86 protein-coding genes and 2 tRNA genes (1 of these 88 only partly in view) are annotated in these 85,409 nt (G+C 61.7%); 54 read left to right on the top strand and 34 right to left on the bottom strand.

Annotated features, from left to right (window positions below; all coding sequences use genetic code 11):
• Positions 1–275 precede the first annotated feature (275 nt).
• Complete coding sequence (locus tag AC0L2X_RS17260; RefSeq protein WP_352491382.1) at positions 276–1,097, bottom strand: SDR family NAD(P)-dependent oxidoreductase; 822 nt, start codon at positions 1,095–1,097, stop codon at positions 276–278.
• 215 nt (positions 1,098–1,312) lie between these two features.
• On the opposite strand from AC0L2X_RS17260, the gene AC0L2X_RS17255 reads away from it, so the two are divergent.
• The 6 genes from AC0L2X_RS17255 (at position 1,313) to AC0L2X_RS17230 (ending at position 6,042) form a co-directional block, all read left to right on the top strand.
• On the top strand, positions 1,313–2,347 hold the full coding sequence (locus AC0L2X_RS17255) for a cysteine synthase A (protein ID WP_473555378.1): 1,035 nt from the start codon (positions 1,313–1,315) through the stop codon (positions 2,345–2,347).
• Positions 2,347–3,090 (top strand): alanyl-tRNA editing protein, encoded by a 744-nt coding sequence (locus AC0L2X_RS17250; RefSeq protein WP_473555380.1) that lies wholly within the window; start codon positions 2,347–2,349, stop codon positions 3,088–3,090. Before AC0L2X_RS17255 ends, AC0L2X_RS17250 begins: the two co-directional genes overlap by 1 nt.
• A gap of 35 nt (positions 3,091–3,125) precedes the next feature.
• Positions 3,126–3,977 carry a 3-mercaptopyruvate sulfurtransferase gene (sseA, locus tag AC0L2X_RS17245; RefSeq protein ID WP_473555382.1) on the top strand — a complete coding sequence of 284 codons (852 nt, stop codon included), beginning with the start codon at positions 3,126–3,128 and terminating at the stop codon, positions 3,975–3,977.
• 5 nt (positions 3,978–3,982) lie between these two features.
• A complete protein-coding gene (locus AC0L2X_RS17240) occupies positions 3,983–4,546 on the top strand; it encodes a GNAT family N-acetyltransferase (RefSeq protein WP_473555384.1) in 564 nt (187 codons plus the stop codon).
• Between the two features lie 145 nt (positions 4,547–4,691).
• Entirely contained in the window at positions 4,692–5,498 is an 807-nt protein-coding gene (gene dapB / locus AC0L2X_RS17235) for a 4-hydroxy-tetrahydrodipicolinate reductase (RefSeq protein WP_473555386.1), read from the top strand.
• Between the two features lie 76 nt (positions 5,499–5,574).
• Complete coding sequence (locus tag AC0L2X_RS17230; RefSeq protein WP_473555388.1) at positions 5,575–6,042, top strand: DUF1203 domain-containing protein; 468 nt, start codon at positions 5,575–5,577, stop codon at positions 6,040–6,042.
• 249 nt (positions 6,043–6,291) lie between these two features.
• On the opposite strand, the gene ald is transcribed toward AC0L2X_RS17230, so the two are convergent.
• Positions 6,292–7,407: an alanine dehydrogenase gene (gene ald / locus AC0L2X_RS17225; RefSeq protein WP_352491375.1), complete on the bottom strand. Its 1,116-nt coding sequence runs from the start codon at positions 7,405–7,407 to the stop codon at positions 6,292–6,294.
• 158 nt (positions 7,408–7,565) lie between these two features.
• Here ald and AC0L2X_RS17220 point away from each other — a divergent pair, with 158 nt between their 5' ends.
• Positions 7,566–8,039, top strand: coding sequence for an Lrp/AsnC family transcriptional regulator (locus tag AC0L2X_RS17220; RefSeq protein ID WP_023675099.1), 474 nt, complete (start codon positions 7,566–7,568; stop codon positions 8,037–8,039).
• Between the two features lie 13 nt (positions 8,040–8,052).
• Here the strand turns inward: AC0L2X_RS17220 and AC0L2X_RS17215 are convergent, their stop codons facing one another.
• Entirely contained in the window at positions 8,053–8,709 is a 657-nt protein-coding gene (locus AC0L2X_RS17215; protein WP_352491374.1) for a 5-formyltetrahydrofolate cyclo-ligase, read from the bottom strand.
• Positions 8,710–8,889: 180 nt separating this feature from the next.
• On the opposite strand from AC0L2X_RS17215, the gene AC0L2X_RS17210 reads away from it, so the two are divergent.
• From AC0L2X_RS17210 to AC0L2X_RS17125, 18 genes are all read left to right on the top strand, one after another.
• Positions 8,890–10,155 (top strand): NAD(P)/FAD-dependent oxidoreductase, encoded by a 1,266-nt coding sequence (locus tag AC0L2X_RS17210; RefSeq protein ID WP_473555391.1) that lies wholly within the window; start codon positions 8,890–8,892, stop codon positions 10,153–10,155.
• A 131-nt stretch (positions 10,156–10,286) separates the two neighbouring features.
• Positions 10,287–12,266 carry a bifunctional 2',3'-cyclic-nucleotide 2'-phosphodiesterase/3'-nucleotidase gene (locus AC0L2X_RS17205; RefSeq protein WP_473555392.1) on the top strand — a complete coding sequence of 660 codons (1,980 nt, stop codon included), beginning with the start codon at positions 10,287–10,289 and terminating at the stop codon, positions 12,264–12,266.
• Positions 12,267–12,519: 253 nt separating this feature from the next.
• Positions 12,520–12,654, top strand: coding sequence for a hypothetical protein (locus AC0L2X_RS17200; RefSeq protein WP_292655342.1), 135 nt, complete (start codon positions 12,520–12,522; stop codon positions 12,652–12,654).
• A 103-nt stretch (positions 12,655–12,757) separates the two neighbouring features.
• On the top strand, positions 12,758–13,045 hold the full coding sequence (locus tag AC0L2X_RS17195) for a Dabb family protein (protein ID WP_473555395.1): 288 nt from the start codon (positions 12,758–12,760) through the stop codon (positions 13,043–13,045).
• A gap of 96 nt (positions 13,046–13,141) precedes the next feature.
• A complete protein-coding gene (locus AC0L2X_RS17190; RefSeq protein WP_473555397.1) occupies positions 13,142–14,029 on the top strand; it encodes a VOC family protein in 888 nt (295 codons plus the stop codon).
• Positions 14,026–14,877 carry a 3-deoxy-8-phosphooctulonate synthase gene (gene kdsA / locus AC0L2X_RS17185; RefSeq protein ID WP_473555400.1) on the top strand — a complete coding sequence of 284 codons (852 nt, stop codon included), beginning with the start codon at positions 14,026–14,028 and terminating at the stop codon, positions 14,875–14,877. The genes AC0L2X_RS17190 and kdsA overlap by 4 nt, the downstream gene beginning before the upstream one ends.
• A gap of 122 nt (positions 14,878–14,999) precedes the next feature.
• Complete coding sequence (locus tag AC0L2X_RS17180) at positions 15,000–15,365, top strand: PRC-barrel domain-containing protein (RefSeq protein WP_023675091.1); 366 nt, start codon at positions 15,000–15,002, stop codon at positions 15,363–15,365.
• A gap of 403 nt (positions 15,366–15,768) precedes the next feature.
• Entirely contained in the window at positions 15,769–17,043 is a 1,275-nt protein-coding gene (gene eno / locus AC0L2X_RS17175) for a phosphopyruvate hydratase (RefSeq protein WP_473555402.1), read from the top strand.
• Positions 17,044–17,178: 135 nt separating this feature from the next.
• Complete coding sequence (locus AC0L2X_RS17170) at positions 17,179–17,499, top strand: FtsB family cell division protein (RefSeq protein WP_292655325.1); 321 nt, start codon at positions 17,179–17,181, stop codon at positions 17,497–17,499.
• 171 nt (positions 17,500–17,670) lie between these two features.
• On the top strand, positions 17,671–18,711 hold the full coding sequence (gene pdhA, locus AC0L2X_RS17165) for a pyruvate dehydrogenase (acetyl-transferring) E1 component subunit alpha (protein ID WP_352491368.1): 1,041 nt from the start codon (positions 17,671–17,673) through the stop codon (positions 18,709–18,711).
• Positions 18,712–18,726: 15 nt separating this feature from the next.
• Positions 18,727–20,130 (top strand): pyruvate dehydrogenase complex E1 component subunit beta, encoded by a 1,404-nt coding sequence (locus AC0L2X_RS17160; protein ID WP_473555404.1) that lies wholly within the window; start codon positions 18,727–18,729, stop codon positions 20,128–20,130.
• 18 nt (positions 20,131–20,148) lie between these two features.
• Complete coding sequence (locus tag AC0L2X_RS17155; protein ID WP_473600052.1) at positions 20,149–21,525, top strand: pyruvate dehydrogenase complex dihydrolipoamide acetyltransferase; 1,377 nt, start codon at positions 20,149–20,151, stop codon at positions 21,523–21,525.
• Positions 21,526–21,542: 17 nt separating this feature from the next.
• Positions 21,543–21,962 (top strand): hypothetical protein, encoded by a 420-nt coding sequence (locus tag AC0L2X_RS17150; RefSeq protein WP_473555409.1) that lies wholly within the window; start codon positions 21,543–21,545, stop codon positions 21,960–21,962.
• Positions 21,959–22,597, top strand: a complete 639-nt coding sequence (locus tag AC0L2X_RS17145; protein ID WP_473555412.1) for an SGNH/GDSL hydrolase family protein — start codon at positions 21,959–21,961, stop codon at positions 22,595–22,597. Before AC0L2X_RS17150 ends, AC0L2X_RS17145 begins: the two co-directional genes overlap by 4 nt.
• Positions 22,598–22,608: 11 nt before the next feature.
• Complete coding sequence (gene lpdA, locus AC0L2X_RS17140; protein WP_352491363.1) at positions 22,609–24,054, top strand: dihydrolipoyl dehydrogenase; 1,446 nt, start codon at positions 22,609–22,611, stop codon at positions 24,052–24,054.
• 98 nt (positions 24,055–24,152) lie between these two features.
• The gene (locus AC0L2X_RS17135; RefSeq protein WP_473555413.1) at positions 24,153–24,410 is read left to right on the top strand and encodes a GlsB/YeaQ/YmgE family stress response membrane protein; all 258 of its coding nucleotides are present in this window, start codon (positions 24,153–24,155) and stop codon (positions 24,408–24,410) included.
• Between the two features lie 136 nt (positions 24,411–24,546).
• On the top strand, positions 24,547–25,512 hold the full coding sequence (gene lipA / locus AC0L2X_RS17130) for a lipoyl synthase (protein WP_473555736.1): 966 nt from the start codon (positions 24,547–24,549) through the stop codon (positions 25,510–25,512).
• A gap of 12 nt (positions 25,513–25,524) precedes the next feature.
• Positions 25,525–25,986, top strand: coding sequence for a type II toxin-antitoxin system RatA family toxin (locus AC0L2X_RS17125; RefSeq protein WP_473555415.1), 462 nt, complete (start codon positions 25,525–25,527; stop codon positions 25,984–25,986).
• On the opposite strand, the gene AC0L2X_RS17120 is transcribed toward AC0L2X_RS17125, so the two are convergent.
• Together AC0L2X_RS17120 and AC0L2X_RS17115 are read right to left on the bottom strand one after the other, a co-directional pair.
• The gene (locus AC0L2X_RS17120; protein ID WP_473555417.1) at positions 25,962–26,471 is read right to left on the bottom strand and encodes a CinA family protein; all 510 of its coding nucleotides are present in this window, start codon (positions 26,469–26,471) and stop codon (positions 25,962–25,964) included. The genes AC0L2X_RS17125 and AC0L2X_RS17120 overlap by 25 nt on opposite strands.
• Positions 26,468–27,688, bottom strand: coding sequence for a bifunctional 2-C-methyl-D-erythritol 4-phosphate cytidylyltransferase/2-C-methyl-D-erythritol 2,4-cyclodiphosphate synthase (locus AC0L2X_RS17115; RefSeq protein ID WP_473555419.1), 1,221 nt, complete (start codon positions 27,686–27,688; stop codon positions 26,468–26,470). Before AC0L2X_RS17115 ends, AC0L2X_RS17120 begins: the two co-directional genes overlap by 4 nt.
• A gap of 180 nt (positions 27,689–27,868) precedes the next feature.
• On the opposite strand from AC0L2X_RS17115, the gene dusB reads away from it, so the two are divergent.
• The 8 genes from dusB to hflX all read left to right on the top strand — a co-directional run bounded on the left by dusB (position 27,869) and on the right by hflX (position 37,991).
• Positions 27,869–28,894, top strand: coding sequence for a tRNA dihydrouridine synthase DusB (dusB, locus tag AC0L2X_RS17110; protein ID WP_473555422.1), 1,026 nt, complete (start codon positions 27,869–27,871; stop codon positions 28,892–28,894).
• Positions 28,891–30,033, top strand: a complete 1,143-nt coding sequence (locus AC0L2X_RS17105; RefSeq protein ID WP_473555424.1) for a two-component system sensor histidine kinase NtrB — start codon at positions 28,891–28,893, stop codon at positions 30,031–30,033. Before dusB ends, AC0L2X_RS17105 begins: the two co-directional genes overlap by 4 nt.
• On the top strand, positions 30,030–31,490 hold the full coding sequence (gene ntrC, locus AC0L2X_RS17100) for a nitrogen regulation protein NR(I) (RefSeq protein WP_023675074.1): 1,461 nt from the start codon (positions 30,030–30,032) through the stop codon (positions 31,488–31,490). The genes AC0L2X_RS17105 and ntrC overlap by 4 nt, the downstream gene beginning before the upstream one ends.
• Before the next feature lie 128 nt (positions 31,491–31,618).
• Complete coding sequence (locus tag AC0L2X_RS17095; protein ID WP_473555427.1) at positions 31,619–33,904, top strand: sensor histidine kinase NtrY-like; 2,286 nt, start codon at positions 31,619–31,621, stop codon at positions 33,902–33,904.
• On the top strand, positions 33,894–35,255 hold the full coding sequence (ntrX, locus tag AC0L2X_RS17090; RefSeq protein ID WP_352491356.1) for a nitrogen assimilation response regulator NtrX: 1,362 nt from the start codon (positions 33,894–33,896) through the stop codon (positions 35,253–35,255). Before AC0L2X_RS17095 ends, ntrX begins: the two co-directional genes overlap by 11 nt.
• Before the next feature lie 89 nt (positions 35,256–35,344).
• Positions 35,345–36,208, top strand: coding sequence for a D-amino-acid transaminase (locus tag AC0L2X_RS17085; RefSeq protein WP_473555430.1), 864 nt, complete (start codon positions 35,345–35,347; stop codon positions 36,206–36,208).
• A gap of 145 nt (positions 36,209–36,353) precedes the next feature.
• Positions 36,354–36,599 (top strand): RNA chaperone Hfq, encoded by a 246-nt coding sequence (gene hfq / locus AC0L2X_RS17080; RefSeq protein WP_006202172.1) that lies wholly within the window; start codon positions 36,354–36,356, stop codon positions 36,597–36,599.
• Positions 36,600–37,991, top strand: a complete 1,392-nt coding sequence (hflX, locus tag AC0L2X_RS17075; protein ID WP_473600051.1) for a GTPase HflX — start codon at positions 36,600–36,602, stop codon at positions 37,989–37,991. It begins immediately after the preceding gene.
• A gap of 6 nt (positions 37,992–37,997) precedes the next feature.
• On the opposite strand, the gene mazG is transcribed toward hflX, so the two are convergent.
• Both mazG and AC0L2X_RS17065 read right to left on the bottom strand, forming a co-directional pair.
• Positions 37,998–38,822, bottom strand: coding sequence for a nucleoside triphosphate pyrophosphohydrolase (mazG, locus tag AC0L2X_RS17070; RefSeq protein WP_352566218.1), 825 nt, complete (start codon positions 38,820–38,822; stop codon positions 37,998–38,000).
• A 162-nt stretch (positions 38,823–38,984) separates the two neighbouring features.
• Complete coding sequence (locus AC0L2X_RS17065) at positions 38,985–40,169, bottom strand: amino acid aminotransferase (RefSeq protein ID WP_473555434.1); 1,185 nt, start codon at positions 40,167–40,169, stop codon at positions 38,985–38,987.
• 217 nt (positions 40,170–40,386) lie between these two features.
• Between AC0L2X_RS17065 and AC0L2X_RS17060 the strand changes: the two genes are divergently transcribed.
• The 4 genes from AC0L2X_RS17060 to AC0L2X_RS17045 are packed head-to-tail and all read left to right on the top strand — an operon-like array spanning position 40,387 to position 43,009.
• Complete coding sequence (locus AC0L2X_RS17060) at positions 40,387–40,917, top strand: sigma-70 family RNA polymerase sigma factor (protein WP_473555436.1); 531 nt, start codon at positions 40,387–40,389, stop codon at positions 40,915–40,917.
• Complete coding sequence (locus AC0L2X_RS17055) at positions 40,917–41,690, top strand: anti-sigma factor family protein (protein ID WP_473555437.1); 774 nt, start codon at positions 40,917–40,919, stop codon at positions 41,688–41,690. The genes AC0L2X_RS17060 and AC0L2X_RS17055 overlap by 1 nt, the downstream gene beginning before the upstream one ends.
• 24 nt (positions 41,691–41,714) lie before the next feature.
• Positions 41,715–42,422, top strand: a complete 708-nt coding sequence (locus AC0L2X_RS17050; RefSeq protein WP_352491349.1) for a Bax inhibitor-1/YccA family protein — start codon at positions 41,715–41,717, stop codon at positions 42,420–42,422.
• A 32-nt stretch (positions 42,423–42,454) separates the two neighbouring features.
• Positions 42,455–43,009, top strand: coding sequence for a DUF2076 domain-containing protein (locus AC0L2X_RS17045; protein WP_473555440.1), 555 nt, complete (start codon positions 42,455–42,457; stop codon positions 43,007–43,009).
• 102 nt (positions 43,010–43,111) lie between these two features.
• Here AC0L2X_RS17045 and AC0L2X_RS17040 read toward each other — a convergent pair whose 3' ends face one another.
• The 9 genes from AC0L2X_RS17040 to AC0L2X_RS17000 form a co-directional block, all read right to left on the bottom strand.
• Positions 43,112–43,702, bottom strand: a complete 591-nt coding sequence (locus AC0L2X_RS17040; RefSeq protein WP_473555442.1) for a hypothetical protein — start codon at positions 43,700–43,702, stop codon at positions 43,112–43,114.
• A gap of 204 nt (positions 43,703–43,906) precedes the next feature.
• The gene (locus AC0L2X_RS17035) at positions 43,907–44,725 is read right to left on the bottom strand and encodes an MBL fold metallo-hydrolase (RefSeq protein WP_352491346.1); all 819 of its coding nucleotides are present in this window, start codon (positions 44,723–44,725) and stop codon (positions 43,907–43,909) included.
• A 3-nt stretch (positions 44,726–44,728) separates the two neighbouring features.
• A complete protein-coding gene (locus tag AC0L2X_RS17030; RefSeq protein ID WP_352491345.1) occupies positions 44,729–45,523 on the bottom strand; it encodes a TatD family hydrolase in 795 nt (264 codons plus the stop codon).
• Complete coding sequence (gene metG / locus AC0L2X_RS17025; RefSeq protein WP_352491407.1) at positions 45,523–47,109, bottom strand: methionine--tRNA ligase; 1,587 nt, start codon at positions 47,107–47,109, stop codon at positions 45,523–45,525. Before metG ends, AC0L2X_RS17030 begins: the two co-directional genes overlap by 1 nt.
• A gap of 122 nt (positions 47,110–47,231) precedes the next feature.
• Positions 47,232–48,287, bottom strand: coding sequence for a DNA polymerase III subunit delta' (locus AC0L2X_RS17020; protein ID WP_352491344.1), 1,056 nt, complete (start codon positions 48,285–48,287; stop codon positions 47,232–47,234).
• On the bottom strand, positions 48,284–48,958 hold the full coding sequence (gene tmk / locus AC0L2X_RS17015; RefSeq protein ID WP_352491343.1) for a dTMP kinase: 675 nt from the start codon (positions 48,956–48,958) through the stop codon (positions 48,284–48,286). Before tmk ends, AC0L2X_RS17020 begins: the two co-directional genes overlap by 4 nt.
• Before the next feature lie 64 nt (positions 48,959–49,022).
• A complete protein-coding gene (locus AC0L2X_RS17010) occupies positions 49,023–50,153 on the bottom strand; it encodes a D-alanyl-D-alanine carboxypeptidase family protein (protein ID WP_473555738.1) in 1,131 nt (376 codons plus the stop codon).
• Between the two features lie 131 nt (positions 50,154–50,284).
• Complete coding sequence (locus AC0L2X_RS17005; protein WP_352491342.1) at positions 50,285–51,508, bottom strand: septal ring lytic transglycosylase RlpA family protein; 1,224 nt, start codon at positions 51,506–51,508, stop codon at positions 50,285–50,287.
• A gap of 273 nt (positions 51,509–51,781) precedes the next feature.
• Complete coding sequence (locus AC0L2X_RS17000; protein ID WP_473555445.1) at positions 51,782–52,513, bottom strand: hypothetical protein; 732 nt, start codon at positions 52,511–52,513, stop codon at positions 51,782–51,784.
• 461 nt (positions 52,514–52,974) lie between these two features.
• On the opposite strand from AC0L2X_RS17000, the gene AC0L2X_RS16995 reads away from it, so the two are divergent.
• From AC0L2X_RS16995 to rimO, 4 genes are all read left to right on the top strand, one after another.
• Positions 52,975–53,064: transfer RNA gene (locus AC0L2X_RS16995), tRNA-Ser, on the top strand.
• A gap of 284 nt (positions 53,065–53,348) precedes the next feature.
• Entirely contained in the window at positions 53,349–53,756 is a 408-nt protein-coding gene (locus AC0L2X_RS16990) for a DUF930 domain-containing protein (RefSeq protein WP_352491340.1), read from the top strand.
• A 170-nt stretch (positions 53,757–53,926) separates the two neighbouring features.
• Positions 53,927–54,586: a TerC family protein gene (locus AC0L2X_RS16985; protein ID WP_352491339.1), complete on the top strand. Its 660-nt coding sequence runs from the start codon at positions 53,927–53,929 to the stop codon at positions 54,584–54,586.
• 153 nt (positions 54,587–54,739) lie between these two features.
• Positions 54,740–56,053, top strand: coding sequence for a 30S ribosomal protein S12 methylthiotransferase RimO (gene rimO / locus AC0L2X_RS16980; RefSeq protein ID WP_473555543.1), 1,314 nt, complete (start codon positions 54,740–54,742; stop codon positions 56,051–56,053).
• A 62-nt stretch (positions 56,054–56,115) separates the two neighbouring features.
• Here rimO and AC0L2X_RS16975 read toward each other — a convergent pair whose 3' ends face one another.
• The 8 genes from AC0L2X_RS16975 to AC0L2X_RS16940 all read right to left on the bottom strand — a co-directional run bounded on the left by AC0L2X_RS16975 (position 56,116) and on the right by AC0L2X_RS16940 (position 64,335).
• Positions 56,116–57,183: a BMP family ABC transporter substrate-binding protein gene (locus tag AC0L2X_RS16975; RefSeq protein WP_352491337.1), complete on the bottom strand. Its 1,068-nt coding sequence runs from the start codon at positions 57,181–57,183 to the stop codon at positions 56,116–56,118.
• 47 nt (positions 57,184–57,230) lie between these two features.
• The gene (locus AC0L2X_RS16970; RefSeq protein WP_352491336.1) at positions 57,231–58,151 is read right to left on the bottom strand and encodes an ABC transporter permease; all 921 of its coding nucleotides are present in this window, start codon (positions 58,149–58,151) and stop codon (positions 57,231–57,233) included.
• Positions 58,151–59,263, bottom strand: coding sequence for an ABC transporter permease (locus AC0L2X_RS16965; protein ID WP_352491335.1), 1,113 nt, complete (start codon positions 59,261–59,263; stop codon positions 58,151–58,153). Before AC0L2X_RS16965 ends, AC0L2X_RS16970 begins: the two co-directional genes overlap by 1 nt.
• Positions 59,260–60,852 (bottom strand): ABC transporter ATP-binding protein, encoded by a 1,593-nt coding sequence (locus AC0L2X_RS16960; protein WP_473600050.1) that lies wholly within the window; start codon positions 60,850–60,852, stop codon positions 59,260–59,262. The genes AC0L2X_RS16965 and AC0L2X_RS16960 overlap by 4 nt, the downstream gene beginning before the upstream one ends.
• A 150-nt stretch (positions 60,853–61,002) precedes the next feature.
• The gene (locus tag AC0L2X_RS16955; protein ID WP_473555548.1) at positions 61,003–61,980 is read right to left on the bottom strand and encodes a quinone oxidoreductase family protein; all 978 of its coding nucleotides are present in this window, start codon (positions 61,978–61,980) and stop codon (positions 61,003–61,005) included.
• A gap of 18 nt (positions 61,981–61,998) precedes the next feature.
• Positions 61,999–62,814 carry a phosphatidylcholine synthase gene (pcsA, locus tag AC0L2X_RS16950; protein ID WP_352491332.1) on the bottom strand — a complete coding sequence of 272 codons (816 nt, stop codon included), beginning with the start codon at positions 62,812–62,814 and terminating at the stop codon, positions 61,999–62,001.
• Positions 62,811–63,425, bottom strand: a complete 615-nt coding sequence (locus tag AC0L2X_RS16945; RefSeq protein WP_352491331.1) for a DUF1326 domain-containing protein — start codon at positions 63,423–63,425, stop codon at positions 62,811–62,813. Before AC0L2X_RS16945 ends, pcsA begins: the two co-directional genes overlap by 4 nt.
• A 13-nt stretch (positions 63,426–63,438) precedes the next feature.
• A complete protein-coding gene (locus AC0L2X_RS16940) occupies positions 63,439–64,335 on the bottom strand; it encodes a DUF2182 domain-containing protein (RefSeq protein ID WP_473555549.1) in 897 nt (298 codons plus the stop codon).
• Positions 64,336–64,438: 103 nt separating this feature from the next.
• Between AC0L2X_RS16940 and AC0L2X_RS16935 the strand changes: the two genes are divergently transcribed.
• A complete protein-coding gene (locus AC0L2X_RS16935) occupies positions 64,439–65,647 on the top strand; it encodes a UbiH/UbiF family hydroxylase (RefSeq protein WP_473555552.1) in 1,209 nt (402 codons plus the stop codon).
• A gap of 221 nt (positions 65,648–65,868) precedes the next feature.
• Entirely contained in the window at positions 65,869–66,192 is a 324-nt protein-coding gene (gene hspQ, locus AC0L2X_RS16930) for a heat shock protein HspQ (RefSeq protein WP_352491328.1), read from the top strand.
• A gap of 117 nt (positions 66,193–66,309) precedes the next feature.
• Here hspQ and AC0L2X_RS16925 read toward each other — a convergent pair whose 3' ends face one another.
• Entirely contained in the window at positions 66,310–66,939 is a 630-nt protein-coding gene (locus tag AC0L2X_RS16925) for an invasion associated locus B family protein (RefSeq protein WP_352491327.1), read from the bottom strand.
• 250 nt (positions 66,940–67,189) lie between these two features.
• On the opposite strand from AC0L2X_RS16925, the gene AC0L2X_RS16920 reads away from it, so the two are divergent.
• Both AC0L2X_RS16920 and AC0L2X_RS16915 read left to right on the top strand, forming a co-directional pair.
• Positions 67,190–68,977: an extracellular solute-binding protein gene (locus AC0L2X_RS16920; protein ID WP_473555739.1), complete on the top strand. Its 1,788-nt coding sequence runs from the start codon at positions 67,190–67,192 to the stop codon at positions 68,975–68,977.
• 23 nt (positions 68,978–69,000) lie between these two features.
• The gene (locus AC0L2X_RS16915) at positions 69,001–69,678 is read left to right on the top strand and encodes a DsbA family oxidoreductase (RefSeq protein WP_352456761.1); all 678 of its coding nucleotides are present in this window, start codon (positions 69,001–69,003) and stop codon (positions 69,676–69,678) included.
• A 68-nt stretch (positions 69,679–69,746) separates the two neighbouring features.
• Here AC0L2X_RS16915 and AC0L2X_RS16910 read toward each other — a convergent pair whose 3' ends face one another.
• Complete coding sequence (locus AC0L2X_RS16910; protein WP_473555556.1) at positions 69,747–70,118, bottom strand: hypothetical protein; 372 nt, start codon at positions 70,116–70,118, stop codon at positions 69,747–69,749.
• A gap of 639 nt (positions 70,119–70,757) precedes the next feature.
• Between AC0L2X_RS16910 and AC0L2X_RS16905 the strand changes: the two genes are divergently transcribed.
• Positions 70,758–72,647: an ABC transporter ATP-binding protein/permease gene (locus AC0L2X_RS16905; RefSeq protein WP_473555559.1), complete on the top strand. Its 1,890-nt coding sequence runs from the start codon at positions 70,758–70,760 to the stop codon at positions 72,645–72,647.
• A gap of 271 nt (positions 72,648–72,918) precedes the next feature.
• Positions 72,919–74,283 carry a magnesium transporter gene (gene mgtE / locus AC0L2X_RS16900; protein WP_473555561.1) on the top strand — a complete coding sequence of 455 codons (1,365 nt, stop codon included), beginning with the start codon at positions 72,919–72,921 and terminating at the stop codon, positions 74,281–74,283.
• A gap of 58 nt (positions 74,284–74,341) precedes the next feature.
• On the opposite strand, the gene gor is transcribed toward mgtE, so the two are convergent.
• From gor to rpiA, 3 genes are all read right to left on the bottom strand, one after another.
• Positions 74,342–75,730 (bottom strand): glutathione-disulfide reductase, encoded by a 1,389-nt coding sequence (gene gor, locus AC0L2X_RS16895; protein ID WP_473555563.1) that lies wholly within the window; start codon positions 75,728–75,730, stop codon positions 74,342–74,344.
• 118 nt (positions 75,731–75,848) lie between these two features.
• Positions 75,849–76,427, bottom strand: coding sequence for a DUF2059 domain-containing protein (locus AC0L2X_RS16890; protein WP_473555566.1), 579 nt, complete (start codon positions 76,425–76,427; stop codon positions 75,849–75,851).
• Positions 76,414–77,145 (bottom strand): ribose-5-phosphate isomerase RpiA, encoded by a 732-nt coding sequence (gene rpiA / locus AC0L2X_RS16885; protein ID WP_352456755.1) that lies wholly within the window; start codon positions 77,143–77,145, stop codon positions 76,414–76,416. The genes AC0L2X_RS16890 and rpiA overlap by 14 nt, the downstream gene beginning before the upstream one ends.
• 144 nt (positions 77,146–77,289) lie before the next feature.
• On the opposite strand from rpiA, the gene AC0L2X_RS16880 reads away from it, so the two are divergent.
• Together AC0L2X_RS16880 and AC0L2X_RS16875 are read left to right on the top strand one after the other, a co-directional pair.
• A complete protein-coding gene (locus AC0L2X_RS16880) occupies positions 77,290–77,973 on the top strand; it encodes a phosphoglycolate phosphatase (protein ID WP_473555568.1) in 684 nt (227 codons plus the stop codon).
• Positions 77,974–78,076: 103 nt separating this feature from the next.
• Positions 78,077–78,151, top strand: a tRNA-Val gene (locus AC0L2X_RS16875).
• Between the two features lie 34 nt (positions 78,152–78,185).
• Here the strand turns inward: AC0L2X_RS16875 and AC0L2X_RS16870 are convergent.
• Positions 78,186–78,554 (bottom strand): hypothetical protein, encoded by a 369-nt coding sequence (locus AC0L2X_RS16870; RefSeq protein WP_473555571.1) that lies wholly within the window; start codon positions 78,552–78,554, stop codon positions 78,186–78,188.
• Between the two features lie 103 nt (positions 78,555–78,657).
• Between AC0L2X_RS16870 and AC0L2X_RS16865 the strand changes: the two genes are divergently transcribed.
• Positions 78,658–78,909 (top strand): PepSY domain-containing protein, encoded by a 252-nt coding sequence (locus AC0L2X_RS16865; RefSeq protein WP_473555573.1) that lies wholly within the window; start codon positions 78,658–78,660, stop codon positions 78,907–78,909.
• Between the two features lie 127 nt (positions 78,910–79,036).
• Positions 79,037–79,513, top strand: coding sequence for a hypothetical protein (locus AC0L2X_RS16860; protein ID WP_352448896.1), 477 nt, complete (start codon positions 79,037–79,039; stop codon positions 79,511–79,513).
• Positions 79,514–79,524: 11 nt separating this feature from the next.
• On the opposite strand, the gene AC0L2X_RS16855 is transcribed toward AC0L2X_RS16860, so the two are convergent.
• Together AC0L2X_RS16855 and AC0L2X_RS16850 are read right to left on the bottom strand one after the other, a co-directional pair.
• Positions 79,525–81,417 carry a L,D-transpeptidase family protein gene (locus AC0L2X_RS16855; protein WP_473555575.1) on the bottom strand — a complete coding sequence of 631 codons (1,893 nt, stop codon included), beginning with the start codon at positions 81,415–81,417 and terminating at the stop codon, positions 79,525–79,527.
• Positions 81,418–81,636: 219 nt separating this feature from the next.
• Positions 81,637–82,383 (bottom strand): 3-oxoacyl-ACP reductase family protein, encoded by a 747-nt coding sequence (locus tag AC0L2X_RS16850; protein ID WP_352491314.1) that lies wholly within the window; start codon positions 82,381–82,383, stop codon positions 81,637–81,639.
• A 98-nt stretch (positions 82,384–82,481) separates the two neighbouring features.
• Between AC0L2X_RS16850 and AC0L2X_RS16845 the strand changes: the two genes are divergently transcribed.
• Positions 82,482–83,096 carry a TetR/AcrR family transcriptional regulator gene (locus AC0L2X_RS16845; protein WP_473555577.1) on the top strand — a complete coding sequence of 205 codons (615 nt, stop codon included), beginning with the start codon at positions 82,482–82,484 and terminating at the stop codon, positions 83,094–83,096.
• 35 nt (positions 83,097–83,131) lie between these two features.
• Here AC0L2X_RS16845 and AC0L2X_RS16840 read toward each other — a convergent pair whose 3' ends face one another.
• Complete coding sequence (locus tag AC0L2X_RS16840) at positions 83,132–84,040, bottom strand: alpha/beta hydrolase (protein ID WP_473555580.1); 909 nt, start codon at positions 84,038–84,040, stop codon at positions 83,132–83,134.
• Between the two features lie 47 nt (positions 84,041–84,087).
• Between AC0L2X_RS16840 and AC0L2X_RS16835 the strand changes: the two genes are divergently transcribed.
• On the top strand, positions 84,088–84,540 hold the full coding sequence (locus AC0L2X_RS16835; RefSeq protein WP_254817243.1) for a MarR family winged helix-turn-helix transcriptional regulator: 453 nt from the start codon (positions 84,088–84,090) through the stop codon (positions 84,538–84,540).
• 27 nt (positions 84,541–84,567) lie between these two features.
• On the opposite strand, the gene AC0L2X_RS16830 is transcribed toward AC0L2X_RS16835, so the two are convergent.
• The gene (locus AC0L2X_RS16830) at positions 84,568–85,179 is read right to left on the bottom strand and encodes a pyridoxamine 5'-phosphate oxidase family protein (RefSeq protein WP_473555582.1); all 612 of its coding nucleotides are present in this window, start codon (positions 85,177–85,179) and stop codon (positions 84,568–84,570) included.
• A gap of 161 nt (positions 85,180–85,340) precedes the next feature.
• Between AC0L2X_RS16830 and AC0L2X_RS16825 the strand changes: the two genes are divergently transcribed.
• A protein-coding gene (locus AC0L2X_RS16825; protein WP_473555584.1) for a nuclear transport factor 2 family protein crosses the window boundary here: on the top strand, positions 85,341–85,409 show its 5' portion. Its footprint extends 360 nt past the window's final position; the window shows 69 of its 429 coding nt (coding positions 1–69); it begins with the start codon at positions 85,341–85,343; its stop codon lies off the right edge, out of view.

Here is an 85,409-nt window from a genome sequence, read left to right as displayed (position 1 = left end):
GCGGCCGCGCCGCGGGGGGCGGGGGCGTTCTATATTATGTCGGCGGCTTGGCGCGCCCCCTCGGGGGGGGGCGGCCGCCGGCCGGGCGGCCCCCCCCCCCCCCCCCGCCCCCCCCCCCCTTTTGCTTGAGGGCCTTTGGTTCACTTCACCACCGCCTCGATCCAAATGACAATCCGCCGCGCGAGGAAAGCCGTGGTCGATGGCGACAGCGCGTCGCCGGCAATGACCTGGCGCCCCAGCGACCCGCAAACATGATCGTCGCCCCGTCACTGATCCTATTCGACCGGCGGCTTGCGGTCGAAATTCAGCGGCCGCGCATTCCAGCGGGTGACCGTGCTGATCACCCATCGGCAGAACGGCCTCGGCAGCATCCTGAGCAGCTTCAGCGTCCAGCTCAGGCGGCGTGGGAAAGTGACTTCGAAGCCGCCGTATTCGATGCCTTGCGCGATGCGGCGCGAGGCCAGATTGACCGGCATCAAGCCCGGCATCGGCAGGAAGTTCTTTTCGGTCAGCCGCGTGTCGACAAAGCCCGGATTAATCACCTGGATGCGGACGTTCATCTTGTCGAAATCGTATTTCAGCGACTCGGCCAGGATATTGACTGCCGCCTTGGTGCCGCCATAGGCGGCGGTGGTCGGCCAGCCGAAATAGGCGGTGACCGAACCGATCAGCACGACATGACCGCGCGAGCGTATGCGCATGCGTTCGATGACAGGCACCAGGCCATTGATGATGCCGAAATAATTGACCTCGAAAGACCGACGGAAATTGCGCGCCACAAGATCCTCGCCCGGCGTTGCGATATAGCTTCCAGCGTTGAACACTGCCAACACGATCGGACCGAGATCTTTCTCGATCGCTGCAACCGTCTTCGCCATACGTTTTTCGTCGGTCACGTCGCAAGGATAGGCTGCGACACGGCCCGCCATCTGCGCCGTTTCGACGATGAGCGTATCGATCGGATGGTCATCGGGCGCAGTCACCGCGACGACATAGCCCCGAGCGGCAAGATCCTTGGTCAGCGAACGGCCGATACCGCTGCTGCCGCCCGTAATCCAGGCGACGCCATGCTTCGGATTGGCCCGATAGAGTGTCATGCTGCGCCCCGCCGGCTCTTCTTAGCTTGTGCTCTAACGGTGAAGAAATCGAATGAAAAGAGTGCTTTTCGGTACATGGTTGAAATGAATACCGGCCGGGCGCGCCTGGCTGCAGGAATTGCAGTGTGCGAAATGCGACTGGACCAGGCAAATTCTTGCCTTGAAACCGAAGCTTCGGGTTTCTAGGGTTTCGCCGCACCCACAAAGGAATCTCCATGCCCCGTTCTGTGATCGACGTGATCGGCAACACGCCCCTGATCCGCCTCAACAAGGCCTCGGAAGCAACCGGCTGCGAGATCCTGGGCAAGGCCGAATTCATGAATCCCGGGCAGTCGGTCAAGGACCGCGCCGGCCTGTTTATCATCCGCGATGCGGAGCAGCGCGGGCTGCTGCGGCCCGGCGGCGTCATCGTCGAGGGGACGGCCGGAAATACCGGCATCGGATTGACACTGGTTGCCAAGGCGCTCGGCTATCGCACGGTGATCGTCATTCCCGACACCCAGAGCCAGGAGAAGAAGGATACGATCAAACTGCTCGGCGCCGAGCTGATCGAAGTGCCCGCCGTGCCTTACAAGAACCCGAACAACTACGTGAAGCTGTCGGGCCGGCTGGCCGATCAGATGGCGAAGACCGAGCCGAACGGCGCGATCTGGGCCAACCAGTTCGACAATGTCGCCAACCGTGACGGCCATATCCGCACCACGGCCGAAGAAATCTGGAACCAGACTGCCGGCAAGGTGGATGGTTTCGTGTCGGCGGTCGGTTCCGGCGGCACTCTGGCAGGCGTCGGTTTCGGGCTGAAGGCCAAAAACAACCAGGTCAAGATCGCGCTGGCCGATCCGCTGGGGGCAGCGCTCTATTCCTTCTACACCAGCGGCAAGCTGAAATCCGAGGGCAGTTCGATCACCGAAGGCATCGGGCAGGGGCGGATCACCGCCAACCTCCAAGGCTTTACACCCGATTTTGCCTTCCAGATCCCCGACGAGGACGCACTGCCGATCGTATTCGACCTGATCCAGGAGGAGGGGCTTTGCGTTGGCGGTTCGACGGGCATCAACATTGCCGGCGCCATTCGCCTGGCGCGCGAGCTAGGCCCCGGCCACACCATCGTGACCATGCTTTGCGACTACGGCACGCGCTACCAGTCGAAGCTGTTCAATCCTGAATTCCTGCGCGAAAAGAAGCTGCCGGTGCCGGGCTGGATGGAGCAACAGAGCACGATTTCGGTGCCATTCGAAAGGGTTGCGTGATGGCGCACAAGACCGAAGCGCTGTTTCGTGACGACACCTATCTGGGGACGGCCGACGCCACCGTCGTCGCAGTCAACGATCGCGGCGGCATCATTCTGGACCGGACGGTGTTTTACGCCACATCGGGCGGGCAGCCGGGCGACACCGGTAGCCTCGAACGCGCCGACGGCACCGGCATAGCGATTGCCGCTACGATCACCGGCGAAACCAAGGACGAGATCATCCATGTGCCGGCGCCGGAGCAGGCAGTTCCAAAGGTGGGCGAGCGCATGAGGCTCGCCATCGACTGGCCGCGGCGGCAGTTGCTGATGCGCATGCATTCTGCCTGCCACCTGCTTACCGTCGTCTGTCCGTTCCCGATCACCGGCGCCGCGGTTTCCGAGGACGACAGCCGTATCGATTTCGACATCCCGGACGCCGGCTTTAGCAAGGAAGACGTGACGGCCAGACTGATGGAGCTGGTGCGAGCCGACCACCCGATCTTCACCCGGCTCATTTCCGACGAGGAACTGGCATCCAATCCGGGCCTGGTGAAATCCAAGAATGTGCGGCCCCCGGCCGGCACGGGAAAGATCCGATTGGTCTGCATCGGCGAGAACGCCTCGATCGACAGCCAGCCTTGCGGCGGCACCCATGTAAAGAGCACCAGCGAAATCGGCGAGATCCATATCGGCAAGATCGAGAAGAAGGGTCGCGAGAACCGGCGCTTCCGCATTCGCTTTGGTCCTATGCCGCCAGCCTGATATAGGACTGCGACGGGCGGGACAGGAGAGAAAAGATGGCCGACGACAGTCCTTTCACCATCGATGCCGATTGGTTACAGAAGCGGCTCGGCGAGCCCGGCCTGACGATTGTAGACGCGTCCTGGTATCTGCCGGCGCAAAAGCGTGACGCGCGCGCCGAGTATGACGCAGCGCATATTCCAGGCGCCCGCTTCCTCGACCAGGATGCGGTTTCGGACCCCGACGCGGCTCTGCCGCACACGCTGCCGTCGCCGCAGCATTTCGCGCAATATGTCGGCGCGATGGGTATTTCGGCCGATGACACGATTGTTGTCTATGACGGGCCAGGGTTCTTTTCTGCACCGCGCGCCTGGTGGTTGTTTCGCGTCATGGGCGTGTTCCAGGTCTATATGCTCGACGGCGGCTTCGACCGTTGGAAAGCCGCCGGACGGCCGGTGACGGCGGAGCCGACGAAGATCGCGCCTTGCGTGTTTTATGCCAACTTCGATGCGGCCCGCGTCGCCAGCCTTGCCGACATGCGCCGGATCGTCGAGACGGGGGAGAGCCAGATCGCCGACGCGCGCTCGCCTGGCCGTTTTGCCGGCACCGAGCCGGAGCCGCGCCCCGGCATCCGCTCCGGCCATATGCCGGGCGCGCACAACGTGCCGTTTTCGGCGCTTTCGGAAAACGGCGAATTGTTGCCGAAGGACAGGCTACGCAAAGTGATCGAAGGAGCCGGCATCGACCTGTCGAAGCCGGTCGTCACCTCCTGCGGGTCGGGCGTCACCGCGGCAGCCATCACGCTGGCTTTGGAGACGCTTGGCCATGCCGACAACAGGCTTTATGACGGTTCATGGACCGAATGGGGCGGGCTTTCCGACACGCCCGTCGTGACGGGCAAGGACTGACGGGGATGGAAGACGGATCGCTGGAAGACATCGACGTCACCGTGACGTTTCTCGAAATGCATGTGCCGCCTGCCTATTCGCCGCCGCTGCCCTACAACCGCCAGATCGCGCTGCTCAAGACCAAAGACATTCCGCTGCATTTCTACCGCTATTTGATGGATCGGGTCGGCCGCAAATGGCACTGGGTCAATGTGCTGAGGCTGAGCGACGAGGAGCTTGCGGCGGGCATCCACCGCGAGGACCGCGACATCAGGGTACTTTATCTGGATGGTGCGCCGGCCGGCTTCTTCGACCTCAAGCCGCATTTGCCGGAAGAAGTCGAACTCGCCTATTTCGGAATGATGGAGCACGCGACCGGGCAAGGCATCGGCCGCTGGTTCCTCGGTGCGGCAATCGCCGCAGCCTGGTCGCACGGGCCAAAGCGGGTGACGGTGCAGACCTGCACCCTCGATCACCCAGCAGCACTGCCGCTCTATCAAAAAATCGGCTTTACGCCAGTGGCGCAAAAAAAGGAGGTCGTACATCCGATGTCTTTTGCCGAGCGGGCGGCCAGCGTCATGCGGCTTTGATTTTTTCAGGCCCGTTCATCCAAGCTTCAGCTTGTCGTTGCCACGTCCCAGGGTCTCTGGATCAACACTCAAAGGCGGACCCGGCTTGAATGAGCTTGGCTCTTTCCATATCGCTATCGTCTAAAAACCGATGGAGGATCGCACGATGGCAATACGCGTGGTAATGGCCGGCGCGACCGGCTGGGTCGGCAAGGCGCTGGTTCCGGCGATCGGGGCGCAAGGCGACATGGCGCTGGCCGGGGCGGTATCACGCAGCGGCGCGGGGCAGGATTCCGGTCTGCTGGTTGGCATGCCGGCTAATGGTATCACCGTTTCCGCCTCGCTGGCCGAGGCGCTGGAGGCGCCGTCGGACGTGCTGGTCGACTTCACCAAGCCGCATGTCGTGAAAGACCATGTGCTGCTCGCCATCGACAAGGGACGGCACGCTGTGATCGGCACGTCGGGACTGGGTGCTGCCGACTATGCCGACATCGACGCCGCGGCGCGCGCCAACGGCGTCGGCGTCGTTGCCGCCGGCAACTTTTCCATCACCGCCACGCTGATGAAGCGGTTTGCACTTATGGCGGCAAAATACGTGCCGGATGTCGAGGTCATCGATTATGCCAGTGCAAAGAAGCCCGACGCGCCCTCCGGTACCGCACGGGAGCTTGCTGAGGCGCTGGCCGACATCCGCAAGGCCTCAACGGCAAAGCCGGTCTCCGAGGTCTCTGGCGTGCCCGCTACACGCGGTGGTGCGGTCGGCGCAGGCGAGGGGGTGCAAGTGCACGCGCTTCGCCTGCCGTCCTACATCCTGTCCTGCGAGGCGCTGTTCGGCCTGCCAGACGAGCGGCTGACCATCCGCCACGACGCTGGCTCGTCCGCGGCGCCTTACGTGGCGGGCACGCTGCTCGCCATCAGACGGGTGCAGCAGATCAAAGGTCTGGTTCGTGGTCTCGACGCGCTGATGGATTGATCCATTTCGGCAGGAATCGGGTGGGAAGCTCCGTCTTGCGAGCATAATCTCCAGTCGACACACCGGAGATCATGCCATGACGCTAAAATTCAAAGCCTTGCCAACCGATGCCGTCCGGGCACTTCAGCGCGGCGGGGCGGATGCTTATGGCCTTAAGCCAGAGCGGCAGATTTCGGACGGCGACGGCGTGCCTTGCCGTCACTGCCTGAAGAACGTTGCTACGGGAGAAGCCTATCTTGTTCTGGCATATCGGCCTTTTCCGGAGCTGCAGCCTTATACCGAAACCGGGCCGATCTTTCTTCATGCTGAAGAATGCGAACGCGCTGTCGAGGTTGAGTTGCTTCCCGAAATACTCGAAAGCAGCGATTACATCGTGCGCGGTTATGGCAAGGACGACCGCATCGTTTACGGCAGCGGCGGCGTAATTCCGACCGACGCCATTGCCGCACGGGCAGAGACGTTGTTCGAACGCGACGACATCGCTTACGTCCACATCCGCTCGGCGGGCAACAATTGCTATCAGTGCCGGATCGACCGCGCGTAACCGGACAGGCTGCACCGGCTTGGGGCTGTCGTACGCCCGTCGCATACCGGCGGTAGAAAGACACTGTCGATCGATTTGCCGACCGCGGATGAACCGGCGGGAATTTTCGACAATCGAGGAAGCGGGGCTTTGGCTCCGCTTTTTTGTTGTCCGGTCATTCCGCGCGCCTCGACACTTTTCAGTTTTTCGACATAAGAAAAAACCCGTCGGACGAATCCGACGGGCACTGGAGAGGCAGATTCGGACAGCTCAGGCGGCGAGAACGGCCTTCGGCTCGACCAGCTCGTAACCGAGCGCTTCGGCCACTGCGCGATTCGTGATCTTGCCCTTGTGGACGTTCAGCCCGTTGCGCAGATGGTGGTCGTCTACCAGCGCCTTGAGGCCCTTGTCGGCGAGCTGCAGGCCATAATGCAGCGTCGCATTGTTGAGCGCGTGGGCTGAGGTGACCGGCACCGCACCCGGCATGTTGGCGACGCAATAGTGGATGACGCCGTCGACCTCATAGGTCGGCTCGGCATGGGTCGTGGCGTGCGAGGTCTCGAAACAGCCGCCCTGGTCGATGGCGACGTCGACCAGCACGGCGCCTTTCTTCATGCCCGACAGCATTTCGCGCGTCACCAGCTTGGGTGCTGCTGCCCCCGGGATCAGCACGGCGCCGACGACTATGTCAGCCGAAAAACATTCTTCCTCCAGCGCCTCGACGGTCGAGTAGCGGGTGTGGACGCGGCCGCCAAAGATATCGTCGAGCTGACGCAGGCGCGGGATCGAGCGGTCGATGATAGTGACATCGGCGCCAAGGCCGGCCGCCATCCGTGCGGCATGCAGGCCGACGACGCCGCCGCCGAGCACAGTGACCTTGCCGGGCAGCACGCCGGGCACGCCGCCAAGTAGCACACCGCGGCCACCATTGGCCTTTTGCAGCGCCGTGGCGCCCGCCTGGATCGACAGGCGGCCGGCGACTTCCGACATCGGTGCTAGGAGCGGCAGGCCGCCGCGCTCGTCGGTGACGGTCTCGTAAGCTATCGCGGTCACGCCGGAGGCCAGCAGGCCCTTGGTCTGCTCCGGATCCGGAGCAAGATGCAGATAGGTATAGAGGATCTGGCCGTCGCGGAGCTGAACCCATTCGTTGGGCTGCGGCTCCTTGACCTTCACGATCATGTCCGACTTGGCAAACACGTCGGCGGCCGTCTTGGCAATCGTGGCGCCGGCGGCACGATACGCGTTGTCGTCGGCGCCGATGCCGGCGCCAGCGCCGGTCTCGACCAGCACTTCATGGCCATGCGCGACATATTCGCGGACCGAACCGGGTGTCAGGCCGACGCGGTATTCATGGTTCTTGATTTCCCGGGGGCAACCGACGCGCATTTTTTTCTCCTGATCCGTCCCCTTTTTGGGGCTGTTCCCTGTCCAGAGATAGTGAACCACGAATCGCTCGGTAGGTGTTTGCGAATGCGCTTGCCTGAGAGGCCACTGTTCGATAATCGTTGCGCAAAACATTAGAATTGTCGCAGGAACCCGCAAAAATGCCGCTCGACAGGATTGATATCGCCATTCTCGAGACATTGCAGAAAGACGGGCGGATACCGAACGCAGCGCTGGCCGAGAAGGTTGGCCTGTCGCAGTCGGCCTGTTCGCGGCGACTGGACAATCTGGAAAAATCCGGAACCATCCGCGGCTATCATGCCCGGCTTTCCAATGCTGCACTTGGGCACCAGATGACGGCGATCGTGCATATATCGCTGTCCGGGCAATTCGAGAAGACGTTGTCGGATTTCGAGGCGGCGATAAAGCGCTGCCCGAACGTCCTGTCCTGCCATTTGATGTCGGGCGAATATGACTACATCCTGCGCATCGCGGCAAAGGATCTCGTCGACTACGAACGTATCCACAAGGAGTGGCTGTCGGCAATGCCGCATGTGACGAAGATCAATTCGTCTTTTGCCTTGCGCGAAATCGTCGATCGCACTGCCGTGGGAATGAAGCCCGAGCTCGCCTAGGCCCCGAACTCGCCTAGGTGTTGAATGCCTCGGTCACCACACGGTCCATCGGAATGTCGTGCGGCTGTGGGTAGATGGTGACGATGCGCTGCAGTTCGTAGCCGACGCCGATGACCAGCGGTTTGGAGGGCATCGCGGCAAGCGTGCGATCGAAGAAGCCGCCGCCATAACCCAGGCGAAACTGCCCGGGATCGATGCCGACAATCGGCGAAATGACGATGTCGGGCAGCACCGGATCGCCGTCAGCCGGTATCGGGATATTCCAGACGCCCTTCTCCAGCCGGTCTCCGTGGGTATAGGCGCGAAAGACAAGCGGCCGGTCTTTCTCCACGACGACGGGCAACGCCGTGCGCCCGCCCCGCGCGTTAACGGTTTCCATCCACGGGCGCAGGTCCGGCTCGCCGCGAAACGGCCAATAGAGGCTGACCATGCGGCCGGCGATGTCGCCGATCACCGCGTCGAGCCCTTCGGCAATGCGCTGCGACATGGCTGCGCGCGTGTCGGCTGAAACGGCAAGGCGGGATGCGATCAACCGCTCGCGCTCGGCCTTGCGCCAGCGCCTTACGTCGGTCCAGTCGGATAGCGGCGCTTGGAACTCCGGGTCGAGCTCGTGCATAAAACAAGGCGGCGAGGCGTACTGCGCTGAGCCTTCGTCTTCATCCCTAGCCATGCTTCACCTGCAATATACAGTTCCAACCAAGTCGTATCCTGGACGTAGGCTATATCCGGGAATGGGCCTGCAGCATGCGTATTCACGACATCAAGAGACGAGTCCCAGGCAGTTGCAGCGCAGCCATTGCTGCACTGCACAACGATACTTACATCAGTCTTGGCGAGAGGGATAAGTGAGATGAACACAGCCAACCATCACGTCGTCGTCGTAGGTGCCGGTTTCGGCGGCCTCGAATTCACCCGCGCACTTGCCGGCGCACCGGTGCGCATCACCATGATCGACAGGCGCAATCATCACCTTTTTCAGCCGCTGCTCTACCAGGTGGCGACGACGGCGCTGGCCACCTCCGAAGTGGCCTGGCCGATCCGCCATCTCCTGCGCAAGCGCAATGACGTGACGACGCTGCTCGCCGCCGTGACTGGAATCGACCGCGGCGGCAAGCGGGTGCTGCTGCAGGACGGCGGCACGGTCGCTTACGACACGCTGGTGCTGGCCACCGGCGCGCGACACGCCTATTTCGGCCATGACGAATGGGAGCCGTTCGCCCCGGGCCTGAAGACGCTGGAGGACGCCACCACCATTCGACGGCGTATTCTTTTGGCTTTCGAGCAGGCCGAGCGGGAAACCGATCCCGCCAAGCGCCAGGCATTGCTGACGCTGGCGATCGTCGGCGGCGGGCCGACCGGCGTGGAACTGGCCGGCACCATTGCCGAACTTGCGCATGACACGCTGCGCGGCGAGTTCCGCAACATCGATACGCGCGAGACGCGTGTGGTGCTGATTGAGGCCGGCGACCGCATCCTCTCGAATTTCGCTCCCGAACTCTCCGATTATGCAACGAAGGCGCTCGAACGGCTCGGCGTGACCGTCGAACTCGGCAGGGCGGTTACGCGCTGCGATGCCGAGGGTGTCGTCTTCGGCGACGCCCATTTGCCGGCCAGGACAATCCTGTGGGCGGCGGGCGTCGCCGCTTCCCCGGCCGCCGAATGGCTCGGCGCGGCAGCGGACCGCGCGGGCAGGGTGTTTGTCGAGCCCGACCTGAGTGTGCCGGGAAACCCGGAGATTTTCGTCGTCGGTGACGCAGCGCACGTCCTGCGGCCGGACGGCCGGCTGGTGCCGGGCGTCGCGCCCGCCGCCAAGCAGCAGGGACGGCACGTCGCCGCGACGATCAAGGCAAGGCTTGCCGGTGACGCGACGCCGCGTCCTTTCAGCTACAGGCATGACGGCGATCTGGCGACGATCGGCAAGCGCGCCGCGGTCATCGATTTCGGCTGGATCAAGCTTACCGGCCGGCTTGCCTGGTGGTTATGGGGCTTGGCGCATATCTACTTCCTGATCGGCTTTCGTAACCGGCTTGCGGTTTCCCTGAGCTGGCTATGGATCTACTTCACCGGTCAGCGCAGCGCTCGGCTGATCACCCAGGGTGACGACGATAAGGGCTGATTGTTCGCTGCCGGACATTCATCGGCGCGTCACCTCCTCTTGATGGAATCGGCTTCTGAACTCGGCTGTATTTCGGCGCGAAGCTTTGCTTCGGGCAGGACTTGTCACGTCGTGGAAGAAAGAGAAAACGAATGTCCCAATTGCGCCACCTAGTCTCACGCCGCGATTTCCTCGCCGGCGTTGCCGCCAGCGGAGCGCTGATCATGCTGCACCCGTTCTCCGCCCGGGCTCAAGCCAATCAGGCGCATCTGAGGATTATGGAGACGACCGACATCCACGTGAACGTGCTGCCTTACGATTACTACGCCGACAAAGCTAACGACACGATGGGGCTGTCGCGAACGGCATCGTTGATTGAAGCCGTGCGCAAGGAAGCAACCAACGCGATGCTGATCGATAATGGCGACCTTCTGCAAGGCAACCCAATGGGCGACTACATCGCCTACGAGAGGGGGATGAAGGACGGCGATCTGCATCCGGTCATGAAGGGCATGAACCTGCTCGGCTACGAATGCTCGACGCTCGGCAACCACGAGTTCAACTATGGCCTGTCGTTCATGGACAAGGTGCTGGCCGGTGCCAATTTCCCGTTTGTCTGCGCGAACCTGATCCGCGGCACGGAGCTCGCCGCGAACCCGCGCGACGACAAGCTTTATCTCAAGCCTTACGTCATCCTCGACAGGAAGATCAAAGACGGGTCGGGCGCCGAGCAACCGATCCGGGTTGGCATCATCGGCTTCGTGCCGCCGCAGATCATGGTCTGGGACCTGAAAAATCTCCAGGGCAGCGTCAAGACGCGCGACATCGTCGAGGCGGCCAAAGCGTGGGTGCCGCAAATGAAGGAAGAAGGCGCTGACATCGTCATTGCGCTCTCCCATTCCGGCATCGACGTGAAGCAAAGCGACATGATGGAGAATGCCTCCTTCTTCGTTGCCGGTGTCGAAGGTATCGATGCGGTGTTCACCGGCCACCAGCATCTCGTCTTCCCCGGCAAGAAGGACTTTCAGTCACTGGACGCGGTCGATACGGCGAAGGGCACGTTGCAGGGCAAGCCCGCCGTCATGGCCGGCTTCTGGGGCTCGCATATGGGGCTGATCGACCTGTTGCTGGAGCGCGACGGATCGACGTGGAAAATCGCCTCGGCGATCTCTGAGGCCAGGCCTATCTTTGAGCAGGTCGACAAGACGAACAAGCCGACCGTCGCGGACGACCAGCGCATCGTCGACGCGCTCAAACAGGACCACGAGGCGACGCTTGCCTATGTGCGCCGGCCGGTCGGCAAAACCTCGGCGCCGCTCTATTCCTATTTTACGCTGGTTGCCGACGATCCATCGGTGCAGATCGTCAGCCAGGCGCAGACCTGGTACTTGAAGGACATCCTGAAGAACACAGAGTGGAAGGATATGCCGTTGTTGTCGGCGGCGGCACCGTTCAAGGCCGGGGGGCGCAACGGAGCCGACTATTACACCGACGTGCCGGTGGGCGATATCGCCATCAAGAACGTCGCCGACCTCTACCTCTATCCAAACACGGTGCGCGCCGTCGAAATCACCGGGGCAGAGGTGAAGGAATGGCTGGAAATGTCGGCCGGCATCTTCAACCGGATCGAACCGGGCAAAGCCGACCAGGCGCTCGTCAACACCGACTTCCCATCCTATAATTTCGACGTGATCGACGGCGTCACATACAAGATCGATCTGTCGCAGCCACCGAAATATGATTCGAAGGGCGGGCTGGTGAATGCCGGCTCGACCCGCATCATTGACTTGATGTTCGACGGCAAACCAATTGATCCCAAGCGAAAATTCGTCGTCGCCACCAACAACTACCGGGCCGGCGGCGGCGGCAATTTCCCGGAGATCAATGCCTCGAAGATCATCTACGAAGCGCCCGACACCAACCGCGACGTGATCGTGCGCTATATCGTCAGCAAAAGCACCATCAACCCGTCGGCGGACGCCAACTGGTCGTTTGCGCCACTACCGGGAACCAGCGTCGTATTCGAGACCGGCGCCAAGGCGAAGGATTTCATTGCGCAAGTGAAGTCGCTGAAGATCGAGCCGGCGGGCGAGGGCGAAGCAGGCTTTGCAAAATACCGCATCACTCTTTGAGGATTTGAGCGTCGGCTCGAAACTGTCTCAGGGTTAAGAAAATGTCCCGATACGGCAGCCACTCCCAGGCAGGGGGACCTTGTCAGGAGGTGGTACGAAACGCCGCTTGACGGCGGGGGCGTGTGGAGACCGAGGCGAGGCCAGCAAGAATCCCAGGGCAACTAGATTAAGGCTCGCTAAAAAATTCGGGGGGCCTCCCAAGCAGCGTTGGAATCGCTATGGTTGCAAGCGTCCATATGCGCTAGTTTTAGTCATGCGTTATGTCATCGTCATCACGACTGTCACCTTTTTCCTGATCTGGGACGGCATTTACAACCAAGGCCGCTACCTCGACAGGACGGTCAGGGAGGTGACCCGCATCGTGCACTATGTAACCAGCATGGTGTAGTTTCTCTTCGCTGCTACGGTTCGCAGACGCGACAAACCTGCCGATTGACGGCACGCTGCCGCTGACACAAAAGAACGCCGGTCCAACGGTCGAGGAGGCTGGGTTGATCCGGCATATCGTTTTCTTCAGCGCACGGCATAAAGCGGATGTCGAGGCAGTGCGCACGGGCCTCCTGGCGCTTGCCAAGATACCTCATTCGCGTCATTTCGAGGTGACGCTCAACACTAAGGTCGACCCGCTCTCGGATGAGATCGATGTGGTCGTCTATGCCGAGTTCGAGGACGAAGCGGCGCTCGCCGCCTACAAGGCGCATCCGCTCTATGCAGAGACAACCAGCCGGGTCAAACCTCTGCGCGAATTGCGTTATTCGGCCGACATTGTTGCAAGTTGACGAGCCGCCGTCCCCTACGGGCTGAGGTGGTCTTGCCGCTGAGGCGTCGGCCAAGCCCTTGAACCGTTTTCAGGAATGAGGCACATCGCGCGGGACATGACCGAGAACACCCCCGCAAGGCCTCATCCGCTCGATCACCTGGTGCTGCCGACAGCGAGCCTCGATGTTGCGCGGGCGCGCTTGACCTCGCTCGGCTTTACCGTTGCGCCGACAGGTATCCACCCTTTCGGAACGGAAAACTGCTGTGTCTTCCTCACCGACGGTACCTATCTCGAGCCGCTCGCGGTCGCTGACCGGCAGGCCGTGGCAACGGCGATCGCGAACCGCAATGTCTTTGTCGCGCGTGATCGCACCTATCGCGAAGAAAACGGCGATGAAGGATTTTCTGCCGTGGCGCTGGGCACCGAAAGCGCCGCCGCGGACCACGCGCGCTACATGGAAGCCGGTCTGTCGGCGGGAGACGCGCTAAGCTTTTCGCGCGCCTTCACCGATGCGGCGGGAAAGAGCGACACCGCATCGTTCAAACTGGCCTTCGCGGCTACAGGCAAGACAACGGACGCTTTTCTCTTCGCCTGCGAGCGGATCAATGCGCCGAACCTCGACCGCACTGCGTTGCAGGCCCACGCTAATAGCGCAACCGGCATTGTCGAAGTCGTGGCAGTCAGTGGCGAACCTTCCGAACAACGCAATGTGATTTCGATCGCAGCCGGAATCGAGGCTCAGGGCGGCGGCACTGTCTGTGAGCTGCCGAATGCCGTCGTGACCGTTCTGGATCCTGCAGCCTATTCGGCACGCTTCGGCATTCCTGCCGGCGCACCATCTGAACTCCGCTTTGCTGGGATCGTCTTTTCGATTAGGCACGGCGATGCCGTCGCCAAGCTGCTTGCAGCCAATTCCGTCGAACATCACATGCGCGGCGGTGATATCATCGTGCCGCCGGCGCCAGGGCAGGGCGCAGCCTTCATTTTCCGGGAGATCGCATGAACAAGCTCAATCCACTGATGCCGAACTCTTCCGTTGCGGTCGGCAAGGTCATTTTCGGCAACGGCGCGCCCCTGTCGCTGATCGCCGGTCCATGCCAGCTGGAATCGCGGCAGCACGCTTTCGACATGGCCGGTGCGCTAAAGGAACTGACCGAAAGGCTCGGCATCGGGCTCGTCTACAAGACCAGTTACGACAAGGCCAATCGCACCTCGCTTGGCGGCACGCGCGGTGCGGGACTTGAAGCGGCAATGCCGATCTTCGACGATTTGCGCAAGAATTTTTCGCTGCCGATCCTGACCGACGTCCACACTGAGGAACAATGCGCGATCGTCGCGCCGCATGTCGATATCCTGCAGATTCCCGCCTTCCTTAGCCGGCAGACCGATTTGCTGATTGCTGCGGCAAGAACCGGCAAGGTGGTCAATGTGAAGAAGGGGCAATTCCTCGCGCCGTGGGACATGAAGAACGTCGTCGCCAAGATCATCGGCTCCGGCAACGCCAATGTCTTGGTCACCGAGCGCGGCGCATCCTTTGGTTACAACACCCTGGTGTCCGACATGCGGGCGCTGCCGATCATGGCCGAGATCGGCGCGCCGGTGATTTTCGATGCCACCCATTCCGTGCAGCAGCCGGGTGGGCAGGGCGGTTCGTCTGGAGGTGACCGGCGCTTTGTCGAGACGCTGGCGCGCGCGGCCGTCGCGGTTGGCGTCGCCGGCGTCTTCATCGAGACGCACCAGGACCCCGACAACGCGCCTTCCGACGGTCCCAACATGGTGCCGCTGAAGGATCTTCCCGCATTGCTTGAACGGCTGATGGCGTTCGATCGCATCGCCAAAAGCGTGGGTTGAACCAGCGGTAGCGCCACAGCAGCGTCGCCAAGAAAACTTTGAAGAATTTCGAACCCGCCTGGAACCTTAGCCCGCGGCCCTCATTGTCAAAATCTAATGTCAACGATGACGAGGAGCACACCATGACGACCCAGACGGGACACACCGAAGCCATCGCCGCTTCGCGGGTTATCGGCACATCGGTCTACAATACGGAAGGCACTCATATCGGCGACATCGAGGACGTCATGCTCGACAAATTGTCGAACGGAATCATGTTTGCCGTGATCGGTTTTGGCGGATTTCTCGGCATCGGCGAGAAATACCACGCCATTCCGTGGGCGAGCCTAGACTATGATGAGAACAAGGGTGGCTATGTCGTGCCGTTCACCAAAGACCAGCTGATGGCCGCTCCTTCCTATTCGATCAACGAGCTGACCGGCGCCGACGGCGAGGCCGCGCGTGACGCCTCATACAACTACTACAAGGTCGAGCCTTACTGGCACTGACCTTACTGGCACTGACTAAGTCTCCTGGAATCAAAAAAGGCCCCCGGAAATCGGGGGCCTTTCGATGTGGCGGGATGCTACTGCGCAATCTGCAGGGCCGGCAAAGGCGACGATCCCTGCGGGGGTTGCTGATTGTCGCACGACGTCAGGAACGCAGCCGCAATCAGGAACAAACTCACAATACCGCTCAACTGGGACATGGCGAAACTCCTCCTGTTTCGCCCCGCGCGACAAGAGCCATATCCCAGAAACCGGCATGCGGCGCATGACAAATGATGACAGCGCTTCGTGCTTCGTGAATCCCGTAGCGCACGGGCAATATTTGCAGGTGCCCCGATTGCGTTTTGCGGCGCTTTGGCTAAGAGGTGCGCGACGCTTCAATCGATCAATTGGGGACATCGCAATGACGGCCATCATCGACATTGTCGGGCGTGAAATCCTGGACAGCCGCGGAAATCCGACCGTCGAGGTCGACGTCGTGCTCGAAGACGGCTCGATGGGTCGCGCCGCGGTGCCGTCCGGTGCCTCGACCGGCGCGCATGAGGCGGTCGAACTGCGCGATGGCGGCCCCCGCTATCTCGGCAAGGGCGTGCTGACAGCGGTCGAGGCGGTGAACGGCGAGCTGTTCGAGGCGATCGGCGGCATGGAGGCAGAGAATCAGATCCATATCGACCAGACCATGATCGAGCTCGATGGTACGCCCAACAAGAGCCGGCTCGGCGCCAACGCCGTCCTCGGCGTGTCGCTGGCGGTGGCCAAGGCCGCGGCCGAAGCGGCCGACCTGCCGCTCTACCGTTATGTCGGCGGCACCAAGGCCCATGTGCTGCCGGTGCCTATGATGAACATCATTAATGGCGGCGCGCATGCCGACAACCCGATCGATTTCCAGGAATTCATGATCCTGCCGATCGGCGCGCCGACGCTGCGCGACGGCGTGCGCTGGGGCTCGGAGATCTTTCATACGCTGCGAAAGAAGCTGAAGGGCGCCGGCCATAACACCAATGTCGGCGACGAGGGCGGCTTTGCCCCCAACCTGAAGAGCGCGCCGGCCGCGCTCGACTTCATCATGGAATCGATCGAGCAGGCTGGCTTCAAGCCCGGCGAGGAGGTTGCGCTAGGCCTCGACTGCGCGGCGACCGAATTCTTCAAGGATGGCAACTACGTCTATGAAGGCGAGAGGAAAACCCGCGACCCGAAGGCGCAGGCCAGATATCTGGCCAAGCTTGCTGCCGACTACCCGATCATCACCATTGAGGACGGCCTGGCGGAGGATGACTGGGACGGTTGGAAAATACTGACCGATCTCATCGGCAAGCAAACGCAGCTGGTTGGCGACGATCTGTTCGTCACCAACACGGCGCGGCTGCGCGACGGCATCCGCATGGGTGTCGCCAATTCGATCCTGGTCAAGGTCAACCAGATCGGCTCGCTTACCGAAACGCTCGACGCCGTCGAGACCGCGCACAAGGCCGGCTATACCGCGGTGATGTCGCACCGCTCGGGCGAGACCGAGGATTCGACCATCGCCGACCTCGCCGTTGCCACCAATTGCGGGCAGATCAAGACGGGTTCGCTGTCACGCTCCGATCGCATGGCCAAGTACAACCAGCTCATCCGCATCGAGGAGGAGCTCGGCAAGCAGGCGCGATATGCCGGCAAGTCCATCGTGAAAAGCTGATTTTCGAGAGAAAATCCGCGGCGGCGAGGGCGGGGACATTCCCGCCCTTTTTTGCTTCCTGGCTCTGAATCCAACAGTCTGTAACCGTCCATTAAGCACAATCGGGCGACAAAGGTGGCGTAGAGGATTCGGACCATGTGGACACGCCAGCACAAGCAAAGAAACACCGGCCGGCTGATCATCCCCTCGCTCTGCGTGGTGTTCCTGACTTATTTCGGCTTCCATGCCTATCATGGCGAGTTCGGCATCTATTCCAAGTATCAGCTCGAAGCCGAGACTGCCGAATTGCAGGGCAGGCTCGATGCCGTCAAGGCGCGCCGGATCGACCTCGAGCGCCGCGTTCAGCTGATGCATGAGGGCACGCTGGAGAAGGACATGCTGGACGAGCAGGCGCGCAAGGCACTTAATCTGTCCCACGCCGACGAGATCACCATCATGCTGCCGGTCGCAAGATAACCTGATCTCAGTTAATCAGCGATATTTGCAATGATTTTAATTGCTTAGATGCATGACAGCCATGCGTTTTCGGCATGGCGAAAGCCTTCCCTGCATGTTAGCCTGCCTCAAATCGGTGGGAGAACTGATCTCCCTCGCTGTCCGCCAAGAGACGCCCACAGGGAGTGATGCATGGCCACCGCCACCAGAAGAGCGCCTGCCAAATCCAAATCCGACGGCAAAACGCCGGGCCTTTCCACCCCAAAGCCTGTTGAGTTCACCAAGGACCAGGAGCTTGCCGCCTACCGGCACATGCTGCTCATCCGCCGCTTCGAGGAAAAGGCCGGCCAGCTTTACGGCATGGGCTTCATCGGCGGTTTCTGCCACCTCTACATCGGCCAGGAAGCGGTCGTTACCGGCATGAAGATGGCGCTGATCGATGGCGACCAGATGATCACCGCCTATCGCGACCATGGTCATATGCTGGCCATGGAGTTGTCGCCGCGCGGCGTCATGGCCGAACTGACCGGGCGCCGTAGCGGCCTTTCCAGGGGCAAGGGCGGCTCGATGCACATGTTCTCCAAGGAGAAGCATTTTTACGGCGGCCACGGCATCGTCGGCGCGCAAGTGTCGCTCGGCACCGGCATTGCCTTCGCCAACCGTTATCGCGGCAACAACAATGTGACGCTGACCTATTTCGGCGATGGCGCCGCGAACCAGGGCCAGGTCTACGAAAGCTTCAACATGGCCTCGCTGTGGAAGCTTCCGGTGATCTACATCATCGAGAACAACCGCTACGCCATGGGCACCTCGGTCTCGCGCTCGTCGGCCGAGACGGATTTCTCGCACCGCGGCGCCTCCTTCAAGATTCCAGGCATCCAGGTCGACGGCATGGATGTGCGCGCCGTGAAGGCCGCCGGCGACCTCGCCGCCGAATGGTGCCGCGCCGGCAATGGGCCGCTCATTCTCGAAATGCAGACCTATCGTTACCGCGGCCATTCGATGTCGGATCCGGCAAAATACCGCTCCAAGGAAGAAGTGCAGAAAATGCGCTCAGAACGTGACCCGATCGAGCAGGTCAAGGCGCGGCTGCTCGACAAAAAATGGGCAAGCGAGGACGAGCTCAAGGCCATCGACAAGGAAGTCCGCGACGTTGTCGCCGACGCCGCAGAATTTGCCCAGAACGACGCGGAGCCGGATCCGTCCGAGCTCTGGACCGATATCGTACTTTAACGAGAGGGCAAGGACATGCCGATCGAAATTCTCATGCCCGCCCTCTCGCCGACCATGGAAGAGGGTAACGTTTCCAAGTGGTTGAAGAAAGAGGGCGACAAGGTCGTGGCCGGTGACGCCATTGCCGAGATCGAGACCGACAAGGCAACGATGGAAGTCGAAGCCGTGGACGAAGGCACGCTTGCCAAGATCGTGGTTCCTGCCGGCACCGAAGGCGTCAAGGTCAACACCCTGATCGCTGTGCTGGCCGTCGATGGCGAAGACATTGACGAGGCAGGCGAAGGCATCGGCGAGGAGGCTATCAAGTCGCAAGCAGAAGCGCCCGCTGCCGCTCCGCCCCCCGCTGCCGCTCCGGCCAAGAGCGAAGCTGCAGCACCTGTTGCCGCCGCGCCCAGGTTGGAAATTGCCGCCGATCCGGACATCCCGGCCGGCACCGAAATGGTCTCGACCACGGTGCGTGAAGCCTTGCGCGATGCAATGGCTGAGGAAATGCGCCGCGACGGCGATGTCTTTGTCATGGGCGAGGAGGTCGCCGAGTATCAGGGCGCCTACAAGATCACGCAAGGCCTATTGCAGGAATTCGGTCCGCGGCGCGTGGTCGACACGCCGATCACCGAGCACGGCTTTGCCGGCGTTGGTGTTGGCGCGGCGATGGCCGGCCTGAAGCCGATCGTCGAATTCATGACCTTCAACTTCGCCATGCAGGCGATCGACCAGATCATCAATTCAGCCGCCAAGACGCTCTATATGTCCGGCGGCCAGATGGGCGCCCCGATCGTCTTTCGCGGCCCGAACGGCGCGGCTGCCCGCGTCGCCGCGCAGCATTCGCAATGTTATGCCGCCTGGTACAGCCATATTCCCGGCCTGAAGGTGGTAATGCCTTACACCGCCGCCGACGCCAAGGGTCTGCTTAAGGCGGCGATCCGCGACCCGAACCCGGTCATCTTCCTTGAGAACGAAATCCTTTACGGCCACTCCTTCGACGTGCCGAAGATGGACGATTTCGTGTTGCCGATCGGCAAGGCGCGCATTCACAAATCCGGCAAGGACGTGACCATCGTCTCGTTCGGCATCGGCATGACCTACGCGATCAAGGCCGAGGCGGAGTTGCGTGGCATGGGCATCGATGCCGAGGTCATCGACTTGCGCACCATCCGCCCGCTCGACTTCGACACGATCATCGCCTCGGTCAAGAAGACCAATCGCCTGGTGGTGGTCGAGGAAGGCTTTCCGCAGAACTCGGTCGGCGACCATATCGCCAACCAGGTCTCGCAGCGCGCCTTCGATTTCCTCGATGCACCGGTCATCACCATTGCCGGCAAGGACGTGCCGATGCCCTATGCGGCGAACCTCGAAAAGCTGGCGCTGCCCAATGTCGGCGAGGTCGTCGAGGCGGTCAAAGCCGTCACGTATCGCTGAGCAGGGCGGGAGGACAAAATGCCGATCAACATCACCATGCCGGCGCTTTCGCCCACGATGGAAGAAGGCAACCTTTCCAAGTGGCTGGTCAAGGAAGGCGACAAGGTCTCGCCGGGAGACGTGATTGCCGAGATAGAGACCGACAAGGCAACGATGGAAGTCGAAGCCGTCGACGAAGGCACGGTTGCCAAGCTGGTGGTTCCGGCGGGCACTGAAGGCGTCAAGGTCAATGCGCTGATCGCGGTGTTGGCGGCCGAGGGCGAGGATGCTGCTTCTGCCGCGAAAAGCGGTGACGCCGCTGCGCCGGCAAAGGCTGAGGTTCCGAAAGCGGACGTCTCCAAAGCTGAAACACCAAAGCCCGAAACGCCGAAGCAGGAGCCTGCCGCACCTGCAGCCAAGGCGGAAGCGCCGCCTACCGCCAACGGCCATGCAAGCGGTGAGCGCATCTTCGCCTCGCCGCTGGCCCGGCGCATTGCCAGGGAAGCCGGCGTCGATGTCGCGGTGCTGACAGGCTCCGGCCCGCATGGTCGCGTGGTCAAGGCCGATGTCGATGCCGCAATTTCCAGTGGCGGCGCCGAGGCGGCACCAGCGGCAAAAGCGGCGCCCGCCGGCGCTCCGGCACCTGCGGCCGCAGCACCCAAGGCGATGTCGGACGAGCAGGTGCTCAAACTGTTTGCCGAAGGCTCCTACGAGCTGATCCCGCACGACAATATGCGCAAGACCATTGCGAGGCGGCTGGTCGAAGCCAAGACCACCATCCCGCATTTCTATCTGACGCTCGACTGCGAGCTCGACGCACTTCTGGCTCTGCGCACGCAGATCAATGCGGCCGCGCCGGTGAAGAAGACCGAGAAGGGCGAAACGCCGGCCTACAAGCTGTCGGTCAACGACATGGTCATCAAGGCTCTTGCCATGGCGCTGATGGCGGTTCCGGATGCCAATGCGTCGTGGACAGAAAACGCCATGATCAAGCACAAGCACGCCGATGTCGGCGTTGCCGTATCGATCCCCGGCGGCCTGATCACCCCGATCATCCGGCGTGCTGACGAAAAGACGATGTCCGTCATCTCCAACGAGATGAAGGATCTTGCCGGCCGCGCCCGCAGCCGCAAGCTGAAGCCGGAAGAATATCAGGGCGGCACCACGGCGGTGTCCAATCTCGGCATGTTCGGCATCAAGGATTTTTCTGCCGTCATCAACCCGCCGCATGCGACGATCCTGGCGGTCGGCGCCGGTGAGCAACGCGCAGTGGTGAAGAACGGCGAGATCAAGATCGCCACAATCATGTCGGTGACGCTGTCGACCGATCACCGCGCAGTCGACGGTGCGCTCGGCGCCGAGCTGCTCGTCGCCTTCAAGCGTATGATCGAAAATCCGATGGGCATGCTGGTCTAAGAGAGGGGAACAGGGCGGTGCGGAAATTCTTCACCAGCCTGTTTGCCTTCTTTCTTTCCGGTTTAGCCGGCGGATTGGTGGTGCAGTGGCTCGCCGTCGCCACCAATGCCGACGTGGAGTACATCCTTGTATTCATAATCTCGGCTCTCGTCACCATCTTCGCGACGCTCGCATTCTTCATCGCACAATTCATGTCGGACCCACGACGGGCAACAAAACTGACCGCGATCATAGGGTTAGCATTTTTTGTGCTCATTGGAGTTGCCCTGATCGGCTGGACTTTCTCCCAGCCGCCGGGCAAACGCCAGTGGTCGAGCGATCTTCCCATCGTCGCCGGTCTCGTCCTGCCGGGCATCGCTACGGTGCTGGTCCAGTGGCTTTTTGTGCGCTGGCGATTGGGGCGCTCGCAACCAGGTTTCGGCGAGGCAGCCACATGAAGACGGTCCTCTGCTACGGCGATTCGCTGACCTGGGGCTATGACGCGGCAAACCTCGGCCGGCATCCGCTGGAAGATCGCTGGCCGAGCGTGCTGCAGGCGGCATTGGGCAGCGGCGTCGAGATCATCGCCGAAGGCCTGAATGGCCGAACCACCGCCTTTGACGATCACTTGGCCGGGGCGGACCGCAATGGTGCAAGGCTGTTGCCAACAATCCTGACGACGCATGCGCCGATCGACTTGATCATCATCATGCTCGGCGCCAACGATATGAAGCCGTGGATTCATGGTAATCCGGTCGCGGCCAAGCAAGGCGTGCAACGCCTGATCGATATCGTGCGCGGTCACGATTACCCATTCGATTGGCCGGCGCCGCAGATCCTGATCGTCGCGCCGCCCGTAGTCAGCCGCACGGAAAACGCCGAATTCAAGGAAATGTTCGCCGGCGGCGATGACGCGTCAAAGCGGCTGGCGCCGCAATATTCCGCCCTTGCCGACGAGGCCGGCTGCGGCTTCTTCGATGCCGGCACGGTGGCCAAAACCACGCCGCTCGACGGCGTCCACCTCGACGCAGAAAACACGCGGAACGTCGGGCAAGCGCTGGCGCCGCTCGTGCGCCTCATGTTGGAATTGTGAAGGAGAGAGCCGTGGCTGAGAACTACGACGTCATCATCATCGGCTCCGGCCCCGGCGGCTATGTCACTGCAGTGCGTTCGGCCCAGCTTGGCTTCAAGACGGCGATCGTCGAGCGCGAGCACCTTGGCGGCATCTGCCTCAACTGGGGCTGCATTCCGACCAAGGCGCTGCTGCGCTCCGCCGAGATCATGCACTATTCGGATCATCTGAAGGATTACGGCCTGAAGATCGATGGCAAGGTCAGCGTCGACACAGCCGCCGTCGTAGATCGCTCGCGAAAGGTCTCGCTGCGGCTCAACGGCGGCGTCGGCTTCCTGATGAAGAAGAACAAGGTCGACGTCATCTGGGGCGAAGCCAAGCTGACCAAACCTGGCGAGATCGTCGTGTCGAAATCGTCGAAGAAGCCGATGGAGCCGCAGCCACCGGCGCCCAAGGGCGTCAAGGGCGAGGGCACCTATAGCGCCAAGCACATCATCCTGGCGACCGGCGCCAGGCCGCGCGCATTGCCCGGCATCGAGCCGGACGGCAAGCTGATCTGGACCTATTTCGAGGCGATGGTGCCAAAAGAGATGCCGAAATCGTTGCTGGTGATGGGCTCTGGCGCCATCGGCATCGAGTTCGCCTCTTTCTACCGCACTATGGGCGCGGAGGTGACGGTGGTCGAACTGCTGCCAGCCGTGATGCCGGTCGAGGACGCCGAAGTCTCGAAATTCGCGCAAAAGCAATTCGAAAAGCAGGGCATGAAGATCATCCTCGAAGCCAAGGTGACCAAGGTCGAGAAGGGTGCTAGCTCGGTCACCGCGCATGTCGAGATGAGGGACGGCAAGGTCGAGAAGATCACTGCCGACCGCATGATCTCGGCCGTCGGCGTGCAAGGCAACATCGAGAATCTCGGCCTCGAGGCGCTCGGCGTGAAGACGGAACGCGGTTGTGTCGTCGTCGACGGCTACGGCAAGACCAACGTGCCCGGCATCTATGCCATCGGTGACGTAGCCGGACCGCCGATGCTCGCCCACAAGGCCGAGCACGAGGGCGTGGTGTGCGTGGAAAAGATCGCCAATTTCCCCGGCGTGCATGCCACCGACAAGCTGAAGATCCCGGGCTGCACGTATTGCAATCCGCAAGTCGCCTCGGTCGGACTGACGGAAGCCAAAGCGAAAGCCGACGGCAAGGACATCCGTGTCGGCCGCTTCCAGTTCGCCGCAAACGGCAAGGCGATTGCGCTCGGCGAGGACCAAGGCTTCGTCAAGACCATTTTCGACAAGAAGACCGGCCAGTTGCTGGGTGCCCACATGGTCGGCGCAGAAGTAACCGAACTGATCCAGGGCTTCGTCGTGGCGATGAACCTGGAGACCACCGAGGAAGAGCTGATGCACACGATCTTCCCGCACCCGACGCTGTCGGAGATGATGAAGGAGAGTGTACTCGACGCCTATGGTCGCGCACTGAATGCATGATAAATTAATTGGGCGAGTCTCACGCGGAAGACACAAAGGAACTCGACGGCAGAGCAATTCGTTTCGCACGCATCATCCATCATACAAGGAGAGGGCATATGGAAATGAACGGCGTGGGTTGGGTAGCAGCCATCATCATCGGCGGCTTGGCGGGGTGGCTCGCCGAGATGGTCATGAAGAGCAATACCGGCATCCTTATGAACATCATTCTCGGCATTGTCGGCGCAATCGTGTTGAACGCCATCTTGCAGGCCCTGAACATCGGCATCTTCGGCGTCGGCTGGATCGCCTATCTGATCACCGGCTTCATCGGTGCCTGCATTCTGATTGCGCTCGGACGACTGGTGCGCCGCTAACCTGTGCCGATACTTGCTATGCGAAAAAGGCCACCGCGGCATGCGTGATCGCGGCCTTTTTCTTTTCGCCGAAAAGTCCTAGATGACGTGGGTAGAGCGAGCGCTGGACAAGCGCTTGCCAAGAGCCGGGTTTCACATGGTCACCGTCCTCGACACGATTGCCAACGCGCCGCGCCTGCGGCATCCCGAAAAGGCCCACAAGCCGGATCAGGACGTTCTGCGCAAGCCTGACTGGATCCGCGTCAAGGCGCCGATGTCGAAAGGCTATGCCGAGACGCGCGAAATCGTTAGGTCTCACAAACTGGTAACGGTTTGCGAAGAGGCGGGCTGCCCCAATATCGGTGAGTGCTGGGAGAAGAAGCACGCCACCTTCATGATTATGGGTGAGATCTGCACACGGGCCTGCGCCTTCTGCAATGTCGCCACCGGCATCCCGACCGCACTCGATCCCGATGAGCCGGCGCGTGTCGCACACGCCGTCAAGCAGATGGGCCTAAGCCATGTCGTCATCACCTCCGTCGACCGCGACGATCTGGCCGACGGCGGGGCCCAGCATTTTGCCGATGTCATCCGTGCGATCAGGGCAGCAACCCCGTCGACGACGATCGAGATCCTGACGCCCGATTTCCTGCGCAAGGACGGTGCGCTGGAGATCGTCGTGGCGGCCAAGCCGGATGTTTTCAACCATAATCTCGAGACCGTGCCGTCTAACTATCTGACGGTTCGGCCGGGTGCGCGCTATTTCCACTCCATCAGGCTCTTGCAGCGGGTCAAGGAGCTTGACCCCTCGATCTTCACCAAGTCCGGCATCATGGTTGGCCTTGGCGAGGAGCGGAACGAAATCCTGCAACTGATGGACGATCTGCGTTCGGCCAATGTCGATTTCATGACCATCGGCCAATATCTGCAGCCTTCGAAGAAACACCATCCGGTGATCCGCTTCGTCACGCCTGAGGAATTCAAGTCCTTCGAGACGATCGGCAGGACCAAGGGCTTTCTGCTGGTGGCGTCGAGCCCGCTGACACGCTCGTCGCACCACGCCGGCGACGATTTCGCCAGGTTGCGCGCGGCGCGCGAAGCGTTTCTCAAAAAGTCCGCCTAACACTCCGGTTTTATGCCACAATTCGAAGCCCATCGCCGCGTTGCGCATACGCCGGAGCAGATGTTCGCTCTGGTCGCCGATGTCGAATCTTATCCGCAATTCCTGCCGCTTTGCGAGGCACTGACGGTTCGCTCACGCAAGGAACGCGACGGACGCACCTTGCTCATCGCCGACATGAGCATCGGCTACAAGGCGATCCGCGAGACCTTTACCACGCAGGTGCTGCTGAAGCCGGAAGAGAACGCCATCGATGTCAAATACATTGACGGCCCTTTCAAATATCTGAGCAATGTCTGGCGCTTCGACCCGGCGGACGGCAGCGGTTGCAACGTCTGCTTCTTTATCGACTACGAGTTCAAGAGCCGCATTTTGGGTGCGCTGATGGGAACCATGTTCGACCGCGCCTTCCGCATGTTCTCCGAGGCGTTCGAGAAACGGGCCGAAATCATCTACGGCGCACCATCGGCAGCCTGATCCGCAGCGAGCGCGCGCAGACCCAGCTCAAGCGCATGCCGGACCGTCTCCCGGCGGATGAAATCACGGCCCTTGTCGGCGAACAGCTGGCATTCGCTGACTACCGGCCGCCCAGCCACGGCAACGCCGAACCAGACCAGGCCGACAGGTTTTTCCGCAGAGCCGCCGTCCGGTCCGGCGATGCCGGTCACCGCCAGGGCGAGCCCGGCCGGCGAATGGGCCAAGGCTCCGGCCGCCATCTCCACCACAGTCTCGCGCGAGACCGCGCCGTGCGCCTCGAGCGTAGCGGCCGAGACGCCGAGCATCTCGGTCTTGGCCTGGTTGGAATAGGTGATGAAGCCGCGATCGACCACCGCGGAAGAGCCAGCGATGTCGGTCAGCGCGGCGATGATCATGCCGCCGGTGCAGCTCTCGGCCGTCACCAGCATGATGCCGCGCTGCTGGCAGGCCTGAAGCAGGGCATCTGCTAGATCGCTATTGCTCATTCAGGGACATCCCCTGGAAATACAACGCTGGCGGTCGCGATGGCCGCTATGCCTTCCTCACGGCCGACGAAGCCGAGCTTCTCATTGGTTGTCGCCTTGATCGAGATGCGGTCGCGCGAAATTCGCAGCATTGCCGAAAGCGCTTCGGTCATGGCCTCGCGATGAGGGCCGACGCGCGGCGCCTCGCAGATCAGCGTGATATCGGCGTTGGCGATGCGCCCGCCGCGGGCGCGCACCAGCTTGGCCGCGTGTTCGACGAAGATGCGTGAAGCGGCCCCTTTCCATTGCGGGTCGGATGGCGGGAAATGCGTCCCGATGTCACCGGCCCCGCAGGTGGCGAGCAGGGCGTCGGTCAAGGCGTGCAGGCCGACATCCGCATCCGAATGGCCGGATAACTTCCTGTCGTGCGGAATGGCGACGCCGCACAGGGTGACATGGTCGCCGGGCTCGAACGCATGGACGTCATAGCCATTGCCGGTTCGGATGTCGGGAAAACGTGAGGCGCTGGAAAGCCGCTGATCCGCCATTGCAATATCCCGTGCCCAGGTCAGTTTGACATTGTCCGGCGAGCCGGGAACGATCTTCACCGGAATATGCGCCCATTCGGCGATTGCCGCATCGTCGGTGAAATTCGCTTTGCCCAGGTGATGAGCCTTTTCGTGCGCAGCCAGTATCGGCCAGAACGGAAAGCCCTGCGGTGTCTGTGCGGCATGAAGCCCGGCCCTGGACACGGTTTCGCCGATCATACCTTCGGCCGTTTCGCGCTTGAGCGTATCGGCAACCGGCAAGGCAGGCAGTGCTCCCTGGCGCTCGCCAATGGTGGCGATCGTGCGGTCTATCAGTTCCGCGTCGACAAACGGCCGAGCCGCATCATGGATCAGGACCCGGCCCGGCGCATGGCTTCTCAACGCCAGCAGTCCAAGGCGGACGGACTCCTGCCGTGACGTGCCGCCGGTCACAGCGACGACACGGTCGGCATTTGCGCCGGCGGCGCGACGGAAGAGCGTGCCATCATCGGCATGGATAGCAACGACGACAGGTCCAATCTTCGGATGCGTCAGAAAGGCGTCGAGCGTGCGTGCAATAACGGCGCCGCCGCCAATCTGCTGATACTGCTTCGGCCCATTGGCATGTCCGGCGCGCGCGCCGCGGCCGGCAGCAACGATGACCACGGCGACCTTGTCGTCCGCGGCTTGCTTTTCGCTCGCATCTCTCATGCCGAGACGCTTAGCGCATGATCCCGAAAAGTGGTATCGCTTTCGGAAGACCTAGGGATTGATGCGGTCCGGCGGTCCTTTTTTCCCAAATGCGCCTTAATGTCACGACATTGCGCGTTGCACATTGCCGTCGTTCTGGCTAGAGAATGTGCAGCAATCGAAGGTGCTTGGTTTTTGTGCATGCCTGATGTGACCAAATTGGCTTCGCCGCTGGATGTGGGTGGCGTGAGAATCCGCAATCGCGTGTTTCTCGCGCCGATGTCGGGCATCACCGACGAGCCGTTCCGGCAGCGCGCCCATGCCCATGGCGCCGGGCTGGTTGTATCGGAAATGGTGGCGAGCGGTGAGCTCGCAAAGGGCAGGGCTGGCTCGGGCCTGCGCATCCGTCATTCCGGGCTGCCTGTCCACATGGTCCAGCTTGCCGGCCGCGAGGCGGTGCACATGGCCGAGGGCGCGCGAATCGCGGCCGGCGAGGGTGCCGACATCATCGACATCAACATGGGCTGTCCGGCCAAGAAGGTGACGGGCGGCTATGCCGGTTCAGCACTGATGCGAGACCTCGACCACGCGCTGTCGCTGATCGAAGCGGTGATCGGCGCGATCGACGTGCCGGTCACGGTCAAAATGCGGCTCGGTTGGGACGAAGGTGCGCTCAACGCGCCGATGCTGGCGCGACGCGCCGAGCAGGCCGGGGTGAAAATGGTTACGGTGCACGGCCGCACGCGTTGCCAGTTCTATCAGGGCAAAGCCGACTGGCGTGCCATCGCACGCGTCAAGCAGGCCGTCTCGATCCCGGTGGTTGCCAATGGTGATGTCGGCTGGCCGGCAGAGGCTGCGTCGATCCTCGATCAGTCCGGCGCCGACGCGGTGATGATCGGCCGTGCGCACTATGGCGCGCCGTGGACTGCCGGCAGCATTGTGGCGGCCGCGCTGGCCGAGCCGGTATCCGGCATGCCGGACAGCCCGCAAGCGCTGAGCGACTACGTCATTGCCCATTACGAAGACATGCTGACGCTATATGGCGTGGAAAGCGGATTGCGCCAGGCGCGCAAGCATCTCGGCTGGTATCTCGACCGCCACGCCGCCACAAGCGACGACCGGCGCAAGGCCATACTCACGTCTTTCGAGCCTGGGCATGTCATTGCCTTGCTGCGCGACATGTTCTCAAGCGCTCCCGAAGCGGCGAACCTGCGGAGTGCGGCATGAACGCTACCGTCACACAGAGCACGGATATGGCGGACGCCGCGCATATTGTGCTCAACACCATTCGTCGGCCGGTAATCATGGTCGATCCACAAGGCTTCATCACCTTCGCCAATGCCGATGCCGAGGATTTTTTCCGCTCGAGCGCCACGATGCTCGCCCGCAACACGCTGCACAAGCTCATTCCTTTCGGCAGTCCGCTGCTAACGCTTGTCGACCAGGTGCGCGAGCGCCGGGCGCCGGTCAACGAATACCGGGTGGACGTGTCGTCGCCACGTCTCGGCATCGAGAAGGTAGTCGACCTCTACGTCGCACCGGTGACTGAATTTCCAGGCTCGGTCGTGGTGATGTTCCAGGAACGCTCAATGGCCGACAAGATCGACCGGCAGATGACGCATCGCGGCGCGGCACGCTCGGTTACCGGCCTTGCCGCGATGCTTGCCCATGAGATCAAGAACCCGCTGTCCGGCATTCGGGGTGCCGCGCAGCTGCTTGAACTGTCGGCGTCTGACGAGGATCGCGCACTGACCAGGCTGATCACCGACGAGACCGACCGCATTGTCTCGCTGGTCGACCGCATGGAGGTATTTTCGGACGAGCGGCCGATCGACCGTTATCCCGTCAACATCCATGTCGTGCTCGACCATGTCAAGGCAATCGCCAAGAACGGTTTTGCCAAGCGGATCAAGATATTGGAGGACTATGATCCATCATTGCCTCCGGTTTTTGCCAATCGCGACCAGCTCATCCAGGTGTTCCTCAATCTGGTAAAAAATGCCGCCGAGGCGATCGGCAGCGATCGACAGGGCGAGATCATACTGTCGACAGCCTTCCGCCCGGGCATTCGCGTTTCCGTACCCGGGACTCAGGACCGCGTGTCGCTGCCATTGGAATTCTGCGTACGCGACAACGGTTCGGGTGTCTCCGAGGATATCCTGCCGATCCTGTTCGATCCTTTCATCACCACCAAGCCGAACGGCTCCGGTCTCGGTCTGGCGCTGGTCGCAAAGATAGTCGGCGAGCATGGCGGCATCATCGAATGCGAATCGACCCCGCGCGGCACCACCTTCCGCATCCTGATGCCGGCGTGGAAAGAAACCCAGTTTGGCACCGACGACGACGGTGAAGGAGACCGCAAATGACCGTTCGCGGCAATATTCTCGTCGCCGACGACGATGCGGCCATCCGCACCGTCCTCAACCAGGCGCTTTCGCGCGTTGGCCACGACGTGCGTGTCACCTCCAACGCTTCGACGCTGTGGCGCTGGGTTGCGGCGGGCGAGGGTGATCTGGTTATCACCGACGTTGTCATGCCTGACGAGAACGCCTTCGACATGCTGCCGCGCATCAAGAAGGCGCGACCGGAACTGCCGGTCATCGTCATGAGTGCGCAGAACACGTTCATGACAGCAATCCGAGCCTCCGAAACCGGAGCCTATGAATATCTGCCGAAACCGTTCGACCTGACCGAACTGCTCAACATCGTCAACCGCGCGCTTTCCGAGCCGCGGCGGCCCAAGATCGATACGCGGGCCGACGAGCCGCCGGAAACGATGCCGCTGGTCGGCCGCTCGGCGGCCATGCAGGACATCTACCGCATGCTGGCGCGCATGATGCAGACCGACCTAACGGTGATGATCAGCGGAGAGTCGGGTACCGGAAAGGAACTGGTGGCGCGCGCGCTGCATGAGTACGGCCGCCGCCGGGGCGGTCCCTTCGTCGCCATCAACATGGCAGCGATCCCGCGCGACTTGATCGAATCGGAGTTGTTCGGGCACGAGAAGGGTGCGTTCACTGGTGCGCAGAACCGATCCACCGGCCGTTTCGAGCAAGCCGAAGGCGGCACGCTCTTCCTCGACGAGATCGGCGACATGCCGATGGAAGCGCAGACGCGGCTGCTGCGTGTGTTGCAGCAGGGCGAATACACTACGGTCGGCGGCCGCACGCCGATCAAGACCGACGTGCGCATCGTCGCTGCCACCAACAAGGACCTACGCACGCTGATCAATCAGGGGCTTTTCCGGGAGGATCTGTTCTACCGCTTGAACGTTGTGCCGCTCAGGCTGCCGGCGCTGCGCGAGCGATCGGAGGACATTCCGGACCTCGTCCGGCACTTCTTCAAGCTCGGCGCCAGTGAAGGCCTGCAGACCAAGCGCATCTCGACCGGCGGCATCGAGCTGATGAAGCGCTATCCATGGCCGGGTAACGTGCGCGAACTCGAAAACCTCATCCGCAGGCTGGCTGCGCTGTATTCGCAGGACGAGATTTCCGCCGAGATCATCGAGGCGGAGTTGAAGACCGGCGAAAGGCCTGTCGTTCCAGGTGGTGGCAACCTCATTCCCGATGACCTTTCCATCGGCCAGGCGGTGGAGCATTTCCTGCAACGCTATTTTGCCTCGTTTGCCGGCGATTTGCCACCGGCCGGCCTCTATCAGCGAATCCTCTCCGAGGTCGAATATCCGCTCGTCCTCGCCTCAATGACCGCAACGCGCGGTAACCAGATCAAGGCTGCCGAACTGCTGGGGCTCAACCGCAACACGCTGCGCAAGAAGATCCGCGAACTCGGCGTCAACGTCTATAAATCGTCCAGGCAGGTCTAGACGAATCCCTTTACGAGCGCTTTCCAGGGGATCGATTGCCGAAAGATTTCCGTCTCGGCCACACTTGTTGCATAATCGCCACAATGCGTTGCATACATCCGACGCAATCACTGGCTCTAGACTGCGACATGGCCCTGCACGCACCGACACTGAGCAAACCGCTTTTCAGCAATACGGGCGCGAGAGACGGTCGCCGGCTGCTTGCGCTGCCCGGCGTGATCGCCGTTGCCGGTGCGCTGGTGACGGCGGCCATCTCCTTCGCCATTCTGGTTGGCGCGACGCCGATCACGCCCGACGCGAGGACGACGCTGGCGCTGATTGCGCTTAATGCGGCGTTCGTCCTGTTTCTGATCTTGCTGGTCGGCCGCGAGGTGCATCGCATCCTGATGGCACGCCGGCACGGCAAGGCTGCGTCGCGCCTGCATGTGCGCATCGTGGCGATGTTTGCGCTGGTCGCCGCCATCCCCGCGATCATGGTGGCGATCATCGCGTCGATCACGCTCGACATCGGCCTCGACCGCTGGTTCGAGATCCGCACCAAGACGATCGTCAATTCGTCGTTGTCGATCGCCGACGCCTATGTGCAGGAAAACGCGCGAAATCTTCAGGGCACGACGTTGTCGATGGCTTATGACCTCGACGCTTCGCGCACGCTCTACGGCCTCGATCGTACCGGTTTCCTCGACCTCATGAACAAGGAGGCGGTGGGACGCTCGCTGGCGCACGCTGCACTCATCAAGCCCGACGGTTCCTTCGTCATGAGCGCCAAGACCGACGCGGACTTTGCCATGCCGGAGCCGCCGGAGGGCGCCGTGGCAAGCGCTGCCGGCGGGAAGCCAGTGCTGATAGAACCGCGCACCCGCAACATCATGGGTGCCATCGTCAAGCTGCGCGAGATCGACGGGCTCTATCTCTACACCATCCGCCTCGTCGATCCCGAGGTGATCAAGGCACGGCAGATCGTCAAATCCAACACCGCCGAATATCGCGGTCTCGAAGACAATCGCCGCACCTCGCAAGTGGCTTTCGCGCTTCCCTATCTGTCGCTGACGCTGATCATCATCCTGTCCGCCATCTGGACTGGCATTGCGGTGGCCGACCGCCTGGTGCGGCCGATTCGTCAGCTCATCGGCGCGGCCGATGAGGTCGCTACCGGCAATCTCGACGTAGCCGTGCCTGTCCGCCCCTCCGATGGCGATGTCGCCTCGCTCGGCGACACATTCAACAAGATGCTGATGGAGTTGAAATCGCAGCGCAACGAGATCCTGTCGGCCAAGGATCTGATCGATGAACGGCGGCGCTTTTCGGAGGCGGTGCTTGCCGGCGTCACCGCCGGGGTCATCGGCGTCGATCCATATGGCATCGTCACTATTGTCAACCGTTCGGCCGAAACGATGCTGGCCATATCCGCCACGGCAGCGCTTGGGCAGAACCTTTCCGCCGTGCTGCCGCATGTCGGGCGCGTCTTCGAGATCGGCCGCAAGTCGGGCAAGCCGGTCTATCGCGAACAGGTCACCTTCTATCGTGCCGGCACTGAACGGACCTTCAACGTGCAGATCACCATCGAAGCCGGCGACGACGGTTCGGAGGATAAATCCTACGTCGTGACGGTCGACGACATTACCGATCTGGTCCAGGCACAGCGTTCCTCCGCATGGGCCGACGTGGCGCGGCGCATTGCCCACGAGATCAAGAACCCGCTGACGCCTATCCAGCTTTCGGCCGAGCGCATCAAGCGACGGTACGGCAAGGTCATCACCGAGGACCGTGAGGTTTTCGATCAATGCACCGACACCATCATCCGGCAAGTGGAGGACATCGGACGCATGGTCGACGAGTTCTCGGCGTTCGCCCGCATGCCGAAACCGGAAATGAAGGCCATCGACCTGCGCGATTCGTTGCGCGAAGCCTCGTTCCTGGTCGAAGTGAGCCGGGCTGACATCACCTTCGAGCGCTTCTTCGGCAACGAGCCGCTCAAAGGCACGTTCGACAGCCGGCTGATGGCGCAAGCTTTCGGCAACGTCATCAAGAATGCTGCCGAAGCCATCGACGGACTTGATGCAGAGGATCGTCCGCACGGCATAATCCGGATTCAAGCCGGGCGTCAGAATGGCGCGATTCGAATCGACGTCATCGACAACGGCAGGGGCTTGCCGCGCGAGAACCGGCAGCGCTTGCTCGAGCCTTACATGACGACACGCGAGAAAGGCACCGGGCTTGGCCTCGCTATCGTCAAGAAGATCGTGGAGGACCATGGCGGGCGACTCGAATTGCACGATGCACCAGCGGACTTCCACGATGGGCGGGGTGCAATGATCAGCATCATCCTGCCGGTTGCCGCCACCGTTCCGATACGCGGCGAGGGCAAGACGGAACACGAAAAAGAAACTGAAAAGGTCGGTAATGGCTTCTGATATTCTCATCGTCGATGACGAGGAAGACATCCGCGAACTCGTCGCCGGTATCCTGAGCGACGAAGGTCACGAAACACGCACGGCGTTTGATGCCGACAGCGCACTGGCGGCGGTCGCCGACCGGGCACCCAGACTGATCTTCCTCGACATCTGGCTGCAGGGTTCGCGGCTCGATGGTCTGGCTTTGCTAGACGAGATCAAGACGATGCACCCGAATCTGCCGGTGGTGATGATCTCGGGCCACGGCAATATCGAAACGGCAGTCTCGGCCATCCGCCGCGGCGCCTATGATTTCATCGAAAAGCCTTTCAAGGCCGACAGGCTGATCCTCATTGCCGAACGGGCGCTCGAAACCTCCAAATTGAGACGCGAGGTTTCGGACCTCAAGCTGCGCAGCGGCGAGACTTTCGACCTCATCGGCATGTCGTCGGCAATGAGCCAATTGCGCCAGACCATCGAGCGCGTCGCGCCGACCAACAGCCGCGTCATGATCATTGGCCCCTCCGGCTCGGGCAAGGAACTGGCCGCGCGCGCCATCCACGCGCTCTCAGCGCGCAAGAGTGCACCGTTTGTGACGCTGAGCGCCGCCAACATCACCCCGGAGCGTATGGAGATCGAGCTGTTCGGCACCGAATCGAACGGCGTCGAACGCAAGGTCGGTGCGCTGGAGGAGGCCCATCGCGGCATTCTCTACATCGATGAAGTGGCCGACATGCCGCGCGAGACGCAGAACAAGATCCTGCGCGTGCTAGTCGAACAGCAGTTCGAGCGGGTAGGGGGCACCAAGCGGGTCAAGGTCGACGTGCGCATCATCTCGTCGACCTCGCAGAACCTGGAAGCCATGATCGCCGACGGCCGTTTCCGCGAGGACCTTTATCACCGCCTGGCCGTGGTTCCGGTTATGGTGCCGGGACTGGCCGAGCGTCGCGAGGACATTCCTTATCTGGTCGACAATTTCATGAAGCAGATCGCTCGCCAGGCCGGCATCAAGCCGCGCCGCATCGGCGACGACGCGCTGGCGGTGCTGCAGGCGCACAACTGGCCGGGCAACGTTCGGCAGTTGCGAAACAATGTCGAGCGCCTGATGATCCTGGCGCGCGGCGACAATGTCGATGCGCCGATCACCGCTGACCTCTTGCCTGCCGAGATCGGCGACGTCATGCCGCGCACTCCAAACAAGTCCGATCAGCACATAATGGCGCTGCCGCTGCGGGAAGCGCGCGAACAATTCGAGAAGGACTATCTGATCGCCCAGATCAACCGTTTTGGCGGCAACATCTCGAAGACAGCAGAGTTTATCGGCATGGAACGCTCTGCATTGCACCGCAAGCTGAAGTCGCTGGGCGTCTGACAGCCAAACCGGTCGTGGCCCACGCAATTATCGGTTACGGCGGTGTTGGAATCGCATAAGAAAGCCGGGACTTCTTCCAGGGATTAGCCATGCCGCGCATTGCCTATGTGAACGGGCGCTACGTCGCTCACGCCGAAGCTTCCGTGCATATCGAGGACCGTGGCTATCAATTCGCCGACGGCGTCTACGAGGTCTGCGAGGTGGCACGAGGCTTCATCGTCGACATGCCGCGCCATCTCGCCCGATTGAACCGCTCGCTTACCGAACTCTCGATCGATTGGCCGATCACGCGCGGCGTGCTGCCGCTCGTCATGCGCGAGGTGGTGCGCCGCAACCATGTCGTCGACGGCCTGGTCTATGTCCAGGTGACGCGCGGTGTCGCCAGCCGCGAGTTTTTCTTCCCGCCCGCGGGCACGAAGCCGTCGCTGGTGGTGACCGCCAAAAAAGCCGATCCTGCAGCTGCCGCGAAGCGGGCCGAGAGCGGAATCCGGGTCATCACGGTGCCGGAGAACCGGTGGGATCGGGTGGATATCAAGTCGGTCGGCCTGCTGCCGAACGTGCTGGCCAAGCAGAAAGCCAAGGAAGCCGGCGCTCAGGAGGCCTGGTTCGTCGATGTCGACGGCACCGTCAAGGAAGGTGGATCGTCGAACGCCTGGATCATCACCAGGGACGGCGTGCTGGTGACGCGCCCCGCCGAGCACGGCATCCTGCGCGGCATCACCCGCACGACGCTGTTCGATGTCGCTGCCAAGCTCGGCCTGAAGATCGAGGAGCGCGGCTTTTCGGTTGCCGAGGCCAAGGCCGCACGCGAGGTTTTCATCAGCTCCGCGACCACGATTGCCATGCCCGTGGTAGCGATCGATGGCGCTGCCGTCGCCAACGGCCACCCGGGCTCGATAACAGTTTCATTACGGCAGGCCTTTTTTGACGTTGCGGAAAAAAGTCCAGCCTGATAACCGCACAGATGGAATGAACATCAATATATCTCGTTCTGCTTGTCGTTACTGACGGCAAGATGGTGTTTGCGTGCTTGACATGTGCCGGCTAATTTGGCGCATTGGCCTGCAAACCGAAGGGGATCGGCGAAAGACAAGAACAATGGCGGAACGATCGCAAAATCTTCAGGACCTGTTCCTGAATTCAGTTCGCAAGAGCAAAAACCCACTCACCATCTTTCTCATCAACGGCGTGAAGCTGACCGGCGTGGTCACTTCGTTCGACAATTTCTGCGTTCTGCTGCGTCGCGACGGCCATTCCCAGCTTGTCTACAAGCACGCTATTTCCACGATCATGCCGAGCCAGCCGGTTCAGATGTTCGATGGTGAGGAAAGCCAGGGCGCCTGATTGGCACGTGAGAAAGACGCGGACCGCAGCGTTCGCGGAAAACCAGTACATCAGACCGGGATAGAGGCCAACGGTCCGACCCGGGCGGTGGTCATCGTGCCGGTGCTTACCCGGCAGCCGCGTGGCGACGACGATACCAATCGCCCGCGCCTAACCCGTTCTGCCGAGGCCCGTCGCGACGAGGCGGTCGGCCTCGCCAGCGCCATCGACCTTGACCTGGTCCACACGGCGGTGGTGACCGTCAACGATCCACGTCCGGCGACCTTGCTTGGCAGCGGCAAGGTCGCGGAGTTTGCCGAGATCGTCAAAGAGGGCCACGCGGAAGTGGTCATTGTCGATCATCCGCTGACACCGGTACAGCAGCGCAACCTCGAAAAAGAGTTGAACGCCAAGGTGCTCGACCGCACCGGACTGATCCTGGAGATTTTCGGCGAGCGCGCCCGCACCAAGGAAGGCACGCTGCAGGTCGACCTTGCCCATCTCAACTACCAGAAGGGCCGCCTTGTGCGGAGCTGGACCCACCTCGAGCGCCAGCGCGGCGGCGCCGGCTTTCTCGGCGGCCCTGGCGAGACCCAGATCGAGTCGGATCGGCGTGTGCTGCAGGACAAGATCACCAAGCTGAAGCACGAGCTCGAAACCGTGCGCCGCACCCGCGACCTGCACCGCGCCAAGCGCAAGAAGGTGCCGTTTCCGGTGGTGGCGATCGTCGGCTACACCAATGCCGGCAAGTCGACGCTGTTCAACCGGCTGACCGGAGCAGGGGTGCTGGCGGAAGACATGCTGTTTGCCACGCTCGACCCGACGCTGCGCCGCGTGCGCCTGCCGCACGGCACGCCGATCATCCTTTCCGATACGGTCGGCTTCATTTCCGACCTGCCAACGCATCTGGTCGCGGCCTTCAGGGCGACGCTGGAGGAAGTGGTCGAGGCAGACCTCGTCATTCATCTGCGCGACATCTCCGATCCCGATACGGCCGCGCAGGCCGAAGATGTCGAGCGCATCCTTGCCGATCTCGGCGTCGATGCCGGCGATAACAAGCGCGTCATCGAAGTATGGAACAAGATCGACCGGCTCGACGAGGGCAACCGGGCGCGGCTGCTTGCCGATGGTGCTGACGGCAAGAAGGCACCGCCGATCGCCATATCGGCGGTAACCGGCGAGGGCATCGATGCGCTGAAGGCGATCATCGAGACGATGATGTCGGGCGAACTGGAGACGTTCACCGTCACGCTCAAGCCCGACCAACTCGCCGTCGTCGACTGGCTTTACCGCAACGGCGACATCGTCTCGCGTGATGACAATGAGGATGGCAGCGTGACCATCGCGCTCAAGGCCACGCACAGCTCTCGGCAAGAGATTGAAAGCCGATTGCGCCGTCAAAACAACGGGTAGGGGCGTTTACTTCGCGCTCTTTGCCTGCTGCCAGAGCGCTTCCATCTCGTCCAGCGTCGCCTCTTCGAGGCTGCTTCCCGACGCTTGCAGCGTCCGCTCGACATAGTGGAAGCGCGACCGGAATTTTTCGTTGGTGCCGCTGAGTGCCGCTTCGGAATCAATTTTGAGGTGCCGGCCGAGATTGACGACCGCAAACAGCATATCGCCGAACTCGTCCTTGATCGGCGCAGTGTCGCCTTTGGCCAACGCCTCGCGTAGTTCGCCGATCTCCTCCTCGATCTTGTCGAGGATCGGTGCCGCCTCGCTCCAGTCGAAGCCGACGCGGGCGGCCTTTTCCTGCAGCTTCAGCGCCCGGGTAAGCGCGGGCAGGGCGACCGGCACGCTGTCGAGAAAGCCTTTGCCATGGTCTTCCGGGTCGAGCCCACGGGTGAGCCGCGCACTGCGTTTCTCAGCCTTTTCCTCTGCCTTGATCTTTTCCCACATGCCCTTGGCCATGCCGGCGCTGCGCGCCTTGTCGTCGCCAAAGACATGGGGGTGGCGGCGGATCATTTTTGTGGTGATGGCCTGGACCACATCGCCGAATGAAAATTCACCGGCCTCCTCGGCCATTTGCGCGTGGTAGACCACTTGCAGCAGGAGATCGCCGAGTTCATCCCGCAGATCGTCCAGGTCGCCGCGCGCAATGGCGTCCGCCACTTCGTAGGCTTCCTCGATCGTGTATGGCGCGATTGTCGAAAAGTCCTGCTCGATATCCCATGGGCAGCCGGTTTCCGGTGCTCGTAGCGCGGCCATTATCTCGATCAGCCGGGAAATGTCTTTCGAGGGTTTCATCAGGCGAACGCTATCCTGCACACGGCTGTGCGGCCAACGGCTTCAGCCGGCGAGGGCGCATTGTCCCCAGATGGGCGGCCAGACCATGATCCCGAACGGACCGACTGCGTCAGCGAAAAGTGGAAGCTGGTTTTCGGAAAGATCATGGTCAACCAAAAAGCATCAGTCGAGCACTGAGACGATCGCCTTGGCGAGCGCATCCATGCCGTCCTCGGGCAGGCCGGCAACGTTGATGCGGCTGTCGCCGACCATGTAGATGGCATGCTCGGCGCGCAACCGCTCGACTTGCGCTTCCGACAGGCCGAGCCGGGAAAACATGCCGCGATGGCTGGCGACGAAATCGAAACGATCGGAGTTGGACTGCCGGCGCAGCGCCTCGGCGAACTGGACGCGCAGCCGCAGCATGCGCAGCCGCATCTCTTCAAGCTCTGCCTCCCAGTCGGAACGCAATGCGGGGTCTTCAAGCACGATGCGCACCGCGGCCGCGCCGTGGTCCGGCGGCATCGAATACATGGCACGTGCCGCCGACAGCATCTGGCCCATCGCCAAATCCGCCTGCGCGCCGTCTTTCGCAATGATCAGCGCTGCACCGACGCGGTCGCGATAGACGGCAAAGTTCTTCGAGCAACTCGAGGCAACGACCATTTCCGGAACTTTCGCCGCCAGAAGGCGCAAGCCGGCGGCATCCGCATCAAGCCCCTCGCCAAAGCCTTGATAGGCGATGTCGACAAAGGGCAGCAGGCCGCGCTCAACGACAAGATCGGCAACGGCAGCCCATTGCGAGATGTCTAGATTGGCGCCTGTCGGGTTATGGCAACAGCCATGCAACAATACGACGTCGGCAGGATTCGCGGCTCTCAATGCATTCAGCATGTCGTCGAAGCGAACCGCACCAGAAGCAGCGTCGAAATAGGGGTATTCGCGTGTCTGCAGGCCAGCGGCGCGCATCACCGGCATGTGGTTCGGCCAGGTCGGATCCGACAGCCAGACCATCGCGTCGGTGCGGGTCCTTTTCAGCAGCTCTGCCACCAGCCGCAGCGCGCCGGAGCCGCCTGGCGCCTGCGCCGCACGAATGCGCGTCATGTCGGCTGCTGGGCCGAATACCAACCTGGCCATCGCCGCGTTGAAGGCGGTATCGCCGGCAAGGCCGAGATAGGTCTTGGTATCCTGGCCTTGCAGCAGCCGCTTTTCGGCTTCGCGCACCGCGCGCATCACCGGCGTTTTGCCGTCGCGATCCCTATAGACGCCGACCCCGAGATCGACCTTGTCGGCACGCGGATCGGCGCGATAGAGGCCGATCAAGGCCAGGATCTTGTCGGCAGGCGCGGGCTGGAGATTTTCGAACATCGATAAGATTCCGTTGGCGGCGGAGTGATACGCAAACCGGCCATACTTTGCCAGCAGTTTCATATGCGCCAACTCGGCGTCGGTCTGCCTCGAGGGCGGCCGATACTATCTGCGGGGCGAAGGCAGGCGCGGTATCTCCCAGAACGCGAGCGCGGCGAGCCGCAAGAAAATTCGGGGAGGGCGGGATTAAAATGCCAACCTGCTCCGTAAACAGGACATGAAACGGCCGATGCCACGCTTCGATATTCTGGGACAGCTCGGTTCACTGCGCCGCTATGCACGCTCGCTGACACGCGACAGCGCCGATGCAGAGGATTTGGTACATGATGCGCTGGTGCGTGCCTATGAGCGACGCGGCAGCTTCCGCTCCGGCGGAAATCTTCGCGTATGGCTGCTGTCGATCGTCCACAACGCGTTCATCGACGGCTTGCGATCCCGCAAATCCGAAGCAATGCGCATTGAACAGGCGGGCCATCTCGCCGAGGCGAATGTCCAGGCTCCGCAGGAGCATTCGGTCCGTCTGGCGCAGGTGCGCGACGCTTTTTTCGAATTGCCGGAGGAGCAGCGTTCGGCGTTGTATCTCGTCGCCATCGAGGGGCTTGGCTATAGCGAGGCGGCCGAGATCAGCGGCGTACCGCTGGGCACGCTGATGTCGCGCATCGCCAGGGCGCGTGCGGCCCTGCGCGAGATGGAGGACGCCGTGCCGGCACGCGCGAAAGGCCATCTGAAGATCGTCGGAGGTCGATGATGAACCAACTGCGCGATCCCGTGACCGACACCGATCTCGACGCCTATGTCGACGATCAGCTGGACGTGGCTCGTCGCATCGAGGTCGAGGCGTTCCTTTCGGCTCGCCCGGAAGCGGCCGCGCGGGTGATGTCCGACCTACGGATGCGTGACGAATTGCGCGTGGCGCTTGCCGGATCAAAAGGCATGGCGAGGCCCGCGACGGCCGATGCGGCACGGCGGCTGGAGCGGGGGTTAGCGCGCGGCCGTGTCCTTGGTGCTTTGCAGCGAGCGGCGGTGGTCGCTGGTTTCGTCGCTGCAGGCTGGCTTGCGAATGGGCTCATCGGGCCGATATCGGTGACGGAAGTCGTCGCTTCGACCCATCCGCCCGCCTATGTAGAAGAGGCGGTGCGGGCGCACCGCACGACACTGATGCGTGAGGCGATGTCGTCCCAAACCGCGGCACCCGGCTACAACGCCGATGAAATCCGCGCCGCGACTGCGATCGTGATGCCATCGCTGCCAGCGGACTGGACGGTCCGTGACGTGCAGATCTATCCATCGCAATTCGGCCCGAGCGTCGAGATGGCCGTCGAGACAAAAGAGATGGGGCTGGTCTCGCTGTTCGCCATCCGGCCCGGAACATTCGACGTCGTCAAACCGACTGTCGCTCCCTCGGGCGAAGTTTCCTCGGCCTATTTCCAGATCGGCGAGGTCGCCTACGCGGTCGTCGGACGCAGCGATGTCGGCGGTCTCGATCGCACGGCCGAAGCGCTCGCCAAAACGCTTTACTGATCGACCTTCAAGAAGGAGAACCACATGAACAATCTCGGATATATCGGGGCCGGAGCCCGAGCCGGAGCCGTCTACGACGAAGGTCTGCGCCGGCACATGCTGCGCGTCTATAACTATATGGGCCTTGGCCTCGTCGTCACGGGCGTGATCGCGTTCGTGGTGGCTTCCACGCCCGCCCTTTACGTGCCGATCTTCTCCACCCCGCTGAAATGGGTGGTGATGCTTGCCCCGCTGGCCTTTGTGCTCTTGTTCTCGTTTCGGATGCAGACGATGTCGGCAGCCGGCGCCCAGGCGATGTTCTGGGCATTCTGCGCCGTCATGGGCCTGTCGCTGGCTTCCGTGTTCCTGGTCTTTACCGGCACCAGCATCGCACGCACCTTCTTCATCGCCGCCACCATGTTCGGCGCGACCAGCCTTTACGGCTACACGACCAAACGCGACCTGACGCAGTTCTCGTCGTTCCTGATCATGGGCCTGATCGGCGTGGTGATCGCCAGCGTCGTCAATATCTTCCTGGGCTCGACCGCGCTCCAGTTCGCGATCTCGGTGATCGGCATCGCCGTCTTCATCGGCCTCACTGCCTGGGATACCCAGACCATCAAGGAGCAGTATGCGGAAAACTTCGGTGCGGAATCACAGCAGAAGCTCGCTGTCTTCGGTGCATTCTCGCTCTATCTGAACTTCATCAACATCTTCCAACTGCTGTTGAACTTCACCGGCGAGCGCGAATAGCCGGCGTTGAACCAAGACCGGAGTTGGACATCATGGACAGAAACGATCAACAGGCGATCGGACAGCTCTTCGAGAAATTGGCAAACGTCGAGCGCCAGGCGCCGCCGCGCGATGCCGAAGCAGAGCGCTTCATCCAGGACCAGATCACCCAGCAGCCTGGGGCGCCATATTACATGGCCCAGACGATCGTGGTGCAGGAGCAGGCGCTGAACGCAGCTCAGGCACGCATCGAAGAACTGGAAGAGCAGGCGCAGCAGCCGGCCGGCGGTGGACCGCTCAGCGGCTTCTTCGGCCGCGGCGGCGGCAGGCGCTCAGGCTCGGTTCCGCGGGCAGGGCGCACCGCCTCCGTTGCAACTGAAGGGCCGAAGGACACGCCACAGCGGGCAGGCGGCGGTTTTCTTGCCGGCGCCGCGCAGACCGCGATGGGCGTGGCGGGCGGCGTGCTGCTCGGCAACGCGATCGCCGGCATGTTTGGCGGCAGCGAAGCGAAGGCAGCTGAACAGCCGACGCCGCAGCCGGACGAAGCCGATCAGGCAGGCGATTCCAGCTCCGATAATGGCGGGGATTTCGGTGATATGGAGTTCTGACGAGCGACCCAGCCTGTGCCTGTGCCGGCGCTGGTGAAGATTGCGGGTCAGCATAGGCGAGGTGGCGAGGGCAACATCCGGGAAGCGAGCCCCCGCCGGCCGCTAATAGCCCAGGCGCTTCAGTTCAGTCTTGACCGCCGCGATGGTCTTGAAGCGGAAGTGCTTCGTTGTGCCATCGCGCCAATGGCAGTCGCATGTGGCATCGAACTTCCGGCTCGCTTTCAATTGAGTCAGCGCCTTCTGGCCCGGCTTGGGATCATCGAAGATGCGAACTTCGTAGAGCGTCCCTTCGACATCGTAGTGCATCTGAGCCCAGGAAAGTATCACGATCAGTTCCTTTGCCGGGTCGTGGTCGGCGTTGGCGAGGCCCAGCGCAATGTCCGGTGTGTCGCCCTCTTGTTCACCGAGCGTGACCTGGATTGCACGATACCTGTTGTCAGCTAGTCGTTGCAGCGCGACGAGCGGGCGTTCCGGATAGTCCTCAGCGGTCTGGTAATCGACAAAGAGTGTCTGGAGGCCGTTCCAGCTCACGGCTGTGGTGTGCGGATCAGCATTGTCGGCGAACCCAACAACACGTTTGGCGAAAGCCAGGTCGTTTTCGCCTGGAGCACGATCAAGGTCCTGCGCTCGCGCGTCAGTGAGCGCGCACGCGAGTGTGAGGGCAAGACTTGCAAGCAGCGGGAGTGTCTTCATGATTCGCAACCCTAGCATGCCCGTTGCCTCCACAGCGCTATAGCGAATGTCTAAGAATGACCGGTCTGATCTCGCCGCCAACGGATGCTATAGGCGTTAGTCGCATAAGATAGATTATGGAACTGACGTGGCCGATTAGATGTGGCGTGAAGATAGCACCTCGCGAGATCCAACCCGGGAACCCAGCCGTAAAAACTTGGTCCTTCACGCTGATTCATAAGGGATTTCGATCGTCATGCCGTCATAAGCAGGCTCGACGTTATCAGGCGTCTCGGCCATTACCGTGGCGTAGTCGAGCGGCACATGCATATGCGTCAGCACCGCGTTCTTCGGCGCCAGTCTCTCGATCCAGCCAAGCGCCTGGCCAAGCGACAGATGGCTCGGATGGATGGTGTATTGCAGCGCGTCGATGACCAGCATGTCCAGCCCGCGCAAACGCTTGGCGGTCGCCTCCGGAAAGTCGCTGACGTCAGGGCAATAGGCCAGCCCGCCGATGCGGAAACCCAGCGAGGTGATGTCGCCATGGAGCTGCAGCAGCGGTTCGAGGGTGAGGGCGCCGCCCTCGCCTTCGATCACCACCGGCCTGTGGTGGTCGATGATATGGGCGTTGACGATCGGCGGATACGAACTGCCTTTCGGTGTTTCGAAACAGTAGCGGAACGCCTCGCGTAGGCGCAGCATGGTAGCCTGATCGGCATGGATGTCGATCCGGTGGCGCTGCTCGAGCACGAAGCCGCGCAAATCGTCGATGCCGTGGATATGGTCGGCATGCGGATGTGTATAGACCACCGCATCAATGCGCTTGACCGATGCCAGCAGCATCTGCTCGCGGAAATCCGGGCCGGTGTCGATGACGACCGTGGTCCGGGCGCCACTCGCCGCGATCCGCTCGACGAGCGCTGCAGTGCGCGTGCGCCGGTTCCGGGGGTTCGCGGGATCGCAATTGCCCCAGTCGCCGGTGATGCGTGGCGTGCCCGGCGAAGAGCCGCAGCCGAGGACGGTAAGACGTAACCGGTCGCTCATGCGTCAGGCGCCCGGCGCGCTCGGGCGCGGCATTTTCCTGAACAGCCGGAAGAAATTATCCGTGGTGATATCAGCGATCTCGGCCTCGCTGACGCCGATCGTCTCGGCCAGCACCTTGGCTGTATGCGCAACATAGGCAGGCTCGTTGCGCTTGCCGCGAAACGGTATCGGCGCAAGGTATGGCGCGTCGGTTTCGACCAGCAGACGGTCGCGCTGCACATCGGCGGCGACGGCGCGCAGCTCGGCGGAGTTCTTGAAGGTCAGGATGCCGGAAAACGAGACGTAGCCGCCGAGCGCCACGCCGATCTCGGCCAGCCGGCGCCCCGACGAAAAACAGTGCAGGATGAAGGGGAAGGCGCCCTTCCCTGTCTCTTCTTCGAGGATATCAGCCATGTCATCGTCGGCGTCACGCGAATGGATGACCAACGGCAGACCGGTCACGCGCGCCGCGGCGATGTGGGTGCGAAAGCTCTGCGCCTGTGCGTCGCGCGGCGCATGATCGTAGAAATAGTCGAGCCCGGCCTCGCCGATCGCCACCACTTTGCGATGAGCAGAGAGCCGCACCAGATCATCGACAGTGACATCAAGCTCTTCGGCCGCATTGTGCGGATGGGTGCCTACCGAGCAATACACCTCATCGAAAGTCTCGGCAATCTCAAGCACTTGGCTAAATCGCTTCACCCTCGTCGAGATCGTCACCATTCGGCCGATGCCGGCCGTAAGGGCGCGGGCGACGATGGCCGCCCGCTCTTCGGCGAAATCCGGAAAGTCGAGATGGCAGTGACTGTCGACCAGCATCAGGTGCTTGTATCCGTTTGCTCGACATAGCGTGGAAATACCGGTTCCGGCGCCGGCAGCGCCGTACCGGATACCAGCGAATGGCCTTCCGCGACATGCTCGAAATTGCGGCTGCCGGCCGGCACCGCCAAAAGATCTAGCAGCTTTGCCGCCGACTGCGGAATGAAGGGCTGGCACAGCAACCCGACACGCCGGATCACCTCAGCGGTCGTCCACAGCACCGTTTCCATGCGCGCCGGATCGGTCTTCTTCAGCGCCCATGGCTCCTGCCCGGCGAAATAGCGGTTGGCTTCGGCCACTACGCCAAAGATCGCCGCCAGAGCAAGGTGGATGCCCTGGTCGGCCATCGTCCTGCGCGCCGTGACAAGGGCGGTATCTGCCTGATCGAGGATCGCTTTGTCGGCATCGCTCAATTCGCCGCGCTTAGGCACCACGCCGCCGCAGTTCTTGGCGATCATCGACAGCGAGCGCTGCGCCAGATTGCCGAGATCGTTGGCGAGGTCGGCATTGGTGCGGTTGACGATTGCCTCATGACTGTAGCTGCCGTCCTGGCCGAACGGCACTTCGCGCATGAAGAAATAGCGCACCTGGTCGAGGCCGTAGTGCTCGATCATCGCGAACGGGTCGACGACATTGCCGACCGACTTCGACATTTTCTCGCCACGGTTGAACAGAAAACCATGCGCGAACACGCGCTTCGGCAATTCGACGCCGGCCGACATCAGGAATGCCGGCCAGTAGACCGCGTGGAAGCGGATGATGTCCTTGCCGATGACGTGGACGTTCGCCGGCCAGAAAGACCATCTCTCATTGGCCGGATCCGGATAACCGGCGGCGGTGATGTAGTTGGTTAGGGCATCGACCCAGACATACATCACATGCTTCCCATCGCCGGGCACCGGCACGCCCCATTTGAATGTGGTGCGCGAGATCGACAGATCCTTCAGGCCGGATTTGACAAAGCTGATGATTTCATTGCGCCGCTCTGCCGGTCCGACGAACTCGGGGCTGTTCTCGTAGAGCGCGAGCAGTCTGTCCTGATAGGCGGAAAGGCGGAAGAAATAGCTCTCTTCCTCGGTCCATTCGACAGGCGAGCCGAGCGGTTCGCGGCGCACGCCGTCGTCACCGACCTTGGTTTCGGCCTCGTCGAAATAGGCTTCCTGCCGCACCGAATACCAGCCGCTGTAGCGGTCGAGGTAGATGTCGCCATTCTCAGCCATGCGCGTCCAGATCGCCTGGCAGGCCTTGTAATGACGCTCCTCGGTGGTGCGGATGAAAACGTCGTTCGAGCAACCGGTCGCTTCGAGCATCGAGCGAAAGATCGCCGAGTTGCGATCGGCAAGCGCTTTCGGCGTCAGGCCTTCGGCGTCCGCCGTCTGCTGCATCTTCAAACCGTGCTCGTCGGTTCCCGAGACGAAGAAGACGTCCTTGCCGTCGAGCCGCTGGAAGCGGGCCAGCGTGTCGCTGGCGATGACATTGTAGGCATGGCCGATATGCGGCTTGCCGTTCGGATAGAAAATCGGCGTCGTGACGTAGTATTTTTCGCGTGCCATGGATGAGCCGTCATGAATGTCTGAATGAAAGATGTCGCGGTGAGATATCGCATCGAAACGGCAATTGCCATCCGACGCCAATGTGGTGGCTTCGAAGTTCCTGCGATTGATTGGGAATCAATACTCAGGAGCTTCAAAAGCCACGCCAGCGGCCGTCACATTCGCATTGCAGAATTCAGGCGGTCGATCATGGTCAGGGCGTGCTGCTTTTTGTCGAGGTTGTAGGTCTCGGTTTCAGATATAGCGTTCAAAGCCTCGTGCCAAGTATCCGACAGCGTTTTGGCCCGCGCGAGATCGCCGGCGAGCGCTGCCTGGCTGGCGCCGGCCGACAGCAGATCAAGCGCGCGGCGATTGAATATCTCGAACGGGATCGCCTGGTCGCGGCCGGCGACCGCCTCGGCAAGACGGTAGGCGCCTGCGACATCTGTCTTTTTGGACATCACCAGAGCGTCGAGGGTGGCGGCGATTTCAAGCCCGCCATACTGCGTCAACAGGATCGCATTGCGCGCGCTGCCCGCTGCCCGCTCCGCCAGCGCCGCGCGCGCCGCAGGATCCTCCGGTGGCGGCGGCTCGATACCCTCCAGAACCGTCATCAAGCTCTCGGCATCGAGCGGCGCCAACCGCACCATCTGGCAGCGCGACCGGATCGTCGGCAGCAGACTGCCCGGCGCATGGACGATGAGGATGAACAAGGTGCGCGCGGGCGGCTCTTCAAGATTCTTCAACAAGGCATTGGCAGCATTGGTGTTCATGTCGTCGGCGGGATCGACGATAACCACCCGGTAGCTGCCGTCGTGCGACGTCAACGACAGAAAACGGCTGACCTTGCGGATTTCGTCGACCGTGACCACTGTCTTGAAGCTCTTGGTCTTGTCGTTCGCGGGGCGTGTAAGATGCAGCACCGAAGGATGTGCCCCGGTGGCGATCTGGCGAAACAGTGACGAAGCCGGATCTGGAACGGCAAGGCTTTCCGGCGCCTGCTCGAAGGCCGGGTGCCTCAACAGATGATGCGCCAGGTGAAAGGCCAGCGTCGCCTTGCCGATGCCAACCGGTCCGGCAAAGATCAGTGCGTGCGGCAGCTTTCCCGAGCGGTAAGCGGTGGCCAGCATGTTGGCCGCCTGCAGGTGACCGACAAGACGCGGCGTCTCGGATGGCTCTGGCACCCCGTCCAGCGTGTCGTGCTGTTCGGGCGCGATGCGTTCGAAAATCATGCCGGCGCCGCCTGCCTTCTTTGCGCCGGCATCATCCTCTCGAGAGCCGCGAAGACGGTGGCGGTAACGACATCCTCCACCGTGTTGGGGTCGACTGACGCATCGACGACGACGCAGCGTTCGGGTTCAGCTGCGGCGATCGCGAGAAACGCCTCACGCCGGCGTTGGTGGATGGCCAATGTTTCCTTCTCGAAGCGGTCCGGTCCGTCAGTGCTTCCCCGCCGGGCGGTAGCGCGCCTCAGGCCCTCGGCAGGGTCGATGTCGAAGATCAGTGTCATGTCCGGCACCATGCCGTTGATGGCGACCTTCTCCAACGCGTCCATGAATGCCGGGTCGAGGCCGCCGGTGACGCCCTGGTAGACGCGCGAGGAATCCATGAAACGATCGCAAAGCACGACCGAGCCGCGCTCGACCGCCGGCCGGATGACCTGTTCGACATGGTCGGATCGCGCAGCGGCGAAAAGCAACGCTTCCATCTTGGGGCCGAACGGCTCGGCTGCGCCTGAAAGCAGGACATGCCTGACCGCCTCCGCGCCCGGCGAGCCACCCGGCTCACGTGTCACCAGCACATCGTATTTCTTGGCGCGCATCTTCTTTGCCAGTCGCTCGATCTGCGTCGACTTGCCTGCTCCTTCGCCGCCTTCAAAAGTGATGAAAAATCCGCGCGCCAAAGCCTTTGTCCATACTTCGGGGACCGTATAGTCCCGGCGGGAAAAAAGGTCCACCGCGACGGTGCTAACGCAGCCAGCCGACGGCCAGTTCCTTGGCGGCATCGAGCGCGCGCCGCGGCAGCGAGCCGACACCGATCGACTCGGCGGCAAACAGCGGCGTCTCCTGGCTCAGCGTATCGCCGATCCAGACGCGCAGCGCACCGACCGGCTGCCCCTCCTCCACCGGCGCTGCAACCGGTCCGTCATAGACGATCCTGGCGGTGAGCTTGTCGCGGTTGGTGATCGGCAGGAAGATCTGCACCGGTCCTTTTGCCTTTAACGCGACACCGGACTTGGCGCCGCCAAAGACCTGGGCTTCGCCAACCACTTCGTCCTTGGCGAATATTTCAGTCTTCTCGAAGGAGCGAACGCCCCAGTCGAGCAGCTTTCGCGCTTCCTCAGCACGCTCGCGGTCGTTTGCCAGGCCGCTCATCGCCGCGATCACCCTTGTGCCATTGTGGCTGACCGAGCCGACGATGCCGAACCCGGATTGCTCGCTCGCGCCGACCGCGAGCCCGTCGGCGCCTATATCCATGGCCAGCAGCGGATTGCGGTTCCTCTGGGAAATCTTGTTCCAGGTAAAATCCTTCTGGCCGTAATAGCGGTAGAGATCCGGGTAGTTGCGCCAGATATGCAGCGCCAGAAGCGCGAGTTCGCGAACGCTCGTTTGCTGCCCATCGGCCGGCAGACCGGTGGAATTGACAAAAGTCGATTTCTGCAAGCCGATCTGGCGGGCACGCTCGGTCATCTGCGCCGCGAAGTTTGCCTCGGACCCGGCCATCCCTTCAGCGATGACGATACAGCCGTCATTGGCCGCCTGCACGGTCACGCCCTGGATCAGGTCTTCCAGCCTGATCGTCGACTTGAGCTTGGCGAACATGGTCGATGTCCCCGAAGGAGCGCCGCCTTTGCGCCAGGCGTTCTCGCTCACCACGAAGGTGTCATCGAGCGTCATGCGCCCTGATTTGATGGCGTCGAAGACCACTTCCATCGTCATCAGCTTGGCCAGCGAGGCCGGCGGGATCAACCTGTCGGCGTCCTTGGAAAACAGCACGGTTCCGGTTTCGGCATCGATCATGAAGGCCTGCGCGGCCTTGGTCTCGAAAAGCTGTGCTGAGGCCGGCGCAAGCGAGAGCAGCAGCAGGCCGAGCGCCATAAGCCCGGTGAAAGGGTGAAAAAATTTCATCAGGTTCGACCAGTGAGCCGGCGCTTTTGCAAGTTGGCAGAAGCTATCAGGCTTTTGCCTGGCGGATCAATCGCGCACGAAAAAACCAGGCAGCCCCGAGCTCAGTTGCGTACAGCAAGCGCATCCGGCGCACCATGCGACCACGCTGCCTGCAGCATCTCGTCCAGGCTGCCACGGCCGTCGGCAAAGAGGTTGACCGAGTACCAGTCCTTGCCTTCAAGTTCCGAGCGCTGGATCTCGGTCTTGCCGAAGCTGGAAAGCTGGGCAGCCACACGCTCCGCTTCGGCGGCATTCTCGAACGAACCCGCCGCGACATAGGCCGCGGGCGACCCGGTTGGAGGAGCTTGCCGCTTCCACGATTGAAGAATTTCGGCGGGCGAAATGCCGGCGCCATCCAACCCGGCAAACGCGTTGGAGGCGCGCTGCACGCGCTCGTCCGCATAAGACAGCGACGCCACGGTGAACGGCGATTGCGCCGGCAGGTTGATCTCCGGACGCTCTGGCACGATCGGGCCGAAATCGGGCAGTACAATGTCTCCCGAAGCAGATGCTTGCACCGCCATGACAGGCCCTGCATCGGATCCCTGCCCGGAATTCGTCAGCTGACCGGGGAACGGCACGGCAGCAGCGCTCACCGGCAGGCTTGGCGACGGCCCATTCATCGCGACCATGACACCGCTGGGCAGACCGTCCGACGGATCCGGCACCCTGTTGCCTGGACGATACGAAGCCATAAGATACTGCCCGTCATTGCCTTCGAGCGGCGCACGGCCGACATATTCGACCTTCACCTCGGCCGTACCGATATTGGCATAATCGAGCATTTCAGCAGCGCGCTTCGACACATCGATGATGCGTCCATCATGATAGGGTCCGCGATCGTTGACGCGCACAATCACCGAGCTGCCGGTCTTCATGTTGGTGACCCGCGCATAGCTCGGCAGCGGCATGGTCGGATGCGCCGCCGTCAGATCTGCCATGTCGTAAACTTCGCCGTTGGCGGTCAACCGGCCGTGGAACGCCTCACCGTACCAGGACGCGAGGCCAACCTTGGCGTAACGTTTGTCTTCCTTCGGATAATACCACTTGCCGCGCACCTGATAGGGCTTGCCGAGCTGGTCGCGTCCCCGAGATGTCTTGAACATCACGCGCGGGCTGGCTTTCACGCCATACTCGGCTTCGGAAAAATATTCCTTGGAGCGAGGTTTCTTGTTGACCATCGCCTTTTGCTGCGGCGTCGCACATGCCGCAAGAAAGGCGGCCGACAAGGCAAACAGCGCGAAAGCGGAAGCGCGACGAAGACGCGGGCGCGCCGTGGTCTGCATATTTTGATTGTCCCCTATAGCATCGACGAAGGCACCGCAGCATAAACGTCAGCGATGCCAAAGCACCCACTCCAGAAACGCCGGTGACGCCCTACCCCAATCCTTTTTGTGCGCAGGAATTGTTTATCACCGTATTAACCGATTGTGGTCGGAACCGGGCGAGATTGTGGCACGAACCGTCTCGCCGATCGGCATGAAAGTCATCGCTTATCGATCAGCAACGCCGTTCGTGGCGCACTTTGCCCTTCGCTTGGCCTGGCTGCCAGCGCAGATTCAGGGACCGAAGATCACAAGCTCGGTGAACGTCAGATCTCCAGGTGCAGGTGGTTTGGGACCCCTGAAATATTTCAGCCCCTTGTTGGGCCGGTACCATCCCACCAAACCTGGAATCGGCTCCTTGGCGTCGACAAAGCAAACGAGGATTCCTCTTCGCAAGAGAAAGTGCCCCATCGCACCGGCGCAGCAGCTCAAATCCGCAAGCGAGCGGCAATAGATGACCTGATGGGATCGGATAACACCGTGCAACATTCGGCGCGGCATCAACACCAGGGGGAACGCTGCTCCGTCGCAAATGCAGATCAACGACAGGCAGCCCAGCGCGGCGTGTTCCGAGAGTATGTATCTCTCACCCTCGGGCAGCATCGCCAATTCCGGAAGATCGGGACGCATTTCGAGCACGCGACATGACCGCTGCGCCGAACTTAAAGCCGGCAAGAAGGTAAATTGTCCGCTGGAGAACAGCCGAAAGCCGAGCGCCCGGTTGGCTTTCAATGTCGCTTGTGCGGGCGAAATGTTCGTGTAGGTCACGTCCTTCCGCTTGAGAACCGCCGCTACCAACATGGCACCATAAGGACGGAATTCTGCATCGACTGACCAGCTTGAAAGATTGCAGCGGATTTCCTCGCTCTCCGACCCCTGGTAGCGAGCATAAAGGGTGAGCACAACGCCGACGATCTGACCGGCGTGCTCCATGGCAAAGCCATATTGTGGGAACTCGGCAACCACAGGCCGCTGCGACAAGCGGGTCAGAGCGTGTGTCCAGTAGCTCCGGTTACGCGCCGGAAAGCCCCTGCACAGGCAATCGACCACTCCCTCCCAGTCGGTTTCGCAGATTGGTCTACAGCGGAGACCGGGCGGGAGAGCGCCAAGTACGGCCAAAATCAACTCCAGAATACGATTTACTTACATGTCCCTAATGCGCTCAACATATCAGCGCTCAACGATTAATACTCCGTGCGGGTTTTAAAAACGATTTTCCACACTCAGCACAAAACACAGCTCGCCATGGCGCTTCTCACCGTCCTGGATCGCGCCGAAAGGTGCGGCCGCCACGGTTGACTTGGCGTTGAATGCGGCTTTACAGGAATGGAACGCGAACCGGTCGGGGAACGTCCTGGTGCCAATCCGGTACCGACAGCTCGAACCCGCTCCTCTCGCGATATCCTAAGTGATTGAAAAGTCACCTTGGAGGGATGGCCGAGCGGTTTAAGGCACCGGTCTTGAAAACCGGCGTGGGTGCAAGCCCACCGTGGGTTCGAATCCCACTCCCTCCGCCATATCCGTCCAATTTCTTCAATCCTGCAGGCATGACGTCGAGTTTTCCGCTCGTCGGATTCTCGACTGCCCGGGTTTAACAGGCCGGTCCGTTTCGGAGAGAAGCGCCGGGCCGCTCTGCCCCATGCACGCGCCACCTCTCGCGTCACTGAAATGCGACAGGTGCTGATCGTGCCAACGATACCAAAGTACCGTTGATGCTACTGCGTAATCAACAACCTGCCACAAGCGAAGACTGTCACCCGCCGCGCAGCCGCGCTCGTCGGGTTGATTTCTCCGCCCGAATATGATGCTTCTCCCGCCTATGAATAAACTATTTTCTGCGGCTCTCGCATGGACGATAGTGGCTTGGCCGGCCAGCGCGATGGACAGCGCATTGCGCGCCGGCCTGCTGAAACTCGATCCGCAAACCCGGCTGGAGCAGCGATGCGACGCCGAAATTCTCGACCGGATTACCCGCGACGACCACAAGTACAAAGCCGATCGTGTTGTCGCCTACGCTTTTGCGACGCCCGAAATGGGCGCCGATGCGATCAAGAGCCCGGGTGCTGCGTTTCGCAGCAAGGGACAATGGTACCGGCTGAAATTCAAATGCGAGACAGCGCCGGACCATATGGAAGTCCTGCAGCTCCGCTACCGGATCGGTGATGAAATTCCGGAAAGCGACTGGCCCAAATACAATCTCTATAACTAGGCATTCGGGAGCTGTGGCCGCATTTTGCTGGTGTTTCGGGCCGATCGTCGCAAACTCTGTATATAGCTGACCTTGTTCCAACCAGTCCCTTGACGCGCGGGAACCATACACGTTAGGCCCTCAGGCATTCGACGCGAACGGTCGGCCAACCAGCAAGGGACTTCCAGTCGATGGAAATTTTCACTGCCGCGGGCTTCTCTGCCCTGCTCCAGGTCATCGCCATCGACCTCGTGCTTGCAGGCGATAACGCCATCGTCATCGGCCTGGCCGCGGCGGGCTTGCCGGTCGAGCAGCGCAAGAGAGCGATTCTCATCGGCGTGGTGGCGGCGACGGTGCTGCGTATCGGTTTTGCCGCGATCACCGTCACCCTGCTGCAGATTGTCGGCCTGCTGCTGGCCGGCGGCATCTTGCTGCTGTGGGTGTGCTGGAAGATGTATCGCGAGCTGCGCACGTCGCATGCCGACGAGGAGGAGGCGACCGAAGCGCTGTCCAATTCCGATATCAACAGCGATGATATGGTGGCCGGCAAGGCGCGCAAGAAGACCCTAGGTCAGGCGGCATTGCAGATCGTCATCGCCGACGTGTCGATGTCGCTCGACAACGTGCTGGCGGTCGCCGGCGCAGCGCGCGATCACTTCCAGGTGCTGGTGATCGGCCTCGTCCTGTCGATCGCGCTGATGGGCCTTGCCGCGAGCTTCATCGCCAAGCTGCTGCACCGCCATCGCTGGATCGCCTATATCGGCCTTTTGATCATCTTCTATGTCGCGCTCGATATGATCTATCGAGGCGCTGTGGAAGTATTGCCGCATGTCAGCAGTGCGATGAGCTGACGCATCGACTCGAATTCGCATCGGCCGGCCTTTCAGCTTCGGCGAGCCTTCGTCGACGCTGGCGGTTGCGTTTCGCCGCAGCCGCTGCCCATACCAATGCCGCAATAAGTGTGGTAATGCGCCGCCAATCCCGAAAATCCGGAAAACCCTTTTATGTCTGCCCCTCGCGTCAGTTTCGTCAGTCTTGGATGCCCGAAAGCCCTTGTGGATTCGGAGCGCATCATCACGCGCTTGCGCGCCGAGGGCTACGAGATCGCGCGCAAGCACGACGGCGCCGATCTGGTCGTCGTCAACACCTGCGGCTTCCTCGATTCCGCCCGCGACGAGTCGCTCAACGCTATCGGCTCGGCACTTTCAGAGAATGGCAAAGTCATCGTCACCGGCTGCCTCGGCGCCGAGCCGGACGTCATCCGTGAAAGACATCCCAACGTTCTCGCCATCACCGGCCCGCAGGCCTACGAGAGTGTGATGGCAGCCGTGCATGAGGCTGCGCCCCCGAGCCATGACCCCTATGTCGATCTCCTGCCGCCGCAGGGCGTCAAGCTGACGCCGCGCCACTACGCCTATCTCAAGATTTCGGAAGGCTGCAACAATCGCTGCACCTTCTGCATCATTCCAGCACTTCGCGGCGACCTCGTCTCACGGCCGGCCGCCGACGTGTTGCGCGAAGCCGAGAAGCTGGCCAAGGCCGGGGTCAAGGAGATCCTCGTCATCTCGCAGGATACCAGCGCCTACGGCATCGATATCAAATACCAGACCAGCTTGTTCGGTGATCGCGAAGTGCGGGCGAAATTCTTGGATTTGTCGGAGGAACTCGGCAAGCTCGGTGTCTGGGTGCGCATGCACTATGTCTATCCCTATCCGCATGTCGCAGACGTCATACCACTGATGGCCGAAGGCAAGATTCTTCCCTATCTCGACATTCCGTTCCAGCACGCCTCGCCGCAGGTGCTGAAGAATATGCGTCGGCCAGCTCATGGCGAAAAGACGCTCGAGCGCATTCGCGGCTGGCGCGACGTCTGTCCGGACCTTGCCATCCGCTCCACCTTCATCGTCGGCTTCCCCGGCGAGACCGATGACGATTTCGAGATGCTGCTCGACTGGCTGGACGAGGCCAAGATCGACCGCGCCGGCTGTTTCAAATACGAGCCGGTCAGAGGCGCCCGCTCCAACGAGCTCGGCCTCGAGCAAGTGCCGCAGGAGATCAAGGAAGCCCGCTGGCACCGCTTCATGCAGCGCCAGCAGAAGATTTCGGCAACGCAGCTCACCAAGAAAATCGGCAAGCGCCTGCCGGTCCTGATCGACGAGGCGCATGGCAATTCGGCCAAGGGCCGGACCAAATACGACGCGCCCGAAATCGACGGTTCGGTCCATATCCAGTCGCGGCGGCCACTGCGCGCCGGCGACATCGTCACGGTCAAGATCGACCGCGCCGACGCTTACGACCTTTACGGCTCAGCTGTCTGATATTCCGTCCAAAGTAAAAGGGCGCCGCGTGGCGCCCTTTCGTTCGATATGTTTCCGACTGCCTACTGCGGCAGCTTGTCGTCGACGCCCTTGACGTAGAAATTCATGCCGAGCAGCGTGCCGTCGTCGGCGACCTCGCCCTCCTTCAGCCAAGGTGTGCCGTCCTGCTTGGCGATCGGCCCGGTGAAGGGGTTCCAGCCGTCGGCGATCTTCTTGGTGGTGGCTTCGGCCATCGCCTTGACGTCGTCGGGCATGTTGGTGAAGGGCGCCAGCTTGACGGCGCCGTCCTTAATGCCGAGCCAAACATTGTCGGGCTTCCAGGTGCCGTCGAGCGCCGCCTGGACGCGGCTGATGTAGTATGGACCCCACTCGTCGGTCAGCGCGGTCAGCTGCGCGTGCGGTGCGAACTTGATCATGTCGGAGGATTGGCCGAAGCCGTGCAGCTTGCGCTCCTCCGCCACCTGCAAGGCAGCGGTCGAGTCGGTGTGCTGGACAATGATATCGGCGCCCTGGTCGAACAATGCCTTGGCAGCGTCGGCCTCCTTGCCCGGATCGAACCAGGAGTTCACCCACACGATCTTCGCCTTGAAGTTCGGGTTGATCGACTGTGCGCCGAGCATAAAGGAATTTATGCCCATCACCACTTCCGGGATCGGGAAGGAAACGATGTAGCCGGCGACGCCCGACTTCGATTGTTTGGCGGCGATCTGGCCAAGCACGTAGCGGCCTTCATAGAAACGCGCATTGTAGATGCCGAGATTTTCGGCCGTCTTGTAACCGGTGGCGTGCTCGAACATCACCTTGGGGAATTTCTTGGCGATCTTCACTTCCGGGTCCATGAAGCCGAAGGACGTGCCGAATATGATCTTGCATCCCTCGCGCGCCAGGCGCTCGAAGGCGCGATCGGCATCGGGGCCTTCGGAGACGTTTTCGAGATAGGCGGTCTCGACCTTGTCGCCGAGTGCCTTTTCCACCTCGAGGCGGCCTTGGTCGTGCTGGTAGGAGTAGCCGAAATCGCCGATCGGGCCGGTGTAGACCCAGCAGGCCTTCAGCTTGTCCGCCGCCTGGGCTGAGGCCGCCAATGACAATGCGGCCGTCGTCGCCATCAGGGCAATAAGCAGTTTTTTCATTGTGTTACCTCTCTGAGTTAAGCCTTGGAGCTTCCGTCTTTTTGTTGTCAACGATCCGGAACGAATGGCTGGCCCAAGGAGGCCGGCGTGTTCATCATCGTCAAACGCTTGTTGCGCGAGATTAGAACGAGAACCACGACGGTTGCCAGATAGGGCAGCGAAGAAAGCAGTTGCGAGGGGACCGGAATGCCGAATGCCTGTGCATGAAGCTGGCCGATCCAGACCGCGCCGAAAATATAGGCGCCGGCCAGCACCCGCCATGGCCGCCAGGAGGCGAAGACGACCAGAGCCAGCGCGATCCAGCCGCGGCCGGCGGTCATGTTCTCCACCCATTGCGGTGTGTAGACCAGCGATAGGTGACCGCCGGCTAGGCCGGCACAAGCGCCGCCGAAAATCACTGAGAGATAGCGGTAACGGATGACGTGGATGCCAAGCGCATGGGCGGATGCATGGCTGTCGCCGATCGAGCGCAGCGTGAGCCCGGTGCGGGTCTTGAACAGGAACCACATGACGGCGGCGGTCAGCGCGATCGAGATGTAGAAGATTGGATCCTGACCGAACAGCAGCCTGCCAATGACCGGGATTGCGGTCAGGCCGGGAATATCGAGGTTAGGCAATCTCTCGCCGGGCTGGCCGACAAAATTCGTCCCCATCATGCCGGAAAGGCCGAGGCCGAGCAGCGTCAGCGACAGGCCGGTTGCCACCTGGTTGGTGGCCAGCGACAGGGTCATGACGGCGAACAGCAGCGAGAACACTGCCCCCATGGCAATTGCCGCCAACAGCCCGATCCACGGCGAGCCGGTGAGATAGCCGGCGCCGAAGCCGCCGACTGCACCCATGATCATCATGCCCTCGACGCCGAGATTGAGCACACCCGAACGTTCGACCACCAGTTCGCCGATCGCCGCGATCAGCAGCGGCGTCGCCGCCGTCGCGATGGTCAAAAGGATGTTGACGGTGATGTCCATCAGCGAGCTTCCTCCAGCTTCGGCGCTGCCTCGAGTTTCGGTGCGGCAAAGCCGGTCAGGCGAATGCGATAGTGAATGAGCGTGTCGCAGCCGAGCACGAAGAACAAAAGCATGCCCTGGAACACGCGCGCCACCTTGTCGGAGATGCCGAGCGCGCTTTGCACTGCCTCGCCGCCGAGATAGGTCAGCGCCAGCACAAGGCCGGCGGCAACGATCCCGAGCGGATTGAGCCGGCCGAGGAATGCGACGATGATGGCGGTAAATCCGTAGCCAGGCGAGATCACCGGCTGCAGCTGCCCGATGGCGCCTGAGACCTCCGAAATCCCGGCAAGCCCGGCCAGTGCGCCCGACAGCAGGAAGGCAAAGAAGACCATGCGGTTAAGGCCAAACCCGGCGAAGCGCCCTGCCCTCGGGCTTGAGCCGAGCACGCGGACCTCGAAGCCTTTCAGCATACGGCTCATCAGGATCCAGATCAGTATCGCCGCGACCAGCGCGAAGACAAATCCCCAGTTTGCCCGGCCGGATTCCGGAAGGAGTTCCGGCAGTATCGCCGAGTCGTTGAACTGGATGGTTTGCGGGAAACCGTGGCCCTGCGGATCGCGCCACGGCCCGCGTACCAGCCAATCGAGGAAGAGCTGGGCGACATAGACCAGCATCAGGCTGGTCAGGATCTCGTTGGTGTTGAAGCGCGTCTTCAGCAGTGCCGGGATTGCAGCATAGGCGGCCCCACCGACCATGCCGAAAAGAAGCATCAGCGGCAGCACCAATGGGCCTTCGAACTGCGGAAACAGCACGGGGAAGATCGAGCCGACAATGCCGCCCAGGATGAACTGGCCTTCGGCGCCGATGTTCCAGATGTTGGCCTTGTAGCAGACCGACAGTCCGACCGCGATCAGGATCAAGGGGGCGGCCTTGATCGCCAACTCATGTAACTGCCAGACCTGGCTGATCGGTTCGATGAAGTAGATGCGGAACGCAGTCAACGGGTTGACGCCGAGCAGCGCGAACATGATGGCACCAGCAATGATCGTCAAAACGAAAGCGATGAAAGGCGAGAGTGCCGAAAACAGCATCGAGCGCTGCGGGCGTTTTACAAGTTCGAGGCGCATCAAGCCGTCTCCAGCGTATGTTCGGCATGACCGGGTTCGGCGCCGCCCATCAGTAGTCCGATCTTCTCGAATGTCGCTTCAGCTATCGGCAGCGGCTTCGACAGTTCGCCATTGTGCATGACCGTGATCGCATCGGAAATCTCGAACAGCTCGTCGAGGTCCTGGCTGATCACCAGCACCGCCGAGCCGCTGCGCGCCAGTTCGATCAGCGCCTGGCGGATGTGGGCCGCCGCACCCGCGTCGACCCCCCAGGTCGGCTGATTGACCACCATGACGCTTGGCCGCCGGTCGAGTTCGCGGCCGACGATGAATTTCTGCAGATTGCCGCCAGAAAGAGCCGCAGCCTCTGGATCCGGCGCGCTCTTGCGCACGTCCATCGCCTTTATGATGCGCTGGGCAGCGGTATAGATAGCATCGCCCTTGACCATTCCACCGGCGCCGACAAACATCTTGCCATCGGTGGCGTGGCGCGACAGGAGCAGGTTCTCCGAAAGCTTCATGCGCGGTGCTGCACCATGGCCGAGCCGCTCTTCCGGAACGAAGGCAGCGCCCATCAGGCGCCTGCCGGTGATGGTGAGGCCGCCGGCATCCTTGCCGCGGATGCGGACCGAGCCGGCATCCTGCTGCAGCACCTCGCCGGAGACGGACTCGAAGAATTCGCCCTGGCCGTTGCCGGCCACACCGGCAATGCCGATCACCTCGCCGGCGCGGACTTCAAGATTGATGTTCCTGAGCGGGATCGAGAACGGGGTCGCCGGCTTGCGGGTGAATTCGCGGATTTGAAGCAGCACCGGCGCGGTCTCGATACCCTCGGCCGGCGCCCGCACCACGGCCTGCACCTCGTTGCCGACCATCATCCGCGCCAACGAAGACGCGGTTTCCTGGCGCGGATTGCAATGGCCGACCACCTTGCCGTGACGCAGCACGGTGGCGCGGTCGCAGATGCGTTTGACCTCTTCCAGCCGGTGCGAAATGTAGAGGATGGACTTTCCTTCCGAACGCAGCCGTTCGAGCGTCTCGAACAACTTATCGGCCTCCTGCGGCGTCAGCACCGAAGTTGGCTCGTCGAGGATGATGAGTTGCGGCGTCTGCAGCAGGCAGCGGATGATTTCGATACGCTGACGCTCGCCGACCGACAGATCACCGACCAGCGATAGCGGATCGAGAGGCAGGCCGTAACTGTAGGAGAGCGCCCTCGCCTTGGCCGCGATCGTGCTGATCGGCGAGCCGTCATCCAGCGACAGCGCGATATTCTCCGCCGCCGTCAGCGCTTCGAACAGCGAAAAATGCTGGAAAACCATGCCGATGCCGAGCTTCTTTGCGGTGCCGGGGCTGGTGATCCTGACCGCCTGGCCATTCCAGAATACCTCGCCGGAATTCGGTTCCAGCGATCCGAAGAGCATTTTCACCAGCGTCGACTTGCCGGCGCCGTTCTCGCCAAGCAATGCATGGATCTCGCCCTTGGCGATGTTGAGATCGACATGGTCGCACGCCGTCAGCGTGCCGAATATCTTTGTGAGGCCGCGAACCTCCAGCAGGTTTGCGCCGTCCTGATCTGCACTCACGGTGCCTCCATCTGGTTTGCCAGACATGTTCTGTGTTCCCGCAAGCATCGTATGCGCGGGCTGCTCTCTACGGTAAGCGCCTCACGACTTGAAAGAGCTTCAAGAATTTCAGTGGAAACTCAAGCGGTAAAGAGCAGTTCGCAAGAACGGCGGCGTCGGCGGGCCGAAAATGCGGGCTCAAGGGATAAGTATCGTTGTCCCGGTGGTCCGGCGCCCTTCGAGATCGGAATGCGCCTTGCCGGCATCGCTGAGCGCGTAACGCTGGTTGATCTTGATCTTGACTGCGCCGCTGAGCACCACATCGAACAAGGCGGCGGCGGAAGCCTCGAGGTCTTCGCGCTTGGCATTGTAGACGAACAGCGTCGGCCGCGTTGCGAACAGCGAGCCCTTCTGCGCCAGCAGCGAGATGCTGAAGGGCGGGATCGGCCCAGACGATTGACCGAAGCTGACGAACGTGCCGAGCGGCCGCAGGCAATCGAGCGAGGCTGGAAACGTGTCGTTGCCGACCGAGTCATAGACAACGTCGCATTTCTTGCCACCGGTGATAGCGGCAACGCCGGCCACGAAATCCTGTTCGCGATAGTTGATCACATGGTCGAAGCCATGCGCCTTGGCGAGCTCGATCTTGTCGGTTGAACTCGCGGTGCCGATCACCGTCGCGCCGAGATGCTTGGCCCATTGGCCGAGGATCAGCCCGACACCGCCGGCCGCCGCATGAAACAGGATCGTGTCGCCGGCTTTCACCTTGAATGTACGGCGCAACAAGTACTCGGCGGTCATGCCCTTTAGCATCATCGCCGCGGCCTGTTCGTCGCTGATGCCGTCGGGCACCTTCACCACGCGGTCGGCGGCGATCACGCGCTGCCCGGCATAGGCGCCGGTCGTCACCGCATAGGCGACGCGATCCCCGGGCGTCAGCCAGTCGACATCTGTGCCGACGTCCAAAACCACGCCGGCCGCCTCGCCGCCGGGGATCAGCGGAAATCCGCCCTGCGGCGGATAAAGGCCCGAGCGATAATAGACGTCGATGAAATTGAGACCGATCGCGGTGTGCTTGACCAGGATCTGTCCCGAGCCCGGCTGCCCGGGATCGGCATCCTCATAGGTCAGGACCTCCGGGCCGCCATGGGCATGGACGCGGATCGCTTTGGACATTTTCTGGCTCTCTTGGGATCAGGCTTTCTTATCCGGCTTGGCGCCGAGATTTGGGAAGAACTGCATGATAGCGCCGATGCAGGCGAGGTAAAGCCCGGTGATCGTAATCCCGATCTTGATGAAATCGCTGACCTGCTCGCCCAGCACGCCGATCTGGTCATAGAAGGAGGCAAGTGCGGCCTGCGCCAGCGCCAGCGCGCCGAAAGCGCACCAAAGCAGCGTCATACCGAGATTGATTGGGCGCAGCCGCTTCACCCGCACCGGATGGATGAAATTGATCGGCACGAAGGTGAGAATGCCGGCCACCACGACCGCGGCGAAAGAAACCCATTGTCCAGGCTCGATGACGAACAGCGTGAACACCACCATGTTCCAGACGACCGGAAAGCCCTTGAAGAAATTCTCCTTCGTCTTCATGCCGGTATCGGCATAGTAGATTGCGCTCGACACCACGATTATCGCAGCCGACAGGAACGACAGGCGCTCGCCCATGAAGCCGCGCTGATAGAGCGCGAAGGCCGGAATCAACACGTAGGTCACGTAGTCGATGATGTTGTCGAGCAGTTCGCCCGACCATGTCGGCAGGATTTCTTTGACGTCGAGCTTCCTGGCGATCGGCCCGTCGATGCCGTCGACGAAAAGTGCCAGGCCCAGCCACCAGAACATTGCCGTCCAGCGCTGCTCGCTTGCTGCCACTAGCGACAGAAACGCCAGGAATGAGCCCGACGCGGTCAAGAGATGGACCGAGAACGCCCGCGCCTGAGGCCATGTGACTTTCTTCTTCGGCCGCGGAATCCGGTCGGCGATTTTCCTGGCCGTCGTCTTCTTGCTCACGGGCCCCGCCAGTCCAGCTTGCAGATTTCGGCCGAACGGCCGGCAAAGTTCCAGTTACGGCCAAAGGCCCGCATTTTGCTCTTGTCGGATTTGGCGACGATGATTTCCGGCGCAATCCAGTATTCCGAATTGCTGATAACCGTATCCTTGTCGCGATCCTTGCCGGTGATTGGCGTCACCGCACCATCGATGATCTTCGGTATCTGGAACATGCGTGTTTTCTCACGCGTCTCGTAGGTGATCGGCACCTGCTCGGCGCCGAGGAACTGTCCGACCAGGATGGAGAGCAGCGATGTGGTTCCACCGGCCTTGCCGGTGAATATCTTCGTCAGTCCCTTCACAGCGTAAACCGAGGCGCGCTTGTCGATAAACAGGCCGGCGGTCCAGTTACCGCGACTCATGTAGCCGGGGATTTCCATGATCAGCCCAAGATTGAGACCGGACAGGTCGACCTCGCCGAAATGGCCGGCATCGATGCGGAACCCCGCCCAGGTTTGGCAATAGCCTTCCGTAGGCGGATGATTGCCGAGCGACAGAACGCAAGGGCAAAAAACCGTGCAATTGCAGGAGAGGACGAGCTCTCCCTTCATTGCCCAGTTTTGGTCAGTCATCGAATTCTCCCCCTCATGTCGAGACTACTAGTAGCGCGGCTGCCCAGACAAGCAGTATCGCACCGCCCAGCCGCGTCGGCAGATTGCCTGCCGTCTGTTTTTCGACCAGGCTGAACAGGCCGATCAGCGCCATCCAGAACACGTTCATCACACCGACGGCGAACATTACCAGCATCAGCGCCCAGCAGCATCCAAGGCACCACAGGCCCTGCTCCATGCCGAGCCGGAAAATGCGAATAGGCCTGGCGCTCCAGTTGGCGAACAGGACCGAGAACGGATTTCTGCACTTCTCCAGACAGGCTTCCTTCAGCCAGCTGAACTGATACAGACCAGCGATCGACAGCGCGGCTGCTCCGGCAATTCCAACCAGCGGATCGAGCATCTGCCCGGATGACGCGAATGCATCGACGGCGAGCGTCAGGGCTGCGAACATTGCCGAGGCGGCAAGCCAGACGCTCAAATATCCAGCGACCAGGATCAACGGATGGACGGCCGGCTCCCCCTTGATCCGGGCGGTATCTGCGATCTCGCAATAGGTGCGGATCATCGGCGCCGCGGAGGGCAGCATGGTCGCAATGGCCATCAACAGCCACATCGCGGTGAGTGCCCCGCCTTGCGCGCCTAGGCTTGCGCGAAGTGGCGCCGGCGCAAGGCAGAGGGCGAAGAGACGCACAAGGAAATCCGGCAGCGGCAGTTGCGGCAGGTATTCCAGCACGGCATCGCCGGGTGCATCGGTGCCCGGGAGCCGGCTTACCGCCCCTCGAACTGCCATTGCGCCGAGAAGGAGCCAGGCAAGGGCGATGCCCATGCCGGCAACAACGCTCACGGTCAGTCGAGGGCTGCGCGCAACGCTCGCCATCGCGCGGCCGGTGCCGTCGAGGTGGCTGAAATCGTCTTGTTGGCCGGTCATGGCAACCGAATGGGCCGAATCGCCGCGTTGATCAAGCCGCATCACCTGACCTATATGGACCAGCAGGTCGGACGGGCCTCACCTCGCAATCCGGAAGCCGAATTTGAACCATCGGGAAACAGCACGGATACTGGTCGCCGGCAGCGGCCCTGCGGGGCTGATCGCGGCGCTTGGCCTTGCCGAGGCGGGTTTTCCCGTGACGCTCGTCGGACCCGAGGCAGCCGGCCCCGACGGCCGGACGACAGCCTTGATGAACCCTGCCCTGAAGATGTTCGAACGGCTCGGGATCTTCGACGGAATCAGGTCGCACGCAGCGCCGCTCAAGGTGATGCGCATCGTTGACGCAACCAACCGGCTGATCCGCAGCCCGACAGTGACCTTTCGCGCCAGCGAGATTAACGAAGAGCAATTCGGGCTGAACTTGCCCAACAGCGTTCTCAACCGCACGCTAGCCGAGGCTGTCGCGCATTCGGGCATCGAATGGCGAAAGTCGATGGTGGAGGCATGGCGCCTCGATGCCGACCATGCCCATGCCGTTCTCGCCGACGGCAGCGAGGTTGAGGCGTCGTTGGCGGTTGCCGCCGATGGCCGTCAGTCGCCGGCCCGCGAGGCAGCCGGCATCCGGACCTCGGTCCGATCCTATCCGCAGGCGGCGCTGGTGCTCAATTTCGGTCATCGCAGCGACCACGCCTTCACCTCGACCGAATTCCACACCGAGACCGGTCCGTTCACACAGGTTCCCCTGCCCGGCAACCGGTCCAGCCTTGTCTGGGTGCTCGAGCCCGATGTCGCCAGGAACCTTGCAGCACTCGATGACACCGAGCTTTCGACGCGGGTCGAACAGCGGATGCAATCGATGCTGGGTCGCGTATCGGTTGAGCCCGGCCGGCAGGTCTACCCACTTTCAGCGGTGAGCCCGTGGCGGTTTGCGCATCGCCGCGTGGCCCTTGTCGGTGAAGCCGCCCACGTGTTTCCCCCAATCGGCGCGCAAGGCCTCAATCTCGGCATCAGGGACATCGACGACCTGATTGGTACCGCAAGCAGAAACCGCTCGGATCCGGGCGCCGCCAAGGCGCTTGCAGCCTATGATTTCAAGCGGCGGCCGGACATTCTGGCGCGCAGCAGCGCGGTCAACCTGCTCAACATGTCGTTGCTTTCCGACATGCTGCCGGCTCAGCTGGTGCGCAGCGCTGGCCTGGGCGCGCTTGAGGGGTTTGCGCCGCTGCGGGCGTTTTTCATGCGCGAGGGTCTTCGACCCGGCAGCGGTTTTGCAGCGTTTTTTGGGGGATTGCGAAAACCGGCTGCGCGATAGCGATCTTGGGCACCGCCCTTGATCCGCATCTTGCGATGCTCAACCCGGCATCAAGGGGATCGGGATTGAATTGACGCGGCGTCTGCGCCAAATAATGACGATGTCGACCTTAAGGTCCGGCCAGTCTTTGCCGGATTGGTGCGTTAGAGTCTAAAGTCCTGGAGCGTTTTCCTGCGTGTTTCAGGATGCGTGGCGTTCAAGAAGTTCAAGTGGTGAGTGCGATGAAGACAGCCAAATTCTCGATCGGACAGGTGGTTCGGCACCGGCTGTTTCCGTTCCGCGGCGTTATTTTCGACGTCGATCCGCAATTCGCCAATACCGACGAATGGTACGAGGCGATCCCCGCTGACGTGCGGCCGCGCAAGGACCAGCCTTTCTATCATCTGTTCGCCGAGAATTCCGAAACGGAATACATCGCCTATGTGTCCGAGCAGAATTTGCTCGAGGACCGGTCGGGCGAACCGGTCCGGCATCCGCAGATTGGTGAGATGTTCGATAAGAAGCCGGACGGGCGCTACGAGCCGAAGCACCAATTGAGACATTGACTTAGTCGGGATCGAGCTGGGATAGGCTTGAGACATGGCTTGACCCGACAAACGGCCGATCCAAACGAAAAAAGCGGGGCATGAACCCCGCTTTTTGTTGGTTCGAAAACCCGTCGATCAGTTGGCGGCCTTCGCCTTTTCCTGCTCTTCCTTGAGCTTCTTGGCAAAATCCTGATTGTTCTTGGCGACGAAGTCCTGGAGCTTTTTCTGCCGGTCCTCGATGTCCGACTGCTGCAGCGGCGGGCCGTCGAAGGCGCCGCTGAAGCCGGTCAGCGCAATCTTGATCGGGTTCGGCTGGTTCTGGAAATTGACTGAGGTGAGCGTCAGCGCCGATCCCTTCTTGAAGGATGCGACCAGCTGATCGCTCAGCGGCACTTCCGCCACGCAGCGATCCGGGAAACAGATTACATAGTCGAGCTTCTGCGCCTTGCCGCCGTCGATCTGGAGGCCGATGCCGGGAGGAACCAGACGGCCGGTCGGAACCGTCACCTGGAACACCTTGCGGTTCACCTTGCCCTTCAATTCGATCAGGCTGACACCGGTGATGAGCTGGCCGTTGCCGGCGGTGGTGATGTTCTGGACATTGCAGATGTCGACGTCTTCCTGCTTGGTGCAGGCCTTGAACCAGCCTTGCGGAATCTGCTGTTGCTGCTGCGCGGAAGCAGCGGGAATCCCGGCGCCGAGAATGCCGACCACGCCAGCGGCCATGACCGACAGGCGGTACGCGTTGCTGTTCAGGCTCGTCATGTCGTGCATTCCTCTCAAATGATCCCGGAACCGGCTTTTTCCCGCCGTGTGGTCCAGCTACCTGTTGCCGAAATGAGGCAACAGAATGACTTCGGACGGCGTGTTACACTGCAAGCGGTGCCGAATCCAGCCCGGGTCTCGCGAATCTTGGCCGAGGGGTTGGCCGGTGCACGACCGGCTCATGTATGCTGCGCATCGAATCGGGAAGGAGACGGTCATGGGCCGCGTTGTCTTTTGGCTGATCGCCGCAATGTTGTTTGTCGGCCTTTCCCTGCAGCCGGCTCTGTCGGAACCGAAGCACGCGCTTGCCATGCAGGGCGAGCCGGCGCTGCCGGCCGACTATGATCATTTCAACTACGTCAATCCCGACGCGCCAAAAGGCGGCAGCATTACCTATTGCGTCGTCGGCAGCTTCGACAATCTCAATCCGTTCATCCTGAGAAGCCTGCGCACCACCGCGCGCGGCATGATGGATCAAGCCTTTGGCAATCTCGTCTTCGAGCCGTTGATGCAGCGCAACTACGACGAGGCCTTCAGTCTCTACGGCCTGCTCGCCGATACCGCCGACATGGATCCCGAGCGCAAGAGCATCGAATTCCACCTCGATCCCAACGCCAAATGGTCGGACGGCGTGCCGGTGACGCCGGACGACGTGTTGTTTACCTATGACGTCTTCACCGAGAAGGGCCGGCCACCTTACAGCCAGCGGATGAAAGCGATCGCCAAGCTCGAAAAGACCGGCGACCGCAGTGTGCGCTTCACCTTCAACGACAGGGCCGACCGCGAATTTCCGCTGATCATTGCGCTGACGCCGATCATCCCGAAACACGCCTTCAACAAGGACACCTTCGACAGGACGACGCTGAAGCCGGTGATCGGCAGCGGGCCCTACACGGTGGCGCATGTCGTGCCCGGTCAGCGCATCGTGTTCAAGCGCAATCCGGACTATTGGGGCAAGGACGTGCCGTCCAAGCGCGGCTTCGACAATTACGACCAGATCACCATCGAGTATTTCCTCAACGCCAACGCCAAGCAGGAAGCGTTCAAGAAAGGCATCTGCGCCATCGACGACGACAGCGACCCGGTCAAACGCGAGCGCGATCTCGACTTTCCGGCCTTCCACAGGGGCGAGGTCATCGCCGAAACCTTCGACACCGGCATTCCGCCGGTGGTCAACGGTTTCCTGTTCAACACTCGGCTGCCGAAGTTTTCCAATCCGGTCGTGCGGCGCGCGCTCGGCATGCTCTACGATTTCGAATGGGCCAACAAGAATCTGTTCGGCGGCAAATACACGCGCACGATGAGTTTTTGGCAAAACTCCGAGCTCTCCGCCCTCGGTCATCCCGCCAGCGAAAAGGAAAAGGCCCTGCTGGCCCCCTACCCCGGCCGCGTGCCCGCAGATGTCATGGACGGCACCTACAGGCCGCCCGTTACCGACGGCTCCGGCCAGGACCGCAAGGTGCTGAAGGCGGCATTCGAGCTGCTGAAGAGCGCGGGCTATACGGTGCAGGACGGCGCGATGCTCGATCCCGAGGGAAAGCCGTTCGGTTTCGAGATACTGACCGCCTCGCAGGACGAAGAGCGACTTGCCGCTATCTATCAGCGCACGCTTGAGAAGCTCGGCATCGATGTCGGCATCCGCAGCCTCGACGGCGATCAGATCCAGTCGCGCAAGCAGCGTTTCGATTTCGAGGTGCTGGTCGGCTCGACCGGTTTCAACAACTCGTTGTCGCCTGGTATCGAGCAAACCGGGCGCTGGGGATCCGCTGCCGCCACGGCCGAAGGATCGTTCAACCTCGCCGGCGTCGCCGATCCGGCGGTGGATGCGGCGATCGAGGCGATGCTGAGAGCCCGTTCGAAGGAGGACTATGTCGCCGCCGTCCGCGTTCTCGACCGGCTGTTGATCTCAGGCAATTACATGGTGCCAACCCAGCACAACAACCAGCAATGGCTTGCCTATTGGAACTATCTGGAACATCCGCAAAAGACGCCCATATACGGTTATCAGTTGCCGACCTGGTGGCGCAAACCGAAGTGACCTCTTCAGAACAGGAGACCAAGATGAACGACGAGAACTCGATTACCGTCGATGTGGTCTCCGACGTGGTGTGCCCCTGGTGCTTTATCGGCCAGAAACGGCTCGACAAGGCGATTGCCGCCGTCGATATCGACGTTCACATACGCTGGCGGCCCTTCCAACTCGACCCGACAATCCCGCCCGAAGGCAAGAACCGCCGCGACTATATGGTGGCGAAATTCGGGAGCGAGCAACGCATCCGCGAAATCCATGCCCGGATCGAGCCGCTGGGCGAGGCTGAAGGCATCTCCTTCGCCTTCGACGCCATCAAGGTCGCGCCCAATACGCTGGATGCGCACCGTCTCATTCGCTGGGCCGGGACGGCCGGCGAGGCCATTCAGAACCGGCTGGTGCGCCGGCTGTTCCAGCTGAATTTCGAGGAAGGCGCCAATCTCGGCGATCATGCCGTGCTGATCGAAGCCGCCCGCGAGGCCGGCATGGATGCGTCCGTAGTCGAAACGCTTCTGCCGACCGACGCCGATGTCGAGGCGGTGCGCACCGAAATCGCCACCGCTTCGCGCATGGGCATATCGGGCGTGCCGTGCTTTCTGCTTGAAGGCAAATATGCGGTGATGGGCGCCCAGGACGCCGATACGCTTGCCGATGCACTCCGCCAGGTCGCCGCAGCCAAGGCACGCGGCGAACTGGAAACGGCCAACTGAGTCGGACTATTTCACCGTCACCTTGGCCTTGCTGACGAAAAAGCCATGGCCATGCCTGCCGGTGCAGGTCAATCCCTTGGTGGATGACTGGCAGAAAAACGGCCCCTTGCTCCAGCTATTGCCGTAGCCAGCTTGCTGACGTCACCGCAGCAGCCTTGCTCGCCTGGATTCTTGATCAGCGTCGCCGGGCCTTTCGGGCCGAGGATGATGGTGACGTAGCTGGGCTCGACGCGCGAACAACTCAGTTCCGGTCCGCCATCCTGTGGCTCATAGGTGCTGGTGCCGCCCTTCGGCGTGTAGATGCAGCCAATATTGCCGGACGGCGTGTTGAACTCGATCTGTCCCTCGGCGTTTGCGGGAACGGTCTGGCTGCCGGCATATGTTGGCGGCAGCCAGGCAAACATTGCGAGCGTCGCCACAAACAATGTTCGTGCAAGCATGAAGAACTTCCCCCCGGTTCAAACCTGGATGCGTCCAGCAGGTTCGATCCGAAGCGCATCTTTGTCAAACGCAGTTTGCGCGCGCTCTAAAAAGTACGGTCTGATCGATGTTGGTCTGCATCCTGGACTGTAACGGCAAAGTCAGTGCTTGGCCGATTACGGGGTCCTGACAAGGCGGCTTCAACCACGAATCATACGGTCACGTTCTGGCCGCCGACGAGGTCGGACCTGACTGTAAAGGCGGACTGAAGATCGGTTCAGGCTGTGAAGATCGACCGCTGGGCGGCGCTTCTATGTTCACAAAGCTGTGTGAAGACCTTCCCTTGGGGAAGGTCTCTACTTGCTCGGGCGCAGGCAAGTAACTACTTGAAATGGCGTTGGTATTCCACCCCTCGAAACGTAACGGCCTAACGCCGCGATCATTCATTCTGTTGCTCCACTGCAACGGCCCGCGAGCTAAGCCACCTGCGGCCGGAGAAAAGCTAATGGAAAATGATCAATTGGTGTTACTGTCCGTAACAAAAGAAAAATCGTTTGGGCGGGATAGTGATTCGGGTCGATAGACCAACGCGACATTCAATATCGGAAAAATGGCTCCGCGGTGCCGCAAGGCAGTCGCCCCTGACGCCCGTATCGTCGATGCGCAGCTTCTGGGGACTGATGCGGGCCTACTGGTTCTCGGACAAGTGGGTGGAAGCCTGGACGCTGACACTGGTGATCGCCCTGCTCACCGCGCTCTCCAGCAAGTCAGGCGTCTGGTTTGCCGTAGCATCCGGAGAGCTGGTCAACTCGATCGCCTTTTTCCACGATGCCGCAAACACCACCCCGCTTCAGGCTCTGCTGACCAATGCCGGGATACTTGTCCTCCTGGTCTTGCTCAAGGATGCGGGTTTTACCGGTATCCGCAGCCTGGTATCCGCAACATTGCATCGTAAGTGGCGCGGCTGGCTGGACAGCCAGTTCAACGAAGCCCTGCTTGACGCCAATCACACCCATTTCCACGCTCAGCATGGCTCGTCAGGTGCCGCCGCTCCCGACAATATCGATCAGCGCATCCAGGAATCGATCAAGGATATGACGGGCGGAGCCATCGGCCTCGCGATGGGGGTTCTGGCCGTTGCTACTTCATTGTATTTCGTTGGCCAGCAACTGCTTGCGCACTCGGCGGAGGTCAAGGGGCTGGAGTTCCTCGGCAGCTATGGCAGCGCCGTTCTCGCCTTTCTGGCGGTCGCCACCTACGTGCCGTTGAACACCTGGATCGCGGTCAAGCTGGGCAGGCTGCTGGAACGGCTCAATGTCAGGATGCAGCAGGCCGAAGGCAGCTATCGCGGCGAGCTGATCACGTTCCTGCGCCGCAGTTTTCATGTCGCCGCATCGCAAGGCGAGAACGTGCAGAAGGCAGTGCACACCCAGCGCTATGTCGACATCGACCGCACCTGGGCGCGGCTGAACATCGTCAACACAGGCTACAATTCATTCGAGCTGATCTACAATTTCATCGGTGCCCGCATTGTCGCCTACGGGCCAGGCTTGGTTCCCTTTATCCATAACGGCTTCGATCTCAAGGGCTACATAACCGGCTCCGAGATGGTCAACTCGTTGATCAGTCAATGCTCGTGGTTCATCCATGTCATGCCTGCCATCGCCGCATTGCGGGCCAACAGCCAGCGCGTCACCGAACTCGCAAACGCTATCGAAAACGTCCAGCACCCGCAGGAATTTTATCAGCAGACCGGCCGCTCCGATTTTCGCTACGACCGCCAAAACCCGGTTTTCGGCCTGACCATCCAGAAGCTCGAACTGGCGCATCAGGGCGAGGACGCCACGCCCTTCCTGAGTGCCGCGAATTTGCGCTTCCGGCGAGGCGAGTGGACTTTTCTCAAGGGCGAATCCGGTTGCGGCAAGACCTCGCTGATCAAGGCGATCAACGGCCTGTGGCCTTATGGCCGCGGCACCATCGTCTTCCCGGAAGGGGTCAGGAGTTTCTACGCCGCCCAGGAGGTGAAGCTGCAGCAGGTTTCGCTGAAGCAACTGGTCTGCCTGCCCGGTTCCGAGCATGATTACGCCGACGTGCAGGTCGCATCCGCCCTGCACAAGGCCGGCCTTGGCGATTTCATCGAGCATTTGGCCGAGGAGAGCCGTGAAGGAAAGATCTGGGATCAGGTTCTCTCGGGTGGGCAGAAACAGAAGCTGGTTGTCGCCCGCATCGTGCTGCAGCAGCCGGGATTGCTGTTCCTCGATGAAGCCACCGGCGCGCTCGACCCCGATGGACGGATCGCCTTCCACCAGGCGATCAAGGACAATTGCCCTGATGCAACTGTGATCTCGATCATGCATGAGGCGACGCCGCCGAGATCGCTCGCGGGCACCGAATTCTACCACAGCGTGGTTGCGATCGCCGACGGCGTCGCCACCAAGAAGCCGCTGGTTCCGAGCTTGCCGGTCGAGCTCACCACCATTCTCACGCAGCCGACGCGGCCGGCCGAGGACAAGTGGCTGCGCTTTCCCCGCCGGCTGAAGCAGAGATAGCCGCGGCACCACTGCCGGCATCCAGCCAGCCTGCCACGTAGCCCGATCACAGTCTCGCGATCCGGTCGGTTTGCCGCCGCTTTAACCCGCTCTCGCGATTGACTCGGCAAGGCGCGCTCCTATGTTGCGCCGGCTTGCAGAATCTCAACTCGAACCCGCGAGCAGAAAGGTCACCGCGCCATGCCTGGCGACAGTCACAGTCGAACGCAACCGCCGTCCGCTTGACGTGACCTGACCGGCTCACGTCCTGCCGGACGGCAAGGAGTGAGCCATGAACGAGTCTTCCCCCGTCGCGGGCGGCGATGCTATCGCCATCGCTCGCGTACTTGCCAACGAACACGTCGCCGACATCGTCGAGACCTTGAATCGGGAGCCCCGCGAGACAGCATCGGATCTGCTCTGCGAAGTGCCGTTCGAGCGGCTGGTCGAGATCTTCGACCAGCCGAAGCTCGACGGCGCATCCGAACTCGTCGAGGCGCTGCCCCGCATCAAAGCAGGCAGACTGCTTGCGGCCATGTCGGTCGACCGCGCCGCCGACATATTGCGCGATCTGAACGAGCCGGCTCGTTCCGAACTGCTTGGTGGCCTAGCGCCACCGCTGCGCGCGACGCTGCTTGCCATTCTCGGCTATCCCGATGGCAGCGCCGCCTCGCTCATGACGACCGAATATGTCAGCGTGCCGCCGGACTGGAGCGTTGCCCGCACTCTGGATTATATCCGCAAGGTGGAGCGGACGCGCGAAACTGTCTACGCGATCTACATCGTCGATCCGCAAACGCATGTCCTGTTGCGCTCGACCAACCTGCGTCGACTGATCGCTGGCGAGCCCGACGAGCTGATCATGGCAATAGCGCCGGATCGTGCGCCTATCACCGTTTCACCGCTGACCGATAGTGAAAAGGTTGCTCAGTTGATCTCGAAATATGATCTGCTCGCCGTCCCGGTCGTGGACAACGGCAAGCTCCTCGGCATCGTTACCATCGACGATATTATCGACACGATGATCGAGGAAACGACCGAGGACGTGCATCGTTTCGGCGGCATGGAGGCTCTGGACGAGCCCTATATGAAGATGGGCTTTCTAGCGATGATCCAGAAGCGCGCCGGCTGGCTATGCGCGCTGTTTATCAGCGAGATGCTGACCGCCAACGCGATGCAAAGCTACGAGGGCGAGCTGGAAAAGGCGATCGTGCTGACGCTATTCATTCCATTGATCATGAGCTCCGGCGGCAATTCCGGCTCGCAGGCGACCTCGCTCGTCATCCGGGCGCTGGCGCTGCGCGAGATCGGCCTTGGCGACTGGTGGCGGGTGGCATTGCGCGAGCTGCCCACCGGCCTGGTGCTTGGCTCGATTCTTGGCGTGGTCGGCGTCTGCCGCATTGCGCTCTGGCAGTATCTCGGCTTCTACGACTACGGCCCGCACTGGCCGCTGATCGCAATGACGATCGGCGCCACGCTGGTTGGCATCGTCACCTTCGGCTCGCTGTCTGGATCGATGTTGCCGTTCGCCCTGAAGCGCATCGGCTTCGACCCGGCCAGCGCATCGGCTCCGTTCGTCGCCACGCTGGTCGATGTCACCGGGCTGGTGATCTATTTTTCGGTTGCGCTGGTGATCCTGCGCGGAACGTTGCTGTAAGAAAACTTACGCACTTCCATCGCGGCAATTTCGTTGCCGCGATGGGTTTATTGTCGCGTCAGACGCGCTCACCATCCTTCACCCGGTAAGTCGGCCTGTACAGGGTGACGAGTTCTTCCGCCGCGGTCGGATGCACCGCCATGGTGCGATCGAAATCATCCTTGGTCAGCCCGGCCTTCAGCGGTATGCCGAGAAGCTGCGCCATTTCGCCGGCATCCGGCCCGAGGATGTGGGCGCCGAGGACCTTTTTCGAGGCGCCGTCGACGACCAGCTTCATCAGCATCTTTTCGTCGCGGCCGGAAAGTGTGTGCCGCATCGGCCGGAAGGTGGCGCGGTAGATTTCAAGGTCCGAAAAGCGCTTTGCCGCCTCATCCTCCGACAGGCCGACCGTACCGATCTCGGGCTGCGAAAAGACTGCGGTAGCGATCGTGTCGTGGTCGGGCGCCGTCGGATTGTCCTTGAAGGCGGTCTCGACGAAGCACATCGCCTCGTGGATTGCCACCGGCGTCAATTGCACGCGGTGGGTGACGTCACCGATTGCCCAAATGTTGTCGATGTTGGTGCGGGAGTATTCATCGACGTGAATTGCCCCGGTTTTGGTCATCTCGATGCCGACGCCTTCCAGGCCCATGTTCTCGGTATTGGGAATGCGGCCGATGGCGAGCATGACCTGGTCGACCGTCAGCACCGTGCCGCCGGTGACAAGCGCGTCGAGTCGGCCGTCAGGCCGCTTCCTGACCCACTCGGACACGGCGTGGCAGAGGATTTTTATCCCTTTCTTTTCCATCGTGTCGTGCAGCATGCGTCTGAGGTCCATGTCGAAACGGCTGAGGATCTCCTTGCCGCGGTAGACCAGCGTCGTGTCGACGCCAAGGCCGTGAAAGATGTTGGCGAATTCGACGGCGATATAGCCGCCGCCCTCGATCATGATTGCCTTCGGCAGTTCCTTGAGGTCGAAGGCTTCGTTGGAAAAGATGCAGTGCTCATGGCCGGGCAATGCCGGATGCGGCGCCGGGCGCCCGCCGGTAGCGATCAGGATCTGGTCGGCGCTAACGGTGCGATCCTCACCGAGAAGATGCACCACATGCGGATCGACCAGGGTGGCGCGCGAATGAAAGACCTCGCCGCCGGCGCCCTGCACGTTCTTCTTGTAGATGGCCTCCAGCCGGCTGATTTCGCGGTCCTTGTTGGCGACCAGCGTCTGCCAGTCGAAACGCGCCTCAGGCACCGTCCAGCCATAACCGGCGGCGTCGGCGAAATGCTCGGGGAATTGCGAGGCGTAGACATAGAGCTTCTTCGGCACGCAGCCGCGGATCACGCATGTGCCGCCGTAGCGATATTCCTCGGCAATGCCGACACGCTTGCCGAGTGCGGCCGCGACGCGCGCCGCCCTCACCCCGCCGGAGCCGCCGCCGATGACGAAAAGATCGTAGTCGTAACCGGCCATGGCTGAACTCCTTGCCCCTCAAACACCGAGACAGGTAGGCTGCCGACTATCAAAAGAAAAGCCCGGACTTGCCGGGCTTTCTGGTCCAGTGTCGGTCAGGCCGCTCGGAAGTCCGCAATCAATTCGGTGTGGCGTCCGCGGGAGCTGCGCCGTCTGCCGGAGCGGTACCGTCGGCAGGTGCAGCCGGCGCCTTGGCATTCGCCGCTGCACCCAGGGTCTCGCCGACCTGCTGGGCGAGATCGCGAGCCAGGCCGTTCTGCCAGATCTCGGCAGCCTTCACCAGTTCGCGCGTCACGATCGGGCCGTTGTCGAGCAGCTTCTTGCCGGAATCGGAATTGTAGAAAGCGGCGATTTCATTGAGTTCCTTTTCCGAGAACACCTTTGCATAGGCGAGCGCTGCTTCCTTTTCCAGGTCGGCGCGGCGCGATGCCAGGGTCATCGCCTTCTCGTTGATCGTCTTGGCGATCAGTTCCTGCATGTCCGGGTTCTTCTGGATCAGCTGCTGCTCGAGGGCCGCGGCCGCTTGCGGCAGGATGTTATCGAACGTATCCGTCGCATGGATCGCCGCGACCGCGGCGCGCGCCGCCTTCAAATGCGCATCGGTGACGTCCTGCGAAAACGCAGGCGACGAAAACGCGAAAACGGCCGAGGCCGCCAGAATGGCAAAAAAGCGGCCAACCCGGTTATGCAACATCATGATCGGTAAAACTCCCTGATTTTCGGGCGGCATGGACGGTTTGGATGCCGTCGCCGCCGGCTATGATGGCCGTTGATGCCAGCCCGATGAAAAGACCATGCTCGACCACGCCCGGAATGGCGTGGAGAGCATTCGAAAGCGCTCTTGTATCCGGAATGCGGCCAAAAGATGCATCGAGGATAAAATGGCCGCCGTCTGTAACAAATGGCTGGCTCCCCGTCATCCTTAATGTAACAGGGCCGGAAAGGCCAAGGTTTGCAGCTGCCGCGCCAACCGCAATTTCGGTGGCGCGCAGGCCAAACCGGTTGACTTCGATGGGCAGCGGAAAACGGCCGATCATCTCGACCATCTTGGAGCTGTCGGCGATGACGATCATGCGCGCGGAGGCCGCCGCGACGATCTTTTCGCGCAGCAGCGCGCCGCCGCCGCCCTTGACCAATGTCAGCGCCGGATCGATCTCGTCGGCGCCGTCGATGGTGAGGTCGAGTTCGGGCGTTTCCTCGAGGGTGGACAGCGGCACACCAAGCTCGGTGCAAAGGACGGCGGTGCGCTCCGAGGTCGGCACGCCGATGACAGTCAGGCCGGTAGCGACCTTGTCGGCGAGCAGCCGCACGAACTCGTCCGCCGTCGTGCCGGTGCCGATGCCGAGCCGCATGCCATCCGTGACATGGGCAAGCGCTGCCCGCGCGGCCTCAACCTTCAATTGCCTCGCATCCATGCCGGGTCCCGAGATTTGTTTCGGCGCTCGTAGCATTTTTGCCGGGCTGGTCAAAGGACCTTGCCCGCGGTGGATAAGCCGGCTTGCCTGAACGGGCCGCAGCGGTTATCGCCTGCCGGCAATCGAATCGTCACAGGACAGGCCATGACCCGACCGATCATCGTGTTCGACCTCGACGGGACGCTGATCGACACGGCGCCGGACCTGCTCGACAGTCTCAACCACAGCCTTGCCGCCAGCCAGCTCGCGGCCGTCGACGAAGCCGGCTTCAAGCGCTTCGTCGGCCATGGCGGCCGGGTGATGATCGAGCGCGCTCACGCAGCGCAGCATAGGTCGCTGGCAGTGGAGGAGCGCGACCGCCTGCTCAAGCTGTTTCTGGACCATTACACCGTTAACATTCCCGGCAAATCGCGCCCCTACCCCGGCGTCCCTGCGGCGATCGCACGGTTCGAGGCAGCCGGTTACCTGCTGGCCATCTGCACCAACAAATACGAGGCCAATTCGGTGGCATTGATCGAAGCGCTCGGTATGACCAGGCATTTCGCGGCGATCTGCGGCCAGGACAGTTTTCCGTTCCGCAAGCCCGACCCGCGCCATCTCACGCAGACCATCGCGCGCGCCGGCGGCGACCCGCGCCGTGCGCTGATGGTTGGTGATTCGCAGACCGACATCGACACGGCGAAAGCCGCCGGGATTCCGGTGGTGGCAGTCGATTTCGGCTACACTGACCGCCATGTGCGAGAGTTCGAACCGTCGGCGGTAATCTCGCATTTCGATTCGCTGACGCTCGATCTGGTACAAAGACTGATGGCTGCGGCAGAAGGCTGAAAGCTGCCCATCGGGCGGACCGCCAGATGCCGACCGACAAGTGGTTGACTTAGCAGGCCAGCCTCCCTTATATCGCGGCGCGCTTGGCCTTCGGGCAACGAGCGGGCGATTAGCTCAGCGGGAGAGCACACCCTTCACACGGGTGGGGTCGCAGGTTCAATCCCTGCATCGCCCACCATTTGCTTTCCTGAATCAATTCCAAGCCAGAGCGGCTAGCAGCTGCAGGTGGCCCCCTCGCCGCCAAAATTCTTTTGGGCGAAATTCAAGGCGCTGCTGTAGCTCGTATAGCTCTGGAACTGGCAAACGTTGGAGCCGGCCCGCACCTTCATCTGCTCGATATCCCAGAACGAAACATCGATACGGTCGTCGGCGCAATAGACTGTATAGCGTTCAGGTTCCAGCGCCGCGGCTTTCTGGACAGGCATCGAAACGGCCAGGCTGGAAAGTATGGAAAGTACAAATATGATGGCGTGACGCATTTGCATGTAGACCCCCGAAATGACCACCGGCACTATTATGGCCGCGATGTTGAGGCGACGCATCATGATTTTAAGCAGTCGCCGTGTTCTTTCGGTGGCCATAAATCAGGTACGGACGGCGCCTCCTTGTAGCGCAACGCTCCGCTATCCCGGAACAAACCTGCATAGAAACGAGTTTCTGCTGATCGAGATGTGAGGGAAAGCCATGTCCAGACTTGTTTTGGCGGCCGCAGTGCTGCTTGTCGGCGGATCGGCCTTTGCCGCGGACGAAAATCCGGTGCCGCCGCAGAATGCCAAGAAGCTGTCGGAAATCATCGCCAAGGTCGAGCAGCGCGACGACTTCCGCTACATCAAGGAAATCGATTGGGACAGCGGCGCCTACACTGTCACCTACTACACGAACGACAAGGCGAAAGTTGAAATCACCTATGATCCGGTGACAGCCGCGCCGAAATGAAGCTGGCCGCCAACGGTGCAAATTCTAAAAAATGGCGGGCATCGAATGCCCCCGACCTTCGGCAGACCCTTGCGCAGATATGGCTTTGATGGCTGACTGAGTGCTATCATTGCGCGCGGGGGTGGGCATGGCGACGGTAAAGCACGTATTGAAACGCTTTCTGATGATGCTCGCGGGTTATTTCATAGCGGTACTGGTCGGGCTGATCGCGGTGGCGGCGATCTATGGCGGGTTGAGCTCGCTGCCAAACGCGCCGAATTATTTCGACGTCATGGGTGTCACCCCCGTTGCGGTGCTGCTGTTGCCGCCGCTCGGCATGTTCATCTATTTTCTGACGATCGTGCTGACCGGCCTGCAGACGCTGATCTTCGCACTGATTGCCGAGTTTTTCTCGCTGCGCAGTTTTTGGCTGCACATGGTCTTCGGCGCAGCGGCCGCGGTTGGCGGGTTCGCCTTGATCTGGCCTAGTGTACCGGACGACACGAACCCGGAGCGCTGGGCCGATATCGGTATCATTGCCGCGGCAGGCGTTGTTGCCGGCCTGGTCTATTGGCTGATCGCCGGACGCGACGCCGGCTTCCGGCGTCCGCTGTTTCAGCGCTAGAACCGCATTCCTCAGCTAGCCGGCGAACGCACCGCTTCCGTGCTGTCGAGCGCCTGCTGCAGCCTTGTATCGCGGCCGTAGACGTCGTTGAAATATTCGACGGTGCCGGACAGGTCCGGCCATGCGGTGAAATAGGCGACGTAGACGGGGATCTTGCGTGTCACGTCTTCGGTCGAATGTCCGTGTTTTAGCTTGTCCTCGATATAGTCGACCGAGGTGCCGAGCACGGCAGCCGCCATGCCGCGCGGATCCTGCAAGCGAACACAGCCATGACTGAGCGCACGCATGTCGCGCTGGAAAAACGACTTCTGCGGCGTATCGTGCATGTAGATGGCGTGCTTGTTGGGGAACAGTATCTTCAATTCGCCCAGCGCATTGGCCTCGCTCGGCAGCTGGCGCACGCCGTAGGGTATCTTGGCGCCATAGGCGCCCCAATTGACCGAGGATGAGGGAATGCGCTTGCCGCGGGCATTGACCACCTCGTAGCCGGCGCGGTCGAGATAGCCAGGATCCCGGCGCAGCCGCGGCAGCATCTCGTTAACCAGGATCGACTGCGGCACGCCCCAATAGGGATGGAAGTCGACCTGCTCTATCTGGTCATAGAAGAAAGCAGTCTGGTTGGTGGGCCTGCCAACGACGGCGCGGGTCTTCAGCTTCTCCTCGCCATCATCGATATAGCTCGCGGTGAAAGCCGGTTGGTTGATGAAGACGCGCGGGCTGCCAAGGTCGGAAGGCAGCCAGCGCAACTCTTCGAGCGCAACCCGAACCTTCTGAATTTTGTCGGCCTTGGACGTTCCGGCCAACGATGCGACCGTACGGGGACCGATGACGCCGTCGCCTTTCATGCCGGCACGTTTCTGCACCTCCTTGATCACCGGCACCAGCTCCGGATCGTAGACCTCGCTGGTGGCGAGCCTCGCCAGAACCTCTCCATAGGCGCCGCCCATCTCGTCATCGAGATTGCGCGCGATCTTTGTCAACAGCTTCGGCAGCTCGGGGTTGGTCTGCCCCGGCTTCAACAGCAGATTGGGATCGATGGTGATTTCGTCTTCGGCGCTGGCCTGGAGCGCTTCCAGTTCGACGCGCAGCGCCTGATACTCGGAATTCTGTGGATGCCGCGATTCGAGATAGGTGCGCACTTGCTGGGTGTGGGCCAGCGTGTTCAGCACCCCTTCCATGTCGAGCGGCTTCGGCGGAAAATCGTAGTAGCCGGTCATGCGGTTGGGATCGACGCGGCCGCTTTGTGCGTCACGGGCGTAGCGCAGGACACGCGCCGACAGCGCCATCTCGAAGCGGACCAGCTCTTTCAGGCGTTCATCGGCATTGCCCGCCGACGCGCCTGCTGCCGGAACTTCGACGGTGTAATCCGCGGGCGTCAGGCCGTAGCTCGCGGCCTCGCCCAGCACCCGCACCGCATCCTCGGCACGGCTGTTGGGACTGGTTCCCGTTACCCAGATGAAATCCGGATTGGCCGAGTAATAGGCGATCAGCGCCTTGGCGATGTCCTTCTCGGCGTAGAGGTCATAGCCTTCGAGGCCGGCAATGGCTTCGCGGAATGCAGCCCCGGTGGCCGCCGGTTCGAATGCAGCATCCTGAGGCGTTGCCGGTTCAGGCGCTGCCGACAGTGCCGAAAAATCGACGCGCACCAGCGGATCGCTCTTGTAGGTGTAATAGGACGGGCTGCTGATTTGCGCACCACCACCGGAAGCGGCCGGAGCCTTGGGCTTCGGCTTGTATCTTGACGGTGGCGGCGGAAAGTTACCTTTCGGCGGTGCGTGTTTGACGCCGCCGCCGAAAAGCATGTCGAAGAACCCTTGCGCTTCAGCCTGCGGCGCCCCGAAGGCCAGCATTGCCGCGGCCACCGCAATCGGCAGCACGGTTGCTTTGTTTCCAAGGAGTTTCATGGATCACCCGCTCCGGTTGAACCGGATCCCGTTCCGCACCGCTTTCACGGTCTCGCCCACCGCATGGCGGATGTAAGGCGTGACTACACTGATTCATACTGATTTCGTTAAGCTTCCATAAATTTCGGAACGTCTGTTGCAGAACGGTTTCACAACATCGTGACGGGCCAAGCGGTTCCGCCATCGCCCCGATCAATGGTAGTGCCCGTGAGCCAAGCCTCAAGCGTTGGCGCCGCCGTCGATGGTCAATGCCGCGCCTGTCACGAAGCGCCCTTCGGGACCGGCAAGCCAGGCGACCATGCCGGCGATCTCGTCGGCCGTGCCGAAGCGAGGCATCGCCATCTTCTGGCGCTGATGCTCGGCGTGCGGGCCGGCTGCCGGATTCATGTCGGTATCGGTCGACCCGGGATGGACGACATTGGCGGTGATGCCGCGCGGACCGAGATCGCGTGCAAAGGCCTTGGTCAGGCCAACCAAGGCAGCCTTGCTGGCCGAATAGGCGCTCAGGCCGGCGTCCGTGGCACGCTCGGCCAGGTTGCTGCCGATCGAGATGATCCGGCCACCCTCGCCCATATGCGCTGCTGCCGCCTTGGCGGCGACGAACGGGGCTCTGAGGTTGACCTCCATTGTCTCATCGAAGTCGGCAAGCGACAGGGCATCAATCGGCGCAGCGCGCCAGATGCCGGCGCTGTTGACCAGGATGTCGAGCCGTCCGAAGGCTTTTGCTGCCTCATCGACTGCAGCCTCGATCGCCGCAGCATCGCGATTGTCGGCCTTGATGGCAAAGGCCCGGCCGCCGGCCGCCTCGATTTCCCTGACCACCCCGCGCGCCGCTTGCTCGCCATTCACATAGGTGATTGCCACGCCCGCGCCGTCGGCCGCGAGCCTTCGTGCGATCGCCGCACCAATGCCGCGGCTGCCGCCGGTGACGAGGGCGGCCTTGCCGTTCAAGCTGCTGGATGACATTTGCTGCTCCATTTTGTAGTGATTGATACATAAATATCTGCCAGCCTTGCTGAACCACGTCAACTGAATTATGTATCGACCAATACAGAAAGGATGCCATGCCGGAACGAGGCCGCCCCCGTACCTTCGATCGAACCGCCGCCTTGCGGCGCGCAATGGAAGTGTTTTGGGCCAAGGGCTATGAGGGCGCGTCGATAAGCGATCTGACCGCTGCAATGGGCATCAATTCACCCAGCCTCTATGCCGCCTTCGGCAGCAAGGAAGCGCTGTTTCTCGAGGCAACCGAGCTTTACACGCGGGTCGAGGGAACCGATATCTGGTCCGCGCTGGAAAAGGCGCCGACCGCGCGCCAGGCGGTCGAGCGGTTCCTGAGGCAGACTGCCAGGGCCTATTCACAGACCGGTCGTCCGCAAGGCTGCCTTATCGCGCTCGGCGCATTGCACCAGGATTCAAGCCGCGGCGCCATCTGCGATGATCTGCGCCGTCGCCGCGCCGAAAACCGCGAAGCCTTGCTGAGACGGCTCGAGCGTGGGGTGGCCGAGGGGGAGTTGCCGGGCGATTTCGACTGCGGTACGGCCGCGACCTTCTACGCGACCGTGCAGCACGGTATGTCGATCCAGGCGCGCGACGGCGCGTCGCGCTCGGCCCTTCTGGCGACGGTGGCCGGGGCAATGGCGGCTTGGATAGCGATGGCCGGCACCGGGGCGGCGTGACAATCGAACCAGGCAGACAAGAACAGACATTCAGATTACTGCAGAGACGGCTCCAGCCTACCGGCAACGAAGCCAACGGCACGCTCCACCACACCCTCGTCGGCTAGAATGCGGCGGTGGCCGAGCCCGTCGGCCCAGTAAAGCCGCACATGGTCTCCGGCGCGCGTGTAGAGCCTTGCATGCTCGGCGGACACTTCGCGGTCGTCCGGTGCGTGGATCACCAGCGTCGGCAGCGGCGTGCTTGCCAGTTGGCGGTCACCGGTGAACTCATGCAATGGCCGGCCGGCGATGCGCTCGACCCGGTCGGCCATGGCGGCCTGCGAGCGCGAGCCGACATTCAGCATGCGACTGAAATCAGCAAAGATTGCCGGCAGCGAGCTCGGCGCAGCGATAAGCACCAGTCGCCCGGCCGCCAATCGCGGGATGTTCCTGATTGAACCGGCGACTGCATTGGCGGCAACGGCACCACCAAAGGAATGGCCGACGATGGCGGCAAACGGCCCGAACCATTCGCCGGCAACCCGTGCCGCATCGACCGCACTGACCAGGGTAAGCCGGCGGCCCTGCGACTGGCCGTGGCCCGGCAGGTCGAGCGAGACCACCTTGTAGCCGGCATCGCGATAGGCTTCGATCAGCGTTCGCATGTATTCGGTGCGCGAACGCCAACCATGGATGACGAGCACTGTGCCGGCAGTTGCCCTGCCCGGCTCGGGCCGGAATTCATGCACCATGACGCAGCCGGTTCTGGTCTTTAGCCGGTGATGGCGCGCTTGGGTCATGAAATCGGCGGCGCGATCGATTGCGCGGCGCTCACCTTGGCTCAAGCTCTTTTCGTGCGGTGTGCGGCAGAACAGCTCGAATGCGGCGCGCCCGGTGAGTCGCGGTGCCACATGCTCAGCCACGCCGAACGTGCCGCGGATGACCTTCAGTCCAAATGATGCCATAGTGCCGATCCATTCATTGGTTCAAGCATGAACATAATAGTTCAAACATGAACATTAAGCAAGACCTGCCCTGGGACAACCCGCGTTTTCGCAACTGGGTCGCGGTGGCGCGCGCCTGCCACGTGCTGGAACGCACCCTGGCGGTGAAGCTGGCGCCGCTCGACTTGAAGCCGGCGCAGCTCGACGTGCTGATGAACCTCTACCGTCATCCAGGCATGTCGCAGCATGACCTCGCTCGTCGCCTGCTGGTCGGCCGCTCCAACATCACCATGCTTTTGCCGCAGCTGGAGACCCGCGGCCTGCTGCGCCGCGAGGGCGACGAGAAGGACAAGCGTGTGCTGCGGCTGACATTGACCGAGGCCGGCGAGGCACTGCTGATGCAGGCGCTGAAGGTCCATATGGCGCTGATCGAGAAGGCGATGAGCCAGTCGACACCGGAACAATGCGACATGATCGGCGAACAGATGCGGAGGGTTGCCGAGGTTTTGAAGACCGCCTGACGGCCCAGTGCTCCACCACCAAGTGCTTCACCACATCGACTTTTTTGCGCGCTCCGGCCATTCCTTGTCGTAGACCTCGCCGTCGATGTTCTTGCGGCTGGTGATTTCCAGGATTTGGCCGGGAGTCGGCAGCGATTTCGGGTCGACATGCCTTGCCAGATTCCACAGTTCCGATCGGTGGATGGCGCGGGCGCACTGGAAATAAACCGCATCGATCTCGACGATCGTCACCGAGCGCGCCGGCTTGCCCTCGACGGCGAACGAGGCGCAGAGCCCGGGGTCGGTGGTGATGCGGGCACGGCCATTGACGCGCAGCGTCGTGCCGGAACCCGGCACCAGGAACAGGAGCGCGACGCGCGGATCGCGAAGGATGTTCCTTAGCGAATCGGCACGGTTGTTGCCGCGCCGGTCCGGCATCATCAGCGTTTTCGGATCGTCGATGCGGACGAAGCCAGCGAGGTCGCCGCGCGGCGAGCAGTCCAGCCCTTCAGGCCCGCAGGTCGCGAGCACGGCAAATGGCGAAGCCTCGATTATAGCCGCGTATTCGGGAATCAGCTGGTCGAGTTCTTTGACCACCGACGCCTCGCCGGGCAGGCCATAGAGCGCTTCGAGTTGTTCGACGCTGGTGATCATCGACATGTTTTCGTCTCCAAAGCTTTGCCGGCGCTACTCCAGATGCATGACGTTTTCACGACATGGTGCCCACTTGCCGGTCATCACGAAACGGGTGTCGAGGCAACGCGAACAAGCGCAAACGCTTTCACCTACACAATCGTGCCGACGGATACGGAGACCGAAAAATGGATAAACCGCACGACCGGCGACGCACCGCCATGGAACTTATCGAAAACATGTTCAATGTTGAAATG

The organism is Mesorhizobium sp. WSM4828, from assembly GCF_055811175.1.
This window is presented reverse-complemented; position numbering and strand designations above follow the sequence as displayed.

Bases quoted from the DNA above. Each gene is read 5' to 3' on its own strand.
- AC0L2X_RS17035 (WP_352491346.1), bottom strand. From the start codon at position 44,725: ATGAGCGACCGGTTACGTCTTACCGTCCTCGGCTGCGGCTCTTCGCCG.
- AC0L2X_RS16845 (WP_473555577.1), top strand. From the start codon at position 82,482: ATGCCGGAACGAGGCCGCCCCCGTACCTTCGATCGAACCGCCGCCTTG.
- lipA (WP_473555736.1), top strand. From the start codon at position 24,547: ATGGTCACCGTCCTCGACACGATTGCCAACGCGCCGCGCCTGCGGCAT.
- AC0L2X_RS17125 (WP_473555415.1), top strand. From the start codon at position 25,525: ATGCCACAATTCGAAGCCCATCGCCGCGTTGCGCATACGCCGGAGCAG.
- AC0L2X_RS16985 (WP_352491339.1), top strand. From the start codon at position 53,927: ATGGAAATTTTCACTGCCGCGGGCTTCTCTGCCCTGCTCCAGGTCATC.
- ald (WP_352491375.1), bottom strand. From the start codon at position 7,407: ATGCGCGTCGGTTGCCCCCGGGAAATCAAGAACCATGAATACCGCGTC.
- AC0L2X_RS16955 (WP_473555548.1), bottom strand. From the start codon at position 61,980: ATGTCCAAAGCGATCCGCGTCCATGCCCATGGCGGCCCGGAGGTCCTG.
- AC0L2X_RS17255 (WP_473555378.1), top strand. From the start codon at position 1,313: ATGCCCCGTTCTGTGATCGACGTGATCGGCAACACGCCCCTGATCCGC.
- ntrX (WP_352491356.1), top strand. From the start codon at position 33,894: ATGGCTTCTGATATTCTCATCGTCGATGACGAGGAAGACATCCGCGAA.
- pdhA (WP_352491368.1), top strand. From the start codon at position 17,671: ATGGCCACCGCCACCAGAAGAGCGCCTGCCAAATCCAAATCCGACGGC.
- AC0L2X_RS17205 (WP_473555392.1), top strand. From the start codon at position 10,287: ATGTCCCAATTGCGCCACCTAGTCTCACGCCGCGATTTCCTCGCCGGC.
- hspQ (WP_352491328.1), top strand. From the start codon at position 65,869: ATGAAGACAGCCAAATTCTCGATCGGACAGGTGGTTCGGCACCGGCTG.
- AC0L2X_RS16830 (WP_473555582.1), bottom strand. From the start codon at position 85,179: ATGTCGATGATCACCAGCGTCGAACAACTCGAAGCGCTCTATGGCCTG.
- AC0L2X_RS17215 (WP_352491374.1), bottom strand. From the start codon at position 8,709: ATGGCTAGGGATGAAGACGAAGGCTCAGCGCAGTACGCCTCGCCGCCT.
- AC0L2X_RS17170 (WP_292655325.1), top strand. From the start codon at position 17,179: ATGTGGACACGCCAGCACAAGCAAAGAAACACCGGCCGGCTGATCATC.
- AC0L2X_RS17200 (WP_292655342.1), top strand. From the start codon at position 12,520: ATGCGTTATGTCATCGTCATCACGACTGTCACCTTTTTCCTGATCTGG.
- AC0L2X_RS16945 (WP_352491331.1), bottom strand. From the start codon at position 63,425: ATGACTGACCAAAACTGGGCAATGAAGGGAGAGCTCGTCCTCTCCTGC.
- AC0L2X_RS17030 (WP_352491345.1), bottom strand. From the start codon at position 45,523: ATGCTGGTCGACAGTCACTGCCATCTCGACTTTCCGGATTTCGCCGAA.
- mazG (WP_352566218.1), bottom strand. From the start codon at position 38,822: ATGAAACCCTCGAAAGACATTTCCCGGCTGATCGAGATAATGGCCGCG.
- AC0L2X_RS17095 (WP_473555427.1), top strand. From the start codon at position 31,619: ATGGCCCTGCACGCACCGACACTGAGCAAACCGCTTTTCAGCAATACG.
- AC0L2X_RS17250 (WP_473555380.1), top strand. From the start codon at position 2,347: ATGGCGCACAAGACCGAAGCGCTGTTTCGTGACGACACCTATCTGGGG.
- AC0L2X_RS17050 (WP_352491349.1), top strand. From the start codon at position 41,715: ATGAACAATCTCGGATATATCGGGGCCGGAGCCCGAGCCGGAGCCGTC.
- mgtE (WP_473555561.1), top strand. From the start codon at position 72,919: ATGAACGAGTCTTCCCCCGTCGCGGGCGGCGATGCTATCGCCATCGCT.
- AC0L2X_RS16890 (WP_473555566.1), bottom strand. From the start codon at position 76,427: ATGATGTTGCATAACCGGGTTGGCCGCTTTTTTGCCATTCTGGCGGCC.
- dapB (WP_473555386.1), top strand. From the start codon at position 4,692: ATGGCAATACGCGTGGTAATGGCCGGCGCGACCGGCTGGGTCGGCAAG.
- AC0L2X_RS17045 (WP_473555440.1), top strand. From the start codon at position 42,455: ATGGACAGAAACGATCAACAGGCGATCGGACAGCTCTTCGAGAAATTG.
- AC0L2X_RS17020 (WP_352491344.1), bottom strand. From the start codon at position 48,287: ATGATTTTCGAACGCATCGCGCCCGAACAGCACGACACGCTGGACGGG.
- gor (WP_473555563.1), bottom strand. From the start codon at position 75,730: ATGGCCGGTTACGACTACGATCTTTTCGTCATCGGCGGCGGCTCCGGC.
- AC0L2X_RS17085 (WP_473555430.1), top strand. From the start codon at position 35,345: ATGCCGCGCATTGCCTATGTGAACGGGCGCTACGTCGCTCACGCCGAA.
- AC0L2X_RS17105 (WP_473555424.1), top strand. From the start codon at position 28,891: ATGAACGCTACCGTCACACAGAGCACGGATATGGCGGACGCCGCGCAT.
- ntrC (WP_023675074.1), top strand. From the start codon at position 30,030: ATGACCGTTCGCGGCAATATTCTCGTCGCCGACGACGATGCGGCCATC.
- AC0L2X_RS17040 (WP_473555442.1), bottom strand. From the start codon at position 43,702: ATGAAGACACTCCCGCTGCTTGCAAGTCTTGCCCTCACACTCGCGTGC.
- AC0L2X_RS17230 (WP_473555388.1), top strand. From the start codon at position 5,575: ATGACGCTAAAATTCAAAGCCTTGCCAACCGATGCCGTCCGGGCACTT.
- AC0L2X_RS17065 (WP_473555434.1), bottom strand. From the start codon at position 40,169: ATGTTCGAAAATCTCCAGCCCGCGCCTGCCGACAAGATCCTGGCCTTG.
- AC0L2X_RS16870 (WP_473555571.1), bottom strand. From the start codon at position 78,554: ATGGCCACCGAAAGAACACGGCGACTGCTTAAAATCATGATGCGTCGC.
- AC0L2X_RS16910 (WP_473555556.1), bottom strand. From the start codon at position 70,118: ATGCTTGCACGAACATTGTTTGTGGCGACGCTCGCAATGTTTGCCTGG.
- AC0L2X_RS17240 (WP_473555384.1), top strand. From the start codon at position 3,983: ATGGAAGACGGATCGCTGGAAGACATCGACGTCACCGTGACGTTTCTC.
- AC0L2X_RS16925 (WP_352491327.1), bottom strand. From the start codon at position 66,939: ATGACGAGCCTGAACAGCAACGCGTACCGCCTGTCGGTCATGGCCGCT.
- AC0L2X_RS16905 (WP_473555559.1), top strand. From the start codon at position 70,758: ATGCGCAGCTTCTGGGGACTGATGCGGGCCTACTGGTTCTCGGACAAG.
- AC0L2X_RS16915 (WP_352456761.1), top strand. From the start codon at position 69,001: ATGAACGACGAGAACTCGATTACCGTCGATGTGGTCTCCGACGTGGTG.
- sseA (WP_473555382.1), top strand. From the start codon at position 3,126: ATGGCCGACGACAGTCCTTTCACCATCGATGCCGATTGGTTACAGAAG.
- AC0L2X_RS16940 (WP_473555549.1), bottom strand. From the start codon at position 64,335: ATGACCGGCCAACAAGACGATTTCAGCCACCTCGACGGCACCGGCCGC.
- AC0L2X_RS17005 (WP_352491342.1), bottom strand. From the start codon at position 51,508: ATGCAGACCACGGCGCGCCCGCGTCTTCGTCGCGCTTCCGCTTTCGCG.
- rpiA (WP_352456755.1), bottom strand. From the start codon at position 77,145: ATGGATGCGAGGCAATTGAAGGTTGAGGCCGCGCGGGCAGCGCTTGCC.
- dusB (WP_473555422.1), top strand. From the start codon at position 27,869: ATGCCTGATGTGACCAAATTGGCTTCGCCGCTGGATGTGGGTGGCGTG.
- AC0L2X_RS16840 (WP_473555580.1), bottom strand. From the start codon at position 84,040: ATGGCATCATTTGGACTGAAGGTCATCCGCGGCACGTTCGGCGTGGCT.
- kdsA (WP_473555400.1), top strand. From the start codon at position 14,026: ATGAACAAGCTCAATCCACTGATGCCGAACTCTTCCGTTGCGGTCGGC.
- AC0L2X_RS16990 (WP_352491340.1), top strand. From the start codon at position 53,349: ATGATGCTTCTCCCGCCTATGAATAAACTATTTTCTGCGGCTCTCGCA.
- rimO (WP_473555543.1), top strand. From the start codon at position 54,740: ATGTCTGCCCCTCGCGTCAGTTTCGTCAGTCTTGGATGCCCGAAAGCC.
- AC0L2X_RS16860 (WP_352448896.1), top strand. From the start codon at position 79,037: ATGGCGACGGTAAAGCACGTATTGAAACGCTTTCTGATGATGCTCGCG.
- eno (WP_473555402.1), top strand. From the start codon at position 15,769: ATGACGGCCATCATCGACATTGTCGGGCGTGAAATCCTGGACAGCCGC.
- hfq (WP_006202172.1), top strand. From the start codon at position 36,354: ATGGCGGAACGATCGCAAAATCTTCAGGACCTGTTCCTGAATTCAGTT.
- AC0L2X_RS17145 (WP_473555412.1), top strand. From the start codon at position 21,959: ATGAAGACGGTCCTCTGCTACGGCGATTCGCTGACCTGGGGCTATGAC.
- AC0L2X_RS17135 (WP_473555413.1), top strand. From the start codon at position 24,153: ATGGAAATGAACGGCGTGGGTTGGGTAGCAGCCATCATCATCGGCGGC.
- AC0L2X_RS17060 (WP_473555436.1), top strand. From the start codon at position 40,387: ATGAAACGGCCGATGCCACGCTTCGATATTCTGGGACAGCTCGGTTCA.
- AC0L2X_RS17155 (WP_473600052.1), top strand. From the start codon at position 20,149: ATGCCGATCAACATCACCATGCCGGCGCTTTCGCCCACGATGGAAGAA.
- AC0L2X_RS16880 (WP_473555568.1), top strand. From the start codon at position 77,290: ATGACCCGACCGATCATCGTGTTCGACCTCGACGGGACGCTGATCGAC.
- AC0L2X_RS17220 (WP_023675099.1), top strand. From the start codon at position 7,566: ATGCCGCTCGACAGGATTGATATCGCCATTCTCGAGACATTGCAGAAA.
- AC0L2X_RS17160 (WP_473555404.1), top strand. From the start codon at position 18,727: ATGCCGATCGAAATTCTCATGCCCGCCCTCTCGCCGACCATGGAAGAG.
- AC0L2X_RS17260 (WP_352491382.1), bottom strand. From the start codon at position 1,097: ATGACACTCTATCGGGCCAATCCGAAGCATGGCGTCGCCTGGATTACG.
- AC0L2X_RS17115 (WP_473555419.1), bottom strand. From the start codon at position 27,688: ATGAGAGATGCGAGCGAAAAGCAAGCCGCGGACGACAAGGTCGCCGTG.
- AC0L2X_RS17190 (WP_473555397.1), top strand. From the start codon at position 13,142: ATGACCGAGAACACCCCCGCAAGGCCTCATCCGCTCGATCACCTGGTG.
- AC0L2X_RS17180 (WP_023675091.1), top strand. From the start codon at position 15,000: ATGACGACCCAGACGGGACACACCGAAGCCATCGCCGCTTCGCGGGTT.
- AC0L2X_RS16960 (WP_473600050.1), bottom strand. From the start codon at position 60,852: ATGTCTGGCAAACCAGATGGAGGCACCGTGAGTGCAGATCAGGACGGC.
- AC0L2X_RS17210 (WP_473555391.1), top strand. From the start codon at position 8,890: ATGAACACAGCCAACCATCACGTCGTCGTCGTAGGTGCCGGTTTCGGC.
- AC0L2X_RS16920 (WP_473555739.1), top strand. From the start codon at position 67,190: ATGTTGTTTGTCGGCCTTTCCCTGCAGCCGGCTCTGTCGGAACCGAAG.
- AC0L2X_RS16850 (WP_352491314.1), bottom strand. From the start codon at position 82,383: ATGTCATCCAGCAGCTTGAACGGCAAGGCCGCCCTCGTCACCGGCGGC.
- AC0L2X_RS17120 (WP_473555417.1), bottom strand. From the start codon at position 26,471: ATGAGCAATAGCGATCTAGCAGATGCCCTGCTTCAGGCCTGCCAGCAG.
- AC0L2X_RS16865 (WP_473555573.1), top strand. From the start codon at position 78,658: ATGTCCAGACTTGTTTTGGCGGCCGCAGTGCTGCTTGTCGGCGGATCG.
- AC0L2X_RS17055 (WP_473555437.1), top strand. From the start codon at position 40,917: ATGAACCAACTGCGCGATCCCGTGACCGACACCGATCTCGACGCCTAT.
- AC0L2X_RS16835 (WP_254817243.1), top strand. From the start codon at position 84,088: ATGAACATTAAGCAAGACCTGCCCTGGGACAACCCGCGTTTTCGCAAC.
- AC0L2X_RS17010 (WP_473555738.1), bottom strand. From the start codon at position 50,153: ATGGCGCTCGGCCTGCTGCTGCTCTCGCTTGCGCCGGCCTCAGCACAG.
- AC0L2X_RS16970 (WP_352491336.1), bottom strand. From the start codon at position 58,151: ATGGACATCACCGTCAACATCCTTTTGACCATCGCGACGGCGGCGACG.
- AC0L2X_RS16855 (WP_473555575.1), bottom strand. From the start codon at position 81,417: ATGAAACTCCTTGGAAACAAAGCAACCGTGCTGCCGATTGCGGTGGCC.
- AC0L2X_RS16975 (WP_352491337.1), bottom strand. From the start codon at position 57,183: ATGAAAAAACTGCTTATTGCCCTGATGGCGACGACGGCCGCATTGTCA.